Genomic DNA, 115,343 nt, shown 5'->3' with positions numbered 1-115,343 from the left:
TATATAGTTTTATATACAATATAATTTATTTTTCTATTTTAATTGACAAAAAAACCCTTAGGTATCTTATCTATTCCTAAAGGTTTTAGATTTATAATAAACTTTTCCATTTAACTTATTTATGATTTTATTACAATAAATGTATTTCAAATATAGGTTCCAAGTTGATTTTTTTCCATCTCAAAACTTTAATAACCAAAAGAGTGAGACATTCCTTAAATCACTTAGAACCCAACACTGTATCTTGCTTAAAAATATTTTAAGGTTATTAAATAAATTTGAACTTGTTTCTCTATACATATAAATTAAAGTGATTTTTTAGATTTTTCCTCCCACTTATTTATTTTTTTTAAGTATAAATTTCTTATAAAATTATTATCTAAATTTCCATCACTTACATGACTTATCAAAGAACTAGCCACTATAATAACATCTAAACATTCTTCAATAACATCTTCTCTACCTTTTTTCTTATATCCACATCCACAAACATTACAATAGCTTAAAATTGCCTCTGACACCTCTCCAACTTCTTCTGAAAGTTTAAGTGCTCTTTCTACTAAAGTTTTCTTATCTAGTTTCGTAAGTTCTTCTATCTTTTCAAAGTTCAAGTTTATTGTTTTTTCCATAATAACCTCCCATTAAAGTAATAATTGTGATTTAATTTTAACATAAAATCAAATCACAATTATTTATATTTACGATAGACCGCACACTACTTATACATAAAAAAGCTAATGCAAGACTAACTTTCTTCAATTAGTTTTGCACTAGCTCCTTTTTAAACTATATAATCTTATCTTGTATTTCTTAATTTATTTTTTTTTATTATTTTTTAATTCAGATTTACTTTTAAATATTAAATTATTTTTTTGTTTTTTTAGTTCTTTTCCTTTTGTATTATTATATTCTAATTCTTTTTGAAGCTTTTTATAACTTTCAAATCTACTTTCATCTAAAGTTCCATTTTCTATAGCCTCTCTAATTGCACATTTAGGTTCATTCTTATGAGTACAATTTGAAAATTTGCACATTGCAGTTAGTTCTTCTATATCGCTAAAAGATCTATTTAAATCTGCTGACACTACTCCAAGTTCTCTCATCCCAGGAGTATCTATTATTATTCCTCCATTTGGTATTATTAACATTTGTCTATATGTTGTAGTGTGTTTTCCTCTATCATTTTCATCAACTTCGTTAGTTTTTAATTCATCAATTCCTATAATTTTATTTATAAGTGTGGATTTACCTACCCCTGATGAACCTATAAAAGCTATTGTTTTACCATTTTCAACATAAGATTTTATAGTTTTATACCCTTCTTCATTAATGCTATTTGTAACTAATATATCACATTGATTAACTACTGATTTAACTTGCATAATTTTATTAACTAAGTCATCACACAAATCAGACTTAGTTAATACAATAACAGGCTCTGCACCACTATTCCATGCAGTAACTACATATCTTTCTAATTTTCTAAGGTTAAAATCATTGTTTAATGCCATACAAATAAATATTTTATCTATGTTGGCCGCTACTATTTGTGCATCGTATGATGTTCCAGCTATTTTTCTTTCAAAATAACTTTTTCTTTTTAATACATGATGTATTATTCCATTTCCACAGCTATCATTTTTCCTATCTACTAGAACCCAATCTCCTACTACTGGATAATCAGCATTGTCAAAGGATGAATAGGAAAATTTTCCGGAAACTTTCGCCTTAATTTCACCGTCATCAGTAATAACTTTATATAAATTCTTATGCTGAACAGAAACTCTTCCAATATATAAATTTTTATCATATGTTTTAGCTTCACTTATATATTTTTCATTTAATCCTATATCTTTTAAACTTACAATATTCATTTTTTATCCTCCATAATATAGGAGGTATAATCTTATTAATCAGACATATCCTCCCCTTTAATTAAAACTTTTAAATTTAAGTTGTTCATTCTTTTCATCATAAACATCACGTCCTTTCAACAAGATTTAATTTTTTATTTATAAAGTATATTTTTAAATAGCAATTCATTTTGTATAAAAATATTTTAAAGTTATTAAATAAAATTAAATTTTAGTTTGCTTCTCTATATTAATAATATTCTTTTATAAATACTTTGTATATATTATTCATATATTCAATAAATTAACTTTTTGAAAACAATAAATTCTATTAAAAAGTACACACTTTATACTATTAAGCTATAGGTTTTTAAGACAATTTCAAGATTAACATTATATTAACAATTGACAACTTATTTTAGGTAAAATTTAATAGTAATTTATTCTGAGTTATAATAAGTATTATTTTTTATTTACTTTTAAATATACCTTTCACCTTTAACACTATAAACTGGTTTAGTTTCATATGCCCTATATATAACTTTGCCATCAAACTCTAGCATATCTCTTGCTCTATCTTTTAAATTTTCATTTTCTATGATTTGTAAAACATTTTCTTTTTTAAACCAACCTACTTCTATGCTTTCATCACTTGTATGTAAATCTCCTCCTACATACCTACCAATAAAATCTAATATAACCTTTGTAGGAGTGTAACTTACACCATCCCATCCCATATAACTTTGAACATTTGAATATACACCAACTAAACTTTCAATATTTGTAATAGCACCTGACTCTTCTTCTATTTCTCTTTTTAGAGCCTCTATCAAATCCTCGCCATTTTCAACTTGTCCACCTGGGAATTCCCATCCGCCCCTTGGATTTTTTACTAAAAGTATTTTTTCATCATCATTAGTTATTAGTCCAGCAACAGCAACAATATGTGTTGGAAAGTTCATTTCATAATCCTCCATATTTTATTCATTTTACATTATTATACACATATTTATCCACTTTTTTTGTAGAAATTTGTACTCTCTATTACAACTTTTATTATTCTTTATATAAAATTATTTTATTTTTTACATTTTACTTAATATCTTAATCATATTCTAAACAGCATAAAAAATAACTAGAAAAATATATTTTCTCTAGCTATTTTTATATCGTTTATCCCTCATACAAATTTTATTTATGATTTATTATATTTTGTTAATCTAACTTAAATTGTTCTACTACCTTTATTAACTTTAATGCTACTTCTGAATTTTTATTAGTTTCAACAGATATGCTATCATTTTGGTTATTTACCATTGAAATACTTTCAGCTATTTCAGTGGAAGAAGCTGAAACTTGTGCTACTGACGTTGATACTTCTTCCATACTTCTAGCTATTTCTTCCACAGAATATGAAACTTCTTCTGATGATTTAACAAAAATTTCTACCAATTCTCTTATAGTATCCCCATCTTTTGTATACTCAACACTAGTATTTATTAGTTCAGTATAATCTTTTAACACCTGTTTTTCTATAAATGTTAGGACATCTGTAGAAGATGTTGAAAGATCTTCTACTGCAACTAATACTTTGCTAACATTTTCTTGTATTTCAGCAACAGCATGAGATGACTCTTCTGCTAATTTACGAACTTCTTCTGCAACAACAGCAAATCCTTTTCCATGTTCCCCTGCACGAGCAGCTTCTATAGCAGCATTTAATGCTAAAAGGTTTGTTTGTTCAGATATACTCAAAATAGTATTTGACATATCTAAAATGTTTTGAACTACCTTGGAATTTTCTATAGCTTCTCCAAGCTTTTCTTTTGATAACTTGTATATTTTTTCTGCATTTTCTTTTGATTTAGAAGAATTTTTATTTATACTCTCTGCTTTTTTTTGTATATTTGCAACTATACTTAATCCTTCCTTTGCTTTACTAGTAGAATCATCTGAATTTGATTTAACAGTACTTGCCATAGCTGTTACTTCTTGCACCGCCGCTGATGATTGTTCCATTCCTGCAGATATTTCTTCAGTAGCTGCTGATACCTGTTGTACCTGAGCATAAACATCACTAAACATATCACCAGTAATTCTAACATTTTCTTCTATACTTTCACTTTCACTACGAACAGATATCATAGAATTTTTCAATTTATTAACTGCATTGTTAATAGCATTTATAGTTTGTCCTATTTCATCATCTGAGTAGGACTTAATTTTTATGCTTAAATCACCTTCTGCTAATTTTTCTGTAGCCTCTACCACTTCTTTCATTTGATCTTTAATACTTTTTAAAATCAAATATGTAAATATAACTCCCAAGATTACTCCTAATGCAGATAAACTCATAGTCAAATTTCTAAGTTTTTTCATACTAGCATTAGCTTCAGTTGCTGCTATCTTACTCATATCCTCTATTGAAGTAATAGCTTTTCCTACATCTTCCTTCCACTTATTACTTGGTTCCTCTAGTGAAATTATAATTTTTTCTAATTCAGCTGAACTTACATTTGTTCTCATTCCTTCTTCAACTGCTTTATTTATTGCTATTATGGCTGTTTCCCCATCTTTTTTAACTTCTTCCATAATAGTTTTTCCTTTTTCAGTCTCCATGATACTTATAAGTTCATTTTCTGATTCTATATACTTACTTATATTTTCATCTATGTTTTTCTTTTGTTCATTCATATAATCCATATTTTTACTAACACATAAATTTCTTATAGCTAATCCAATATTATTTATATCCCCTCTCATGTCTGTAGCAATATTTTGTTTTTTACTATTTACATCTACTATAAGATGTAATGATTTATCTACACCTTTTAGTTTTAAGATAACGGTACTAGATATTAGAGCCATTAAAATTATAACTACTCCAAATCCTAATATAAGTTTGTTAGATAATTTGACTTTTTTTAAATTCATAATTTTCCTCCTGTGTTTAAGAGATTACAAGTAAAATAAGAGTTTTTAATGCCCTCTTTATTACACATAATCAAAATCTTATAATACTTAATTAAAATGCATATTTATTAATTACTCTACATTTCAACCATTATTTTACTTATAATCTCTAAATTACTTCTTTACCTATGTATAATATTTTCGTTGTCAATTTATAAATCTTAATATACTTATGAATTTATAAGTATTTTATATAAGTATTTTATTGTAAAATAAAAATAGTTAAGAAATATAAATTATATTTCTTAACTATTTAAAGTTGCTAAATAACTTTATTCTCTATGTTATTCTAATTTAAATTGTTCAACAGTTTTAGACAATCTTGATGCTACTTCTAGATTTTTATCAGTTTCACTAGATATCATATCATTCTTGTTATTTACCATTGAAATACTTTCTGCTATTTCAGTAGAAGAAGCTGTAACCTGTGCCACAGATGAAGATACTTCCTCCATGCTTTTTGCTATTTCATCTACTGAATATGAAACATCCTCTGATGATTTTGCAAGTGTTTCTACTAAATTTTTTATAGTATCTCCATCTTTTTTATACTCAATGCTAGTATTTATTAACTCCGCATAGTCTTTTAATACTTCTTTTTCTATAAATGCTAAAACATCTTGTGAAGAATTTGAAAGTTCATCTACTGCAACTAGTACCTTATTAACATTTTCCTGTATATCTGCAACGGCATAAGATGATTCCTCTGCTAATTTACGTACTTCTTCTGCAACAACAGCAAATCCTTTTCCATGTTCACCTGCACGGGCAGCTTCTATAGCTGCATTTAATGCTAAAAGATTTGTTTGTTCTGATATTCCTAAAATAGCATTAGACATATCTAAAATATTTTGAACTACTTTTGCATTATCTATAGCTTTTCCAAGCTTTTCTTTTGATAGTTCATATATTTTTTCTGTATTTTCTTTTGATTTAGATGAATTTTTATTTATAACTTCTGCTTTCTTTTGTATATTTAACGCTAAATTTAATCCTTCTTTTGCTTTATTAGTAGAATCATCTGCATTTGATTTAACAGTATTAGCCATAGCTGTTACTTCTTGCACTGCTGCTGATGATTGTTCCATTCCTGCAGATATCTCTTCAGTTGCAGCTGAAACCTGTTGTACTTCAGCATACACTTCACTAAACAATTCATTGGTAACTTTAGCACTTTCAGTTATAGAATTACTTTCATTTTTTACTGATATCATTGTATTTTTTAATTTTTTAATAGCATTATTTAAAGCTTTAACAGTTTGTCCTACCTCATCTTTAGAATAAGAATTTATATTTGTCATCAAATCTCCATCTGCCATCTTTTCAGCAGCTTCTGCAACTTCTCTCATTTGCTGTTTTATAGTTAATAAGATTATATATCCAAAACCAATTCCTAATAATACAGCTATAGTAGTTAATATTATTGTTATATTTATAAGATTATCCATAGCTTCATCTGATTTTTTAGCAGCCTCATTATTAAAAGTAGTCATTAATTCAACCATTTTTTCAATATTTATTTTCCATTGATTTCCATTCTCTTCGATATTTGAAATTATTTTTTCAATTTCTACACCAGTTATATTTTTTCTCATACCTTCTTTAACTGAACTATTTATTAAAGATAGCTCTTTCTCTCGAGATTGTTTAATTTCTTCTACTACTTTTTTTCCCTCTTCAGTTGTAATTGTTTTTTCAAGTTCAGCTTCTAGCTTCATATATTTATTTATATTATCATCTATTGTCTTTTTTTGTTTTTGCATAAATTCGTCGCTATTGCTAATACATAAATTTCTTATAGCTATTGAAATATTATTTGAGCATGCTCTCATATTAGTAGCAGTTTCTTGCTTTTCAGTATTAGTCACCGTTATTTCTGTTAAAGATTTCTTTACATTATTTAACTTAACTATAGTTGTTAAAGAAATCATAGTCATTAAAATTAAAATTACTCCAAACCCTATAATAAGTTTGTTTGATAATTTAATCTTCTTCAAATTCATAAATTCTCCCCCTAATGTGTATAAAAATATATAAAAACAAGCAAATTATAAAAATTTTATGTTTACCCTATTATTTATATGTAAATTAAATATTTTATTATATAAAATCACCTCCTAATTTATATTTTTACTCGAAAGTTTAAATTATAAAACAGAACCAAAATAAAATTTCATTACATTTTATGAGTAAACTATTATTTATCATACTTATTTTAATTATCTATAAGGTTTAAAGTTGACTTTTAAAATTATTAAATAAATTTAAATGAAATCTTGTTTCCCTATATGTCTCTAAATTAATATTATAAAATTCTACATATGTTTAGTAAACATTTTCACACTCTTTTTTTAACTTCCACCAAACTAAAAACTCTTTTTCCCCTTCATCATTAATTTCTATAGTTTCTTTATACTTTTTAAAGCCATTCTTTTTTAAAACCTTATGTGATGAAACATTGTCTTTATCGGTGTCAGCAATAATGTTTTTAACTTTACAATTTTTAAAAATCCACTGTTTTAGTTTCATTACACTCTCTGTCATATATCCTTTATTTTGATAATAATCATTTATTCCATATCCTATTATTACTTCACCAAATTCATTTGGTTCTCCTTTTATCATAATTCCACCAATTATTTTATTTTCCTCTTTTAAGACAATTATCCAATTTGTTTCCCATAAATAATTATCAATATTTTTCAAAACATTGTCATATGTGATCTTATGAGCAGTTCTAAGTGGTTCTTCAATAATAGTATTTGTTATTGTAAGTCCTAAATTTTCTTCCATTTTATCAGTATCTTCTAAATACAATTTATAATTTTTAATGTCTAATGGTATTAATCTCAATCTTTCTGTATTTATTTCAAACATTCTTATCCCCCATTTTTTAATTAACCCTATTTTCTAACTATTATTTAATCAAATATTTAATGAAAACCTTCTTATTTCTCAAAACAATTAGAAATTATTTTTATTTTTCCATTATCCCCATCCAATTCTACAATTGCACCTATTGGTAATGTAACCATAGGGTGTGTATGACAACAATCAAATTCTGCAATAAATTGCACATTACATTCTCCCATAACTTCTAATAATATTTCATATGGTTTCTTATTACTTCCCATATCATCAAATAGTTCGTGCTTACCTAATATAATTCCTGCAATTTTATCAAATACTCTAATTAATATATATCTTTTTATCCTTATCTATAAGTAATAAATATTATAAAACACTATATACCTTATAAGTATATAGTGTTTTATGATTTTTAATATATTTCCATTTTTTCTACTGATTTATCATATTTTGATACCTTACTTTCAAAATACTTACATATTTCATTATCGCTTATCTCAATTTTCATTTCTTCTGTTTCTAAATAAACCTTTGATGCTATAAATTTCCGTTCTTCTCTGTTAGGTTTCCTCTTATGTTCTACTATAAAATTAATATATCTTTCCCTTAGCATAGTAGATACTTTTATCTGTTCTCTTTTCTTTAGCTGAATCCATTTTTTCTTTATCTTTAGTGAATTTTTCTCCATATTTTATCCTTCCATTTTGTTATTTCTTAATTATTTACTTTTAATTTTAAATGGTGTTATTTTTTTATGCAAGAAAATATCATACATTTATAATAATTTTAAACCTTTTCATTTACACTTTATTTTATTAGAATTCAACACTATACATTTAATAAAAATATTTTAAGGTTATTAAATAAATTTAAGCTTGTTTCCCTTTATTAATAATATTCCTGTCTTAAAAGCCCCATAATAATTTCATCATGATATCTTCCGTCTCTAAAAATTTCTTGTCTTAATACACCTTCCCTTTTAAATCCGCATTTTTCATATGCTCTTATAGCACGTTCATTAAATGAAAATACTTGCAACTTAATTTTTCGTATATTCATTTGTTCAAATATAAATCTTATTAATATATTTATAGCATCTGTTCCATAACCCTTATTCCAATATTCTTTATCTCCTATAAATATACCTATAATTACTACGCTATTTTTCCAATCTATTTTATTTATTCCACAGCCACCTATATATTGATTATCTTCTAATGTTTCTATTGCAAAGTTATAAGTATCTTTTGTTGCACCTAAACTTTCATACCATCTTTCTTCATCTTCAAAGGTAATTGGATATGGAATATTGGAATTTAATAATTTCTTTATTTCTGGATCATTCATATATTTCTGAGCTTTTCTAATGTCTTCTTTTTTATACTCTCGTAATTTAACCTTTTCCCCTGAATACATTATTAATCCCCCTAAAATCCATCTAATAAATAAACATTATAGTATTAATTTTTCCACGATGCTCATATCCAATATTTCTATAAATTTTATTTGCTGCTATATTCCCTACTTCAACATATAACATTGGTATAATTCCATTTTCTAATAACTTTGAACTTATATTTGCAACTAACGACGTACAATACCCTTTTTTTCTTTCTTCTGTTTTAGTATACACATTATTTATTCGGCAATGCCTTGGTGATTTATGTGCTATATTTGCCATTGATACAACTTTATCTTCTATTTCCCATAAATATAAATTTCCTGAATTTATTAATTTTTCTGCTTCACAAAGTTGAACTTCTTTTTCAATATCATCACCATTAATACTTTTTTTAAACCCATGGCAATATTCTGCAACTATATCCTTATGCTTCAATTCTGCTTTAATCATTTTCCCTTTTGAATTCTCTAAGGATACAACCCTATTACATTCATAAGCATTCATTTCCATATATTCTTTATAACTTACATTAAAATGATTAAAATACACATCAGCTATTTTCTTTACCACATCTGGATTACCGGATATTCCTGATATATCATTATCGTCTAAAATACTGCATAATTCTTTTATTATATTTTCAAATTCATTTGTATCAGTTTCTTCATTAACCCATACCCACATTTCATAACCAGGGTTATGCATAGCTATTGCATTACCATTTTCTGCTTTTAATGATAAAACTTCATTACCTTCTATAATTTTATGAAAAATATTAAATTGAACCTCATCACCTAAAAATGGTTTTTCATTTAAAATGTTATCCTCTTTGTTGAATGAAATAAACATATTGCCACCCCCTATAATTCGAATTCTCAAAATTAACATTAAGATTCTTTATTAATAAGTGTATTCTTCAAGTTTAGTATTTTTACCTTTTTAAAAATTAATAATTTTAAAACTTATTTTATATTATTTTAAATTATACCTAGCCATTATATATTCATCTTCATATTTACCGTTTTTTATAAGTGCATATTTCCTTTTTCCCTCAATTTCAAATCCTAAAGCTTTATAAAGATTTATTGCTTTCTCATTATCAGTAAAAACTCCTAATTCTAACCTAACCAGCATAAGCCAATTATCTGCTAAGTCAATTAAATTCTCCATTAAAGCTCTTCCAATACCTTTTCCCTGATATTCTCTTCTTATCATAATTCCAATACTAGCAGAATGTCTTACTCTATTAGACTTATTAACGAATAGACTTGCTACCCCTACTACTTTTAAAATATCATTTTCTTGAATTTCTCCAACTATCATATGATCATTATCACTAAGATTATTTATAATTCCTTCCGTTCTAGAAATTCGTTCACTGATAATCCCCATTGTATTTTCACGAACACCATCTTGACGTCTTATTTCATTTATAAATATTGCATCTTCTATTTTTACTGGTCTTATCATAAAATTCATATTATCACATCCTATGTTTTTTATTGAAATTAAGATTTAAATTAAAATATATAAAATAAATTTAAAATTTGCATATCTTTATTCCATTATTTGAAAAGAAAAACTCTACGAAATCACATTAAAGTGACTCCGTAGAGTTTTACCTACGTGTAGGATATTCTCCCTGTACCGCTCGTTTGGACTTAGATACACTCACTACTTGGAAATATTATACACAATTCTAAATTAATTGTCAATATTTTATGAATATTTTAAATTATATATATTTTATCATGGTAATAACCTTGTTCTATCCCTTGGTATAAGCGATGCTTCTCTAACATTATCAAGTCCTAGTAATTTACTTGTTATTCTTTCAAGACCTATAGCAAGACCACCATGTGGAGGCATTCCATATTTAAATACAGATGTATAGTTTTCATAGTTTTCTTTATTTAATCCTTTATATTCTATATTTTTAATTAACATTTCATAATTGTGAATTCTTTGTCCTCCAGTGGTAATTTCAATTCCTCTAAATAATAAATCAAAACTTCTAGTTTCTTCTTCATTATAAGGCATTGTATACATTGGTCTTTTTTTTCTTGGATAATGAGTTAAAAATATAAAATCACAACCTAATTTTTCTTTAGCATATTTACAAATTAGCTTTTCTGCTTCTGGGTCCAAATCTCCATCTAAATCTTTTTTGTTATATTCTGTTTTTAATATTTCTAAAGCTTTACTAAACTTAATTCTTGGTATATTATTTTCAATTACAGGCAAAATTCCATTTAATTTCTTTAAATACACTTTGCCATCATTATCAATTTTATTTAATATAAACATTAATAAATTTTCTTCCATATCCATTATTTCTTCTTCACTTTCAATAAATCCCATTTCAAAATCCATGCTAACATACTCATTTAAATGCCTATTAGTGTTATGTTGTTCTGCTCTATAAACATGGCCTACCTCAAAGACTCTTTCAAAACCTGCCCCTATCATCATCTGCTTATAAAATTGAGGACTTTGTGCTAGATATGCTTTATTTTCAAAATATTTTACTTCAAACATATCCGTTCCTCCTTCAGCTCCTTCAGAAACAATTTTAGGTGTAAAAATCTCTGTAAATCCTTCTTTAGTTAAAAACTCTCTAAAGCCTTGAACTATAATATTTTGTATTTTAAATATAGAATTTATTTTCTCATGTCGTAAACTCAATACTCTATTATTTAACATAGTATCTAAGTTTACTTCTAATTCATCTTTATTAATTTCAATAGGCATTTCACCTATAAAGTCATTTATTATTTCTAACTTTTCTACTAATATTTCAAAATTATTAAGCTTATTATTACTATTGTTAACTATACCAATTATTGACATTGCTGATTCTAATTTTACCAAACTAATATCAATCTCCTTATTGTTTAAAACACATTGTACCATTCCTGTTCTATCTCTTAATATAATAAACGTAATTGATTTTAACTTTCTTATTCTGTGGATCCAACCTTTTATCATAACTTTTTCATTCATATTATTTTTTAATTCATTTATCATAATTCTTTTCATAAATTTTCCTCCTTAAATAAAATTAACCCCTTAAGTTTAAAACTTAAGGGGCAAAAATTTCGCGGTACCACCCTTTTTTAACTATATTGGTTTAAATTCATTAGACTAACTTCAATAAATTGAGCTCAAATTCATTAAAATATACTAGAATAACCTCCAATAAATATAAAAAGCTTTCACTCCATAATAGGAGTGAAAGCTTTATTCACGGTGCCATCCTAATCTAACAAAATTAAAATTAACTTAGTTATCTCTACTCCCTTTAACGTAGGAACCCGTCTTATTCTACTATAATTTTCAAATAAGAACCTCCAGGATGTCATTCAATATTACTTTTCTTATAGAGCTTACACCGCCCTCTACTCGCTTTAAATACTAAACTAATATCTACTCTTCCCTTCAAAGATTTCTGAATATTTATTTTTATTTATATTACTCTTTTATTTTTATTTTGTCAATATATATTATTAAATTTATTTTTCACCTTTAGCATATAAAACATACATGATATTTTCTATGCCATTTTCTTTTTTAAGTACTTTAAGGTTTTCAAAAACTTTTAATTTAAATTCTTCTATCTTATCTAACGGTATAGCATCTAATATGGTCACATATCCATGGGTATAAAGTTTATCCCACCATTCTTGCTCATCTTTGTATATAAAAATTTTTTCTTCTTTCTCGATTTTTATATTTTTAAAATTAGATTCTTTTAAGATTTTATATAATCCTTCTTCTGTGTCAAATTCAACAGTTTCTTCATATCCACAATCCTCTTCGTATTCTGGTAAATATTCTTCCACTAATTCATCTAACCATATAAAGTTCTCATCTTTTTTTCTTAAAAATGTAGTAAATGAGAATTTACCACCACTTTTTAAAACTCTCATAATTTCTTTAAATGCAATTTCGTAATTTGGAAAAAAGAAAACTCCAAAACCACATAATACATGATTAAAATACTCACTTTCAAAATCTAAATTTTCAGCATCCATAACTATTAATTGTGCATTTTCTATGCCTTTATGCTTTATTTCTAAATTTGTTTCATCAACCATACCTTTAGATATATCTATCCCTATAACCTCTCCACTTTCCCCAACTTTCTTTGCTGATAAAAAAAGGGATGCTCCTTTTCCTGAAGCAACATCTAGTACTTTTTCTCCATAATTTATATCTGCGAATTTAACCAATTCTTCTCCAAAGTATTTAAAAAACCTCGGTCCATTATCATCAAAAACCGATGATACTCTGTCAAATAAGTCAGTTATATCTTTTTTAATCTCTCTATCTTTATCCCCCATAAATACCCCTCTATATCAATATAGTTCATTATAACTTAAACATTTAAATTTTATTTTCTAAACATTTTTAACATTATACAATATATTCATAATAGATAATAGTGTTAAAAGTAATTTTGTCAAAGAAAAAGTATGTTAATCTTAACAAAAATCAATATATAAAAATATTAAAGAAAATTCAAAGCCTACTAAAAACTTAAACTTAGTAGGCTTATTTTCACATAATATATAATTTAATAACTTTAAAATATGTTTTTAATATCTTTATTTAATTAATTCCCAGAACATTGGTCCCTCACAAGGATTCCAACCTGGTTGAGCATAATGAAATCTCTTACATTTATATGCCTGAGAATTATACATAACAATATCACCTTTTTCATATGGACTCTTATTTTCTTGAGTTAATTCCTCTTGAGCATTCCACTGTGGAATTTTTCCTACTGTTTTCCAAAACATTGGTGAATCAGAAGGTTTCCAACCTGATTGAGGATAGTGAAATCTTTTGCATTTATAAACCTTTGAACCTTGTACAACAATACTTTCTTTTTCATATGGATTCTTTTGATTTTGATTAAGTCCTTCTTGACAATTCCAAATACTTACCTCACTATTTTCATTTATTACACCATATTGTGATGTATTTTTTTCCACAGCAGAAACTGTAGAAATCATTCCACCAAAAATTATAGATGTTCCTAATACTATTGATGTTAAAACTTTTAATTGCTTTTTTTGCATATCTAACACTCCTAATTTTTTTAAACTTAATTAGGTCGGTTGCACTACTAACTCCATATAATCCAAGTGCCCACATATAAATCATATTTCATCATTCCCAAAAATATTATATAATACTTTATTTTACTTGTAAACAAACTATTTCACTTTTTTCAATATTATTACATATAAAAATAATTTTTTAACTTGTATTCCTTAATTTTAATTTTCACATATTATATACAAAACAAATTAAAAACACTTTGTATATTTTTCTATAAAAGTGAAATTATAATTTAAAGGATGTGATTAATTTGAAAAATAAAAAATCTTTAGTTTCACTTATATGTATATTTAGTATTTTACTTGTTGGTTGTAATATAAATAATAATCCTTCAAACAATATAAATAACAATACCCCTATATCTTCATCTAATACAAATAATTCTACTAGCAATAAACATTCGTATTTAGATGATTATAAACAATATTTTTATACTAAAAATACTCCTATAGCTTATACTGGTTCTGCTGAAACAGGACATAAAATAACTTTTAATAACATTGAATCCGTTAACGACTATGCACTATACACTTATGATGGGCTTATGAATGATGGTTATGGTCAAGATATTAGAGGAAAAAGAACTTTTACGGCAAAATACAAAGTTACCAATGATATGGTTATAGAATCTATTAATAATAATGATTATATTTCTAAAAATAAAGATACATTACATTCTTTTATTAAAGACTTTATAGTTTTAAAAGGTGAAATTAAAAAAGATAATTCATGGACACAAAAAACAATTATAGACGGAGTTGAATATGAAGCTATAACCACAATAACAGAAAAAAATGATACTTCTTTCACAACTGAAACTGTTATAAAAGATCTTAGCTTTGAAAATGGAAAGTATTATACAGAAACTAGAACTTATGAATTAAGTAAAGGATTAATATATTTTAGTTATCTAAATAATCCTTATTTAGAAATAAGCTATTCTTTAATCTAGCATAAATAGGACCATATAGTCAGTTATATAAATGTAACTTCTATATGGTCCTATCTTATTATCTCTTATTTCATTATTTTACATATATTATTTGTAAATTCTACTGGATCACTTATTGATAATCCTTCTATAAGTAAAGCTTGATTATATAATAAATCAGTATATAGTTTAAACTTTTCTTCATCTTTTTCATGTGCATCTTTTAGCGCATCAAACACTTCATGGTTTATATTTATTTCTAATACTTTATCTGCCTTTAAACTTGGATTATTTGGCATAGCACTTAATACCTTTTCCATTTCTATTGAAAGTTCCCCTTCATTAGATAAGCATACAGGATGTTTTTTTAATTTTTTAGATGCCTTAACTTCTTTAACCTTATCTTTTAATAATTCTTTCATACTTTCAAATAATTTATTATCTTCATCACTTGTTTTTACTTCATTTTCTTCAGTATCTATTCCTAAATCACTACTTGATACTGATTTAAATTCCTTTTCTTTATAATTTGCAAGCATTTTTATTGCAAATTCATCTACATCATCTATAAAGTATAATATTTCATATCCTTTATCTAATAATACTTCTGTTTGAGGAAGCTTTTCTATTCTTTCATATGATTCTCCAGATGCATAATAAATATATTTTTGTTCTTCTTTCATTCTAGAAACATATTCATCTAAAGTAACAAGTTTCTTTTCTTTAGATGAATAGAACATTAATAAATCTTGTAACACATCTTTATTTGCTCCAAAATCACTATATACACCATATTTTAATTGTGATCCAAAAGCTTTATAGAACTCTTCATACTTTTCTCTTTCATTTTTTAATAGACCTTCTAATTCATTTTTTATCTTAGTTTTTATGTTCTTAGCTATAAGTTTTAATTGTCTATCATGTTGTAAAATTTCTCTTGATATATTAAGTGAAAAATCTTCTGAATCTACTATTCCTTTAACAAAACTAAAATAATCTGGAAGTAAATCTGCACATTTCTCCATTATCATTACGCCGCTTGAATATAATTCTAAACCTTTTTCATAATCCTTAGTGTAAAAATCAAATGGTGCTTTTTCTGGTATATATAAAATTGAATTGTAACTTACCATACCATCAACACTTATATGAATATGTTTTAGTGGCTTATCAAATCCAAAATGTTTTTCAACATAAAAGTTATCATAATCTTCATCCTTAAGTTCTCTTTTGTTTTTTCTCCAAATAGGAACCATACTATTTATAACTTCTTCTTCTTTATACTCTTCATATTCACTTTCACTACCCTCTTTAAGTTTGCTCTTAGTTACATCCATTTTTATTGGGTATCTTATAAAATCAGAGTATTTTTTAATTATTGATTTTAATCTATATTCATCTAAATATTCATCAAAATTTTCATCTTCTGTATTATCTTTAATAGTTAATAAAATTTCTGTACCAATTGAATCTTTTTCACAAGCCTCAATTGTATAACCGTCAGCCCCTTTAGATTGCCATTTATAAGCTTTATCACTTCCAAATGCTTTACTTATAACAGTAACTTCCTTTGCAACTAAGAATGCTGAATAGAATCCAACTCCAAACTGACCTATTATATCATGGCCATCTTCAACTTCATTTTCTTTCTTAAATTGTAATGAACCACTTTTAGCTATAACACCTAAGTTATTTTCTAGTTCATCTTTTGTCATACCTATACCAGTATCACAGATTTTTAAAGTCCTACTTTCTTTATCAGGAATTATATTTATATAATAATTATCTTTCTCAAAAGTTAATGAATCATCAGTTAATGCCTTATAATAAATTTTATCGATAGCATCACTTGAATTAGAAATTAATTCTCTTAAAAAAATTTCTCTATGAGTATAAATTGAATTTATCATAATGTCTAAAAGTCTTTTAGACTCTGCCTTAAATTGTTTTGTTTCCAAAATAAACATCTCCTTTCATTACTTAATTTTTAATATACCACTTTTATTAGCACTTATCAATAGTGAGTGCTAACATTTTATTATATTTTGCAAAATTCTAAATTTAAAATAGGTTCTATAATGTTTACTTATAGAACCTACCTTGTATCATTCTTTATTTTACGTCTTTAAAACTCCTGTATTTTATGCGACAGTATCTTTATCTATGCTTTCATTATTTTTAGCTAAAATAGGCATTATTAATCCTAATCCTATTAATACAAATGGTGTAACAATATTTAATACTAATTGAAATTTATCTTCAGAATACATTCCTCCAATACATGCAAAAGCAGTAAATGCAAAGCACCATGCACCAAATATAATACCTACCATTCTATTTTTCACAAATTTATATTGTGGATTGAATTTTTCTCCAGCTTTTTTAAGAGCTATATATGCTGCAAATACCCATAAATAACGAAGTGGCATACATACAGCATTTAATTTAACTAACCATTTAACTAATACATCTACATTTCCAATTCCAAAAATAGGAACTATAATTAATATGGATACAATAACAAAAATAAGCTTGTGTCCATTAGTATACGCCCCATTTTTATTTTGTTTAAACATTACTTCTGGAATAAATCTTCTATCTGCACCATCAAGAAGCATACGCAATGGTGCGTCTATTGATAATATTAAAACTGCAAATTGTCCAATCATGTTAGTAATTGCATATATAATTACAAATAAATTTCCTAAATGATAATACTGACCTAATTTTTGAAATGCATAATATGCACCATTAGTCATTAAGTCTTTAGGAACATTATTTGAATCAAACATCATTCCAAGTGAAATGGTACCTAAAATTGCACATACAGCAACCATAATAGCAAGTGAAATCATCCCTTTTGAAAATCCTGTTTCAGGATTCTTCATTTTATTTACATATGGTGAAATTTTTTCACATCCACCAACAGCAAAAACTAAAATAGAAAGACTAGTGAAAAATTTCGCATCAAAAGTTGGCATAAATGTTTTTAATGACCAATCTATAGAATATAATTTAGCATCTGTAATAGCTGGAGCAGCTGTCATTAAAAGAATAAATAAAATTGACATTATAAACATAGATGTTCCTGCAAATGCTGCTAACTTCTTTAGTATGTTTAATCCCTTTGATGCAATATACATACCAATTACAAATATTACTAAACAACTTAATTGTAAAATCTTTGGCTTCATACTACTTACTCTGTTATCTTGAAAAATTGCCCAACTTGTAGCAATTACAAAGCCTGATGGTTTTTGTGAAATATATGGCATATGGACTACCCAATATGTCCAACCTGCATAGTAAGCAAGTTTTGGACCTATAGTTTCATGGATCCAAGAACTAACACCACCACCACAATCTTTAAAAGCAGAACCTAACTCACCTACCATTAAAGCATAAGGGACGAAATAAATTCCAAAAATCAAAATCCAAGATATAATTGCTTTAAGTCCACCATATTCAGAAAATCCATTAATAACATTTCCAAATCCCCACACTGTTGAAAATGCCATAAATGCTAATGTATACCACATAATTTGTTTATCTTTATTTTCTGACATAACTTATCCCCCTTTTATTATTAATAAATTTAACTACATTGTAACATAGTTAATTGAATATTCACATAATTTTTATTCGTTTTTATTTTTCATTTTTCTGCAGCAATTTCATTATTGTGCTATTTTGTATCATTTATTACATTTTTATTTGACATATACATTAATAATTTTTATAGTTACATTCAATTTTATATTTTAAATATGATTAATCTATAATTTTTTTAAATTTTTTAAAAAATAATTATAAATATAATTTTAATACATAAAATATTTATATATAATTATTTTTAAAGCAATATTTTACTAATTAATTATATATTAAAGGAGGAGTTCTATTGGAACTTTATTGGCTGCCTATTAAAGTATCGAAAATATAAATATTTCTTAACTTTAATAATTAATGAAAGGACAATTATACTATGATAGAATTTGATTTTTTAAAAATAGAAACATTTATACCTGAGGAATATGTACATAAATTAAGAATGTCATTAAATAATATTAATGCCCTCACTGTAGGTGGAAATTATGATAATTGTATGGTTGTTTCAAAAGTCACTAGTTTTTGGCGTCCATTAAAAGGAGCCCATCCTTTTAATGGAACTATAGATAAACTATGTGAAATGGAAGAACTTAAAGTTGAATTTTGTTGCAATAATACTTTATTAGAAGATGTTATATCTACAATAAAAAATGTTCATCCTTATGAAGTTCCTGTTATAAATATAATTCCTGTAATAAATCCCTTCAAAATATAATAAGAACAATATATCAAATTATTAATTTAGATAATTTGCTATATTGTTCTTTTCATTCTTAATGTTTTTTTAATATATTTAAATTTTTTAATATTAAAATAATCATATAAAAACTTTAATTATTATCTTTAAATTTATTTTTTATTTTAAATCTTTATTATCTAAATAAATTCTATATAAATTCCAAAAATTTATTAAGATTATAGCACCATTTGTAACTATAACTGGATATGCCCTTATCACAAAACCATAAACAACAAACAGTATACAACCAATTGTATTAAATATTCTAAGTTTAATAATAGATGTCATAAGTAATGATATAGCAATAAATAATGATGCTGCATATCCAACCCATTCAATCATTGGAATTTCAAGCATAATATCACTCTCTCCTAAATTAGTTTATTTTAATTTAGGTTTTGATATTTTAACATAATTTATTCTTTTTTACTCTATTAATAAAATTATTTCTTTAAAAGTATCTCATTAAACATTAAAATGTATATTATATTTTTTATAAGTTATCTAAATTCCTTTAAAGATTTTTCCTCTAATACTTGTAATTCTTTAACTATATTTTTAAAATCATTACTTTCTCTAATCAGATCAAATTCTTCATGTTCAAAAATCTTGAAAATATTTTCGTATAAATTCATTGTTATAGTTCTTTCACTAGTTTTCATTTCATTAAAACACCAAAAGTTACTAAATTTTTTCATATTATTTATATCATTGTATTTTATATCTTCAACCATTTCATAAAGCATTTTTACAGCTTTTTTATCCTCTTTAAAATTTAAATATACCTCTGCAAGATTTAAATATTCTATATGTAATCCTAATATAGAACTTTCTTTAGGCAAAATCATTCTTTTTAGATCTATAGACAAATTGTAATATCTTTCCATTATTTTTAATCTATCTTTACTTTTACTCTCATTATAATATGAATTAGCTAACCCCATACATATCATAGTTATATTATTTATATCCTTGAATAAATTACTTTGAAGCAATTCCCTAGCTTTCTTAAATTCCTTTTTCCTAATGTATATACTTGATAATACAATGTCAGTATCTAATTGACTTTTTTTTATTTTTTCTAATGCCTCTATAGCCTTATCCTCTTCTCCAACTATAGAATAAGCAGCTCCTAATTGAAATAAAGATTGTTCAATTAAATCTATATCATTACAATTTTTAGCTATATCCTCAAATAATTTAATAGCATACCATATCATGCTCATAGATTTTTCTTCATCATTGCTTTTCCACGAATACACATTAAATAATGCACCTATTTTTAGTTTTAAATCATAACTTATAGGATATTTTAAAACATATTCCTTACTTTTTTCTATAGCACTTTTTATATTACCTTTACTAAATAACACTTCACATTCTTTAAATATATTCATTACTTCTTTATTGGAAAGTTTAATTTTAAAATTAAATAGTTCATCCATAGAAATATTAAAAAATGTTGCAATAACAGGTAATATTGTTATATCTGGGTATGAAATACCACTTTCCCATTTTGATACTGCTGCTGTAGATACTCCTATAAATGTTCCTAATTGGTCTTGAGTAATTCCTTTTTCTTTTCTTAGATTATAAATAACTTCCCCTATTGATAATTTATTCATTAATCATCACTCCATATATAAAATTTGTAAGACCTTACGACTTTAGTATAATTCATACCTATAAGTTAACCAATGGAGTGCCAGTTAAATTTTATATTTAAAATTTAACTTATAGTAAAAAACATTATATGTTATCTTCTTTTTTTAATTGTTTAGAATACATATCATAATAAACTCCTTTTTTATCAATAAGTTCATTATGATTTCCTTTTTCTTTTATTTGTCCATCATCTACTACCATTATAGTATCTGCATCTCTAATAGTACTAAGCCTATGTGCAATTATAAAACTAGTTCTTCCTTTCATAAGTTTTAACATTGCCTCTTGTATATTTAGCTCCGTACGGGTATCAACACTGCTTGTAGCCTCATCTAAAATTAATATATCTGGGTCAGACAAAATCGCTCTTGCTATAGATAACAGTTGCCTTTGCCCCTGGCTTAAGTTACTTCCACCATCTAAAAGAACTGTTTCATAACCTTTCTGCATACGTCTAATAAATACATCTGCATTTGCCATGATTGCAGCTTTCTCTACTTCTTCATCTGTTGCCTCTAGCCTTCCATATCTTATATTTTCCATTATCGTACCAGAAAAAAGATATGTATCTTGTAATACTATACCAAAGCATTTTCTTAAATTATCTCTTTTATAATCTCTTATATCAACACCATCTATTAGAATTTTCCCCTTTGATACATCATAAAATCTTGCTAATAAATTTACAATTGTAGTTTTTCCAGCTCCTGTTGGCCCTACTAATGCAATATTGCTTCCTGCCTTAACATGAAAACTTACATCTTTAAGTATTAGTACATCTTCTCTATATCCAAAAGAAACATTTTCAAAAATTACATTTCCTTTTAAATTGCTAATTTCTCTTGCATTTAACCTATCTTTATCCTCTTCATTTTCATCCAAAACTTCAAATACCCTTTCTGCCCCAGCTACAGCAGATTGTAATGTATTAAAAATATTTGCCAAATCATTTAATGGTCTTGTAAATTGTCGAGAATAACTTAAAAAACTTGCAATTATCCCCACTGTAATCATATTTCTAACTGCAAGAATACCACCAACACCAGCAACTACAGCAAACCCTATATTATTAATTACGTTCATAAGTGGCATAATAAATCCTGACAAGATTTGAGCTTTTATACCTACATTACAAAGTTTATTGTTTATACTATAAAACTCTTCAACAACCTTTTCTTCATAGTTAAAGGCCTTAACTACAAAAATTCCTGATATAGATTCTTCAATCATTCCATTAAGCTTACCAAGTTCTACTTGTTGCTCTTTAAATAAAAATTTTGTTCTTTTAGCAATAGTTTTCGTAAGTAAAAAAACTAGTGGTATAGTTATAATACTAGCTAATGTAAGCCATTTACTTAAAGTTAACATCATTATTAAAGAACCTACTATAGAAATTACTCCTGACATTAATTGAATTGTAGATTGTGAAATAGTGGTACTTACATTGTCAATATCATTAGAAAGCCTACTCATAATGTCTCCATTACTATTAGTGTCAAAAAATGATATCGGTAACTTTTGAAGCTTTTTAAAAAGATCATTCCTTAAGTTTTTTACAATTTTTTGAGATATACCTGCTATAAAATATCCTTGTAAGAAATTCAATATTCCATCAACAATATATGAACAAATTAATACAATTACTATTATTTCCAACATTTTTAAATTTACTAAACCATTTCCAAAGGACATAATATCTATTGAACGACCGATTAGATAAGGTACTGCTAATGATATTAATGAAGTAATTATTATAAAAATAAATACTAATACTAATAGTTTTTCTTCTTCTTTAAAATATCTCCACAATCTTGAAATAGTTTTTTTAAAATCTCTTGGCTTTATAACTGGACCTATATGTCTTTTTCTTCCACCAAAACCACCTGGTCTAATTGAAGGGCTTTTTTGTATTTGAATTGATGTATCTTTATATTTATCACTTTTCATACTATACCAGCTCCTTACCAACTTGAGATAAAAATATCTCTTTATAAACCTTGCAGCTTCTCATAAGTTCTACATGCTGCCCAATACCAACCACACTTCCATTATCAATTACTATTATCTTATCAGCATCCATAACTGAGGTAATACGCTGAGCAATTACTATGGATGTAAGATTTGTAGAATAATTTTTTATAGCTTCACGTATTTTTCCTTCAGTAACTACATCTACTGCACTTGTACAGTCATCTAATATAAGAATTTCTGGTCTTTTAATCAATGCTCTAGCAATAGAAATACGTTGTTTTTGTCCACCAGATAAATTTATTCCTCCTTGTCCAAGAATTGTATCATAGCCTTCTGGTAAATTCTTAATAAACTCATGAGCCTCTGACACTGCAGCAGCTTTTTCAACTTCATCATAGCTAGCATTTTCCTTTCCCCATCTTATATTATCTATTATTGATCCTGAAAAAAGAATTATATTTTGAGGTACTATAGCTACTTTTTCTCTAAGCATTTTTAAATCTATATCTTTAATATCAATATTATTTATTCTTATATTTCCTGAATTAACATTATAAAAACCTTCAATCAAATTAACAATAGTACTCTTTCCCGAGCCTGTAGATCCTATAATCCCAATAGTTTCTCCTGACACACAAGAAAAACTTATATTTTTAAGAACAGGCTCCTTTAAATCATTAGAATAAGAAAAACTTACATTTTCGAAATCTATTTTTCCCTTTAATAAATTATTATAAGTTTGTTGTTTTTTTACATTCATATCACTTTCTTCTTGAAATATTTCTCCTATACGCCCTGCTGAAGCTTTTGCTTTAACTAACATAGTAAATACAAAAGATATCATCATTAATGAAAACAATATTTGTGTCATATAGTTTATAAATGCAATTATTTGTCCCACTTCCATATTGCCTTTATTTACTCTAATTCCACCTATCCAAATAATTGCTACTATTCCTAAATTAACAGTAAGTGTAATACCCGGTGAAAATATTGACATTATACCCATTGCCTTAGTTGATATGTTTGCCAATTTCTCATTAGATTTACTAAAACGTTCTGTTTCATAGTTAAATCTATTAAAAGCTTTAACAACCCTAACCCCTGCTAAATATTCTCTTATTACAGAATTTACTTTATCTAAAGATTTTTGAATCCTTACATAAAATGGATAACCTATTTTCATATTCATATATATAATTATTGATACAATAGGTATAACTACTATAAATGTTAAGGACATACTAGGATTAAGGTTTATAGCCATAATAATACTACCTATACATAAAAGAGGTGCTTTTACAAAAACTCGCATAAGCCCATTAACAAAATTCTGAACTTGAGTAACATCATTACTAAGCCTTGTAACCAAAGATGCTCCATCATACTTATCTAAAGTTACAAAAGAAAGACTTTGAACTTTTTTAAAAAGATCATATCTAAGCTCTGCACCAAACTTTTGAGATACAGTACTTGATATAATATTACGACTTACTGCTGATAATGCCCCTAATCCAGTAATTCCAAGCATTAGTATAGTCATTTTAAAAATAAAATCCATTTGCTTATTTTTAACTCCTATATCGATTATTTTAGACATTATAGTTGGTTGCATAAGATCACAGGCAGCTTCCAATGTTAAACAAATTATTGCAATACAAAAAAGTTTCCAGTATTTTTTTATATACTTATTTAAAAAGTTCATTACTATACACCTCATCCTATAAAACTTCTTTAATATAAAATATTTTATTATAAATTTTTTTTAAAATTCTTCTTTCTTATATATTTAATCATAAAAAATATACTATGCAAAAACATAATATATTTTTAAATTATATAATTTTTTTAAAATAACCTATACTTTTAACTGATTATACTTATAGAAAAAATTCATTTGTCTCACATTATAATTCGTGTTACCATAATCTTAATTATAATTGTACTACTTTTAGTCATAAAATTACATTTTTCTACTAACTATAAATATTAATTTTCAATGAAGGGGCGTTTATTTTATGGATATAATTTTAGCTATGCTTTTCACATTTTTTATACTAATTCTTTCTGTTTATAAAGGAATCTTTGTTGGATTTCCATTATTATTAGGATTTTTAATTTTTGCTTTCATTTCATTTAAAAAAGGATTTATGATAAAAGATATTTTTAAAATGTCAATTGCTGGAGGAAAAAAAGCCATTGTCGTTTTAAATGTATTTGTATTAATAGGTTGTATAACTGGTATATGGATGGCTTCTGGAACAGTTCCTGCAATAATATATTTTGCTATAAAATATATGAATTTAAATTTTTTCATATTATATGCTTTTCTAATAAGTTGTATTGTGTCTTTTCTTTTAGGTACATGCTTCGGTACAGTAAGTACTGTAGGAGTAGCATTAATGTTAATGGCTAAAAACGGAAATGCAAATATAAATATTGTTGCTGGTGCAATTATTGCTGGTGCTTATTTTGGCGATAGATGTTCACCTATGTCTTCTAGTGCAAATTTAGTATCAAATTTAACTGAAACTAATCTTTTTATAAACGTAAAAAATATGTTCAAGACATCATTAATTCCATTTATTTTATGTGTAATTTTCTATACAATCCTTTCAATAAAGCATCCACTAAATCTTACACAAAGTAATATGGATGTAGAAATAGTAAATACTTTTACAATAAATTGGATTATTTTATTGCCAGCAATACTAATTTTAATTTTTTCTTTATTTAAAGTAAACGTTAAAATATCTATGCTTGTTAGTATTCTATCCGCCTGTATTATTGCCATAATATTTCAACATTACACACTAGTACAAGTTTTTAAATTTATAGTTTTAGGATTTAACTTAGATTCTCATAGCTCATTACAAAACATATTCAAAGGTGGAGGAATCATATCCATGTGTAAAGCAGCATTTGTTGTTTTTATTTCTTGTGCTTTAGCAGGTATATTTAACGAAACCAATATGTTATCAAATATTCAGGTAATATTAACTAAAGCTCAAACACGCTATAGCTTATTTATATATACTACTATTACCAGTATTTTCACTGCAGCCTTTGGATGTAATCAATCTATTGCTATTGTTTTGACACATCAACTTATGGATAAAAGCTATGAGGACAAAAATATTGATAAATATAAATTAGCTATAGATCTAGAAAATACCGCAGTTTTATTATCTGCACTTATACCTTGGAATATAGCAGCATTTGTTCCAACTACTACGATGGATGTTAGTGGTGTAGGATTTATGCCCTTTGCTTTTTATATCTATCTTGTTCCATTAATTAATATCATATTTCTTAAAATTTCAGATAGAAAAAACTTAAATTACTCTATAAATAACTGAAACTTTTTAAAATTTATATAATTTAATATATTATATAAACAAGAATATACCATTATAAATGATAAAAGCTAGTAATAGTACTATTACTAGCTTTTAAATATAAGTTATTTTAAATTTTAAAATTTATTCTTTAACCCAATAACCACTACAGTCATTTGAACGTTCAATAAATCCATACTCAACTAAGGCTCTTCTTAAAGAAGCATAATCCTCATATATCCTTTTTAATATTCTATTTATTTCCTTTTCAGAATAAATCTTTCCTTTAGAAAAATTCTTAACTACTTCTTTTAATATTATTATTTTTTTCTTTTCCTTTGATGGATATGTTTTTATGGCACCTGTTTCATCCATATACGTTTTAATTATAGTATTTCTTTCCTTATCAGTTACATTATATCTATCATCTATAATAGTTGCTGTTTTATGGGCGTCACATAAAATATCTTTATCTACTTTATTTATTTTCTTCTTAGTATCCTTTGAAATTAAATCCATAATAGCCAAAAACAATCGTGCTTGCTTTTCTTTTTCTCTTAACTTATAACGATGATTTCTAATTGTTGATTGCGCAACACCAAGTTTTGATGCCATATCTTTATCACATAAACCTTCAGCCATCAACATTAATAATTCTCTTTGAACATCAGATATGCCAGTAAAACTACTATTCATTCCTAATAAATATTCTATAACAGAACTATGCTTGTCTTTTATATGCATTTCCATTGTTTTTTTAGCATCATATAAACAAGATTCTATTTCATAGATTCTTCCCTTTGTAAATATTTCTTCACAAATTATACATTTATAACTATCATCATTTTCTACATACCCTTTTTTCACTTCTTCAATAGTTGCATCCCAAAATAATTCTTTGTTACTTTTATCCATATTATTCCCTCCAATATTATCTACTACTTATATAATATAGTTTTATTTAAGTTTTGTCTACATATATATAAACATTTTTGTTATTTGTTTATTTTTATTAATTTCTTCATAACAAAAAAACTAATAGCATATACACGCTATTAGTTTTCCCTTAACTTTGTTAATATAATAGATATTCTATTTTTATTATACATACTTACTACATATTCACCGCATGATATTTCTTAACCCCATTTTTAAACACATAGAAAAATATTATCATTAGCATAATTGGAACTAAAATCATTATAAAAACATCTATATTATTATATTTATTTAACGCTATTCTACATGGTATTGCACTCATAATAAATACTGGAATAATAAATGTTAAAATATATCTGACTCTATTAGAAAATATACTATCTGGTTTTTCAGCTAATGATAAAAACTGAACTATTATTGATGATAACGCGAAAGAATGAATGCCATATAGCTGCAAAGAAAAAATGATTGCAAATATTAAAACCATAGATATGGTTGATAATATTATTGATACAATATAGAATAATGAAATTCTTACATTACAATTTTTTAAACATATTAAATTAACTATAAATAATGGAATAGTAGAAAGTAATGCAGGAATATTTATATTACGATATAAATAATATTTCAAATTAGTTACTGGTGATAATAATGCATATACAAATAACCCTGACCAAATCTCATCACAAAATATATCTAATCCTTGAGTGAAGAATACAGCAAATAAATTATTTACAACATAGTAGCAACTTAAATATAAAAGCATTTCCTTTGAAGAGTAAGTACCATAAGAATTTAAGCTTGTTGACATCAGAAGATACCCTAAAAACATTGAAAAATACATTGAAAAATCTGCAAGTACCCAACTTATTAGATTGATAGGATATTTTCTACTCCGCTGAACAGCATATATAAATGATTGTTTTAATAATCTTTTATGTTCCATAACTGACATACTTTTTTACACCTCTCTTCCATACTACAGCTGTCAAAATTGATAATATTAAAATCCATATTAATGGAACGAAATAATACAAACAATCTATACGGAAAAATTTGTTAGTAAAAAATTTACTTGGCACATAGCTCATATAAGAAAATGGCATAAGCATTAACAGTTTTTCATATCTATAATTTAATATATCAATAGGAAAAAACGCTCCAGAAAAAATTAATATAAAGAAGCCTTTTACTGCACTAATTCCCCATATTTCATTAAGATAAAAACAAAGAGCACCAATAAAAAAAGATAATAAACAATTAAGTATTAGAGCTGTAGCTAAAAAATATACTAGCTTTAATGATAATACTAATCGTACATGAAAAAAAATTATAAAAATAATAAGTGGGACTATTATCAATAATAATCTAATTAATTTTTCAGATAATTTATTAATAATTAACTGTGTTGAATAATGAATAGGTAGAAGTAGTCTATATCCTAATTTAAATGTCTTAATATCTTCAGCTATTTTACTTTCTAAATTGAATTGAGTAAAATCCAAAATAATATTTGATAATGTTATATAAATAATCAATTCATGAAAGGAGTATGTTAGTTCATTTGTTGATGCAATTGACCTCCAAAACAAATAATTGATTATTAATGGAACTATAAGTGAACTTATTATTTCTATAAAGAAATCAACTCTATAATATGAAAATCGTTTAAATTGAAATTTTATATTAGATATAATTTTCAACCTTTTCATTCTTTAATACCTCTTTTATATAAATTATCAATCATATCTTCAAGAGTTGCATTACTGAAATTAACACATTCAATTTTATCAAAATTATTTTCAATAAACTTTAAAACATGTAAACTATCTTCTTCTCTATATTTTATGAAATATGACTTATTAGAATCTTTATTGGATATATTTAAACTATTAATATTTATACATTCATGTATATTTTCACAACTAAAAGAAACTATTTTTTCTAATTTAGTACACTTACTAAGTTCATTTAAATTTCCATTAAATATTGTTTTACCTTTATCTATAACATATATTCTTTCGCACAAAGCTTCAATGTCTTGTATATTATGACTGGTCAATATAATGCATGCATTGTTCTGTTTTACATATTGCTTTAAAAAATTACGTATTATTTTACATGACTGATAATCTAAACCTAGTGTTGGTTCATCTAAAAATATAGTATGAGGTGTATGGAGAAAAGAGAGAATAATTTCACATTTCATTCGCTGTCCTAATGATAACATTCTGCATTGTTTATTTATATCTAATTCATTTAGTAAAAGATTTTCCGCCATTTTTCTTGTATTTTTCAGACCTTCACTTTCATCAATATTATAGTAAGCACTATATAAACGTACTGAATCTATTAACGAAGCATCTGGATCTAACTTTGTATTTTGGCCTAAGATTAATGCAACATCATTTCTATATTTTTTACTTTTTAAAAAAGGATTGCAACCATTTATATATATTGTTCCTTTGTCAGGTTTCATAATACCAGACAACATTTTTATAATAGTTGTTTTTCCTGCACCATTTAACCCTATAATACCTATAATTTCACAATCATTAGCAATAACATTAAAATTTTCAACTGCAACTTTTTCAGTATATTGTGGATTAATTAAATTACCTATAACCCCTTTACCAAAATGCTGCTTTATTTTGAATGTTTTACTAATTTTAGTTGCACTAATCATTTCGACCTCCTACTTAATTACTTATATATAATTTTATTTTAAAATCTTATACACATTTACTTTTCTCTATAAATATTAGAAATTACAGTATCATAAAATCCTACTGCTTTATATATATTAACTGCTTCATTAATAATATTTGTGCTTAAGTAAACACATTTAACCCCATCATCAATTGAACTATTTATTACATAGTTTACTAAAGCCTGTCCTATTCCTCTTTTTCTATATTTTTCATTTACCACTACATATTCAAGTCTTGAAAAACTTATATCTTCTAAATAAGCCCAACAAACAAATCCAATAACCTTATTTCTTTCATTTAGAACACAGGCTAGTTTATATTCATTGTTTAAAAGTTCCTCCATTTTTTTCTTATTACCATTCCACCTAAAAGCTTTATCTAGTAATTTAAAACTTTCATCTATAATTTTTTTATTACTTTTATCAATTAAATTTATTTTCCATTGAGATTCTTCTTTTTTAACTCCATCAATATCATAACGCATTTCTCTTGAGGTTCTTCTATACTTCCATCCCAATTCTGAGTAGCATTGATCTAATACAACATTTTTATGGGATACTACTGCTTCTAGAGTATTAAATACCTCCATTTTATTATCTAATACCAGATTTATTATTATATTAAGACCTTCTTTAAAGTGAAATTCTTCATTCACAATAGGACCAATAATATATCCATCTCCTTCATTAGGAGTATATAAGTAACCACTTATCCCAATAGGTTTATCTTCATAAAATATAATATATATACTTTTTTCCAATGTATTTTCATACATTTCAACTTCTGCTAACAATTCTTTCATATTATCACACTTAGGGTAACCCAGTTCATATTCTCTATTGACTCTTGAATGCTCTAGCATCTTCTCTACAAAATATTGATCATCCTTTGAAAAAGGTTTTAAACTAAACATTTTCTTTCTCATAACAAATTTCTCCTTATCCCTTGTTATTTATTTTTTAATCTTATAAATATATCTATTATATTTAAACATATTTCAATATATATTCTTAAAACTCCTCCTAAACTATTTAATAATTTATTTAATTATAAATCAAACTTAGATTCTTTTAAGTTTTGTCTAATACCATATTCTAGCTTGTCAAGCTCATCTTTTTTAAATTTATTATATGCATAAGCTTGCCCTAGATTATAAATATTTTTCAACTTAAAACTTTCAAGATTTTCTTTACTATTTTTCATTAAAAACAGAGTTTCTTTTTCTTTATACCATTCTATAATTTCTTCCTCAGTAGGCTCTTTATAAGTATTATAATGAATAATAGCTTCCTTTGGTAGCCTATCAGAAAGCTTTCCATTATTATTAGGATATCCTAAACATATCATTCCTGCTGGAAAAGTATATTCTGGATTATTAATAACATTTTTTACATTTATAGAGGTTATATCTCCATAATAATATGCACCAAGTCCTAAACTTTCAGCAGCTATAACAATATTCTGTAATGCAATTAATGCATCCCAAATAGCAATATAAAAACCTTGCAAACTATTCACCCAACAATTATCTACTACTTTATCTACTTTAAACCATTTGCTAGTTCTAAATTGATCTGCTAATGCAATAATTACCAAAGGAGTATTATAAACACCTAACTGATTAAGTTTATTCTTATCATTAATAACAACAAAAGAATAAGATTGTAAATTTCCACCTGTAGCCGCCCTTATACCAGCATCAATAATTTCTTCAATGATGTTATCTTCAACTTTCTTATCTAAAAAGCTTCTGATAGATTTATGGTTTTTTAAGTTTTCAATTACAGCATTACTCATTTTACCACCCCTTTAACAATATTAACTAAATATACTCCAAATACTTCATAATTAACAGACTGTTATTTATTTCCTTTTTATGGTATAATTATTATATAGAATAAATATCAATTATAGCTTTTTTAAATATAACAGGCAGTCTATTAAAGACTACCTGTTTTTACATTTCTATAATCTAATTTAGCATTATTATATCTATTTTCCTTATCACTTTTTGTTTAACTTAACATTATTCTAATATAAAAATTTATATATAATGAGAATTTAATTCTATATTTCACGAAACATATAAATTTAAGGAGGATTTGAAATGTTTAAAGATAAAAGCGATAACAAAAGATTTGAAGTCATTTATAAAGAAGATAATGTCTCTGGTTGTAAAATACTTGTAGACAAAGAAACAGGAGTTCATTATTTATTTAGTTGGACTGGATACGTAGGTGGAATAACTCCACTCTTAGATCAAAACGGTAAACCAATTGTTTCTCCAATTAACAAATAACCCCTCCCTAAAAGGTGACAGTTATTAAATATTATTAAATACTAAAAGACATCTCATATTTTAGTATATTACTGTAATTTTCTTTAAATTTAATAACTGTCACTAATAAAATAGGGTATTTAAAATAGTTAACAGTAACCAACTATATATAATACCTAATTAAAAGTTTCAATATCATATTTTTTGAAATAGCTTGTACAATTTTTAATAAAAAATATTAGTCTTGAATTTTTAACCTATTTTTACTGTGAAGGTCTTAAGTCTAATTTTTTTGTATATACTTTAACTTTTAATTTTCAATCTAACTTATGAAATTTTCAAAAATCATTTTATAATGGCTATTATTTATTACTAGTTTTATAGCTCTATTTCCTAATTGAGATATTCTACTAACACTTAAGCTCCCAAGATTTATAGCTATATCCTTGCATTTTTCTCCACAAAATGCTGTTGCAAGTAATGTTACCATAGCTCTAGCGTTTTGATTGTAGCTTCTATTTTTTATAAAGATTTCATTAGACTGTATATTTTCTTTTTTAGCTACAAAATCTACTACATCTTCTATTTTGTAATCTAATTTTAATATTCCCCGTTCATTAATATATTTTTCTTTTTTACTCTTAATTTTCAAATTTACTTTTTTCAAATTATCTACATGTTCTTCCATAGTATATTCAAATAATTGGGCATATTCCTTTCTTGCTTTCTTTTTATTTTTATCTAGAAATTTTAATATCCTTTCTTCATCCAAAACCCCGAAAAGGTCTTCTTCTCCTAAATAAGTTGACATACTTGAAAATAAATATTCTTGTGGACATTCTCTAAAGCCTGGTAAATCTTTTGCATTTCTATGAATATATAAAGATACTGCCAATAAATACCTATCATTGTCTATTATTTCACTTTTGAACCTACCTTTACATAAACGTGAATCTAATTCATATTTTTTATTATAGAACTTAACATATCTTAAATTTAAACTTTTCATTATTACAGAAATATCTTGATCTTGACAATCTATAAGTAAATGAGCATGATTGTCCATTAAACAATATGCGTATAACTTAAATGGATATTTCGTTTGGCTTTCTTTTAACTTAATCATAAAAGTTGCTTTATCTACATCTGATTTAAAAAGCAATCTGTCTTTAACACTTTTTATAATTATATGATATATTGCATATTTTTCTTTTTTTCTTGGCTGAGTTGGCACTTTAATACACTCCTTAATTTTTATGCTTTTATCTTGATACTTGACACATTGAACTTTTATATTCACTTTTTTTATTTATAACACCTAACTCTTATAAATGTATAAAGTAAATCTGTAAATCCTATTTTTCTTATTATGGTGACAGTTATTAAATTTCCAAAACAACTTTTATAAACATATATTATCATTTAAATATTGAATGACTTTTACTTAATTTAATATGGTCTTTGAGAAATTTATGAAATACGCCTCGAAGAAGGGGTTTTATTTTAACCCCTTCAGCTGTTTACTTTTTCAATTCTTTGAGTATATCATTATAATCATTCAAAGCTTGATCAAGTTTTTGGCTTGCTGCAATGACTTCTGGATGTAGTAGGTCAGATTTCTCATTAATTAAATCTTGAAGTTCTTGTCTCATAACCAAAATAATATTTTGCATATCTTCAATTTTTCCCAAAACAATCCCCCCTTCATTATAATCATATAATAAAGGGGGAATTATTTTGAAATTTAATAACTGTCACTTATATACGTCTCAAATCGATAGAATAAGTATCATAGTCCTCTTTAAATATATATCCTAATTTTTTAGCCAATGCTACTGAGGGTAAATTTGCTGCATCCCAACTAGGATATTTATTTCTACTTAAACAATCTAAAATCAATGACGCACAAACTCTTGTAGCAAATCCTCTTCTTACATAATCAGGATGAGTATCAACTTCAATTTCTATACCATCATCATAAACACTGTAAGAAGATGCAACTGACACTATTTTATCATGATGTAAAATACAATACCCTATTCCCTTTTTTATATAGTCCTCTATAGAACTATACTGACTTGTTATATCTAGAGAAAGATCTTGTAATGATTTAGAATATGCTAAATATGAATCTATTTTTTTTAGTTCATATCCATCAGGAAGCTTTTTTAAAAACTTTTTAAGCCTTTCTTCTTCTAAATACCTACTACTTTTCTCAAAAGAATATCTTTTTACTTTCTCTACTCGTCCCTTATGAACCTCTTCTATGCGCTTTTTCCATTCGTTACTCTTTACAATTACTAAGCTATATTTGGGCAAGTTATATAACATTTCTTCTGCCACATCAGAACTTGCATCCCCTGCAAAGAATACAAAAACTCCAACTATAATTTGTCCTACTTTAGGATTTTTTATATCATCAACCCATGCTTTTCCCATATGTCCTTGTAAACATGATAAAATCATAGTATCATCCATGCCATCAAACATATGAAACAAATCTTTTTTTAAATCACTATCCGCTTCATAAAACATCTTAAATCTCCTTTATAAGTTCAATATATCAAAAATATATATTTCCATATACTAAAATCTTAATTACCTTCTATTAATTTCTTTATTTTAGTAATTATAACATCTAGTCTAGTTTCATTTATGCAGTGATTGCTAGAAATTTCTCCTTAAAATATCTACTTTTTTCACCCAACTCACCTTGTTAGATACCTCTATTTATTTAATTTGCACCAACTAATTTCTGTGTTATATTCTAAAGTTACTTTGTCATTTTCACTATATTTATTAAATAATTCCTTTAATTCAACCATTATGCTTTCAAATTTCGGATTCTCTTCACTAGGCATATATGAATATGAACAAATTAATCCCTTTAACCCTTCAAAATCTACTTCTTGTCTATTTATTAAGTTGTTCTTGTGTATAATTTCATCCTTAAAAAATTCAACTTTAGAATCTTTTATAGATTCTTTAATATATTTCTCCCCATATTTTTCTGTAAAATTTAAAAATTCACTCATAAATTCATCGGATTTTTTTGGTATATTATATAAAATTACAATTGAGCCATTCGGCTTTAATATTCTTTCAAATTCTTTTCTTGTCTCCATAGTTTCAAACCAATGAAATGCTTGTCCTACAGTAATGACATCTACTGATTTTTCCTTTAGATTTGTATCCTCAGCACCACCATTAATAGAGTGAAAATCATTGTATTCTCCAAGGAATTTTTCAGCTACTAATCTCATATTCTCATTAGGTTCGACGGCATAAACTTTATTTTTATTATTTAAGAAAATCTTACTTAAAAGTCCCGTGCCTGATCCTATATCTGCAATTATACTCCCCTTACTTAGTCCGATAGTTTCTTCTAAATACTGTATTATTTCTCTAGGATATGTTGGTCTATATTTTCCATAATTATCTGCACGATTATTAAATCTACTTTTAGGTTTAAGTTCTTCTAAATTCATATGAATTCACCTTCCAATTCTTAAATATGTTTTAATAGTACAGTATTATCTAATAAAATTCGTTTAAATCTATATTTTTATTAAAGTATAATTATTAATAAACTGTTAAACATCATTATTATTTTGCTAAGTTTAAACTAATTATATTTATATTTTAAATTCTTATTTTATTTGACATTTTAATTTATAATTTATTACTACATTATAAAATATAAATATCATACTTTCTTATATAGTGATTTCACCTAATTTTTTAATGGTAGTAAAAATTCTACAGTTGCACCACCATTAGCGTTGTTATATGCATGAATTTTACCGTTGTGTTTTTCAACAATAAGTTTGCATATATAAAGTCCTAATCCAGAACTACTTTTATAGGCTATATCTTCATTGCCTTTATAAAATTTATTAAAAATAATATCTGTTTCATTCGTAAAACCTTTACCAGTATCTGAAACCCTAAATAAGAGTGAATTATCTTTTAAAAAACTTTCAAGCAATATTTCATCATTTTCTTTTGTATGTTTTAAAGCATTTGATATAATATTTGAAAGAGTTTCTTCTATTCTGAATGCATCAAAAAAGCAACTGTCTGTACCTTTGAATGAATGGGAAATTACAAAATTTACTTTTTTTTCATCACAAAGATAAGAAATATTTTCTTTAATACATGAAATAAACTCTTCTACGTTCACATTTTGCATATTCAAAGATAAGTTTGGTCTTTCTAAATCCCATACCTCATTCAGCTGATTTATTAGTACTCTTACTATATCAGCATTGTTTAGTAAAATTTTAATATATGACTCTTTTTCTTTATCTGATATATTAGTATAATTACCTGAAAGTAATTCCAAATGCCCATGTATAATAGTTATTGGAGTTTTTATATCGTGAGTAAGAGCTAAAATCATATCCTTTCTTTGTTGTGTCATTAACCATTGTGTTTTTAGCGAATCCTCTAAAGCCAATCTCATTTCCTCAAAAGCTAATAAAACATCACCTATTTCATTTTCATAAGACAAATCTGTTGTAAAATCTAGGCATCCATTTTTAATTTCATCACTCATTATAATTAATTTTCTAAAGCTTTTATTAAAACCAGATGAAAATAATAATGAGAAACTAACTGTGACTATAATATTAATTAAAAATATTGTAATAATAGAAAATAAACTAAAAAAAAGTTCACAACCTATTTTTTGAATAAAGTTGTCAATAACAGTAGTTTCTACAATAGGATTACTTAAATATTTTTGGACAAAACCACCTTTTAATTCGTTATTAAAAATTAATGGAGTAAAAACAATCATATAAGTTTTTTTATCAATCTTATTATACTCTTTTACAGAATATCTGTTAGATTTTATAGAAACCTCTTCAGGTAGCTCACTAGAATTTGAAGAATATAAAACATCCTTATTTTTTAACAGTACCCAATAATTAAAATTTTTTTCCTTTGTCTGTTTATCTATTTCCATTTTAAAATTCTCATCAAAAATCTTATCTATATTTCTTGTTGCATACATTTCATTTGAACATGCCAATTTTTTATTATAACTTATAAATAACACTGAACAAATGACAATACTAGAAATAATAATTGATATTATAGTAGTAAAAATAAAGAACAATATAAATTGGGTTTTTATCTTTAGCTTTTTATTTATGTATTTGAAGACTCCCATTTGTATCCTATCCCCCATACAGTCTTTATATAATTTTTAGATATATTATTTAATTTAAATTTACCTCTTATTCTTTTTATATGTTCAGTTACAGTGTTAAGATCACTTTCACTGTCATACCCCCATATAATTTCAAATATTTGCTCTTTAGAAAATACTTGTCCAGGATGGGTGCATAAAAGTTCAACAATTTCATATTCTTTTTTAGCAAAATCTATTATATTTTCATTTTGTTTAATAGATTTTGATATTAAGTTAACTGATATATTATCAAAATCTAATTTAGTTCTTTCTTTTTTTATTAAATTTTTGCAGGTTCTTTTAAAATGAACATTTATTCTTAAAATAAGTTCTTTTAAAGAAAAAGGTTTTACTATATAATCATCACCACCAACTAAAAAACCTTTAACTCGTTCTTCTTCAAGTCCTCTAGCAGTTAAAAAAATAATGGGACAATTAACATTTTTTCTGATTTGTTTGCAAATATCAAACCCATTTAAATCTGGAAGCATTACATCAAGTAAAATTATATCTAAATCTTCCCTTATTTTTTCTAAAGCTTCATATCCTCTTATAGCAAAATCAACTTCAAAACCTTCAAATTCTAACGCAGGTTTTATAAAAGAAATAATTTCTTTGTTATCATCTATAATGAGTATCTTTTTATTCATTAACAATAATCACCTCTTATTCTCTATCTATTAACATTTAACATTAAACATAATAAACTTTAGTATATAAAATTTCTAAGTATAACTTATCTAAATTAGACTAGTGTTATTCCAAATATATACATAATGGTATATCTTTACTATGTTTATTGCAAGTACAAACTCTTAACTTATTTAGTTGTATTTAATTAAATAATAGATTTGAAATATATTTTGCAAATTTGATTTATTATTTCATTTCACATGTCAAAGTTTATAAAAAGTTTATTTTCATCTGTTTATATAATAATAGATTCTTCCTATATTTAGTTAAAACAAACTAAATATAGGCGTGAAAATATATTAACATATGGAGTTGAAATAAATGGATAATAAAAAAATTGAAATTAAAAATGTAAGTAAAACTTTTAAAAAAAGAAGAGTAATTAAAAATGCTTCATTTGAAATTTTAAGTTCAGATATTTGTGGCTTTATAGGGCCTAATGGTGCTGGTAAAACCACAATAATGAAAATGATAACAGGATTAATTAGTCCCGATAAAGGAAAAATATTTGTAAATGGTGTGGATGTAAATAAGGATAGAGAAAAAGCTTTATTTGGAATAGGTGCTGTTTTAGAAATTCCAGTATTTTTTGATTATATGTCAGGACGAAAAAACCTTCAAAATTTATCTAGACTTAATTATGGTATGACCAGAAAAGAGCAGCTTGAAAAAGTAGAAGAGGTATTAGAAATTGTAGGGCTTAAAACTAAAGATGATGATAGAGGCGATGATAAGGTAAAAACGTACTCTTTGGGGATGAAGCAAAGACTAGGACTTGCTCAAACATTACTTAATAATCCATCAATAGTAATACTAGATGAGCCAACTAATGGACTTGATCCTTTAGGTATGAAAGAGCTAAGAAATTTAATATTAAAACTTAGGAATGAAAAAGGAATTACTTTTTTAATATCAAGTCACCATTTAGATGAGCTGCAAAAAATATGTAATAAATATATACTCATAAAAGATGGGGATATAAAGTGGAGTGGTAAATCAAATGCACTATTAGATTCTATAGGAGATACTAGAACATTAGAAGATGTTTTTATGGAATCAATGCAATAAATCTGTAAAAAAACTATGAGGTGAATTTGATGTTTAAGAATATTTTTATTTATGAATTTGGAAAATTTTGGTGGAAAAAGATTAATATACTCTGCTTTATTAGTATACCAATAGTCGTATTGATATCATTAAAATTTGCATTAGAAACTAATGCTAATGCAAATTTTACAGAAGTAATATTTAGTTCTAATATGAATTTTCATATATCAAGTCTTCAGGAAATGTTATTAACTGCCTTTAATCTAATTATAATAATTTTTTTCATATTGAGTTTTAATGAAGAATATAGAAAAGGAAATTTAAGGTTAGCTTTTTCAAGAGCAATTTCTATAAAAAAGCTGTATATAGCTAAAATTTTAGTATTAGCTTTAAATATATTTTTAATGCTTATAGTTCACTTTTTTATCGCTATTATTATAGCTAATATTTTTTTGCCTAAAGTTAGTGAGACGGCATTATTCTTAAAAGAAGGATTATATAGTTTTAGTAGTGTAGCTTTATATACTATTAAATATTATTTTTTAGCATATTTAACATTGATAGCATTTGGAAGTATTGTTCAATTTTTTTCTATAAAGTGCAAAACAATAACAACTGCATTAGGAGCCAGTATAGGTGTATTATTTATAAATATTATTTATATGGCAGTTATAATTAGTTTTTGCAATGAGACAAATATAGATAGCTATATGTCTATATCAACAATTTATACTCAATTTAATGGGGCTGCAAGTTTTGCTGCTGGAATTACAAATATTTTTCTAATTAGTATGATAATAATTATTTTATTTTTTCAAATTTTATCGTATTTAACATTCATAAGCGAAGATTATTTAGAATAGAAAGGAAGAAAAGTTATATGAGAGGATTAATTTTAGCTGAGTATGAAAGAATTTTTCAAAGAAAAAGTACTAAAATATTGTTTGGGATTTCAATCCTATTTCAAATTTTTAATTTTATGTTACTTCAAGTTCATTGGAAAAACAGTACAGTAATTTTAAAAAGAGGCGTAGAACTTCCCCTTGATAATCTTAATTATGCAGTCATGCAATTACTAGATTTTAATGTTGTTCTAATATTCATTATATTGCCATTATATTTTTCAGAATGTTTAAGTTTAGAACTTGATACAGGAGCTTATAAAATGATATTATTGAGGCCAATAAAAAAGTGGAAACTGTTAGTATCTAAGTGGATAGCTATAGCAAGTACTTATGCATTAACTTTATTATGTGTTTATTTAACAAAAACTTTAATTGGATATATGTTTATGCCAAAGGTTAAATCCACAAAATATTTTATTTTAACCTCCTCTGTAGGAATAGGAGGTTCTATACTATACAACTTAAAATATTATTTAATAATATTTTTAATACATTTATCATTGCTTGGTATAACTTCATTAATAAGTACTATAGTAAAAAAGCCTATTTTAACATTTTTAGGAAGTATCACTTTTATACTTACCTCAATATATTTATTTAAGCCAATGTTTGATATATTTTTTAAAACAACTGAAATTGGATACTATATTTTGGCAGGCTCATATAATTTTAATAATATATATATTGTTTTAATCATTACTTTGTGTTGTTTAGGAACATCTCTTTTTATTTGGAATAAAAGAATAGGTAAAATGGTATAATTCACAATTAAATTTAAAACACCAAGTAATAATGTAAAAAGTAACGTTTTACCATTATTTACTCGGTGTTTACATCGTTTTTTGTTTTTAATAATCTTCAATATACTATTATAAATAAACAGTATTTCAAACTTAATACTCCAACTTCTTTTTATCACTTATATAAGCTGCATATTAATTAATTCGCTTCCCTTTAAAAAGCCTAGCTTATAGTATAAATCTTCTGCATTATTCCCTATATCAACATACAATCTAATAGCTGAATATTCTTCATTTAACACAGTAAGTGCTTTCTTTATCATATTGGTACCAATTCCTCTACCTGAGTAGCCTGGTTTTACAGCAATTTGAGAAATTAATGGCCACTCTTTCCAAATAGATATATAACAAAGCCCTACTAACTCTTTAGTATGTTTATCATATACAAGTGTTGATGCTTTATTTAAAATACCTTTTCCTAAATTATCATCAAAATACTCTTTAACCCATGAAGTATACTCCTCTAAACTATAATTAAAATTTAATCCTTCATTATTTTCAAATGCCTCATATAAAACTTTTCCCATTTCCAATTCATTTTCTTTATTAGGTGAACAAACATAAAAATCATTTTCCCAAGTAATATCAAAGAGTTCCGTTGGTCGTATCATCCAACGTCCGCTCTCTACTCTTACAAATCCTATACTTTTATAAAATTCAATTTGATGTAGATTAACTACAGAAGCTTCAATAGGTTTAGATATATCTGACCACTCAACTAAAACCTTTTTAAGCTTTTTTAGTATGATGCCTTCATCTAAACATGGTGGAATTAAAAATAACCCTTCTATATAATTAGGTTCAATAATAACCCCACCAATTTTTTTACCATCCTTTATTATCCAAAAACAGTTATCATCTCTATCAATAATTGAACAAACATTATCATAACTTTTTTCAAATGAATTATTTATATAATAAATTCCATAATATTTAGAAAATACTTGATTTTCTGCTCTTGCAAGGGTATATCCTTCTTCTAAATCATATTTAAATATTTCTTTTAAATATGTCATGTACACTCACCGCCTTATATATCATATTAATTTTTCTTCTATATCAAGTATCCATTCCCTTATACATTTTATAATGTATTTTATACTTTCTTCTTCAAAGGGATTTTTTAGATTTCCTAATTTAATAATTTCTAAAAATGATTTACTTCCCCCAGCTTCACATACTTTCATGTAGTCATTCCAAGCTTTTTTACTATTTAATTTAGATTTATGCCAAAAATCAAATGCTACTATTTGTGCCAATCCATAATCAATATAATAAAAGGGTCCCCAGAAAATATGTGATTGTCGTAGCCAATATCCACCCTTATCTAAAAAGCTATTTTCTTCATAGTCTCTATAAGGCATGTACTTCTTTTCAAGTTCTCTCCAGAAACTATTTCGCTCTTCATATGTAGCCTCTGGTTTTTCATATACAAAATGTTGAAATTCATCAACAGCTGCAATATATGCTACCAAAAATAATGCATTGCACATATGTTCAAATTTATATTTTTCTGCATCTTCTTCAAAAAAGTCCTTTACCCATGGCTCAGTCAAAAATTCCATGCTCATGGAATGAATTTCTGCTACATCTTCAGATGGAATTATATATTCCGGTATATCATAATCTCTACATAAATATAATTGAAATGCATGCCCCAACTCATGAATAATTGAATTAAAATCCTCTGTAACTCCGTTATACACTAGAAATACGAAGGGAGATTTATATCTAAAAATATACTCACAAAATGCAAAACATTCCTTATTTTCTCGGTTTTCAATGTCAATAAGATTATTTTTAACTACATAGTTAAAAAACTTTCTCGTTTCATCTGATATTTCTTCATACACCTTTTGTAATTTTTTTATAATATCTTTTTCTTTTATATTTAATCGAGCATTTCCATTTTTAAATTGTATAATCTCATCATAATATTTTAATTTATCTACACCAATTCTTTTCCCCTGATGCTTTGCAAGTTCTTTATTTAATGGAACAACATACTTCAATATTTGTTTTCTAAAGTTAGACACCATATTTTTATCATAACCCACTCTTTTCATACGTGCATATCCCATTTCAATAAAATTTTCATATCCCATTTTTAAAGCCATTTTATTTCTTACTTTTACAAGTTTATCAAACAGATTTTGTATCTCATTTTCATTTTCTATATATATTTCTGTTTGAGCTTCATATCCACTTTTTCTTATCTCTCTTAAATCAGAGTTTATATACTCATTAAACTCACATATTCCAATAAATTTTCCATCAAATTTTTTTCTACTTTTTAATTTGTTAAATAGCTCAAAATAATCAACCATAATCTTATTTTCTTCTTGTAATTCTTCTATTATTTCATCAGAAACACATCTCATTTTCATTTTTGCCAAATCAAAAAGTTGATTCCCATATCTACACTTGAGCATTTTTTTAAATTTCGAACTATCTAAAGCCTTATAATATTCGCAAATTAATCCATCCATAATAGGTTCAGCATCTGCATAATACTCCATTTCTTTACTATAAAACTCATTATCTACGCCTAAACATTTTCTTAATTCACAAATAACTTTCATAGATATAAATTCATTTCTAATTTCATTAATTTCATTTATTACAAAACATTGATTTTCATAACAATCACTATTTCTAAAATCCTCTATTAACTTAAGAACTTTTCTTTTAGCTTCTTCTATATCCACCCTTTTATATTTAAAATCTTCAAATCTCATAACATTCTCCTAAATTTAATTCTTTTATAATTTATAAAAATCATATTATCCATGATTTAATATTTGCATATATAGGGTTTCAAATATGATTTTTAGTTGTAACTTAGAAATTCTTATGAGGTTTTTTAACATTTTTAGGATTGAAACCCAAGGACGGGTTTCGCGACTGCCTATACAGGACGTCACTGAAATATGTTTAGAAGTATCTAATTTTAAATATCAAATTTAAACCCTATAAGACACTTTTATATTAAAACAAAAAATAATAGTGTTTCCTTTCTTATTCCATATTAATCTTTTTTCTCATACTTAAAATCCTATATTCATTTTTCTCTATTTCTCCTACTGATGTATTAAAGACTTTAAACCCTGATCTTTCGTAAACCTTTATTGCTCTTTTATTAAATTCAGCAACGCCACATCTAACGTATTCCCCATTGTAATCATATTCTTTTAATGCAAACTTTACACATGCATCAACAAACTTTTTTCCTAATCCTATTCCACAAAGTTCTGGTTTTAATCCCCAACCAACCCACATTTCATATTTTTCTTCAGGAGTGTTTTTTACAATTTCATGTTTAACATACCCCTCATCTTCTTCATCTTCACTATTTTCTCTAAAAAATTCTATTGTTAACTCACCTATAATATCATTTTTTTCATTTAAAACTGCAAACCTTCCTAATCCCCACGTTTCTTTATCTAATAAAAATTCTTTTTCGTTAACATAACTATATATATTATATTTACCTTCATAATTCCAATTATTAATTATTTCCTTTGCATACTCTAAGTTCATTGGAACAAATTCAAAATTCATATCATTATTCTCCAATCAAATTTTCTACTAGCTTCATATTAATCAATTCGCTTCCCTTTAAAAAGCCTAGTTTATAGTATAAATCTTCTGCCTTATTCCCTATATCTACATACAATCTAATAGCTAAATATTCTTCATTTAACATAGTAAGTGCTTTCTTTATCATATTGGTACCAATTCCTCTACCTGAGTAACCTGGTTTCACAGCAATTTGATAAATTAATGGCCACTCTTTCTAAATAAATATATAACAAATCCCTACTAAATTTTTAGTATGTTTATCATATACAAGTTTTATTGAACAAACATTATCATAACTTTTTTCAAATGAATTATTTATTTAATAAATTTTATAATATTTAGAAAACACTTGATTTTCTGCTCTTTCAATGGTATATCATTCTTCTAAATCATATTTAAATATTTCTTTTGAATATGTCATGTACACTCACCGCCTTATATATCATATTAACTTTTCTTCTATATCAAGTATCCATTTCCTTATACACTTTATAACATATTTTATACTTTCTTCTTCAAAGGGATTTTTTAGATTTCCTAATTTAATAATTTCTGAAAATGATTTACTTCCCCCAGCTTCACATACTTTCATGTAGTCATTCCAAGCTTCTTTGTTATTTAATTTAGATTTGCACCAAAAATTAAACGCAACTATTTGTGCCAATCCATAATCAATATAGTAAAATGGATCTACAAAAATATGAGCTTGTCTTAGCCAGTATCCACCTTTATTTAAAAAATCATTTTTCCCATAATCTCTATATGGAATATACTTCATCTCGAGCTTTCTCCAAATTTTATTACGTTCTTCATATGTAGCCTCTGGTTTTTCATATACAAAATGTTGAAACTCATCTACTATAGAAATATAAGTTAATAAATATAATTGAGTAACCATGTGGTAAAACTTATATTTTTCTATATCTTTATCAAAAAATTCATCTATCCATGGTTCTATTAAAAATTCCATGCTCATAGAACATATTTCTGCAACATCTTCAGGTGCACCATAATACTCTGGCATTTTCTCATTTCTACATAAATATTTTTGGAATCCATGTCCAACTTCATGGATAAATGTATTAAAATCTTCTATAGTTCCTTGGCATACAGAAAATATAAAAGGTGCCTTATATTTAGGTATATACTCACAAAAACCACCTGACTCTTTTCCTTCTCTTTTTTCAATATCCCAAAGGTTTCTTTCCACCAAATATTTAAAAAACTTACTTGTTTCTGGCGATAATTCCTCATACATTTTTGATGTCTTCTTTATAATTGAATTAATATCACCTATGAGCTTTGCATTACCACTTAAGAAATGTACTGGTTCATCATAATATTTTATTTTCTCTATTCCAAGCCTTTTAGCCTGTCTTTCTATAAGTTCTTTATTTAATGGTACAATATACTCTAATATCTGCTTTCTGAACTTAGCTACCATTTCCTTATCATAACCAATTCTATTCATACGAGCATATCCCATATCAACAAAATTTTCATATCCCATCTTTAAAGCCATTTTATGTCTTACTTTTACGAACCTATCAAATAATTCTTGCATTTCTTTTTCATGCTCTATATATATTTCTGTTTGTGCTTCATAAGCTCTCTATCCCATCTTCCAAGAATTTTTCCTTGAAATTTTTTATTAAAAGACTGCACCATTTCAACATATTCTAGTATTAATTTTTTCTCCTGTTGTAATTCTTCTATTATTTCATCAGAAACACATCTCATTTTCATTTTTGCCAAATCAAAAAGTTGATTCCCATATCTACACTTGAGCATTTTTTTAAATTTCGAACTATCTAAAGCCTTATAATATTCGCAAATTAATCCATCCATAATAGGTTCAGCATCTGCATAGTACTCCATTTCTTTACTATAAAACTCTTTATTTATGCCTAAATATTTTCTTAATTCACAAATAACTTTCATAGATATAAATTCATTTCTAATTTCATTAATTTCATCTATTACAAAACATTGATTTTCATAAGAATCACTATTGCTAAAATCCTCTATTAACTTAAAAATTTTTCTTTTAGCTTCTTCTATATCCACCCTTTTATATTCAAAATCTTCAAATCTCATAACATCCTCCTAAATTTAATTCTTTTATAATTTATAAATTCTACTATTTACAATTAAATATATATAACATTCCTATATTACAATTAAGAAAAACACAGCTATAAAATTTTAATAGCTATATTTTTCTTTATACACTCTCCTTGCCTATAAGTGCTATAAGACCATTTGCCAATGTTTCACCCCAACTTAAATAGTCATGACCTGAGTAAAAATTTTCATATTTCACATCATAACCTTTTTTTACTAATACATCTTTTATATTATTTATAACTTCCATCATTATGGGCTCAGTGTCATAAGGTCTATCTTCTAATACTCCAGCATTTAGATAAAACTTTAATGGTAACTTATCTATCAGCTTATACTCTTTAGTCAAATACTCTTCTTTATACCAATAAGAGCCTGACTGTGAAAGAACTTTTCTAAAAATATTAAAATTATTTTACTTTTTCTTCTAACTCACTTATTTTATAACTACTAAATTCTTTATCGCTCATAACTTTTCACCTTTTTAATAATTATATTTTTTAAGTCAATATATTATTTAATAATTCTTTCACTTGGAAGCTCTTCAACTATATCTGAAAAATGCATGTGATTAAATTTCCATTTACCTTTCTTTTTTACTAATACACCGAAAAATCTCATAGGACAAATTGAGTTTTCATTATAAGATTCTAGACAGTTTAATGACATATTTATTGAAAATAACATATTTTGTAATAACTCTTTTTGCTTTTTATTCTCTCGTATAAAATATTCAAAGTTAGATTTTGGCCAAGTACAAACGGTTTTTTCTAAAAACTTAAATTTTATAAATGCCTTTGAAATAACAACAGCCATATCCCCTAAAACTGAAATATATGCATTTTCTTTGTTTACATTAAAATCCCCCCAATATTTCCAGTCACATTCTAATAATTCCTTACTTTCTTCAAACCCATGAAAATTTTCTCCATTATCGGTTCCAAATATATACACATTCTCATCATGATGAAATAATTTTTCACCATAATAGTCAACAAGTGATGCATCCCTTTTGTCATAACTCTCTTGTAAAATTTCTAATACTTTCTCAATTTCATTTACTTCTTTATCTTCTTTATTTTTTATTGGAAGTATTTTAAACTCATCCTCAATGCTTGCATCATCAATTATTAAATCTTCTCTTGCTCCTCCAAATGAAATTTTCATGTGTTTTATCTTCCATTTAGAATTATCTTTAACTGTAATAAATGTTGTTCTAAAAGGAAATACATATTCTTCACCTAAACTTATATCATATAAACTTCTTGATATTTGATCTGAAAATTGAACTAAATCAGCTTTTGATATTTCTCTTGCATTTAATATATTTGATAACCTATCAATCATAATATTTGAAGCTTTTTCTTCACTGATGTTATTTAAACTTTTTCCACTAATTGCTATGCAAGCTACATTTTCTTCTGCATTTATCACAGAGTTTTCTATATCTAAATCAATATTCTTTAAATAACTATTTTTATCACTCCAATAAATTCTAATTGCACTTTCTATCTGAGATAATCCAAAATACCAACTTTTTTCTCCTACTCCTAAAAGACTTGTATTATCGTCATCAATAAAAAATTCTTTAATGAACTCTTCAATATTATTCAAATCATTTTTTATATATTTTTCTTGAAACACTTTTAAAAATTTTTTTATTTCATTTATTACTTTAACATTTTTAGTCATAATAATAGCCCCCATTTTTATTACTCTCTATATATTAATTTTATTAACTTTAACTGAAATTATATATATCCAAAACTATTCTGTATCAAATTTGATATAAAAAAAGCCCCATCATCAATACCTTTAATAGTTTTGATGATAGGACTTTTTTTTATTTTAAATTAACCACTTTGTAGTAAATTTTCTCTTCTTTCTTTACTTATGATTCTTCGTATACTTTGTTCTGATAGAAAGTATTCCTTAGCTAACTGTGCAACCTTAATTCCCTTATTATATTTTCTTAAAATCTGAGAATTTCTTTCCTTTAGCATTTTTTTAGCTCCACTTTTTTCTCCCCAAGACTTTTCATTTTCAGTTTTTCTTGGTATATATAAATACTCTCCATCTATATAATTTTGAATTACTTCTATAATATCCTCTGGTAAAACCTCATACGCTTTAACATATTTCATACTCATTGCCCCCCTTAATACTATTAATTAAGGCAAAGACCTATGAAAAAGTAAGCTTACATATCTTATCGGAGCTTGTTTGTTACAGCTACTAACAATTATCTAGCTCCAAGCAAAGCATAGCTGACTTAGTCATTCTGGTCTTTGCTTGAAGCATTTTACTTACGGTATGATATTGCAATCTATAATCTCTCATTTTTACACCACCTTATACATTCATCTATAAAATTACAAGTCAATATTTTATTATATTCTTATAATGTTTTACATATAATTGATTCTTTAAATTCGCAATTCAATATGTCCATAAAAACCTCATCAAATTCATTTTACCTACTAATTTCTTTTAAAAATCCATTTTTATTTCTCCTCTAATGCAAGCATATTTATTTCTTATATTTTAGATTTACACTTGCTTCTATAACCACATGCTATATATAACTTTGTAAAAACATTTAAAAATTGCACCCTAGTGGTATAAATTTAATTATAATATAAAATAACATTATAGATATTAATGTTATTACTTTAGATTGTTAACAAATGGTAAATTACCACCAATTTTTAGCTATTTTTAATGCTACTTAAGAATATTATAATTATCTATCAAACACTACTGACATGTTATTCTTTAAATGGTCAATTTCTTTATTTCCTATTATAGGTATATATATTCTAAGTGAGTTTTTTCATTCCAATTACTTCATAAATTGCACTATACTTAATTTTGGTATACAATTGAGGTTTTATTTTTTCTATTAATAACTATAAACTTTTTAAAATCATAGGTATAACCTATGGCATTAAATATACAAAAAAAGCCCTTGATCTTCAAAGGCTTAAATATAATTATTTCTTATTTATTCCTCAACAATTTTATAATAAGTCCTTGTTGTTAGAGCAAATATTATAAAATAAATAATTGTAAAAACTAAAATTGTTATTAATGTAGTTATTCTAAATAATGCTACATTTGTTAACATGAAAACTGCTAGCAACTTCGTGATTATAGGAAATGCAAAAACAATATGAATTACTGAAAAAGTAATTGGTATGAAAAATATCATTAAAACTTGGCTTCTTATAGTTCTTTTTATTTCAACCTTACTCATACCAACTTTTTGCATTATTTCAAAACGTTCTTTATCATCATATCCTTCAGATATCTGTTTATAATAAATAATTAATACTGTTGCCATTAAAAATAATATGCCAAGAAAAATTCCTAAAAAGAACAATCCTCCATATAAAGATAAAAAATCTTTTTTATTGCTTTCTATACTCTCGGCAGTAACAGCCATATTATTTTCATCAAATTTTTTATTTAATTTATTTGAAATTGTAATCATATAATTTGATTTTCCATTAACATCAAATCCAACTATGTATCCTTTACGCTTTTTATTAAGCTCACAAATATTGTTGATATCTTTTGAAATCACTGTATACGACTCTACTATATCCGTAAAACTTCCCGATATACTTTCTAATTTATCTATCTCTTCTTTTACTTTATAAGTTTTATCATTAATAGTAATACTATCTTTTTCATATTTCTTCTTTCCTTCTGAAAAAATAATAACTTCATCATCACCAAGATTTACATTTTTATTTTCTAATCTGTTGTAATCTGAAAGTGGAACAGCATTTATAAAACAAACATCTGAATCAAGTAAATCATCTTTTATGACTAAAAATTTGTCTTCTTCTTTTACACATGGAATAGTATATTCTAAATAATTCACCCTATTTTTTGCTACTATATTATTTTCTTTTATTTCTCTATCTACAATTCTATCTATTTTTTCACATTGGCTTTTTTCAATTTCTGATGTATTTATTAAAATTTCTCTTGGATATCTATTTCTTAAAACATCTTCCACTCCAACATATAAAGAAACCGTTGTTGAAAGCATAACAAGTACTGCTGTGCTTAAAATACAAATGTTAGCAAGACCTACTGCATTTTGCTTCATCCTATATATCATTCCAGAAACAGATACAAAATTGCTTGTTTTATAATAAAACTTTTTATTTTTTCTTAAAAGCTTTAATAAAGCAATACTTCCTGCTGTAAAAATTGCATAGGTTCCTATAATAACTAAAATAACAGAAGTAAAAAACAATTGTAAAGCTGAGAGTGGTGATTTAACATATAAAGCTATTCCATATCCAGCCCCAAGTGCTACAACACCTATAATTGTCATAATCCATTTCGTTTTAGGTTCTTTTTCTCCATGCTGCCCACCTTTTAAAAGTTCAGTTGGATTAGATCTTTTAATTTCAAATAAATTTGCCATTAGTGTCATAAAAAAGATTCCTATAAAAAGAATTAATGTTCTTACTATAGATATTTTTGAAATATAAAATCCGAAAGCTATTGGGAAATTAAGCACCTTTAAAAATAACAAGAACATAAACTTATCAAGAATAATTCCGCCAGTTAGTCCAAATATGAAACTAATACTTGCAATAAAAATATTTTCTAAAAATAGAACCTTCGCAATGTGTTTCTTACTAAGCCCTAGCACATTGTATAACCCAATTTCCTTTTTCCTTCTTTTTATTAAGAAACTATTGGTATAAAAAAGAAATATAGTTGAAAAAATACCAATTACAACTGTTCCAAAAGAAAGCATACTTTTCAAGCTATCTGATCCTGGAACTTGGTCTAATCCTGGGTTCTTTGAAATAGAGCTCATAATATAAAACATCATAATACTACATATACACGTAATAATGTATGGGATATAAGTTTTGCTGTTTTTTCTAATATTACTTATTGCTAATTTAAGATAAAACATTCTACTCATTTACATCTCCTCCATTGGTAATTATTGTTAATGTGTTGGAGATTTTTTCAAACATTTCCTCATTAGACATTATTCCTCTATATATCTGATGGAACACTTCTCCATCTTTAATAAATAATACTCTACTAGCATGACTTGCAGCTTTAGTACTATGAGTAACCATTAAAATTGTCTGACCTCCTTCATTTATTTCTGAAAACATTTTCAACAAATGATCTGTAGCCTTTGAATCAAGTGCACCTGTTGGTTCATCTGCTAAAATAAGTTGTGGGTTAGTAATAATAGCTCGTGCAACAGCTACCCTTTGCTTTTGTCCGCCAGAAACTTCATAAGGGTATTTCGATAATATTTCCTTGATACCTAACTTATTTGCAATACCCTCTAATCTACTTTCCATTTCATTGTATGATTTTCCCGATAGAACAAGTGGTAAAAATATATTGTCCTTTAAAGAAAATGTATCAAGTAAATTAAAATCTTGAAATACAAATCCTAAGTTATCTCTACGGAATGTAGCAACTTCACTTTCTTTTATAGATACAATATTTTTTCCATTTAATAAAATCTCACCACTAGTTGGTTTATCTAAAGATGCTAATATGTTAAGTAAAGTAGTCTTTCCTGAACCTGATTCACCCATAATAGCTACATATTCACCTTTTTCTACCGAGAATGTTACATTTTTTAATGCTTGTACTTTATTCCCACCAAATCTTGTCATATATATTTTTTTTAAATTGTTTGCTTCTAACAACTTCATAAGAAACTCCTCCTAAATAACATTTAAACCTATTATTTTCAAACCTAAACTTAAGAACTTAAATTTAACCATCTATTCTTTATTTGATTATGCATAAAACATTTTTAGAATTTAATCTACTTAAATTCAATATCTTCTATGTTTTTATTATAGAAAAAAAGAAAATGCAATGCCATAACTTCGCCTTGCATTTTCCTATTTAACCTTACACTTTTGTAAGTACAGCATTATTCAAACATAGTTTTAGCTGAAAAAAGGTCAATTTTAACTGTTGTTCCTACCCCTATTTCAGAAGTAATTATTATTTTGTGTGACAACTTATTCAATATTTTTTTGCAAAGATATAATCCAATGCCCGTCGCCTTTTTGTCCATACGTCCATTATACCCGGTATAACCATTTTCAAATATTCGTGGTAAATCTTCTTTAGCAATGCCTATTCCTGTATCCTCAATAACTAAAACTTTTTCCTTAGACTTACACATGTATATAGATATTTTACCTTCATTTGTATACTTTAAAGCATTAGATAATATTTGTTCAATTACAAAGACTAACCACTTTTCATCAGTTAGAACAGTACAATTTACTTCATTAAATTCAAGAGATATATTCTTTCTAATAAATGTATTAGCATATTTTCTAACTGCTTGTTTTATAATTTGAGATAAATCACAATTTTTTAAGACTAAATCTGATGATGAATTTTCAATTCTCAAATAACATAAAACCATTTCAACATATTGTTCAATTTTAAAAAGCTCTGCTAATAATTCTTTGTTTTCTTCACTTTGTTCCATCTGTAGCAATAATCTCATTGCAGAAATAGGTGTCTTAATTTGATGTGCCCAAAGGGTATAATAATCCATCATTTCTGTACGCTTCATGTCTGCTTTTGAATTCATCTCTATCTTGTTATTATAAAGTTCTACTAAAATATTTTGATAATTCTTTTCAATCAAGTTTCTTGCTAAAGGCATTTTCTCTAAACTAATAGTAATTTGTTTTTTTAAATCATATAATTGGTTATGTTTCCTATAATACTTAATAAAATCGCATACTATAAATATAACAGCAACAGTACATGATAATAAAAATGAATATACTATTGCTTCAAGTTCTAAAGAATACAAAGAAAATACTGCAATGAAAATCATAATAAAAATACTATATATAAATATGATTTTTATATGGTCTTTAATATACGAAATTAATATACATAAAAACGTTTTTTTTTCCATAACTAATTCACCATATATCCTATACCTTTTTTAGTTTTAATAAAATCAATAAGTCCAATATCACTTAACTTTTTTCTTAATCTCGTAACATTAACAGTTAAAGTATTATCATCAATAAAGCTATCACTTTCCCATAATCTTTTCATAATATCTTCACGAGAAATCACTTTTTCTGCATTTTCCATTAAAATTTGAATTATTTTAAATTCATTTTTAGTAAGTTCAATTTTAGAATCTTTATACTCTATAGTTGTATCACTAATATTTAAAACTGCTCCATTATGCTCAATTACATTCATTTGTCCACTAAAAGAATATGTTCTTCTTAACAACGCTTGCACCTTTGCAATAATAACATTTAAATCAAATGGCTTGGCAATAAAATCATCGCCTCCCATATTTATAGCCATAACAATATTCATATTGTCAGACATAGATGAAATAAAAATAATAGGAACCTTTGATATTTTACGAATTTCAGTACACCAATGATATCCATTAAAAAATGGTAGCGATATATCTAATAGAACTAAATGTGGATTAAACTCAATAAACTGCTTATTAATATCCTTAAAGTCTACAACAAACTCTGCATCATAATTCCATTGACTTAAACAGCTTTTAAGTGACTTTGCAATTACTAAATCATCTTCAACAATTAAAACTTTATACATAAATTACTCCTCTCAATACTTTCAAGTCTATTTTCCCTTTAATATAATAACACTTAAATTTATTTTATTTTTAACTATTCCTTATATAGATTTCTAATTTGAAGTTTTAACCTACCTGAATATTCTACTTTTATAAGACATTACTTTTCCTATTTTACAAATCAATTCTTCAATTTTAAAATTATACAATAGTTCAATATTTATAGATAATCTTCTTGTAAGAAGGTCTTCTTTTGCAATATTAAATTATTATCACTTATTCAACAGTAATATCGAATACTTTCCGTAAATCAATACCTACTTTTATACAAATATAATTATAATATAAAACAACGTTATAAATATTAATTTTTATTGATAATTTGTAAATATAAAAACTTCACCAATACTAAAAAAAGTATTGGTGAAGCCTTCATTATTTTTTCATTTCTTTTTGTATTTGCTTTAAAGCTTTTTTAGATCCACGTTTTATATCTTTTTCTAACTTTCTTTCTTTGAAAGATACAAATATTTGATTTAAATCATATCCCTCTGGATATAATTCTTCTGCCTTTATTTCTAATTTAATCCTCTTATAATTTATTTCTTTTAAATTATTATTTATAAAAATAATTAGATTGTTAAATTCATCTTTTTCCTTATATACTATACCATATTCATTGTCATCTATTATAAAAACTTTATCTCCTACTTTGTAATCACAATTATATTCTCTTTTAACTTCTTTTTCATTTTTAATTACTTTACTACTTTTTAGAAAATCATAATTGTAGTTTTTATTTTTTATATATTCTTTAGTTCTTTCTATTACAGGCTTATCTATTCCCATTTTTTCGGCTATATATAAAGCATTACTATTTCCTGATTTGCCTATTTGCAATTTATATAGCGGTTCTAAAGTATCGCATTTAAATTCCATAGCTGCATTTTCAAAATCAGGATGATTAAAAGAGAAATTTTTAATTTCACCATAATGAGTTGATGCTACCGTTATACATCCTTTATGATAAAACTCCTCTAGTATAGATATGGCTAATGCTGCACCTTCATTTGGTTCTGTTCCACTTCCTATTTCATCAAATAATAATAGTGTTGATTTATCACTTAATTTTAAAATTGTAGCTAAATTTTTTACATGAGATGAAAAAGTACTTAAAGCATTTTCTATACTCTGATTATCTCCTATATCAACAAATACCTTATTAAAAACAGCCATTTCCGTTCCATCTTTAGCTGCTATATGAAACCCAGATTGAACTGCTAAAGTTAACAATCCAATAGTTTTTAAAACAACAGTTTTCCCTCCTGCATTAGGTCCTGTTATAATTAACGTTCTAAAATCTTTACCAATGTTACAATCTAAAGGTACACTATCTTTTAATAATGGATATTTTCCCTTTACTATATTAATATATCCATTTTTATTCATTAAAGGCTTTATACCATTTATGCTTTTACTATATTTAGCCTTTGCAAAAATCATATCATACTCTGATATAACATCTATATTCATCTTTAATTCTTTTATTTTTTCAAATATCATATTTGTTAATAATGCTAATATTTTATACTCTTCTACAGCCTCTTCTGATTTTAAAATAGCAAGTTCACTTGTATACTTTTGAATTGATGCTAATTCAACAAACACTGTAGTACCCTTTGGTGATGTTTCTATTATACTTCCTTCTATGCTATTTTTATAAGCAGCCTTTATAGGAATTGTAAACTTTCCCTTTCTCTCACTTATAAAGAATTCCTGTATATAATTTTTATTGCTACTTGATTTTAAAAATTTTTCAAGCTTCTCTCTTATTTTACTTTCACAACTTTCAATATGACGTCTTATCTTTTTTAATTCTCTTGAAGCATTTGAGTCTACTCTATTACTTTTAATTGATAAATTTATTTCTTCTTCTATATAACTTAAATCAGATATATTATCACCATAGGCACTTAATGTAGGTGCATATCCTTCCTTGTCTTTTATAAATATTTTTACCTTTCTACACCCTCTTAAAAAGTCAGATATAGTTGTTAAATCCGAAGGCTCTAAAGCAGCACCTTTTTCTATTTTTTCTATATAATTTGTAATATTAAATATTCCTTCTAATGGTATATGATATCCTGCATCTAAAAGATTTCTCCCCTGTGATGTTTCATCTAACATTCTATTTACTTGCTTTAAGCTATTACTAGGCTCTAGTTTATCTAATAAAATTTTTCCTAAACCACTAACACAATATTCTTTAACTATTTCTTTTAACTCGTAATAATTTAATTTTTCTAATGTTTCTTTATTCATCTTGTTAATACTCCTCCTATTAAACAATCAATAAATAATTTATTGATTGAAATAAATAATATCAACAAGTCTTCTATATTTTTTACTCATCTTGCATGATAGATTTCATTTTTCCAATAAAAAAAGCCATGGATACACCACAGCTTTAAATTAACACTTTTAAAGATATTTAAAAATAATTTTTAAACACCTTCACAATGAGTAAATTTGCAGACTTGTATCTTAATAATTTTAATTAATTTCACAACAAATAAAGGTAAAATACCCAATTTTTAGAAATTAATATTCAATTAATTATTTAAGATACTAAACACTCACAAACTTCCCTCACTTTACTTTTGAAATCTATCTATTTTAAATTTATATTTATATAATATCATTTATTTTTTTTAACGTCAATCATGTTAGTTTTATATTTTTTATAATTAATAACCATACTCCACATCCATCCCATAATCAAAGCAGCAAATATGTCATTATTAAAATTTCATTTTTAATGTTCATTTTACTTATTATTTTTTTCGAAAAGTCATAAATTTTATAAAATTTTGAAAATATAATTATAAATATAATTGTATAAGCTATATAAACCTTATCACTATTCATTTTTTAAATTCCCCTTATTTAGTTTTATCTTTAAATATATTATCTATTATTTGTAATGTAAAATAAATATATTATTATGTTTTACAATATATTATTTATTAATAAAGTGTAAACTTTGCATGTTGTATATATTTTTAAATCTAATTCTATATTTAATAAAATACTTCTGAACTATAGTATTTAAGCACAGTTTACTTTTTTTATATATAATATAATCTTAAATTTTCAAAATTATATTTTATTTTCATTAAGAATTGGTCGTAACTTTTTATTACTTATTTGCATAAAGTACTAATAGATTATCTCAAAACATTTAGTTATAAGGATGTGTAAATGAAATGAATCCTATTTATTTGGATAATAACGCAACTACACATATTTTCCCTGAGGTAATGAATGAAATGCTTCCCATATTAAATGATAATTATGGAAACCCATCTAGCTCTCACGAATTAGGGAAATATTCAAAACTTGAATTAGAAAAGGCTAGAACAAAAGTAGCGCAATTACTAGGATGTAAATCTCAAAATATTATTTTTACCTCTGGAGGAACAGAAGGCAATAATCTTGCACTTAAGGGATTTGCTGAGACTTTAAAAGAAAAGCATCACTTTATAACTTCTATGGTTGAGCATTCTTCTGTATTAGAAAATTTTAATTATTTGGAGAAAAATGGACATACAGTAACTTACCTTCCAGTAGATCATAATGGTCTATTATATCCAAATCAGGTAGAAGAAGTTATAAAATCTCATCCAAATACAGCATTAATCTCAATCATGTTTGCAAATAATGAAACTGGAGTACTTTTCCCAATAAAAGAAATCGGCAAAATTGCAAAAAAATACAATATACTTTTTCATTGTGATGCTGTTCAAGGAGTAGGTAAAATACCTATTGATGTAAATGATTTAAATATAGACCTTCTTACTATATCAGGTCATAAAATACATGGTCCTAAAGGTTGTGGTGCCCTATATATACGTGATATGAATAAAGTTGCTCCATTAATACACGGTGGTGGACAAGAAAATGGTAAACGTAGTGGAACAGAATCATTACCTACTATAGTTGGTTTTGGTAAAGCCTGTGAAATTATTTCCAATACAATGGATAAGTTTATCCCTAATATCACAAAATGTAGAGACCTATTAGAACAAGGTATTATTAAAATTATGCCTACTGCATTAATAAATGGATATGAATCAACCCGTTTATGCAACACTACAAATATTCAATTTTCAGGAATACGTGGTAAAGATCTTCTTGATAAACTTTCTCAAAATAAAATATATGTTTCTCATGGTTCAGCTTGTTCAAATAACCATTTAGGAAATTCTCATGTTTTAAAAGCTATGGGATTGACTGATTCTCAAATATGCTCCAGTTTGCGTTTTAGTTTGTCAAGAGAAACAACAGAATGCGAAATTAATGAAGTATTGAAAAAAATGTTACAAATATTACCAAATAACATTGAAAAAAATATGGAATTTATTGGACAAGCTAACTTTTTGTCTCCTAGCAATGAAGATAGTACTTTAAAATCCTATGGAATTATTGAAAAAGATCTAAGAAAGTTATGGACATTAACTATGGGAGACCCTAATATCTCCATCGCTATATTAGATGGTTCTGTTGATCTATCCCATAATTGTTTTAAAAAGTCTAATATAAAAAGCATAAATTTTTTGAATAACAAAAGCACAGTGAAAGGAACAGCTACATCACATGGTACTCATGTTACCAGTATAATTTTTGGACAACATTCATGTGGTGTTCCAGGTATAGCTCCAAATTGCACGGGTATTATAATACCAATCTACTCAGATAATATTGGAAATAATTCTATAAAATGTACTCAAGAAGATTTAGCTGCTGCAATTTTAAAGGCAGTTGAACTTGGTGCTAATATTATAAATATTAGTAGTGGACAACTTGTGCATAGTGAAAATGCCAACTATCATTTAATAGACGCAATTAAAATATGTGATGAAAAAGGGGTTCTTATTGTTGCTGCTGCTGGAAATGATGGTTGTAGATGTCTTCATATACCAGCCTCAATTCCATCAGTACTTGCTGTAGGGTCTATGGATTCTAATGGAGTACCTAAAGATTATAGTAATTGGGGTGATGCGTATCAATTTCAAGGAATTCTTGCCCCTGGAGAAAATATTTTAGGCGCTGCTCCTGATAATAAAGCCACTACAAACAACGGAACAAGTTTTGCAGCACCTATTGTAACAGGAATTATAGCTCTTTTTTTGAGCTATCAAATACAAAATGGTATAAAACCTAATGCTTTAGCAATAAGAGATTCTATTTTAAACAACGCTTTACCTTGTCATTTAAATAAAAATTCAGAAACTAATCGTTGTTTAGCTGGAATATTAAACATTTCTGGTACTTTGCAAGAAATATCAAAACAGATAAATTTAAAGAATAAAAATAATACTTTTTTAATATCTAAATTTGATAAAAGTAAATTTAAAATGAAAGGAAGTTCAAATATTATGGATTATGAAAATAATAATATAAAAAATGTTTCAGTTTCAGAAGAAACTAACAATACAAATTTAAATAACTCTAATAAATCTAGTAAAAGTTTACAAGGAGACAGTATTGAATTATCTGGTTGTGGATGTCCTTTTGGGGATTCTGCTCCTTCACTTGTTTATGCATTAGGAAGTATAAACTATGATTTTAGTAGCGAGGCTAGACGTGACTCATTTATTCAAATGATGAGTAGTAGTTATAATCCTACACCAAATCCTTATGATCCTAAACAATTATTAGAATATCTTAATGAAAATCCAGCACATGCTTCTTCAATTATATGGACTTTAAATCAAGAATCTACTCCAATTTATGCAATTCAACCTATAGGTCCTTTTGGTTATGAATCATATAAAATTTTAAGAAGTTTTCTTAAAGATACAGCTAATGGCATTAGTGATATTGTTTCGATCCCAGGAATTATTTCAGGAAGTATAACATTAATGAATGGATATACAGTTCCTGTTATTATACCTGAATTAAGAGGAATGTATAATTGGTCTGTTACAAAATTAGTTGAATCAATAATGGAAACTCCTACAAATCAATTAGATTTAAAAGCTAAGCAAGAATTTGATAGAATAAAAGATGCCATGTCAAATTTCCTTAAACGTGTATATTATGAACTAAGAAATTTAGGACGAACCTCTCAAGAACGTGCATTAAATTACACTGGAACAAATTTAGCACAAATTCAAGAAGTCCTTGAAGATGCAATATTAAAAGGACTAGCACTTGATACTATAGAAGCAGAGCCTAGTAAAATCTGCAGACCAAATTCTGATTGTTGGGATATAAAATTAACACTTTTCCATCCAGAAGATAGACTTGAAAAAGCAAGACATGTTTATTTCTTTACATTAGATGTTAGTGATGTAGTTCCTGTTTCAATAGGTACTGTACGTTCATGGGAAGCATACTAAATCTCTAATATCTAATGAAATTGTAAAGGGGGGTATTCTTGTGAAATTACCACTTCAAGCAAAACCAGTTGTAAGAAATTTAACACAAGTTTCATTAAAAGATAAAGGAATAAAACCAAACCAAATATCAACTTATGAAGATTGCTTAATTAATTGTAATAATTTACAAAGTGCTATAGCAAGAGAGATTTGTAAGTCTTTATGTAGATAAGTTCACCTTTTAAAATTTTTTTGAAAGGAGGTGAATTAATATGAAATTACCACTTCAAGCAAAACCAGTTTCTAGAAATTCATTCTATACTACTCCTATGGATAATAGTGTATCTCCAAATGGTTTCTTATGTGATATGACTTGTACCCTTTTACCTGGAGATGCTCAAAGAATATGCAAAGAAGCTTGTGCCGCTGGTAAAACACTTTGTCCTACAATTTGTAGTGCATTACCAATGCCTTTTAATATGATGTGTAGTCAAGCTTGTAACCTAATATAATAAAATAAGCTAAATTTTAGACCTATTATAAAATAATTTTAGTTTCTGCTAATATTAATTATTAGCAGAAACTTTTTATAATTTTTATTACATTATCCTAACTATATAATTTCTTTAAGTTACATACTTAAATCTTAATTATCTAAAAAGTAATAATACTATTAATTTTTTAGTGTACTTTCCGACCAATTTTTTTGCAAATTATCACCATTTCATTATATATACTTTTTATTGCATATCCAACAATTAATGAAAAAGGAGCAAATATTAAAAGCATATTTTTAATACATATAAATTCAGCTCTATATAAATCATACCATTCACTTGGAACTGGAATACAATACAGCAATATAAAAAGTCCTATTAAATTTAACATTAATATACGACCAATCCATAAAAATATATCCGACCATAATTTTATACGTTTCATTATTCTTCTACTATTTATTTGCTCTTTGAACAATATTTAAGCTGCACAAATAATATTTTCTCTAACTATAATTTTTATAGTTACCTTTGGCTTTTCTCCATCCATATTTTCAGGTAAATCATAATATCCTTCTAATAGATATTCTCCACTTTTATTACAATTATAATCACCTTTAATCCACGTTACAGTGGCTTCTTTTTTATAGCCATTATTTAAATTTAATATAATTTTACTTTGCAAGTTTATATTATTAAAATCTGTTTTTAATTCTATTTCCATAGGATTTACTTCTTCTATTGACTCTACACCTAAAATAACTATTTTATGATGTTTTGAAGTTGGAAACCAATTGTTATTATTTACTGCTTCTGGATTTAAAGTAAAAACTTTAACTTTGTTATCAATTGAGCATCCTTTATTATCTTTAAATGCTTCTTCATGAACTTTTTTAACCTCTTTAAATATAGTAATTGATGTTAATCTATTATTGTAAAATGAAAACCTATCCAATGCTATACCTTCTATATCTTCAGAAAAGTTAGCTGAAACTAATTTATTATTTGCAAAAGCATTATTCCCTATTTTTTTCAAAGTTGATGGGAAATCTATATATTTTAGATTGTTTTTTTCAAACGCATATGCATCTATTTCTTTTACTCCATTTGAAATTATTACTTTACTTAAATTATTATTCTGAAATGCATTAGTTCCAATTACTAAATTATCTAACCCTTCTGGAATTACCAAACTTTCTAACTCCTTATCTTTAAATGAATCAGATTTAATATAATTTATGATTTTTCCTTCTTGGTTTTTATTAGGTAAAACTAAATTTTTATTAGTTTTTAATTTTTGAAATCCATTTTCACTAAATCCACATATAGATGCATCTTCAAAATTAAAATCCTCTACATCCCAACTACTATCATTATTACTATTCATATTTTCTTTAACTATAACTAAAGTTTTAACCTCTAACAAAAACTTTGGATTATTATTAACTACCCCATTAGGTAATACAAATGTTCCAACAACACTATATTCTCCTGGTATATTTCCATCATATTCATCTATTTTCCAATCTAAATCCACATAATGTATATTTTTATTAGAATCTACTATAAAAGTTTTCTTTGGTAAGCCATTAACCGCCTTATCTTTACTTGTTTTAAAGTCCACTACTAATGGAGCAACATCTCCTATAGATTTAATTGTTATATCTTCAACTACTTCTTTCTTCCCACATTTAACCAAAAAAATATTTTTATTTTTATCCAGCTTATCTATTTTTTTAATCGATTCTTTTAATTCGTATTGGTTATCTTCATATTTAACTGGAATCTCAATATCTTTATCTCCTATATGAAAATATTTATTGTTTTCATTTTTCCACATTTCTACTTCTTTTAAAACTTTATCATTACATATATATCTAATAACTACCTTCGCTGGATCGATTACATGATATTTTGAATCTTCCAGAAAATTTTTATTTTTATAATCTACAGTATATAAATGTACTAGTCCATCATATCCTAAATTCTTATTAAATGAATTTTCTTTAATACTTTTAATACTGTTAGGTAAATATACATCTTTTAAATGATTAAGTGAAAATGCATAATTTTCTATAAATTCTACTCCATCTTCAATAGTTAATGAATTAATAAAACAATCATGCCATGTATTCTGAAACGCACATTTCCCTATTTTTTTCACATTTCCTGGAATAACTACATTATCTATTTTATTTCTTGCAAAAGCTTTTTGTCCTAGTTCTGTAACAGTTTTAGGAATATCTATTGATGAAAAATTATTATTGTTAAATCCAGATAAATATGTTAATGTACTAGGCAAATTTATTTTACTTATTTTATTATCACTAAAAGCCATATCACTTATTTTAACAACACCTTCTGGTATAGTCACCTCTTCTAATTCATTAAATGCAAAAGCTACTGGTATAGTTTTTAAACTGCTAGGTAAGTTTAATTTAGATATATAATTTAATGCAAATGCCCCATTACCAACATTTATAACATTTTCTGGTATAGTTAGCTCCTTTATCATATTGTTATTAAAAGCTAACATTCCTATTGTAGTTACAGCTTTAGGTATTTTAATACTTGTTAAACAATTATTACGAAAAGCCTCATTTCCTATAGTTGTTATAGTATCTGGTATAATTATACTATTTATTCCATTATTTTTACTTTGTTTTGCATTTGCTTGATTATTTAAACTTCCTTGTTGCTTAATATCGGTAAAAAATGCCTTATCTCCTATAGTTGTAACTTTCTCTCCCTTTTCATTTTTATTTGGAAGAATTATATCTTTATCTGTCTTTAGTTTTTCTTTACCTAATTCTGAAAATCCAGTTATAATATTACCTTCAAATGTAAAATATTTTGCTTCCCATACTTCTTTATTTTTATCATCTTTTGGAACTTCAGCTCCAGGTTTGTTTGAAGTTTTACTAGATGACTTATTAGGAATTTTAATCTTTACATCTTCTAAATAATAATCATAGAATTCTCCATTTAAATTTTTAAATTTTATTATATATTCTTTTCCTTTTACTAATCCTGAAACTCCTAATTCTATTGTTTTTCTATCTTTACTTAATGTTGCTAAATTAACTTTTCCACCTTCAATATAAAAACTTTTTTTATCTATTGATTTGATTTCACAACCTAATTTAATTATTATTTTTTCATTGGTTACTAATTTTACACTTTCTATTTCTAATTTTTTATTAACTTTTTTAGTATTTAAATTGTTAACTATCTCTTCTAATATATTTCTTTTTATTCCATGTCCTACTTGTACTATATTTTTTATAATCTTTTCTTTCAAGCAATTTTTTTGTGAATCGTCTAACACATCTCCAACTAATTGTACTGGACTCTTTTCCATTCCTGATAAAGGAGCTATAGTAAGTGCATCTATTAACTCATTAAAATTATTTGATCCATCCTTTGCAATGTATAAAGTTTCCAACTCTTTTTCGTTATAAAATTCTCTTATAACTTCTGAATTTGTTTTTATTCTATTGCATCCAGATACTCTTTTTCCATTTAAATCAGTTCTTAATTTTTCTGATATAACACTTTCTCCACCAATTATATATATTGATTTTGAATTTTTAACTATATCCTTTGCTGCAACAAATTCTTTACCATCACTTAAAACTATTGCCATTTCATCTCGTGATGCAGGTGCTGCTATAGATAATCCATCAGCAAGACCATTATATCCATTAACAATTGCTACCTTCTCTACATTTCCCATAGATTTAATAATTTTTTCACAGGTTTCATATCTATTTTCTCCACCTAATCTGTCAATATTAACATTCATCTTTGAAAGTTGTTTTTCTACATTCTTACTAATAACACATTCCCCACCAATAATAATTATATTCTTAATATCTAGCTTCTTAATTTGATTCATTGTAACTTCATTCAATGCATTTTTTTCTGTTAATAAAATTGGTGCATTTTTCATTTTTGCTAAAGGTGCTACTGCTATAGCATCTGATATTGCTGTAGAATTAATTAAAATCACCGTATCTGTATTATTAAATTTATTACTTATTTCTATAGCAGTTTCAAATCTTGTTTTTCCTGCAAGGTGTTCACTGATAATTTTATTATTCTCAGCTGCAAAAGCTCCTATAAACCTACTTGCGATACTACCTCCTATTAATAAAGCCACTAGTAGTTTGAATGTCTTCTTCATTTTTTCCTCCTTACATAATATAGGTTATAACAATTAATTTCATTTTTTTAAAACTAATAACATATCATTAGTCACCTAGTTTATTTAAATATTTACATATTTTTATTTTATTGTATATTTTAACATTATTATACTATAGAAATATAATATTTTGTCAAAATATCATTTTTTATGTATATAATTATAAAATCCCTCTGAATTCTCAGAGGGACTTTCGTATATTATTAAAATAATTATAATTTCTATTTTAACCAATTCTATAGGGTTCCAAGCATAGGCGTAAAGTTAAGCCTGAAAATTCCAAAATCATAGTGTTAAAAAGCAATAATGAAAAAATTTAAAACGATAGTCTGTGAAAATTTCAAAGAAACTCTAAATCAATTTTCAATGAATAGCTTATTAAATTTTTTATTATTACATAGTGTAGTAATAAATTAAAAAAATGTTTTATTGGAATAAAGTGGCTTAGCTTTACGCACATGGGGTTCCAAGTTGACTTTTAAAATTGCTCATTCCAAAACTTGGATACCTGAAATAGATATTATCATTTATCTATTTCACAGGTGATTTTTTATGGTGATTACATACTTTCTTTTATATATTTTTTTCTACTTAGCAAATAGAATATTATTTGAATACTTGCTCCTAAGCCTAAGATTAATAACGCTTTTTTCATAAGAAGTGTTGTGATTGTCATATTTGAGCACATAACATACAAGTAATACATACCTAGTCCTCCTCCAACAAAAATTGGTATGAAAAATGTTATAGCTAATTCTTTGCTTATTAGAGTTTTTATTTCTTTTTTAGTTACACCTATCCTTATCAATGTTGCTATTCTTTCTTCTTCATTATTTATGTCTGACAATACTTTATAATATAAGACAACACCATTTGCTATTACAAACAATAGTCCTATAAAAGACATTGTAAAAAATACTATGCCATAATTTTCTATTTGCAACTTTATAAGCTCTTCTTTATACATTGGTCTATAATATTCTTTTCTTCCTTCCTCATCATATGAATGTTTACCCCAAAGATTTCCTTCTTTCCAAAATGATTCATTTAAGTTATTTTTAATTCTTAAATAATTTACTAAAGAGTAAAAACCTTTATCTCCATTTTTAACATTTATTAAATGAATATTTTCTACTGCTTTTACTGATAACTTATTTTTTAAAAGTTCATAGTCTCTATCATCTAAAACAAAAGCACTTCCTAATTGATGATTTACAAAAGGAACTCCTTTTCTACTTTCAATATTTTCTTTTTCTAAATTAAGAATATAGCTATTTCCTATAACTTTTTCTACACTTCCTACATTTATTACATAATTATTATTTATATTTTCTTTTTCCAATTTTCTTGCCTCTTCAACTTGGCTTTCACTAAGCGTGGCTAAAATAGCTTTTGGATGATTAAATTCTATTTTTTCTTTCACTACATTTATATATTGTGCACTGCTAGGCTTTATATCAATGGTTTCATTCATATGCTTATTATAATTGCTTTCACTTACAACCGTTCTGGCTCCCCAAAATATAAACCCCTCATTCTCCGCTCTAAACATAGGTACATTTAGACACTCTAATATCTTATAATCTTTTATTGTTCCCTTTTCATCTTCTATTATTTTTTCTACTTCTTCTTTTTTTATTTTATTGTAACCTTCATCTTCAACAAACATAATATCAAATGGATTGTTCATATTTATATATTCTCTACTTGATACATATAAAGAATAACTAAACCCAACAAAGAACATTGCCCCTGCCATTAATAAAGAGATCATATACAGAACATTTTTATACCCTAAAAATCTATGGGACAAATTTGAAAGAATAAGAATATTTTTATTATAAGCTCTAGGAAACTTATTAAATATCTCTTTAATCAAAACAATGCCTGTTCCTATTATCATATAGGGACATATTATTGTAAAAGTTATAAATAATCCAAGCATATAAGATTTATTTTTAAAGATTTCATTTAAAAGAGTTTTAGGTAAACAATATAATGATATTATAAATAGTACTAAAGCTATTAACCCTATCACTGTATATTTTTTACCTATTTCACTTTTCTTTGAAGACTTTAAAATTTCCATTATAGACATTTTTCTTATATAAATTACATTAAATAAAAGATTACATAAAAATATTACTAGGAATATCCCTAAACTTAATAAAAAACTCTTATAATTCAATTTGTATGGAATTGATGCTCCATTCAATATTTTATTTAACCCCATATAAAATAATCTTCCAAATATAACACCGCCTAAAATTCCTGTTATTGATGAAGACACCATTATCCCTAAATTTTCTATAAGTATTTGCTTCGTTAAATCCTTAGTAGTCATACCTAAAGTTAAATACATTCCAAATTCTTTACCTCTATTTTTTAAGAAAGCTATATTAGTGTAAGTTATAAAGACTATTGAAAATATTACAATTCCTATTAACGCAATTTTAATAGTCTCGTATAATGAAGTTTTTCCTATGCTTTGCAAAATGATTGGATTAAACATTAAACTTCCATACATAAATAACATAGCTACAATTAATGCATTAATAAGATAAAAGGAAATATATTTGTTGAAATTATGAATAAAATTTTTACGTATTATAGAAGAAAAAGTCATTATTTATCCCCCCCTATAACACTTTGCACTTCTAATATTTTATCGAAAAAATCTTTTCTATCTCCATTTGATGCTATCTCTATTTCGATTTTACCATCTTTAATAAATATTATTCTTTTACAAAAAGATGCAGCAAAAGGGTCATGAGTTACCATTAAAATGGTACTATTAATATCCTTATTCATGCTACTTATGGTTTCCATTACATTATTAGCTGATTTTGAATCTAGGTTTCCTGTTGGCTCATCTGCAAATATTATAGCCGGTTCATTAATTAAGGCCCTTGCAGCTGCTACTCTTTGTTTTTGGCCACCAGATATATGATATGGATACTTCTTTTTTAAATCTTCTATATTGAAAAATGTCATAAGACTATGAACTTTTTTTCTATTTTCGCAGGCTCCAATTTATCTAATATAAGTGGTAGTGCTATATTTTCTTCCAAATTTAAACTATCTAAAAGATTAAAATCTTGAAATATATATCCAATATTTTTTCTTCTAAACAAAGCTAACTCATCTTTTTTCATTTTACTTATATTTTTGTCCTTTATAATTATTTCTCCTGAAGTTTTATTGTCTACCCCCGAAAGTATATTAAGTAATGTTGTCTTTCCACTACCACTAGGTCCCATTATTCCAACAAATTCTCCATCGTTAATAGTTAAACTTATTCCATCTAATGCTTTTACTTCTTTTACACCTTTGTATGAACTATAAATCTTTGTTAAGTTATTTATCATTAAAATTTCCATTTCTAAACTCCTCACCTATTTTTAAAATTACTTTTACTTTTTCATCTAAAACTTCAAACTAAAAATTTAATTCTTATATGCATAATACTAGTATAAAGGGGAATCCATTTGTCTTAAATGGATTCCCCTTACACAATGTTACATTTCTGCAATGTTTAATTCTAAATAACTTTTTCATCTTTAAACTTAATACTAACTTTAGTACCTTTACCAACATCGGATTGTATATCAACTAAAATTCCAAGTTTCTTAGATATCAATTTTACCATATATAGTCCAATTCCTGTTGAACTTCTTTCTTGTCTTCCATTGTTACCAGTAAAAAATGGATTAAATATCCTTGGTAAATCTTCTTTATTTATACCTACTCCATAATCTTTAACTATTAATTCTACTTCTCTAGCATCTTCTTTTGCATATATCTCTATCCTACTGCTATTTTTAATTTTAGAATACTTTATAGCATTAGCTATTATTTGCTCTAACATATATAAAAACCATTTTTTATCAGTATAAATATAAATATTTTCACTAATATTTACCTTTGGAAACACTCCTTTATATATAAAGTCTCTTTTTTTTAAATTAATTGCATTACTAACTAGTTCTTTAAGATTATAGGGGTTTGTAACATAATCTCGTGAAAAATCTTCTAATCTCAATAAATTTAAACACTCTTCTAAATTTTTTTTAATTGAAGAGTTCTCTTCCTTTATATCCTTAATATATTTTATTTCTTTATTTTCTAATTCACTTTTCTCACAAGCTAAATCAATTACTGTTATTGATGTTTTCATATTATGAATCCATTGAGAAAACAAATAATCTTTACCTTTTATTTTTTCCTTTAACTCATAGATTTCATTAAGATACTCATTATGAATTTCATCAATTACATTTAAAATTTCCTCTTCTTTATAATCAACATTGTTCTTTTTGTAATTAGGACTTTTAATGCTATCTGCAAGTTTTTGTTTAAATCCACAATACTTAATAATCTCAATAATGAAATAAACTATTATCACTGTTCCACTTAATATTAATGGATATAATATCTCACTATTTTCAAATAATAAAAAGTAGAATACTATTATGAATGTAGTATTTACTATTAGAGCTATTAAATCTCGTCTTTTTAATTTTAAAACCCTAATTATCAACTCCATTAAAGACATATCCTACCCCTCTTTTAGTTACTATAGAATTATTTATACCTAAATCACTTAATTTCTTCTTAACCCTTGTCATATTAACGGTTAAAGTACTATCTTCTATAAAATTACTATCATCCCATAAAGCTTCTAAAAGCTCTTCTCTACTAACTACTTTTTCTATATTTTTTATAAGTATATTTAATATTCTATACTCATTTTTTGTAAGCTCTATAATTTGATTTTTATATTTAAGCTTCATACTATTATTAATTAAGGTTAATTCTCCAACCTCAATTTCTTCCTCGTTATAATCCTTAACCCTTCTTAATAAAGCATTAATTTTAGCAAGTAATATACCTATACTAAAAGGTTTAGTTACATAATCATCCGCTCCAAGTTCCATACCTCTTATCTGTTCGCCTTCATCACTTCTAGCAGAAAGTATTATTACTGGAATTTTATATAACTTTCTAATAAGCTTTAAAAAATAGAAGCCATCAAATTTAGGTAAATTAATATCTAAGATTATCAAGTCTGGATTAATTTTAGTAATATATCCCATGACATCGTCAAAATTTTCAACTGTATCAACATTATAATCGTATACTCTTAAATATTCACTTATATATTTTTTTAATTTTAAATCATCTTCAATTAATAAAATTCTCATTACAATCTCCCATAAAATACTTAATTATTAAATTCTATCACATTTACTCTCTAATATAAATATTATCATATCTATATAAACTATTTTGTAAGCCTCTCTAAAATAATATAATTAATCAAAGTTTTTTTAAGTTTATTAAATACAAAATCCCTCTGAATTCTCAGAGGGATTTTCGTATATTATTAAAATAATTACAATTTCTATTTAAACCAATTCTATAGGGAAACAAGCTCAAATTTAAATTTATTCAATAACTTTAAAATATTTTTATACAAAATATAGTGTTGAATTCCAAGTGCTTCAGAGCATGTCTCACTATTTGGGGTATCCAAGTTTTGGAATGGATAATTTTAAAAGTCAACTTGGAACCCTATATAGGGTTCCTAATTAAATCTTAAACTTATTCATTTATCAAATGAGAAAACTCAAATTAATATTTTTTCAATAACTAACAGATTATTTTAGTTAAGAGTTAATAGTGAATAGTTGTGGTTATCACTACTCACTTTGCTCCTAGTAATTCTCAATGTATTTTTAACTTTAAGAAACTGATGCACAGTTTCATCAATAATTTTTAATTCTTAATTCTTAACTAACTATATTTGTACTTATTTTTCTCAACCGATAACAAAAATTTGATGTATAAATTTAAGTTATAGATTGCATCCCTATATTTCTATAGTAATTTTTATAAAAGTGATTTATCTGGTGTTACTAATATCTTAACGTGCTTCTTCTTATCTGGACCTATTAATGTACCAAATCCTTCTTTAACAATATCATCTAAGTGAATTTTCTTTGTTATATATCCATCTGCCTTTATCCTTCCATCATTCATTTGAGCCATAGTTGCTTCAAATTCGTGTCTATAAGCTAATGTACCAACAATTTTTTTCTCTGTGAAAACTAAAACGTTTGGATTGAAATTTAATCCATCTTCCCATATGCTTGTAACTACCATAGTCCCTTCAAATTTTAAGCTATTAACACCTGTATCAAAACCTATTTTTGCTCCTGTAGTTTCAAATGCAGCATCTACTCCTACTCCATTTGTAAGTTTTTTAACTTCTGATGCTATATCAACTTCATTTGGATCTAAAACAAAATCTGCACCAGCTCTTTTAGCATATTCTTGTCTTATTGATTTTCTTTGTAAAACTATAACAAGTTTAGCACCAGCTGCTTTTAAGCATTCAATTGTAGCTAGTCCAATAGGTCCTGATCCTAAAACTAATGCTGTATCACCTATTTTAAAATTAGCTACCCTTATAGAATGTAGTGCAACGGCCATCGGTTCAACAAGTGCTGCTTGTTCATAACTCATGCCTTCTGGTATCTTGTGTATAAATTCTTGTGGAAATACAGTATAATCAGCAAATCCACCACCACTTCCACAAAGTCCATGGAATCCTAAAGATGAACATAAATTATATTTCCCTTCTAAACAAGCTGGACATTTTCCACATGCTACTATTGGTTCAACAATTACCCTATCTCCAATTTTTAAATTGGAAACACCTTCTCCGATCTCAACTACTTCTCCAGAAATTTCATGTCCTAATACAACAGGTGCAGTAGTACCACTTAAAGGATGTGGCTGACCTACTGGTATAAAAATCGGTCCTCCTAAATACTCATGTAAATCAGAACCACATATACCACACCACTTAACTTTTATTTTCACACTTCCCTTTACAACTTTAGGTTCTTCTATTTCCTCAACTCTAACGTCATTTTTCTTATACCATAATGCTGCTTTCATAATATTCCTCCTAAATTTTATTAGTTAAACTATTCACAATTAAATAAAGCAATAATTATGCCAACTATTTTAATTCTTTATTTTGTTAATTTTTAAATTAGTCTTTCTTACATATTTTCTACAATACACCATATATTTGATTATAAGTGTAAAATAAAAAATGTATCAAAATGAAACAAGAATAATTGTTTCATTTTGATACATCTATCTTTTTTTCTCATTTTGATACACTTTAAATTTTATAAGCAATATTATATTTCTTTACTTTTCTATAAAGTGTAGATCGTCCTATCTGTAATAAATTTGCCGCTTGAACCATATTCCCATTACTTTGTATTATAGCTTTTTCTATAGCTTCTTTTTCTAATGTTTTAATAGCAACTACATTTTCAAATGTTTTCTCCTCTTTTTTACATGTATTTTCTACTTCATAAGAAACTAATATATTTTTTTCACTTAAATAAAAATCACGTTCTACAACATTTCTTAATTCTCTAACATTACCTTCCCAATAGTTATCTTTTAACTTTTCCACATAATCTTTATTAATTTTTTTAACTTCTATTCCTTTTTTTATAGATAAGTTTTTTGTAAAATAATTAACTAACAATCCTATGTCTTCCTTTCGTTGCCTTAACGGTATTGTTTTAATATTCATAACACTTAATCTATAATAAAGATCATTTCTAAAATTTTTTCTATTTACTTCTTTTTTTAATATTCTATTTGTTGCACCTATTACCCTTACATCTAATTGCTTTTCAAAAGTTCCTCCCACCCTAATTATTTTTCCATTATCTAAAACCCTTAAAAGTTTACTCTGCATATCTAGCGGTAATTCACCTATTTCATCTAAAAATATTGTTCCTCCATCTGCCAATTCAAATTTTCCTGCATGCCCTTCTTTAGCTGCTCCAGTAAATGCCCCTTTTTCATAACCAAAAAGTTCACTTTCTACTAATTCTCTTGGTATAGATGCACAATTTACAGCTACAAACGGTTTATTTCTTCTATCACTATAGTTATGTATAGATTGCGCTAAAAGTTCTTTTCCTGTTCCACTTTCCCCTTCTATTAATACATTGCAATCACTTTTAGCAGATTTTTTCGCTAATACTATCATATTTTTCATATTCTTATTTTCTGTTATTATATCATCAAAGGTATAGCTAGCTTTAAATCCTGCTAGTTTACTAACTAATTTATGTATATGTTTTGTTTCTTTAAAAGTTATTACCATACCAATATTTTTATTATTTACATTCATTGGAACTGCGTTAACAATACATTTTATTTTGTCATTTTTTATTTTAAAATCACTCTCAATATTATAAATTTCTTTTTTATCACCTTTTAATAATGCTTTAAAATCAATATTAGTAATTAAATTTTTAATTTCTAAATTCATAACATCATCTAAAGTTAAGTTTAATACCTCTAAAGCTCTACCATTTATCCTCTTAATGTTACTATCTGAATCAATGACTATCATTCCATCTGATATGGAATTAAAGGTTATATTCAAAAGGTTATATGACCTACTTAAAGCAAATTGTTTTTGTATTGATTCTGCTGCAGATGTCACTATTCCTAAAGTATGTGAATGTGCATCATAATAATTTCCAGACATATTTATACATCCTATTATCTCTTTATCTTCATCGTATATAGGTGATGCAGAGCATGTCCAAGAATGTTGACTTATACCAAAGTGCTCTGCTCCTATTGTTTGTATTGGTTTTTTTAAATAAAGAGCAGTTCCTATTGCATTAGTACCAACTTCTTCTTCACTCCATAATTCACCTTTTAAAAAATTTAATTCATTTACCCTATCCATTATATCTTCATCACCAATAACCTCAAGTATATAACCATCTTTATCTGCTAAAATCATAGCAAAACTTGACCCTTCAACTATTTTATATACACTTTCCATAACTGGCTTAGCTATTTTTATTAATTCCCTATTTTTATCTATAAGCTCTTTAATATTACTATGCTTATTTTTACCTTTTCCACCCATAGGATTAACATTATATTTTTTACATCTAATCCATGATTCTAATATTTCATTTCTTACTTGTTCATTTATAATATCATCATATATAAAATTTTCCCAAGCGTTTTTTATGAATGTTATGTATTTTTCCACTAAAATCTCCCCTCTTTTTCTTTAAAAGATATTATGTTCTTAATGTAGCTTTTACTCTATTTTTCTTTAATATTAAATCTATTGCATCAACTATATTATTTACTACAATATCAGCTTGAAACACAGCTTTAGTAAAACATCCTTCTTTTCCAATTATAGCTATAGATATTATACTGTTTTTAAACATTTCTATGTCATTTTTCCCATTGCCAATGGCTACAGTACTATCCCTAACAAGCTCCTGAACTATTTTCTTTTTATCTTCACATGCATCATCTTTATTAAAAATTTTTACTTTAACAGGAAGTTCCATGCATTGCTTTTCTACAGTACCATAAGTATCTGCTGTAACAACAAATATATTAACGTCTTCACATGATAATTCTTTGATTTTTTCTTTTACTTCTTCAATTAATACACCATCTTCTGCAATGGTACCATTAAAATCAAAGACAACATTTTTTATTCCAATACTTTTATAACCTGGTATATCAACTATTATCATTTGTCCAATACTCCTCTCGCTTAATATATAATCTTATAAAACTCTCTTCCCTATATGCTTTTAGTTTTTACTATACACATTCATTATACTATCATATAATGAAATAAGCTTTATTTTTAACCTATATCAAAAGTAAAAAGCTTAATTTTACAACTTTATATACTTTTAGCATATTTTCACTGTTTAAAATTTATTATATATAATTAAGTGCTATTAAAAAACATATAATATTTATACTTTTTAGGATAAAATATATATTGAATGAATTTTAAATAAAACTCAACTTAAAATCATATGGAGGTTACATCATGTTTTTTCTATTAGGCTTAACATTATTTACATTTATAATTTTTTTAACATCTTATCTGCTTGATTCAAGAAAGTTAATTAATGGATTATTATTTAATATATTTTTATTTTCAGCTATAATAACATCTATATATGCTGCATTTTCAACACAAAATCGTTTTTTAATTATTATAGCTCTTATTTTTATTTTTTTCTTATTGTTGATTCCTATATTTGGTATTCACGCATTAATAGTAGGCTTATTCATAAATACTAAAATTCTTATAAATCGTGAGGGAAAACGTTTTTCTAATTTATTAACTTTATTCATAGCTATTGGATTAATATTATTCCTTATTGGCTCATTTATCTTATCAACCAATTTATTTTCTCAAGAAATAAATATTTTCTTAAGTAGTTTTGTTGTAATTTCATTATATTATTTCTTTGATGTTTTTAATTTTTTGATGATATCATTTTTATATCAATTTAACCATCCAAAATTAAATCAAGATTTTATTATCGTTTTAGGTAGTGGATTAATTGGAGATAAGGTTCCACCTCTATTGGCAAGTCGCATTAATAAAGCAATTGAATTTTATAATAAGCAAAGTATTGTTACAACTCCTCCGAAAATTATTTTTTCTGGCGGACAAGGAAATGATGAAAAAATTTCAGAATCCTTAGCTATGCAAAAATATGCAGTTGAAAAAGGTATTCCATTTGAAGATACAATTTTAGAAGATAAATCAACTACCACCTTTGAAAATATGACATATTCAAAAAATATAATGGATAATTTAAGTAATAATAAATACAATAGCATATTTACAACAAATAATTTTCATTTATTTCGTGCTGCTCTATATGCAAAAATGGCCGGCTTAAAAAGCCAAGGAATTGGTTCAAAAACAGCACTTTATTTCTTGCCAAATGCATTAATTAGAGAATATATAGCTATTGTAGTAATGCATAAAAAACGTCATATAATTATTATTTCTTTAATATTAATCTTTAATTTAATGTTAGCTTTGATACAACACTATTTTATTACTCCATATTTGTAATAAAACATAGTAATTTATATAAAAAATCCTCCTTTGTATTTTAAGTATTGGTATAAAAACCAACTACTTATAACCGAAAGGAGGATTTTTTATAATATAATTTAAATATATAAAGTTTTTATAAAAATTTCTTTTCTTTTAACCATTCTAATGAACTAATTATTTCATCATATTTGCCAACTTCTAAGGTCCATGTTGCTTCTTTAGACGTTTCATTAATTTTATTTAAAACATCTAAGATAGAAATGTCTCCATTTAAAATTCCATTATGATTATCTTTTATTCCGTAATTATTATGTAAATGTACATGCCCAATCCTTTTGCCAAGCCCTTTTATCCAATCTTCTAATGGTATTTTAGAACAATAGTTTGCATGACCTATATCAAGACATGCTGAAAATGCAGGATGATTTACTCCATCTATAAGATTTGCAATATGCTCATAATCGCTATCATATTCATTTTCTATATGTATTTTTATTGAATCATCTTTATTAGATAAAAATTCTTTCCAAAATATTTTAGAATTATATTCCCAAGAGCTCTTAAAATATACCATTTCATTAAAACACGTATGAAAAATTATACGTTCTGCACCTATTTCTTTTGCCATACAATAGGAACTTTCAAACCTTTTCATAGTAGCATCTTTTATTAAACTATCAAAGCTTGCAGGGCATAAATCTAAGAAAGGTCCATGTACTGAAAGTGATGGATTTTTTATTATTTTATTTAATCTTTCCTTATAGTTTTTCAAACTTTCTTCTTTACAGTCTAATGATTGACCAATGCCAAACTCTATTATTTCTATACCAATAGGATAATTTTTTAAAACTTTCTCCATATCTTTATCCTCTAAAAGATGTGATAAATATATTTTTTTCATAATGATACTCCTTTGTAAAACTTTATATGCTTTATAATATAAGTTTTTAACGAAATTTTCAATTTATACTTTTCTAAAAGCTTAAATTTAACACTAATTTTAAAATTGAAATATTTTCAATAAAAATTAGAGGCGTTATTTCTATATTACACCTCTAAAATTAATTTTATTCTATTCTACGAAGTTAAGTCTTTCTACTATACTTTCTCTACTCACCAATTTATATCCGATAATTGGAATTATCATTATTAATATGGCTATAATTGTTATAGCTACTAAAATTGATATTATACATATAGAAATGTTTAATCCTCCATAAATCGGTAACATCATTGGCGCTACATATGACACAGTAATTCCTAATGGTATTATGAGTAATGATGATAATATTATATAATATAGTCCTTCAAATAATATCATCTTTTTAAGCTGCTTTTTTGTCATACCGATAGATTCAAGCATAGCAAATTCTACTCTTCTTAAAAAAATACCTGTTAGAACTGTATTCATTACATTTATAATTCCTATTAACCCTAAAATACCTGAAATAATAGCTCCAATTGATAAAAATATTACTTTAATACTTTTTAATCCTTCTATAAAAAAGTTTTTGGAACTTAATTTTAAAGAACTATTTCCAGATTCAATAATAAGTTTTGATATAATTTTGTCTGCATTTTTTAAATCAGTTCCATCTTTTAATTCAACATTAAGACAATCTACATAATTTTTATAATCAGAGAATATTTCTTTAAATGCATTTTCTTCTATATTTAAAAATTCTAAATTATTTGATGCAAATTCACCATCTTTCTTTGACACAACAGCCATAACTTTAAAATCTTTTTTAACTTCTTTTAGCTTCCCATTTTCATCTACTACTTCAAAAGTTAAAGGTAAAGCATCTCCAGCTTTTACAGAGTTATCTTTTTCTGATGTAGGATAATATATAATATTGTTTCCTTTTTTAAATTCATTTTTATCTATAGTTCCATCAATAATCTTTAAGTTTTCTACTTCTTTATCTATCATATCAGCCTTTAAAGCTCTAACACTTGCATATATTGTATTTTTATCTATTGGATCAATACTAAATCCTATATATTTTTTGCTAGGATCACCATAACTTTGTAGTTCTTTTTTAAATTTTTCATCAATTTTAATTTTACTCCAAAAACTAATTATTGTTCCATCCTGTTCCGGTGTAATTCCACTATAATAAGGCGTTACATTTTCTACCATATCCAACTCTTTAATTTTCTCTATGAATTCTTCTGTTATAGGTTCATATCCTTTGCCTGACTGAATACCATTATATACAAGATTTTCAATTGAAATATCTGATGCCATTTGAGCATCTGCATGCTTTTTAGAGTCTAACCCCATAGTTGCATTTACAGTGAATATAACAGTTAAGGCACTTAATGAAATTGAAAGTATAGATAGTATAACTCTTTTCTTATTTTTTATAATATTACTCCATGCCATCTTGTAAATTTTAGCTCCATAGGCACCTTTTTTAACCTTTTTCTTTGATTCATTATCAGAAATTACATATCTAACTGCTTCAATCGGTGAAACTTTTCCTGCCACTCTTGCTGGCTTATTACAACTTATTAAAGCAGTTATTAATGAAAAAATTGTTGATACTAAAAACATACTTAAGCTATGGGAAACCACAGTTATATTGCCAAATATAGTAAATTCAAGTGCCATAGGAATAATAATTATTGACACAATATATCCTAAAATAAGTCCTATTGGTATACCTATAATAGAAAGTTTAATTGCTTGTTTTAGTATTATTTTTTTTAGTTGTTTTGATGTAGTTCCAATTGTTTTTAAAAGACCATAAAATCTAATATCTTTAGCTACAGATATATGAAAAATATTATATATTATTAAATATCCAGTAATCATAACTATTAATAATCCAACACTTATAGCTATGACTTGTTCCATGTTGTCTGATTGAAACATTCCATTTTCTTCTTTATCATATTTAGGGTTTGCTTTATAACTTAACGCTCCTATTTTTTGTCCTATCTTTTGTATTTCATCTTTAGCTGTCTTAAATGAAGATTCATCATTTAAATTTTTAAGAGTAATAAAGGCTACTTTAGTATTTTTTTTATCTATTATTTCACTATTATACTTTTCTATAAATTCATTACTCACAAAAATTTTTGTTTGATTTGAACCCCTTGGTACTAAAGACTCATAATAACCACTTAAAACACACTCTATAGTCTTAACTTCACCGTTAATTTCAACATCTAAATTTATTTTCCCCCCAACTTTTTTCTCTATCTCTAAAACTTCTAATATCCAAGTTGGAACAAAAACTTCCTCTGGTTTTTTAGGGTAAGAACCTTCTATAGGAACTACAGCCATCATATCAAATGCAATTTTATTTTTCACCGATTCTAAAGCTATATTTTCATTTAATAATTCTTTATTTTTAACCCCTTCAACACTAGCTAATTGAATAATTCCTACCTTATCAACATTATCTACTGAATTTAACTTTTTTTCACTTTCTTTGTTTATGTTAAGATATCCATCACAATTAACATTATAATTAGAAACTATATCATAAATCTTGTTAGTTTTATAAAATGTCATACCTCCTGATATAGTAATTGTTATTAATATGGTAGTTAATATTATTGCAAGTATTGCGCATACATTTCTCATTTTATTAGCTTTCAAGCTTTTTTTACTCAATTTATTAACAGAATTTCTATTATTATTTTGCAACATAATTTCTACCCCCTATTCACAACAATTTTTCCATCTTCAATTCTAATTATTCTATCTGCCATCTGTGCTATTTGTTCATTGTGAGTAATCATGATTATAGTTTGATTAAACTTATTGCTTGTAAACTTCAAAAGTCCTAGTACTTCTTGTTCTGTTTTAGAATCTAAATTTCCTGTTGGTTCATCTGCTAGTATAATAGAGGGTTTAGTTACTAATGATCTAGCAATAGCTACCCTTTGTTGTTGACCACCTGAAAGATTGTTAGGGAGCCTGTTAATTTTATCTGTTAATCCTAAAGTTTCTATTATTTCATCAACATATTTACAATCAACTTTTTCTCCATCAAGTTCTATTGGTAATACTATATTTTCATATACATTTAAAATTGGAACAAGGTTATAATTTTGAAATATAAACCCTATATTTCTACGTCTAAAAATTGTAAGTTCATCATCATTCATTGAAAATATTTCTTTATTATCAATAACAACTTTACCTTTACTGGCCCTATCTAATCCCCCTATTAAATGCAATAATGTACTCTTTCCAGAGCCTGATGTTCCTACTATGGCAACAAACTCCCCCTTATCTATCTCTAAACTAACACCATCTAAGGCCTTAACTAAATTTTCATCTTTACCATAATGTTTTTTTAAATTTTCTACTTTTAATATACCCATATCTTTTATCTCCTCTCAAATACCTGTTAGCATTATAATATCACTACTATATTGCTACAGACCTCACAGAATTGAGATATTTTAAAGTCTAAAAGTAACAGTTTAGTGATATTTATATTTATACACCTTTTAATTTTCAATTTTAAGATTGTTACTTTTTTAAGTTAATAAATTTGTGATTTGTTTTGAATGTCTATACAAAAAAAAGCAGCATAATAAAAATGTTGCTACTTTTAATTCTTTAAAAATATTGAGAAAGTACTGCCCTTACCTTTTTTAGAATTTACTTTAATATATCCACCTTGTTTTGTGATTATTTCATTCGCTAAATATAATCCGATTCCTACACCTTCAAATTCATTTACTTCCTTACCTCTATAAAATCTTTTAAATATATTATTTATGTCTTTATTTTCTATACCAATACCTGTATCTGTAATATCTATTTTAGTAAATAGTTGCCATTCATCTACTATAATCTGAATTTCCCCTCCATTTTCAGTATATTTAACTGCATTTTCAATAATATTAAATATTGCTTCGCTGGTCCATTTTTTATCATGACATAACTTCAACTTTTGCGGACAGCTAACTGTAAGTTTTATATTTTTATTTTCTGCCTTTAAATAAATCCCTTTTAAAGAAATTGCTATAGTATCCATTAAAAAAGTATTTTTATTATTAAGCGTAATTATATTACTTTCAAGTCTAGACATTTTAATTAAGGCTTGTACTAACCATTGGAGCTTTGAAACTTGATTTCTCATATTACTTAAAAATAGTTTTTCATTATTTTCATCTAATTCTCTTTCAATTAATGTATCATTGTACATACATATATTAGCTATTGGAGTTTTTATTTGATGTGAAATATCTGAAATTAAAGATTTGATACTATCTTTTTCCATGAAATATTTTTTTCTATCAGTTTCTATTATATCAACAAGTTGTTTTAATTTATTTTCAAGTTTTGAAAGTAAAGTTTCCTTATCTGTATCAAATACAATATTTTCTTCATTACATATAATTTTATCAATAATGTCACTCATTCTATTAGAAAAGTTTAAAACCTTATTCCTTAATAAATATACAAATCCAGTGATAAGTATGAAAATAATAAATATAAATATACTATTCATAATAAAAATATAATTTAATAATTCATTTAAATCTATATTTACATCTACAACATTTTTTAATTTATATTTAGTACATAAAAGAAAAATACTACTTATAATTAAAATAATCATAATAAATACTTTGTATAAATTATCTAATAAGAGTAATTTTACACTTTTCAATTCACTTCACCACCCCAACAATATCCTACACCATAAATAGTTTTAATATATTTGGGCTTTGATGGATTATCTTCTATTTTTCTTCTAAGTCTATTAATATTTACTGTTAATGCATGTTCTTCTATATACCTATCATCTTCCCATATGGATTCTAATAATGTTTGTCTTGTTAAAATCTCACCTTTTGATGTTACTAATTTTTTTAAAATTTTATATTCTGTTGGTGGCAAATCTATTATTTCTCCATTTTTATATATAGTCATATTATCAAAGTCAAATTCAAATTCACCACTTTTTAATATATCTAAAATAATACTTTTACTTTTACCATATCTTCTTAAAACTGCTAAAACTCTTTCCCTTAATATATTTAAACTAAAGGGTTTTGTAATATAATCATCACCACCAATTTTTAGTCCTGTTATAACATCTAATTCCATATCACAAGCAGTAAGAAATATAATAGGATTAGAATACGTTTTTCTTATCTCTTTACAAAATTCAAATCCACTTCCATCTGGTAAGTTAACATCTAATATAATAATATCAATATCTTCTTTATATAAAATAATCTTAGTTTCTTCTAATGTAAAAGCTGGAAATACTTCAAATCCATCCATTTTAAAATTAAAACTAATTCCATTGTTTAAAATCACATCATCCTCTACTATCAATATTTTATACAATTTTCATACCCCCACCATATCTTTCTTTAATATTGTATTTCATAACTGTATATTTAAATGAATTGAATAGATTTTAATTTACTTAATGTATAATAAACTATTTTTATTCAACACCTTTAATCTCCGACTTTAATTTGCTGAAATATTCATCCATAAATTTTAGTCTTTCTTTACCTATTTCTATTACTTTCTTTGTGTACAATTTATTAGGAATTTTTTTAAATTTTACTTCATATTCAATAAAAGGTGTATGTTTAGAAACATCTTTTAATCTTCCATTTTCAACAGTATTAATTTCTAAATAATCATCTATTGATTCATCTACTATTAATCTTTGACCAAATTGCCCTGCTAACATAAAAGTACGAGCTATTCCACTTGCTCCAATAACATCAAGTTTATCTGCATCAAAAAGTATTTTAGCTTCTATTGTTTTTGGCTCATTTCCTGTTCTAAACCTATGTGTAACAATACAATGCTTTATTTTTTCTATTTTTTCTTTCTCATAATTTAAATCTATTAATATATGTTCTGCAATTTCACTACCTAAAATAGCATGATCGATTTCCCCAGTTTTATCATTACTCTCTTCTACTCTTGCAATATCATGTAATAATGCTGATGGAATTAAAACCTCTAAATCAACATTGTTCTCATATTCTGCAAGTAACCTACACATATTATAAACTCTAAATACATGATCCAAATTATGTGCTGAACAAGTTAATTTATTTTGAACAATTTCTATAATTTTTTTATATTTCGTATCTTCATTCATATATAATGCCCTCATATATAATATTTACATTCAATAGTGGAATTTTGTATCCATTAAGTTTTATAATATTTCAAACAAATTATTCTCATTTATAAATTTAATTTTACAATTAACTATGAAATATTTAATTTCTATATATTTTAATTATAAAATGAAACCAAAAATAAAAAAATACTTCTTTATAATTCTAGTGTATGTTTTTCAACATTATTTCTTCTAATGGCTCATAAACCAACTTTTCATTAACCCTTTTACTTTCCATAATTGCTATAGAACGTATAGGAATTTCTATGGATTCAAATTTGTTTGCTTTTATTTTATTATCAAGAATTATTTGTCTTCCAATTGTAATATGAGGGGTATATTTTCTATCATCAACTTTAAATTTATTATCCACTAATAATTTTTTTAACTCCCTTTGTAATTCTATAAGTTCTTCATTTTTTTTAATTCCAAGCCAAATTATTTCTTTATTTCCTTTTTTAAATGAACCAATATCAGATGTAACAAGGTTTCTTGGACTTTTTTGTAATCTATGTAATATACTAATTAATACTTTCAAACTTTTTTCATCAACTTCTCCTATAAATTCAAGTGTTATGTGAAGATTATCTTTATCTGTGAATTTTCCTTTAATTGAATTACTAGCTACTAAATTTTTATACTCTAATAATTTATCTTTTGTTTCTTCATAAAATGTAATTGCAAAAAATACTCTCATTGTTTTCACTACTTTCTCTTATTTATGTACTTTAGTATAATCTTAGTTTAAAATTATTTCTTTATACATTTTTATAAACTAAAAGCCGTCTTAATTTTACTTTTAAGACAGCTTTTAATTCATTATTTATATTTTATCTACCCTACTAATTCCCATGGTGTTTCCCATGAATTACTTACTTTTGCATCTGGTGCAAAGTTTTTTGACCACCATTTAGCTTTATATACTTTTCCGTTATAAGTTACTTTATCTCCTGCCATATATTCCTTATCAGAATTATATAATGGTGCATCTTCTGATGTTTCTCCATCTTCTCCTGGTTTTTCATCTGGTTTTTCTCCTGGAGTCTCTACATCTGTGCCATCTTTAATTAATTTCCATGGTGTTTCCCATGAATTACTTACTTTTGCATCTGGCAAGTCTCCCTTTGTCCACCATTTTGCTTCATAAATCTTTCCTTTATAACTTACTTGTTCTCCTGCTACATATGCTCTATCTGTTTTATATGCAGAAACTCCATCTACTTCACCACCATCGCCTGGATCTTCTGTATCTGGTTTTTCTATTACTTCTGTTCCATCATTTGAATCATATTTTGAAAGTATTTTACCAAACTCAAACTTTTCTTGTAATATAGAACTATCATTTATAGAAACATAATTAGTCTTTCCTTGAGAATTTTGGAAATCCCTATTTACAGACCACATACCTATAAGTCTCATTCCTACAGTTTTACCAAAATTCAAAACTTCCTTTGCTTCATTTTGATCAACTATATTTCCACTATAATCTAAACCATTCATAGGAGTAACTCCTATCATTTTCCAAATATCTGCATCACTTTTCTTTATATTAGCTTGAGTGTATATATTTTTTAATTGTTTATGAACGCTTTTAGCTGAATCTATAACTAAATCTCCCATAGTTCCGTCTGGTACTTTGCTACCAAAACACATAGTCATTACATTTACACCGCTTAAGTCTACGCCATGTTTAACTGCACTTTTTACTACGTCTACTCCATTAGTCATTCCTGAAGGCAACACTGGTAGTGTATACCATACTTCAAGAGGATAATTTTCAGCTTTAAGCTCTTTTTGAAGTAATGCAAGGGCTTCTGAACGCCTTTCTATAGAATCAAAATCTGCTGTCCATGCCCCTTCAATATCAAAATCTACATGTGTTAATCCATAATCCTTAATAATTTTTTTATAAGTATCCTTCAATTTATTAATATCTTTAATTGATGATGCTAATGGTACATTAGCTTCTCCACCAAAGGAAACCATTACATCTCCGCCCATTTGTCTTAAACCTTGAATTTCTTTTAACAAACTACCACCTTGATAATCTGTAGGACCTTCCTCCATATCATAATATGTTCCCCAAGATGGTTGTCCATTTTTATCAACTACAAAACCTAATATAAAGTGTTTTGTTCCTGTTGCCTTTGCATAATCAGTAAGCGAAAATACAGGATACGAACAAGCATCTACATATGGAGCAAATACAGTAGAACCCCATGATTCTTGACCAATTCCAATATTAGTAGATATTTTTGTTTGTATATTTTTAGTGCTTATCTCCTTAGCTTGAACTGTAGTACCTTCCATTAAAATTGGACTAGCAGCCCCTAATATTACTACTGCTGATAACATAATTGCAGCAAGTTTTTGTGATTTCATAATATACCTCCTAAAAATAAATTAACATTTCTTAATTTTCCTAATATTTTTGATGTTTTGTTCTACAATAATGAATTCGTTATCATTTATAAAAACTTTAATATTTTTTATAGTTGTTTTAAAATTTAAATTGAAATATAAGTATTTATTTGGTTTATCTATAAAAAAATATATAATATTACATATATTTTTATACATACTAAAAAACTGTATTAAACTAGAATTTAAATCCTATTTTAATACAGTTTTTATCCAATTTATTATTTACTTAAAATCATATTCTTTTTAACTTTTCCGTACCCAACAAAGCTTAGCACTATCATTGGCATAACAAAGAATATATACATTATAAATACAACACCACCAACACAATAAAGTATTGCACCTGTCAATGCAAACCCAGATTTATTTAAAAATGCACCTAGTGTATTAAATATTGTAGCTAAAACTATACATATCATATGTGGTGTAACTAATGCTGTTGCAATTGCACCACCTACAGCTTCAGCTCCTGACCCAGCCCCAAATATTGTTCCACCAAAATAACTTACTAAATAAATTGAATATATAATACCTAATACTGCTGATATAACTAATGCTTTACTTCTTTTCATTACTTATTTAACCTCCATTATTAGCTTTATTTTGAATTAAATATAACTTTCTCTAATGCACTTATTTGAATTAAATCCCCATTTTTAATTTCAAGTGTTATACTAGGAACTCCAAACTCTCCTGAATTAGATAATATTTCATTAGTTATTGGAAGACCCTTTCTATAAACTATAAAATTCCCTTGTCCCTTAGCTGATGATGCAACATATCTACCTTCTTTAATATCAAGACCAACTTCCCATATTCCTGTAGTTAACTCCTTTAATAACTCAGTATTTGCTGGAGTAAATTTAACATTTTTAATTCCACCTATATCTATTTTTTCGCCATCCTTAATATCAACAGTCACTTTTGTAACCCCCAAATTTTCATCCCCTAAAATTTCATTAACTACTGGAATATTATCCTTATCATAAATAACAAAATTTCCACTTGAATCACTAGTACATACATATCTTCCTTTAGGTATGTCTTGTCCTACTATAAAACTTCCCGTTGCTAATACCGTTTCTACTGCAGTTGAGTTATCTCTTGTTTTAGTTTTATCTTTTACTACTTTTTCATCTGATTTCTTTTTATCACTTTCAACAATATTTTTCTCTTTAACAGTTTTACTATTTTTATTAAGTGGATTTGCTAATATTAAAATAAAAATAATTGCTACAATCCAAAACCACCATCTTTTATAAATTTTCTTTTTAACTTTTCCTTTGTTCATATTACATCACCCCAAAAAATAAATCTGTCACATAACTTATTGCGACAGATTTATTATAAAACTTATATTATTTTATTTGGTATGCTGTAAGCATACAAAGAGAGTAAAAAAATATTTTTTAATTTAAAAGTGCCCCTGTTATCATTATAGTTATAAATGTATATAATACATAACCTAAAATTCTTATATAAATTTTCAAATTATTTATTATAGGTATGTGTTTTCTTATATTTAAAAAATTTGTATATAAAATTGTTAATACTATAAACATTAGAAACATTATCACATCTTTAGAAATATTTTTTGAAGTAGGAAATATAATTACTACTATAAGCATTAAAAATATATACCAAATACATGCTATAATTCTTTTCCAGGTTTGGCCACTTCTAAACCCAGGAATAGCCTTATAAAAATTTTTCAAAGTCATATTATCCGGTTTATATTTATAATTTTCTATCTCCTTATTAAAAAAGTTTCTAAATACATCAACCTTTTCCTTTAAGTCTAAAGGTCCTATTTCTGATAATCCCATATTGGACAAATTTACTCTACATATAGAATCTTCTTTATATGAGTTTAGCTTTAATTTTAATTCTTCTTGTAATTCTCTAACGGATTGATACCTATCATTTGGTAAAAATTTTGTACACTTTTCTATTACTTCTTTTAAAATTCCATCATTTTTTTTATTTTTAGGATAATCCTTTGTTGTCATAAAATTCATTAATATTCCTATAGAATATATATCACTCCTACAATCTGTTTGTGAAAATCCAAATTGTTCTGGTGGCGCATACTCATGTGTACCCATAATAACTGTATCATGATTTTCCTCTGTTTTATAAGTCCTGGCCACATCATAATCTATTAATTTCAAAACATCATCATTACTTATAATAATATTAGATGGCTTTATATCTCTGTGAATTATAGGTTTTTTTAAACTATGAAGTTTTTCTAGTATATTACAAAGACAACTTATATATTCAATAGTTTTAATTTCACTTAAAGGCTCACTAATATTTTCTAAAGTTTTTTCTAATGTAGAACCATTTATAAACTCTTCTATTAATATTAATTTACCACTATATTCTAAAACCTCATAGATATATGGTGTATATATACTCCTAATATTTTGTATTTCTTTATAAACTTCTATATCATAATTATTAAGAATTTTTTTTACATAAATAACATTTGTCTCAATATGTTGTACTAAAAAAATCTTACTTTTTTTATTTTCACTAAGCTTAGTTAATATTTTATAATTTGATAATCTATATTCTACATATTCTTTAAGTAAATCTTCCATTAAAACTCCCCTTTAATCGTTGCTTTTCTCCAATGAAAATTATATCATACTGGTATGCTTATGATAATCACACCAATAAATTTTAAGGAGGATTGTACTTGTGAAAGATAAAAAAACTTCTGAACTTTTAGATATATTAAATTCAATAGATGATACAACCAAATTAAATACATACATAAATGAAACTAAAACTGCTTTTAACAACTTAGATTTTTGCACTTATTTTCAAAATATTCTACATGAAAAAAAACTAAAAAAAAGTAAAATCATAGATGACTCTAATCTTGATAGAACTTATGCTTATCAAATTTTAAGCGGAAAGAAAAAACCTAGTCGTGATAAAATTTTACAACTTTGTATTGCTGCTAAATTAAATCTTGAAGAAATACAAAGAATTTTAACCCTTGGAAACGTAGGACAATTATATGTAAAAGATTCAAGAGATTCAGCTATAATTTTTGCAATAAAAAAGAATCTAAATGTAACTACTACTAATCATTTATTAAGCGATTTAAATTTTGATTTATTAGGCGATTGTTAAAATAAAAAACTTCCAACACATTAACCTAGATTACAATGTTGGAAGTTTTTTATTTTAACATATTATTCATACATAAATTAATATTGACTTGCGTAAAGTTACCCAATTTTTATCACAAGTATTAAATTAATTTATTGTATACATTCATATCTGTTTGTTTCGTCATGAACTTTTTTATCTTTGGAACAATTCTAGTAAAATGCTCTGATTTCAAATGCTCATCCAAAGCCTTTCTACTTTCCCACTCTTCAATCATCGTAATAATTGTAGGATCATTTTCATCTTGATACAATTCATACTTTATACATCCTTCTTCTTTCCTTGTTAATCCTACTAGTTCTTTATAAAGCTGAATAACTTCAGTAAGTTTATTCTCTTTAGCAACATTTCTAGCAACTACCTTTATCATTTAAATCCCTACCTTTTAATTTTTATAATTGAATTATCAATTATCTAACAAAGTTTGTAAGTATTTTATTTTCCCTTTCCGGTTCTTTAATTGTTTTTTTGCCATTTTCAACTGTTTTCATAAGCCAAGCCATATTTTTTCCAAGAACTCTCATTATTTGTTTTCCTTCTTCATCTTTTGAAACTTCACCTGGCATTGCTCCATGTATTACATTCCAGTAATTTGTACTTGGCATAAGCATTTCCGCATAATTAATATAATTATTTAATTGATTAAAAGTAGCGACTCCTCCTGATCTTCTAACAGCAACTACAGATGCCCCTACCTTGTGTCTTAAAGCCCCATTATTTGCAACATAGAATGCTCTATCCAAAAATGATTTCATAGTTCCAGCTATACCTGAGTAATGTACCGGTGAACCTAATATTATTCCGTCTGCCTCTTTCATCTTCTGTATGAATTCATTTACTTCATCATTATCAATTATACATTTCCCATTTTTATTTTTTGCACAAGCATTACAAGCAAGACATCCTCTTATTATTTTATTACCTACATGAACAATTTCAACTTCTATTCCTTCATTTTCAAGCTCTTCTGCAACCATCCTTATAGCATTATATGTGTTTCCTTCCTTCTTAGGACTTCCGTTAAATGCAACAACCTTCATAAAATTACCTCCTGTAAAATTAAGTTCTTCTATTTTTTACTTATAATTTATTTTAATATCTAATATTTTTTTATAATGCATATAGTTTATTCATGTCATTGTATATTAAATTGATTAATAAAATACTAACTTAGTTAGCATTCACTAAACAATTTATTTACCATCTATCATGATGTATTCTTGTTTCATCAAATCTATTTACTGCTTCTTTATTTTCATTTGGATATCCAATTGGAATTATTGATAATGGAGTTACATTAGCTGGTAAATTTAAAATTTTTCTTAAACCATTTACTCTATCTTCCATAGGATAAACCCCTAACCATACGGATCCCAATCCTTTATCTTCAGCGGCTAATAATATATTTTCTGTGGCAGCACAGCAATCCTGCACCCAATATCCTTTAAATACTTCCTTTGATTCATCACCACAAACTACAATTGCCACATCTGCATTTAATAACATTTTCGAATAAGGATGAATGTCAGTAATTTTTCTCATAATTTCCTTATCTCTTAAGACTATAAATTCCCAAGGTTGCTCATTTCCAGCAGAAGGTGCTTGCATCGCTGCCCTTAACAATTCTTCAATAATCTCATCTTCTATCTTTATGTCTTTATACTTTCTTATACTTTTTCTTTTTAATATTGCATCCATATATATTCCTCCTAATTGTTTTTGGTTAAAAGTTATGCTATCATTATAAAAAATCAGTTTATATATAACAAGTACGCACTATTTTGTACCATAGTACCTAAAAAGGTACTATAGAAAGGATGATTTATATGACTTCTAGTTGTAACACTATAGAATTCAAAAATAGAAATTATACATGTACCTTTGAAATTACAGTAGATTTAATCGGTGGAAAATGGAAACCAATTATAATTTGGCATTTAGGTACTAAAGGAATTTTACGATTTAATGAATTAAAAAAATTGCTTCCTAACACCACTCAAAAAATGCTAACTCAGCAACTAAGAGAACTAGAATCTGATAATTTAATTAACCGAAAAGTTTATCCTCAAGTTCCTCCAAAAGTAGAATATTCCCTAACAAATTTAGGTGAAAGTTTAATGCCTATTCTTAAAATGATGTGTACTTGGGGCGATGAATACTATAAATCAAATACTTAATATTTCCATGTTCTATTTCTTTATAGTATGCATAAAATCCTTTTTATACGTATTTAATAACTATTTCTTTATAACTAAAGCACTCTAGAAAATAATATTTCTAAAGTGCTTTAATTATTATATATTTATTTATTTTTATTAATATAACTTTCTATTTTATACTGTGGGTATTGTTGTTTTTTATATCTAATAGCATTATTAGGACAACTATGTATACATCTAGTGCACATCATACACTTATTTTTAAATTTAACAACTTTATTTTTAATAATTATATTATTTTGTGGACATTGTTTAGCACATAATCCACATCCATTACACATATCACTTGTTGAAAAACTTTTGCCCATAAACTTAGCCATAATAGAAAATACTTCTGCTAAAATATCCTTTGAAACTATGCTCTTATTATCATTTATCTTTTCTATATTGTTATTTTCTATATTTTTAACTAAAACGTCTATTTGACTTTCCACATTTGTAAACATAACCTCAATTTCTTCTTCTGTATTCCTTTTATATTTACCAAAATAAAAATTTTTAGGCATAACATATGTTTCTTTTCCTATAACTTCATATCCCTTTTTTTCTAATTTTGATGCTAATGAATCTACACCATTAGCATTTATTAAACCAGCCGATGTTGAATAAACTATAGCTTTTGTCTTATTTATAGTATTAGGCACATTTCTTAATAACCACTTTATTAATTTTTCTGGAACATTTCCAGCATAAATAGGTCCTCCAATAACAATTAAATCTATGTCATCATTAAAACTTATTTTTTCTTCTATACTATTAGCTTTAACATTAAATCCTATATCATCTAATTTTGATTTTAACCTATCTGCTATGTATTTTGTATTACCACTACCTGAAAAGTACATTATCGAAATTTTCATATCTTATCCTCCTGAAAATTTATATATTAATATAAGTGCAATGCATTATTTTTTATATAAATTATTTTTCATTTGTTTTAAAGCTTTTAACGTAATTAAAAGCTCCTCTTCTCTTATATTTTTTATCATATCCTTAAAAATATCTTCTAAAACTTTGCTAATTTCAATAAATTCATTAAAAAAAGTGTCTTTTAATATTATATTCTTCTTTCTTTTATCGTCATTATCTTGAATAATATCTATAAATCCATTTTCACTAAGTTTCATTAAATTTCTGCTTATATTCCCCTTATTAATTCCCATATTTTCAGCAAGCAATTCTTGACTTATCGGTATATTATCTTTTAATTTCATTAAATTCATTATGGTAAGCATTTGCCCTTGACCTAATTTATTTTCTTTAACACCTTCATCCATTCGTGTTTTAGTTTCTTTTGAAATAAAATAAATTAAATCGCCTATTTCTCTATAATCGTTCATATCATTTTCTCCTTTGTAGATTTATTATAAAGCATTTTAGTTGTGCACGCAACTAAAAATTATTGTAAAATTTCTATTTTATGAATTGTACACTATCCCTTCATTATATTTAACTTAACTACATAAATATTTTTTAATATTTATATAATAACAAGCTCACAAGAAAAACTTATGAGCTTAAAAATTTAAATTAAATTAATATTATTTTTAAATTAATTATCTATATAATTGTTTAAATATTTTAACTTATAAAGATTTATTCTCATAAATCTTTTTTAATCTTTCAATTTCTCTTTTATGTCTATCAACCAGTTCTCCTGTAAAGACATTATATTCATTCTGTATAATTGATATCTCCTGTTGCAAAACTTCTATAGCCTTATCATATTTTTTTAGTGTTTCATATATTTTAGCCATAAATTCAAGTGGATCCACAATACGAGGTTTTTCTTGTAATTCCATAGATTTTGCATAGTCTTTAAGTGCTTTATCATACTCTCCTAATCTCATCATACGATCTCCTCGTGAAACATAAGCTCTCCAATCTCCTTGGAATTCACTCACTCCCTTATTCCACAATCTTAAAGCATTTTCTATATTCCCCTGTTGTAACTCAATATCACCTTCATACATAAAATCTAAACAGGTATGATTTAATTGCTTTACATGCTCTAATACTTTTTTAGCTTTCTTATAATAACCATCTCTAATTAATTGATCTAAATAATACAAATATCCACTCCAATATTTAGGGTGATTTTGTGTAAACTCCTCATAGTACTTAATTAAATCATCATGTCTATTATAATATTCATCTCCAAATACACCTTTTTCTGCATGAATAAGTGCAGTATGATAGTTCTTTTCATATGGTTTATATTTTAAAGCCTTTTTTATATAATTCGATGCCTTTTTACTATCACTTTCAGCTCTATGATTATAAAGCTCCCCTAAAAGATAGTATGCTTTAGCATTTTTAGGTTCGCTATTAATAATTCCTTCAAGGAAATTAACAGCATAATTAAAAACCTCTTCACTTATTATTCTTTCATTATATAACATGTTCTCTATTCTTTTCATTTGGGCGTCATATGGTATAACAAAAAGCTCATCTATAGTAATCCCAAAATAAACTGAAATCATAGGAAGCAATTGAATATCTGGTGCTGTAATATTATTTTCCCATTTAGAAACAGCTTGATATGAAATTCCTAAATGATTTGCTAATTCTTCCTGAGTAACACCTTTTTCTATACGTAAATTTTTTATCTGTTTTCCAATTTCAATAACCATAAAATTCTCCTCCACCTATACCTATAATTAGTTAATTCATGAATTAATTTAATTATAGATTCTTGCAATCTTATATACAATAACTTGTATTTTTACATAACTAACCTATAAGTTGATAAAAATTTTTCTTGTAGTTTACCCTTTATAATTATTTTTAAACAGATACAATACAATGAATAAGGTTTATATTTTTTCAGTTAATTTGAAATAACTTATAATCTACTACTCTAATTTATCTATTTATAAATTAAACACCTACACTAACTGTTTCTGGCAGAGTACTTCCTCCATCTATAACAACCTGTGTTCCTGTAATATAGGATGACTCATCTGACCCTAAGAATGCAGCAAGTTCTCCAACCTCTTCTGGTTTTGCCAATCTTTTTAACGGTACAGCATTTTCTATTCCTTTAGTCACTTCTTCTGGATTTTCCCCATTTGATTGCATTGCAATACTCTTTGCCATTGGTGTTTCTACATAACCTGGACAAATAGCATTAACTGTTATGTTATGTTTAGCCACCTCTATTGCTAAAGACTTAGTAAAACCAACTAATGCCGCTTTTGTAGTAGCATAAGCAGTTTCACCTGCATCTGCTACCATATCCCCTGTAACTGATGACATTATAATTATTTTTCCATATTTTTCTTTAATCATTAAAGGTAAAATCGCTTTTGTGACATTCCATACTCCCTTTATATTTACATCAATATGAAAATCTCTATCATCATCTGTCATTTCTAAAAAGTTTCCTAATTTACAAACTCCTGCATTATTTACTAATATATCTATCTTACCAAACTTACTAACAGCATTTTTTACTGCTTTTTCTACTTCTCCTTTATTAGCTACATCTGCTTTAACTGCTAAAGCTTCAAATCCTTTTTTATTTAATTCATCTGCTAAGCTATCAACATATGAGGATCTCGCCAATAGTACAACTTTTGCTCCATACTTTGCATAAGTTTTAGCAATTCCTTCTCCAATTCCCTTAGATGCTCCTGTTATAAGTGCAACTTTACCTTCTAATTTTCCCATAACTCTCCTCCTAATAAACCTATGATTTTTACATAAATTATAATATATATATACATTATATTCCATAAAATAACGAAACACTTTTCTATTTAAATTAAATCTATATTAGTATTTATTTGTACTCTTTGTTATACTTATAATGAAATAAATTCCAATTTCAGTTTAAATAATAAAATTCATGCTCTTTTTTATGGTTTAATTTTTAACTTATATATGGAAATATATTAAATATATCTGTCATTATACTGTAACCTTTTGAATTTATAATATAGTAAGTTATGAAAATCCAATTAATGGGTATATTTAAAAACATAAAACTTTTTAATGTTTAATATAAATAATAAGTTTTTTAGGAGGATTTAAAATGGATTTAAAAAATAATGAAAATGATAACAAACCTTTAGAAGAGGATATGCAACTATCTAATGACGCATCTTTAGATGAGTTTACAGAATCTGATGATACTATTGAAACTATAGCTACTAATAATGAAAACTCTGAAGAATTACAAGGTGAAGAACTTCAACTTAATAATAACGCTTTTACCGATTCAATTACTTTTAAAGATGCATTACAAAGTCAACTTATAGATGTACTTATAACTGCTAGTATATCTATATTAGGAACCATTGTTATAGACTTTATTCTAAGAATTTTTAAATTTTATATAAGCGACAAATTTTTATTTATAGTTATATTGTTTATTCCTGCACTTATATTATATAATGTATTAATGACAACAATGAAAAACAAAATGACACTTGGTCAAAAGCTATCAAACATACGTTTAACAAAAAATAAAAATTAGGAGCGATTTACTTGAGAAAAAGAAAAGAGTATGAATTTTTAATAGAAACAACTGAGTTTCCTGGAAAAGGCATAGCTTTTTATGAAGGCGAAAAAGTTGCTATAAAAAACACATTACCAGGACAAAAGGTAAAGGCTAGAGTTACTAAAAAAAGTAGTCAAAATGGCGTTCAAGCAAAACTTATAGAGGTGTTAGAGGATGTAGATTATAAAATAAAGCCACATTGTGATATTTCTAATCAATGTGGTGGTTGTAGTCATGCATCCTTAGATTATGAAACTCAATTAAAGTTTAAAACAGAACAAGTTAAAAAACTTTTAGATGAGGGTAATATTAAAGATTATGACTTCTTAGATATAGAAGAAAGTCCTGTTGTTTTTGAATACAGAAATAAAATGGAATTTACCTTTGGAGATATGGAAAAAGGTGGAGAGCTAACTTTAGGAATGCATGTTAAAAACAGAAACTTTAGTATAATAACTGTTGATAACTGCAAAATAGTTGATAATGATTTTAGAATTATATTAACAACTACATTAAATCATTTCAAAAACACAGAGCTTCCATATTATAAAGTTTTAAAACATGAAGGTTTTTTAAGAAACTTAGTAGTTAGAAAAGCTATAAATACTGGTGAAATACTTGTTAATTTAGTAACTACGACTCAAAATGATTATGATTTAACAAAATTTGTTGAAGAATTAAAATCTCTTAATCTTAATGGAAAAATAGTAAGCATTATACATACATTAAATGACTCACTATCTGATGTGGTTCAAGCTGATGAAATAAAAGTTTTATACGGTAAAGATTACATAGTTGAAGACTTATTAGGATTAAAATTTAAAATTAATCCCTTTGCATTCTTCCAGACAAATACAAAGGGTGCTGAAAAACTTTATTCCATGGTTAGAGATTTTATGGGTGACTCTGAAAATAAAATAGTTTTTGACTTATATTGTGGTACTGGTACCATCGGTCAAATAGTAGCCCCAAAAGCAAAAAAAGTCCTAGGAATAGAATTAATTGAAGAAGCAGTAGATGCTGCTAAAGAAAATGCTAAATTAAACAATTTAGATAACTGTGAATTTATAGCAGGTGATGTAGCTAAGGTAATAAAAGATGTAAAAATTAAACCAGATATAATCATTCTAGATCCACCAAGAGCTGGAGTTCACCCTATTGCATTAGATTATGTAATAAAATTTGATGCTAAAGAAATAATTTATGTATCATGTAATCCAAAATCATTGGTAACTGACTTACAAGTTCTTACTAATGCTGGATATAAAATAGATAAGATAAAATTAAAAGACATGTTCCCACACACACCACACGTAGAAACTGTATGTAGACTATATAAGTAATTATAAATTACATTAGCACTAAACAAAAATAGCATCCAACAATTTGTTAAAATGTTGGATGCTATTTTTATAAAATTATCGTTATTTTTGTGCCTTCTTTTAATTTACTTTCAATTTGTACATCCCCGCCATGATTTTTAATTATTTCCTTGGAAATAGCCATTCCAAGACCTGAACCTTTGTGAAGTTCACCTGTATTTGTTCCTCTATAATATCTATCAAATATATGCTTTAAGTCTTCTTCACTTATACCTTTTCCATTATCACTTATCGTTATATATATTCTTTCTCTTTTTTCTAATTCAACTCTAATTTTTACATCTTCATCATTATGAACTATTGCATTAAAAATTAAATTTGTTAAGCAACGTTTTAATAAAAGAATATCTACTTCTTTTTCTGCAACTTCTGTTTTAGGAATAAATTCAATATCTCTATTACTATATTTGTTATCATTTAATATAGTTATTATAACTTCTTTCGTTAAACTTACTAAATTGGCCCTACCCTTTTTTAAAAATAATGCATTATTCTTTAGACGAGTACTTAAATTTAAATCATTAACTAACTCTGTTATATATAAAGATTTTTGATATATAATTTCACCATATTCTTGTATTTCTTCTTCTGTAAAATCGTAATCACCATTTATAAGTTCTGAATAACCTCTTATAGAAGCTAGTGGAGTTTTTATGTCATGAGATATATTTGCTATCCATTCCTCTCGCATTTTTTCATTTTTCTTTCTTTCAACCTCATTTTCTTTAAGAATAGAAGATAAGGCATTTAGGTTTCTAAATACATTTGAATAAATACCTTTTTCTTTAAATGTTAAATTATAATTTCCCATAGATAAAGTTTTTACTCCATCTATAATTCTTCCAACTGGCTTTGTAAGTCTTCTACTAAATAATAATCCACCTATTATAGCAATTAAGCTATCCATAATTAATACCCCTGTTAATATATCTTTCATAAGATTTCCCATAGTATTTTCACTATACATTACAACTGTCTTACTCAATTTACCTATTGGAAAGTTAATTATGTAACTTAATTTTCTATCACCTATATCAACACTTGATACTAATATATTTTCTACCCCTTCTGAACCACCTGTATATTTATAAGCATTAACAATATCTACAGGAGTATATTCATTTTGTACCTCTTTAGGCTTTTTATAATTTGTAATTTCTTTTCCATTTTCATCTAATACTTGAACCCAAAGATTATTTTCATCTAAACTTTTTTTACCTTCATCTCTTATAATTATTTCATCATTAGATAATTCTATATTATCCCCAAAAACCCTTGTGAAATTTTCTGGATCTAATTTGACTTCTTTATATGTCATCGGTTCTACTAGCACAAACCCTTGTGATGAATTTTTAATTATAGATACCATTCCTAATGTTACATTTATAAAAAATATAAACACATTTATAAGTACTATTGTTATAACAAATCTTGCAGTAAGTTTTATATTCATAAATTACTCATCCTTTACAACAAGTTTATATCCAAGACCTTTAGCAGTTACTAAATACTGAGGCTTAGATGGGTTTTCTTCTATTTTTTCTCTAAGTCTTCTCATATGAACCATTATGGTGTTATCAAATCCTATGTAATCTTCACCCCATACTCTATCACATATGTTTTCTTTACTTATTATTTGATTTTTATTATTAGCCAAATAAGCTAATAGTTTAAATTCTTTTGCTTTTAATTCTACTATTTCTCCATTTTTTCTTAATTCAAATTTTTCCTCATCTAATACAAATGGACCAAATTTTATTACATTTTCTTCTTTATTAATATTTTCAACATAAACACTTCTTCTTAAATGAGCCTTAACTCTATATGCTACCTCTTTAGGACTAAAAGGCTTTGTTATATAATCATCTGCACCTATAGCAAAACCTAATATTCTATCTAATTCTTCATTTTTAGCAGATAAAAATAATATAGGTACCATAGCCTTTTCTCTCATTTTTTTACATACTTCATATCCTTCCATATCCGGAAGCATTATATCTAATATAACTAAGTCAGGAAGCTCTCTTTTAAAAACTTCTAATGCTTTACTTCCTGTTTCTGCAGTAAAAACATGATTCAATCCTTCTTTTTTTAAAACTGTTGATAAAAGTTTTAATATTTCAACTTCATCATCTACTAAAAGTATTTTTTTATTATTAATTGATATATCCTCCACACTACCTCATCCTTTCTTAATTAAAACCATATATTTATATCTTTTATTATATACATATAATAACTAAATATAAATATTTTTAAATTAATATAATTCCTATATAAAAATCAATTGAACTTTTACAATTTAGTTTAAAAAAACTGTTTCAATATATTAAATCTTTATATTGAAACAGTTTTATAAAATAATTATATATTATATTGGTTTAAATTATGATGTTAAGAAATCTAGTATATTCCATCCTGCTTTTGTTTTAGCTCTATATAATTCTGTATATCCACATCTAGCACAACTTATTGTAATAAATTTTTTATTTTGAACATCAAATATTTTAGCTAAATTTCCTCCAGTAGCTTGAAATTCATCATTTTCATATTCATTACATCCACATTTAGGACAAATATATTGTTTTTTCATATCTAATCTCCTTTATATATTTTATCTTTTTTCACTAACAAAGTTTTTATAAGTTATTTTAGGAACTATTATTAACACTAATATAAATATTAGTAAATCTATTCCTGCTATGAACATAGGTGTTTTATACCTTACAAAAGTCGATGAATACATGGCCCATAGCGGAGTAAGTCCTGCATATTTTTGAATTTGTGCTGGTAAAAAGTTTGCTGCTATATATGGTATTCCCATGAATAATCCACTTACCATAAAGGGCATTATTGCATTGTTACTTATAGATGATAATAACAGTGTTATCTGAGTAAAGAATATACATCCCATCACCATTGTTATTCCTAATATTATAATCATTTGAAGAACTGTTATTGTTGAACCACTATTTCCAAAATACCATAATTCTTTTAATTGTAAATTTAACCCTTCAGCACCTGAGTAATATATAGCAGAAAATACAATAATCAAATATAGTGACAATAATACTATTGATGTAGCTATACTCCCTGCTATACTTTTTGCCATAACAACTTTTTTCTTTCCATTTTTACTTGAATTTATCAAATCAGTCATATATGAGTTATACTCAACATTATACATAGATGAAGTTATTATAAGTATAAGCATCCCCATTATTGGTGCTATTCCATAAGTTTTATCAAATACGGAAGCATAATTTTCTAATATATAATTGGGATATGAGCTATCAAATCTTACAAGTACTGAACATAATAACGCTCCTAATATCCAAACTAAAAATACTCTTTTTTTAAGTAGTACTTTTCTTAATTCACTTTTTACTAAATTATACATTTCAATTCTCCTTTAAACTACTAAACTTCTTTTGCATCTTCAATATCAAAATAGAACATATAAACATCTTCAAATTTTGGCTCTATTTTATGCACTTCTTTATAAACTGGTTCTTTATCTGCTATTACTCTTATTTCAGTTTTATCTATTCCTCTTTGTATATTTACTACTTTATATTTATTTTGAATATCTCTAATTATATCTTCATTGTCTGTGTTTATTACATATACTTTATCTTTCATATTTTCTAGAATTTCTTTATGACTGCCCTTTACAAGTAATGTTCCATCTTTAATTATTATTGTTTCTCTTGCTATAGACTCTATATCAGATATTATATGAGTTGATAAAATTATTATTTTATCTCTAGATATTTCACTTAATAAATTTCTAAATCGTGTTCTCTCTTGAGGATCAAGACCTGCTGTAGGTTCATCTAGAACTAATATTTTAGGATTATTTAACAAGGCTTGTCCTATACCAACTCTTCTTTTCATACCACCAGAAAATTTCTTTAATGATTTATTTCTAACATCATATAATCCAACTAAATGTAATATTTCATCTATTTTTTCTTTAAGCCCATCTTTTGAAATCCCCTTTAACGCTGCCATATAATTTAAGAATTGTTTTGCTGTAAAATTACCATAACCTTCAAAATGCTGTGGTAAATACCCTAAAACATCTCTATATTTTTCATCTAATGATTTTATATTTTCACCGTTATATAAAATCTCTCCACTATCACTTGTAAGTAATGTTGTTATTTGCTTCATAAGTGTTGTTTTTCCTGCTCCATTCGGTCCTAAAAGACCATAAACACCACTTTCTAATGTAACTGTTAAATCATTAGTTACTCTTTTTTTCCCAAAGCTTTTATTTAAATTTTTTATTTCTAATTTATTCATAGTATAAATACCTCCTAAAATTCTATTATTTACTTTCTATTCTTTTAAAAATATTAAACATATATATAATGCTTGCTATAGTTATCATTACTAATATAGCTAATATGGCTTTAATTAAACTTATATCATATCCAAATACACTTATATCACCTAAGTACATTCCTATTAAATTATTCCCCTGAAATATTAAGTCTGGATAATTACCAAAATTTAATATACTAATTATGTCTGCTCCCCCTATTTGAGTTAAAAACTTACTTATAGGTTTTATTAAAAATACTAATATTTTGCCTAAAATTATGTATACACCAAATATAGATATTGATGCCATAGAACTTTCTGTTTTAAATGATATTATAGCTCCTATAATTGATAAACTTAAAAGTAAAACTAATACAAAAACCATTTTTAAAGCTACATATTGCATTATGGTAAAAGAACCCTCTAGCATCATAAAGTTATCAACAATTCTAAAAGCTTGTAAATTTCCGTTAATAGGCCTACCATACTTTAAGAATGTCTCAATGAATGTTATAGCTAAAAATCCTACGTATGCTACTATTGGAACTACAATTGCTAACATCCCTTTAGAACTAAGTGCTTTATATTTATTTTTAGATGTTAGTATTAATGTATCCATTGATGAAACCACTTCATCACTATATATATTGCAAATTAACATTGCAATTATAGATAATAATCCTATTAATGCTAATGGATGAGCTACTTTATGGTTATATACCTTCCAAAAATCTACATCCTTATAGTTCATGACCTTTACTTTATCTAATTTTTCCTCAGCCATATTTTTCATTTTTTTGCTACTACTATCATTTGCAGATTGATTTGCTAACTGTTCAAGTTCATTAATTTTTATTTCAAAATTTTCTGATGCTAAAACACCGCCCTCTCTCATATCTACAAAACCATAATTTTCTTGTTCTAAATAAGATTTCTCACTTTCCAGTTGCGGATTTAAAAACACCATGACAAGTGATAAAACTATAAATATTGCTAATGCAATTATTCCATTCTTATTTTTTATCAATTTATTTAATTCTAATCTAAACAATATTATCTCCTCCTGACAAATATAATTTTAAATATTTAACCTTACACTTAAGTAACCATAAACTTAAATAAACCTTAAATAAAAAAAACAACTAGTAAACCTAGTTGTTTAAATTTAAATTCTATTTTATTAAATATGCATTATATAGTTTTTAATAATAGTTTTTGTTAACCTAGAAACTATCCCACCTATACAAACTAGTATAAGTGCAATAACAAAAACTATAGGTTCTTTTAACATTTCTTACACTTCCAAATCCTTTTTAAATCCTTATTTTTAATTGTATGTTTAAAAATCTTTCTTTCTATAAAAAAATACTGTTATATACATGATAGTCATAAAAATAACTATGGCTAATATTATAAAGATTAATAGTTGAATATTATTTAGTAATTGACCACCATTAAACACTTTTAAGTATTGACTAAATTTACTTTCAAACATAGTATTAATTATCACCATAAAAATGATAAAATAAGCTACCATACCAGCCTTATTTCCTAATGTATAATATATTAAATAGTAAATACTTATTGATAATAATAATATTATTAACGTTAATATTGCATCTTTTATAAATATATCCATAGGTAATTTTATAATAAATTTATCTAATAATTCATTAATAACAAATCCTAATATTCCTCCTAGAATAATTATTATTGCTGACCCTAAAAACTTTGATATTATATATTCATCCCTAGACATACCTACACTTAAAAATAATATATGATTTTTTTGCCTTACTTCATATTGTATAGTGGCAATATTAGCTATTGCCACCATACTAATTAAATAATTATAATAATTCCCCTTATTAGTTAATAACATCAAAATTATAGGCAATAAAAGAAACATTATATTTAAATAGCCTTTATAATTAAAAATTTGTAATTTAACCTCTTTGCCTATTGATTTAATCATCATATTTTAACCTACCAAATCATTATATTCTACTTTCTTTTTAGTATCATTATTAGTTCTAATGTTGCATCTTGTATTAATACACTATCTTTAAATTCTTTTTTTACCCACTCTACATCAGAAGTTAGTGCTTCAAATCCATAAGAACTTTTTCTTATTCCTTCAAAATACTTTTCATTTTCTTTAGTTAAAAGGCTTATATCTCCCTTTACTATTTTATAAGTATCTAATACTTCTTCTTTACTTTTAGAGAATACAATTTTTCCATTGTTTATATAAGTTATATAATCTGCTATTTTTTCAAGATCTGAAGTTATATGAGTAGATAACAATACACCTACATTTTCATCTTGTATTAATTCCCTTAATATATTTAAAACTTCTGCTCTAACAACTGGATCCAATCCTGCTGTTGGCTCGTCCATTATTATAAATTTTGCATTATGGCTAAGGGCAATTGAAAGGGAATATTTCATTTTCATTCCCTTTGAAAGTTCTTTAAATTTTTGACCTTTATTAAGTCCAAATTTATTTGCATACTTATAAAATGTATCAAAACTCCATTCTTTATAAAATGGTGCAACAAGCTTTGCGTTATCCTCTAATGATAAATGTTCATAAAAATATCCTTCATCATAGACAAAACCTATTTGCTCTTTTATTTCTTTCTCAAACTTTAAGTTATCTTTTTCGAAAACTTTTATTTCTCCACTATCTTTTTTTACTAAATTCATTATAAGTTTTATAGTGGTAGTTTTTCCCGCACCATTTTGTCCTATAAAACCCATAATATATCCTTTAGGAAGAGTAAATGATATATCTTCCAATTTAAAATTTTTATATGCCTTTGTTAAATTCTTTACTTCTAATATATTTTCCATATAAGCTCTCTCCTTCTAACTATATCTGTAAATAAGTTTTGCAAACTATTTACTTTTCTTCATATAAAACTTCTAGTATTTCTTTCATTTCATCTAATGAAAGCTGTATCTTTTCACTTTCCTCTATTGCTTTTGTAAAATACTCTTCTATATTTCTTATAATAAGTTCCTTTACAAGCTCCTTATCTTGGGCCGAAACGAAAGACCCCTTTCCAGGTACTGTATAAATATAACCATCTCTTTCAAGTTCTTCATAAGCTCTTTTAGTTGTTATTACACTTATTCTCAAATCCTTAGCTAAAGCTCTTATTGAAGGCAATGGTTCGTTTGCAGATAATTTATTCATAAGTATATCATCTTTTATCTGTTTTTCTATTTGAGAGTATATTGGCTCTCCTGAGGAATTGTTTATTATTATATTCATCTTCCTCCTCCTAACTGTTTATGATAAATCTTTATTACAATATCCCTTTATTGATAAAGTTGTTATTATCCCATAAATCACTAACCCTATTAAAAATATTAATGGTATTATTAAAAATCCATTTTCTATGCTTTTCATAAAGAAACCTACAACTTTTTTTGAAGCCGCTGGAAATATTTTTTCTGCTAAAAAAAGCACTAACATTGGTAAATATATTATTCCTAATAGTGTAAATCCACTATATTTTACTGCCACATCATAACTAGCTTTATAAAAAATATAGTTTGGAACACATATGATCACTACATAATATAAAAATGAGAATGATTGAGAAAACAACAACATCTTTAAATCTTCACCACTTATTTTTCCCAAAATAAAAATTATAGACAATAGAAATATTGATGTTATAAAATACACTAATAAGTAAAAAGTATATTTGCTTACTACTACATCTTTTCTATCAACAGGAAAACTATTTATTAACATATCATAATATTTACGTGTCTCTTCTGTTGCTGTAAATTTATTTAATATTATTGGTATAAATAAAGTTGCAAATATATATATTGGGAAATAAACTGGTGCTTTAGCACCAATTAGCGTTAAAACTACCATAACGCATCCTACAAGTAAATTCATTATAATTAATGGATTTTTGCTAGTTATTATATCTTTTTTAAGTAATGCATTCATATATTATACCTCCTATAGATCTCTTTTTTCATATATTACAACAGATAAAGTAGCTAATATCCCAGTTATAGCTAACACTGCTATAACAAGTATTATATTAAATTGAATGCTTGTATTAGAAAGTAATTTTACTATATTACCCTCTAATTTAAACTTGAAAATATTATTTATAAACATAAATCCCATCATAAAAACTATAAGTGTTACATAATAACTTATCTTAGCTGCTTTAATTCCTAATGAAAAATATGAAAAATAATACATTGATAAAATTACTAATGAATAAAACAATATAGATTTTAATGAATGTATATTTACTCCTACAAATTTTGTAGGAATTGCTATTAATAAAACTTCATTTAATATTATTGATACTATACATCCTATCATTGCCACTACTATTGACGATATAAATTTACCTAAAACATAATCTTTTCTTGTACAAGGATAACTAAGTGTAGACTTATAAACACCATCTCTATTTTCAAGTTCTGTATTACTAAGTCCTCCTATTACAAAAACCATAATAAGATAATTTATAAAATCTTGTCCTTGCGTCATAGCTATTACTGCCATACTTATCAGTAACACTATAAATTGTGAACCTTTTAATGATAAAAGCTGTATTTTCAGCTCTCTTTTTATTACATTTAACATCTTAATCCGCACCCCATTACATCTTTAAATTCATTATTATATATTTCCAACTGCTTCTCTGCTTTTAAATACCATAATATCCTCTAATGTTGGCTTTTCCAAAATCACACTATCTTTAAATATAGCCTTTATTTTTGATACATTATTAGTTAAAGCCTCAAATCCAAAACTTGTTATATTTATTGATATAAATGCTTTTCTATTTTCATCATTTAATAAACTTTTATCACCTTTTACAATTCGATATTCTTCCAATACATCAATTGTAGGTTTAGAAAATTCTATTTTTCCTTTATTAATATAAGTTATATAATCAGATATTCTTTCAAGGTCTGATGTTATATGTGTTGATATTAAAATAGCTATATCTTCATTTTGAATTACCTTTTGAAATATATCTAAAAGTTCTTCTCTAACAATTGGATCAAGACCTGCAGTTGGTTCATCCATTATTAAAAACTCAGCATTGTGACTAAGTGCTATAGCAATTGCAAATTTCATTTTCATACCCTTTGAAAGTTCTTTTACTTTTTGATCTTCATTTAATCCAAATATCTTTAAATATTTGCTAAAAGTTTCAAAACTCCACTGCTTATAAAAGTTAGAAATTATTTTAGCATTTTTCTTTATAGATAATTTTTCATAATAAAAACAATCATCATATACAAAACCAATTTTTTCTTTTATTTCTTTAGAATACTTAACATTATCTTTTCCAAATATCTTAATTTCTCCACTATCTCTTTTTAATAAATTCATTATTAATTTTATTGTTGTAGTTTTACCTGCTCCATTTTCACCTATAAATCCCATTATATATCCTTTTTCTAAATTAAAAGATACATCATCTAATTTAAAATTTTTATAGGTTTTTGTTATATTTTTTATCTCCAAAACATTTTTCATACTCCTCAACTCCTTTAATACTTATATATAATTTCTAATTTTTCTTTCATATTATCTAAGGATAAATCTATTTTTTTCCCTTCATTTATGCCCTTTAAAAGATATTTTTTAACATTATCCATTATAGTATATTTTATAAATTCTTTATCCTTATTTGAGATAAAAGTTCCCTTTCCTGGAACTGTATAAACAAATCCTTGCTTTTCTAATTCTTCATAAGCCCTTTTAGTCGTTATTACACTTATTTTTAATTCCTGTGACAGTGCTCTTATAGATGGTAATATATCATCTAATATAAGTTTATTTTCAAATATTGATTTTTTAATTTGTTCTTCTATTTGTGAATATATTGGCTTTCCAGAAGAATTATCAATTACAATATTCATAATACCCCTCTTCTTCAACATTATTTATATAGTGAGTATACCCACTATATACAGTTGTAGTAAAAAAAATTATTTTTCTATCTTTTCTCGTTTTTTAAAGAAAATTAAATGCTCCAAAATTATAGCTATACAAAACATTATAATTATAAACATAATCTTCATGAATCCTATTTCCTTTATAAATTTTATTTTCAACTCGTATATATCCTATATACACAGTATATACTCTATATACACACCTTGTCAATAAAATTTAAATTAATTTTTTATAATTATAATTATCTTCTATAAAAATATAAATAAAAACTAAAGCAATCAAAGCTTATTCTAAAAAAGTACGTTTAATATTATTAGGAACATAGTGAGTAACAATCACCACAACTATTTAACTGTTCACTATTAACTTTTAACTAAAAAAATCTGCTAATTATTGATAAAATATTAATTTAAATTTTCTCATTTGATAACTAAATAAGTTTAAAAGTTAACTTGGAACTCTATATATTTGAACAATTAGTTATAAAAATTAATCATTTCAAAATTATTTGACATATTTTTTAATTTATGATAAGCTTTTCAATGATAATTCAATAAAATTTTAAGTTAAATTCAATTTAACTTACTTTTAGAATAGGTTATAAAAGTAAAGTCACTTTTATATAAAAGGGGAAGTTGGGTGCAAATCCCACGCGGTCCCGCCACTGTAAAAGATTATTTTTTCTATATCAATAATCTTTAGCCAGAATACCTGCCTATTTTTTCACTACAATAGCCTACGAGAGATGGGGATAGTGTTTATATAAGTTTGTACTTATACCTATTTAGCCACTTAAGGTTAAATAGGTTTTTTTATTTATAAAAATTAAAGGAGTTTTATTTATGAGATCAAAAAATATGAAAAAAACAATTATGAAAACTTTATGTACTACACTTTGCATTGCTATGACAGTTTCATTTATGGGTTGTTCTAGTAATAATAAGTCTACTAATACAAATAGTGTATCTACTGAAAACAGTTCTACCAAGGAAAATAAAAATTCAAGCTATCCTGTAACTATAAAAAATTATAATGTGAATAACGAAGAAATTGAAATTACTTTTGATAAGGCACCAGAAAGAGTTTTAACAACTAACCAAACTACAACTGAATTGATGCTAGACTTAGGATTAGAAGATAAGCTAATTGGTACATGCTATTTGGACAACCCTATATCAGAAAAAGTTAAAGACAAATATGCAAAAATTCCAGTTGTATCTGAAAAATATCCTACTAAAGAGCAAGTTTTATCTTTAAATCCTGATTTTATATTTGGATGGAAAAGTGTCTTTGCCGATAAAACACTTGGTGATGTAAGCGAATGGATAGGCAGAGGTACTAATACATTTGCTCAGCGTAATACCGTTAAATCCGTTGGAAATTATACTGTTGAAAATTTATTTAAAGATATTGATGACTTAGGAACTATATTTAATATAAAGGATAAAACAGATAAATATATACAAGACAATAAAGATAGATTAACTAAAATAGAAGAAAAAACAAATTCTATTGACAAGAAAAAAACAACATTAATTTTAGAATCTGAAGAAAAAGGTGATTTTAGATTATATGGCAAAAATGATCTTGTAAGTGATATGGCTTTAAAAGCTGGATTAGAAAATTTAGGTGAAGAATCTGGAACTGTAAGTTTAGAAAATATAGTTAGTTTAAATCCTGACACTATTCTTCTTATACATGATGGCGATGGAAAAGATATTCACGATCCTGAAATTGCTAAAATTTTCACTTCTAATGAGGCCTTGAAAAATGTAACTGCCGTTAAAAATAATGCAATAGTTGTTACTGGGCTTGCTGAAACTTGGGCCGGTGGAATTCGTGTAGTAGATGCTATTGAACGCTACTCTAAAGAATTATATCCTGAATTATATAAATAGGTGATTTATGAAAAATAAAAACTTTTCAAATATACTAAGTAAATATAATTATTTAATAGTTATTGCTTTAATGTTGCTTTTATTAGTATCTATAGTTTTAGCAGTGTCTATAGGTTCTGTAAAACTTCCTGCCACTGATGTTTATAGTATAATTTTAAATAAACTTTTTGGTACAAGTTTAAAAGGAAAGTCAATTCCACAGGCATCTATTGATATAGTTTGGCAAATACGATTGCCACGAGTTTTTCTTGGTGTAATAACTGGGTTAGGATTATCTCTTGGTGGAACGGTTATGCAAGCTACAGTGCAAAATCCATTAGCTGATCCATATCTTTTAGGGATTTCCTCTGGAGCCACACTAGGTGCTACTTTTTCAATATTAATTGGTGCCTCTACATTATTTACTGGAGTTTTACAAAATACAGGTGTAACCTTTTGGGCTTTTATAGGAGCTTTACTCGCCTCAATAGTAGTATTTAAACTTTCTAATTTAGGTGGAAGAGCTACATCTGTAAAATTAGTTCTTTCTGGTATGGTAGTTAACTTAATATGTTCTGCTTTATCAAGTTTTATGATTTATCTTACAAACGATAACAGTGCCCTTCACTCACTTTCATATTGGAGTATGGGTTCTTTAACTGGTGCTAAATGGACAAACTTACTGATACCTACAATTATAGTTGTATTTTTTATTATAATCTTTATTATACAATCTAGGGTTATGGATGTAATGCTTTTAGGTGATGAAACTGCTATAACTTTAGGTATAGATTTAAATAAATATAGAAAGTTTTATTTAATTAGCGTTTCAATTTTATCAGGGGTTCTTGTTTCATGTTGTGGAATGATAGGTTTTGTAGGATTAGTTATTCCTCATATTACCCGTAGTTTAGTTGGTTCAGACCATAAGAAACTTTTACCAACTACTGTACTGCTAGGTGCTATATTCTTAGTTTGGGCAGATGTGCTATCCCGTATAATACTGAAAAATATGGAAATGCCTATTGGCATAATTACTTCACTTTTAGGTGCACCATTTTTTATTTATATTATGATAACACGTGCTTACGGATTTGGAGAAAGGTAGCTTATTATGAATTTAGATATTAAAGATTTAAATGTTGCTTTTGGTAATAAAACTATTGTAAATAATGTCTCTTTAACTGTAAAAAATGGTGAGTTTGTTGGATTAATAGGTCCAAATGGAAGTGGTAAATCTACCCTTTTAAAGTCTATATACAGAGTATATTCTCCTAAATCTGGAGTTATGCTTTTGAATGGAAAAAACCTCTTAAATATACCAATTAGAGACGTTGCTAAAAATTTAGGAGTTGTTAGTCAATTCAACAATCTTGCTTTTGATATGACTGTAGAACAAATGGTTTTACTAGGTAGAAGCCCTCATAAAGGTCTTCTTGAAATTGATAACGATAAGGATATTGACATAACTCATGAAATGCTTAAAAAAGTTGATATGTTTGATTATAGATATAGAAGTTTTTTAACTTTATCTGGTGGTGAAAAACAACGTGTTCTACTTGCAAGGGCACTAGCTCAACAAGTAAAATTACTTATTCTTGATGAGCCCACTAATCACCTTGATATAAAGTATCAACTTCAAATATTAAGGTTAACAAAATCTTTAGGTATTACTGTAATTGCTGCATTGCACGATTTAAATTTAGCTGCTTCTTATTGTGATAAATTATATGTTATGCATAATGGTAATATTGCTGCAACTGGAGCACCTAATGAAATATTAACAAAAGAGCTTATTAAAGATGTTTATGAAGTAGACTGTACTATTCACAAATATCCAAATAAAAATTCAATTTATATTACTTTCGAAGACTTTTAAAGGAGGTATTTTTATGTCAATAGCAATTATGTCTTGTAGAAAATTAGTTGGTAAATGCGCTGGAACTGGATGCCTTAATGCTTTTAATAACGATTTAGACGCTTTTACTATTTATAAAAATAAAAAGGAGACTTTGGCTAGTTTTTTCTATTGCAGTGGTTGTTCAAGCACATTAGGAAACGATGAAGATTGGCAACATAAAATAAATCAATTAAAGAATAAAAATGTTGATACTATTCATATTGCTCTTTGCATAGAGGTTGAATGTGATAACTACTCTAAACATGAAAAAATATTAAAAGCTAATGGCTTTAAAGTAATACATGGAACCCATAAGTAAATACATATATTATAAAGAAGTTAAAAAGTAGGTATCATATATATACCTACTTTTTAACTTCTTTATTTAATATCTTAAATATTTCTAAAACTTCTTATTTTATATTCCATATCTATTAATTTTAATTATTACATATGAAAACAAGCTCAAATTTAAATCTATTTATCAAATTTCTATTACAATTCTTTTAAAGCTTCACTTAATACTTTTCCAATAGAATCCTTTATAACTAAATTAGCTTTATTATCATATGGTGTAGCTTCTTTATTTATAAGAATTAAATTTTTTCCTTTAAAATATTCCAATAATCCTGCTGCTGGATACACAACTAGAGAAGTTCCACCTACAATAAATGTATCTGCTTGTGATACTGATAAAATTGACTTTCTTAAAATATCACTATCTAAACTTTCTTCATATAGAACTACATCTGGCTTAACAGCATCACCACAAACCTCACATACTGGTATGTTATTATTACTTTTTAACATATAATCCAAGTTGTAAAATTTATTACATCCCATACAGTAATTTCTATGAACCGAACCATGTAGTTCTAAAACATTTTTAGATCCAGCTAGTTGGTGTAACCCATCAATATTTTGAGTTATAATAGCATTTAACTTTCCTACTTCTTCTAGTTTAGCTAATGCTTTGTGTGCTAAATTAGGCTTGGCATCTTTAAAAATCATTTTATCTTTATAAAATCTAAAAAATTCCTCAGTATTACTTTTAAAAAAACTATGACTAAGCATTACTTCTGGTGGGTAATTATATTTATTTTTAGAGTTATATATTCCTTGATTAGATCTAAAATCTGGAATATTACTTTCCGTTGAAACTCCTGCTCCGTTGCATAAAACTTATAAAAAGTTATAAATATATAAATTTTACTTTATTTCCTTCTTCGTAGAACTCTATTTCAAAGTTATTTCTAACATTCTACTTTAGTTTGGTGTAGTTCTCTAAAGGCTTTAATTCGGATACAACGAATCCTACTAAGATTAGTAATTTCTCAAAATTCACCTATACTAACCCATAATTACCAAGATTAATTGAAGCATTCTTATCTCTATCAATTTCAAATCCACAATTATCACATACATAAATTCTATCTTTTAGTTTTAAATCAGATTTAATTTGACCACAACATGAACAAGTTTTACTACTAGGATAAAATCTATCAACTTGGATAAAATCTATACCATTAAATTCACATTTATATTTCATTTGTCTAATAAATTCATAAAAACATTGTTCTTGTATCGCTTTTGATAAATACTTATTTTTCATCATACCACTTATATTTAAATCCTCCATTACAATTCTGTATGGATATAGTTTAATTATTTTATTTGTAGTTTGATGTGTATGATTTAATCTAATATTTGATAACTTCCTGTGTAATGATTTAATTTGCTTTTCTAATTTAATAATATTATTAGTTTTAACAAATTTATTACCTTGTTTATTTGCTTCATATTTTCTTGATATTTGTCTTTGCAATCTTTTTAATCTCTTATTCAACCTTTTAACTCTTTTTGTTTTATTAATATTTTTAATAGGCTTATCAAGACAATTCAATATTGCTAAATTAGATATTCCCAAATCTATACCAATTGATAAATCTTTATTTAAAGTAGTTTGGTTTTCTTCTACTTCAACTCCAAAACTTAAGTACCAGTACTTACCATCAAAACTGCAATACGGATTACTATATTTACAATTTGGTATTTTATAATTAGTTTTGAATTTAACTTTTCCATTTTTTTCTATATTGCATATATTATTTTTAAAATGTAAACGGTCATATCTTACATAGAAACTTTGTCTTAATTTTCTCTTAGATTTAAATTTAGGATATTTACCTATCTTTTTAAAGAACGATTTAAACGCTTTATCTAAACTTCTCATACTTTCAACCATTGTGGTATTTGAAACTTCATTTAACCATTTAAAATCATCTTGTTTTTTTAATTGAGTAAATTCTTTTCTTACATCTGACATATTATATTTAATTCCTTGCTGATACAATTCATTACATTTATTCAATGCCCAATTGTAAGTAAATCTGCTACAGCCTATTGATTTTAACATTAATAACTCTTGCTCTTGTGTTGGTAATAATCTTATCCTTATTGATTTCTTCATAATTTAACCTCCTTTCGCATATCTTATCTTTATTTTACCAAGGAAGAATTAAAGAAACAATTATAGGATATTGCAAAAGAACAAAATAGGTCTTTTAATAATCTTATAATTACTATTCTTAAAGATTTTGTATCTAGCATTCAAAAATAGAGTGCTTTTTTATTCTTATATACTTATAACTTTCTATAAGTTCTATGACTATATTCAGTATGGTTCGTTACTCCATACCAGTTCTCTTATGAACTTCTTATGCTTTCACATAAGCGTAGACTATATCATCACCTAATCGGTGTTCCCCACTTCCACCCACTTGAGTGTACTTCCTTTACGGAATAGTCGTTGAGCCTTCCCCTATTCGGGGCTTGGTTGCTGATTACCCATTATTACAGTGTTTAGGATTTAACCATGCACTATCTAACTAATTTTTTCTACTTTCGTAACCTTCACGCTTGATTTTATTTCATATCTACGTTGTAGTTTAGTTAGCTTTAGGGACTTCCAGCAGTTCAAGGAATTTTGGATGATTCTAAATCATCACTCCATACTCTTTATGAATATGGGAGGCTGTCAACAATTTTTTATAACTTATTTATAACTGTTAGTTACCTCCTAAAAATACAATGTTAGTACTATTTTTTATAATATCTTTTAATAATTCTATTTTATCCATAAAACCCTCACTCAAATTTTTTTATATATCAAATTAGAATTTAATATATAAATATTATATATAACCAAATAAAATTATGCATCAATTTCTATTAATATTTTTAAATTTTATTTAATATAAATTACAACCAAAGGTCTTTTATGCATTCCAAATTTCTAAATTAATATATTCTATTTAATATGAATATAAAATTTTCACTTGAATTTAAATTTAAATTTCAATTTAAAATCTACATATACTTATTATTTATCTTATTACTTATCTTATTCACTAATCTAAAAAACTTTCTATGGGTTATAATCCATAAATTTTAAAAATCAAATAGTAGTTATTTAAAATTTTTTAAACATAAAAAAAAGAAGTAGATATTCTACTTCTATGTTTCCAAAATGGCTCCGCGAAAAGGATTCGAACCTTCAACCTATCGGTTAACAGCCGAGTGCTCCACCGTTGAGCTATCGCGGAATATTACCTGGCAACAACCTACCCTCCCACACAGTCTCCCGTGCAGTACTCTCGGCGTCTAGAGGCTTAACTTGCCTGTTCGGAATGGAAAGGAGTGTTACCCTCTAAACCATCATCACCAGATTTTAAATTAATATAAGCTGCGTACTGCGTCGTCAATTTCCTTCGTTTCTATGCTCATTTATATAAATAAACTCCGCTTCTCACTCAGTCATTTCCTAACATTACTTGCTTCTCTTAATTTATTACTTAAATATTAATATTTTTATATTAAATTGTTCAGAGCTTGTTCTCTGAAAATTGCACAGTGATTATATTAGGTCAAGCCCTCGACTTATTAGTATGAGTCAGCTGAACATGTTACCATGCTTACACCCCTCACCTATCAACCTGATGTTCTTTCAG

At 25.9% G+C, this 115,343-nt stretch carries 105 protein-coding genes, 1 tRNA gene, 2 rRNA genes, 2 pseudogenes, 2 riboswitches and 1 other annotated feature; of the genes and pseudogenes, 19 read left to right on the top strand and 91 right to left on the bottom strand.

Going from position 1 to position 115,343, the window contains the following annotated elements; genetic code table 11:
• Nucleotides 1-305: 305 nt before the first annotated feature.
• The 14 genes from KQI36_RS11600 to KQI36_RS11535 form a co-directional block, all read right to left on the bottom strand.
• Entirely contained in the window at nucleotides 306-629 is a 324-nt protein-coding gene (locus tag KQI36_RS11600) for a MazG-like family protein (RefSeq protein WP_216451014.1), read from the bottom strand.
• A 186-nt stretch (nucleotides 630-815) separates the two neighbouring features.
• Entirely contained in the window at nucleotides 816-1,874 is a 1,059-nt protein-coding gene (rsgA, locus tag KQI36_RS11595) for a ribosome small subunit-dependent GTPase A (protein ID WP_216451013.1), read from the bottom strand.
• 458 nt (nucleotides 1,875-2,332) lie between these two features.
• Nucleotides 2,333-2,815 (bottom strand): NUDIX hydrolase, encoded by a 483-nt coding sequence (locus tag KQI36_RS11590; protein ID WP_216451012.1) that lies wholly within the window; start codon nucleotides 2,813-2,815, stop codon nucleotides 2,333-2,335.
• A gap of 253 nt (nucleotides 2,816-3,068) precedes the next feature.
• Nucleotides 3,069-4,787: a methyl-accepting chemotaxis protein gene (locus KQI36_RS11585; RefSeq protein WP_216451011.1), complete on the bottom strand. Its 1,719-nt coding sequence runs from the start codon at nucleotides 4,785-4,787 to the stop codon at nucleotides 3,069-3,071.
• A 323-nt stretch (nucleotides 4,788-5,110) separates the two neighbouring features.
• A complete protein-coding gene (locus KQI36_RS11580) occupies nucleotides 5,111-6,829 on the bottom strand; it encodes a methyl-accepting chemotaxis protein (RefSeq protein ID WP_216451010.1) in 1,719 nt (572 codons plus the stop codon).
• Nucleotides 6,830-7,151: 322 nt separating this feature from the next.
• Nucleotides 7,152-7,703, bottom strand: a complete 552-nt coding sequence (locus KQI36_RS11575) for a GNAT family N-acetyltransferase (RefSeq protein ID WP_216451009.1) — start codon at nucleotides 7,701-7,703, stop codon at nucleotides 7,152-7,154.
• A 71-nt stretch (nucleotides 7,704-7,774) separates the two neighbouring features.
• A complete protein-coding gene (locus KQI36_RS11570; protein ID WP_342357389.1) occupies nucleotides 7,775-8,020 on the bottom strand; it encodes a S66 peptidase family protein in 246 nt (81 codons plus the stop codon).
• 86 nt (nucleotides 8,021-8,106) lie between these two features.
• Nucleotides 8,107-8,382: a hypothetical protein gene (locus KQI36_RS11565; protein ID WP_216451008.1), complete on the bottom strand. Its 276-nt coding sequence runs from the start codon at nucleotides 8,380-8,382 to the stop codon at nucleotides 8,107-8,109.
• A 200-nt stretch (nucleotides 8,383-8,582) separates the two neighbouring features.
• Nucleotides 8,583-9,110, bottom strand: coding sequence for a GNAT family N-acetyltransferase (locus KQI36_RS11560; protein WP_216451007.1), 528 nt, complete (start codon nucleotides 9,108-9,110; stop codon nucleotides 8,583-8,585).
• A gap of 22 nt (nucleotides 9,111-9,132) precedes the next feature.
• A complete protein-coding gene (locus KQI36_RS11555) occupies nucleotides 9,133-9,945 on the bottom strand; it encodes a GNAT family N-acetyltransferase (protein WP_216451006.1) in 813 nt (270 codons plus the stop codon).
• A gap of 123 nt (nucleotides 9,946-10,068) precedes the next feature.
• Nucleotides 10,069-10,575 (bottom strand): GNAT family N-acetyltransferase, encoded by a 507-nt coding sequence (locus KQI36_RS11550; RefSeq protein ID WP_216451005.1) that lies wholly within the window; start codon nucleotides 10,573-10,575, stop codon nucleotides 10,069-10,071.
• 270 nt (nucleotides 10,576-10,845) lie between these two features.
• Entirely contained in the window at nucleotides 10,846-12,135 is a 1,290-nt protein-coding gene (gene aspS / locus KQI36_RS11545; RefSeq protein WP_216451004.1) for an aspartate--tRNA(Asn) ligase, read from the bottom strand.
• Between the two features lie 185 nt (nucleotides 12,136-12,320).
• Nucleotides 12,321-12,547 (bottom strand) — a binding site (T-box leader).
• 61 nt (nucleotides 12,548-12,608) lie between these two features.
• On the bottom strand, nucleotides 12,609-13,439 hold the full coding sequence (locus KQI36_RS11540) for a class I SAM-dependent methyltransferase (protein ID WP_216451003.1): 831 nt from the start codon (nucleotides 13,437-13,439) through the stop codon (nucleotides 12,609-12,611).
• A 264-nt stretch (nucleotides 13,440-13,703) separates the two neighbouring features.
• Nucleotides 13,704-14,180: a carbohydrate-binding protein gene (locus KQI36_RS11535; RefSeq protein WP_216451002.1), complete on the bottom strand. Its 477-nt coding sequence runs from the start codon at nucleotides 14,178-14,180 to the stop codon at nucleotides 13,704-13,706.
• A gap of 24 nt (nucleotides 14,181-14,204) precedes the next feature.
• A riboswitch (cyclic di-GMP riboswitch) is annotated at nucleotides 14,205-14,288 on the bottom strand.
• 185 nt (nucleotides 14,289-14,473) lie between these two features.
• Between KQI36_RS11535 and KQI36_RS11530 the strand changes: the two genes are divergently transcribed.
• Nucleotides 14,474-15,175, top strand: a complete 702-nt coding sequence (locus tag KQI36_RS11530) for a hypothetical protein (RefSeq protein WP_216451001.1) — start codon at nucleotides 14,474-14,476, stop codon at nucleotides 15,173-15,175.
• A 65-nt stretch (nucleotides 15,176-15,240) separates the two neighbouring features.
• On the opposite strand, the gene htpG is transcribed toward KQI36_RS11530, so the two are convergent.
• Nucleotides 15,241-17,112 (bottom strand): molecular chaperone HtpG, encoded by a 1,872-nt coding sequence (gene htpG / locus KQI36_RS11525; protein ID WP_216451000.1) that lies wholly within the window; start codon nucleotides 17,110-17,112, stop codon nucleotides 15,241-15,243.
• Nucleotides 17,113-17,295: 183 nt separating this feature from the next.
• A complete protein-coding gene (locus tag KQI36_RS11520) occupies nucleotides 17,296-18,720 on the bottom strand; it encodes an APC family permease (RefSeq protein WP_216450999.1) in 1,425 nt (474 codons plus the stop codon).
• A gap of 422 nt (nucleotides 18,721-19,142) precedes the next feature.
• Between KQI36_RS11520 and cutA the strand changes: the two genes are divergently transcribed.
• Complete coding sequence (gene cutA / locus KQI36_RS11515) at nucleotides 19,143-19,478, top strand: divalent cation tolerance protein CutA (protein ID WP_216451102.1); 336 nt, start codon at nucleotides 19,143-19,145, stop codon at nucleotides 19,476-19,478.
• A 141-nt stretch (nucleotides 19,479-19,619) separates the two neighbouring features.
• Here the strand turns inward: cutA and KQI36_RS11510 are convergent, their stop codons facing one another.
• From KQI36_RS11510 to KQI36_RS11495, 4 genes are all read right to left on the bottom strand, one after another.
• On the bottom strand, nucleotides 19,620-19,859 hold the full coding sequence (locus KQI36_RS11510) for a YgjV family protein (protein ID WP_216450998.1): 240 nt from the start codon (nucleotides 19,857-19,859) through the stop codon (nucleotides 19,620-19,622).
• Nucleotides 19,860-20,002: 143 nt separating this feature from the next.
• On the bottom strand, nucleotides 20,003-21,127 hold the full coding sequence (locus KQI36_RS11505) for a helix-turn-helix domain-containing protein (protein ID WP_216450997.1): 1,125 nt from the start codon (nucleotides 21,125-21,127) through the stop codon (nucleotides 20,003-20,005).
• A 124-nt stretch (nucleotides 21,128-21,251) separates the two neighbouring features.
• Entirely contained in the window at nucleotides 21,252-23,114 is a 1,863-nt protein-coding gene (locus KQI36_RS11500) for an ABC transporter ATP-binding protein (protein ID WP_216450996.1), read from the bottom strand.
• Nucleotide 23,115: 1 nt separating this feature from the next.
• Complete coding sequence (locus tag KQI36_RS11495) at nucleotides 23,116-24,843, bottom strand: ABC transporter ATP-binding protein (protein ID WP_216450995.1); 1,728 nt, start codon at nucleotides 24,841-24,843, stop codon at nucleotides 23,116-23,118.
• 313 nt (nucleotides 24,844-25,156) lie between these two features.
• Between KQI36_RS11495 and KQI36_RS11490 the strand changes: the two genes are divergently transcribed.
• Entirely contained in the window at nucleotides 25,157-26,497 is a 1,341-nt protein-coding gene (locus KQI36_RS11490) for a Na+/H+ antiporter NhaC family protein (protein WP_216450994.1), read from the top strand.
• Between the two features lie 123 nt (nucleotides 26,498-26,620).
• On the opposite strand, the gene KQI36_RS11485 is transcribed toward KQI36_RS11490, so the two are convergent.
• From KQI36_RS11485 to KQI36_RS11460, 6 genes are all read right to left on the bottom strand, one after another.
• The gene (locus KQI36_RS11485) at nucleotides 26,621-27,391 is read right to left on the bottom strand and encodes a DUF2087 domain-containing protein (protein WP_216450993.1); all 771 of its coding nucleotides are present in this window, start codon (nucleotides 27,389-27,391) and stop codon (nucleotides 26,621-26,623) included.
• Nucleotides 27,392-27,590: 199 nt separating this feature from the next.
• Complete coding sequence (locus KQI36_RS11480; RefSeq protein ID WP_216450992.1) at nucleotides 27,591-28,373, bottom strand: ABC-2 family transporter protein; 783 nt, start codon at nucleotides 28,371-28,373, stop codon at nucleotides 27,591-27,593.
• Nucleotides 28,354-29,130 carry an ABC-2 family transporter protein gene (locus KQI36_RS11475; RefSeq protein WP_216450991.1) on the bottom strand — a complete coding sequence of 259 codons (777 nt, stop codon included), beginning with the start codon at nucleotides 29,128-29,130 and terminating at the stop codon, nucleotides 28,354-28,356. Before KQI36_RS11475 ends, KQI36_RS11480 begins: the two co-directional genes overlap by 20 nt.
• Nucleotides 29,127-30,104: an ATP-binding cassette domain-containing protein gene (locus KQI36_RS11470; RefSeq protein WP_216450990.1), complete on the bottom strand. Its 978-nt coding sequence runs from the start codon at nucleotides 30,102-30,104 to the stop codon at nucleotides 29,127-29,129. Before KQI36_RS11470 ends, KQI36_RS11475 begins: the two co-directional genes overlap by 4 nt.
• A gap of 56 nt (nucleotides 30,105-30,160) precedes the next feature.
• A complete protein-coding gene (locus KQI36_RS11465) occupies nucleotides 30,161-31,054 on the bottom strand; it encodes a GNAT family N-acetyltransferase (RefSeq protein ID WP_216450989.1) in 894 nt (297 codons plus the stop codon).
• 122 nt (nucleotides 31,055-31,176) lie between these two features.
• Nucleotides 31,177-31,926 carry a nitroreductase family protein gene (locus KQI36_RS11460; protein ID WP_216450988.1) on the bottom strand — a complete coding sequence of 250 codons (750 nt, stop codon included), beginning with the start codon at nucleotides 31,924-31,926 and terminating at the stop codon, nucleotides 31,177-31,179.
• 310 nt (nucleotides 31,927-32,236) lie between these two features.
• Here KQI36_RS11460 and KQI36_RS11455 point away from each other — a divergent pair, with 310 nt between their 5' ends.
• Nucleotides 32,237-32,428, top strand: a complete 192-nt coding sequence (locus KQI36_RS11455; RefSeq protein ID WP_216450987.1) for a DUF6440 family protein — start codon at nucleotides 32,237-32,239, stop codon at nucleotides 32,426-32,428.
• Nucleotides 32,429-32,729: 301 nt separating this feature from the next.
• Here the strand turns inward: KQI36_RS11455 and KQI36_RS11450 are convergent, their stop codons facing one another.
• From KQI36_RS11450 to KQI36_RS11425, 6 genes are all read right to left on the bottom strand, one after another.
• The gene (locus KQI36_RS11450; RefSeq protein WP_216450986.1) at nucleotides 32,730-33,641 is read right to left on the bottom strand and encodes a transposase; all 912 of its coding nucleotides are present in this window, start codon (nucleotides 33,639-33,641) and stop codon (nucleotides 32,730-32,732) included.
• Nucleotides 33,642-33,927: 286 nt separating this feature from the next.
• Nucleotides 33,928-34,098 (bottom strand): aspartyl-phosphate phosphatase Spo0E family protein, encoded by a 171-nt coding sequence (locus tag KQI36_RS11445; RefSeq protein WP_244991573.1) that lies wholly within the window; start codon nucleotides 34,096-34,098, stop codon nucleotides 33,928-33,930.
• Nucleotides 34,099-34,165: 67 nt separating this feature from the next.
• Complete coding sequence (locus KQI36_RS11440) at nucleotides 34,166-34,942, bottom strand: GNAT family N-acetyltransferase (protein WP_244991572.1); 777 nt, start codon at nucleotides 34,940-34,942, stop codon at nucleotides 34,166-34,168.
• 191 nt (nucleotides 34,943-35,133) lie between these two features.
• The gene (locus tag KQI36_RS11435; protein ID WP_216450985.1) at nucleotides 35,134-35,895 is read right to left on the bottom strand and encodes a class I SAM-dependent methyltransferase; all 762 of its coding nucleotides are present in this window, start codon (nucleotides 35,893-35,895) and stop codon (nucleotides 35,134-35,136) included.
• 245 nt (nucleotides 35,896-36,140) lie between these two features.
• The gene (locus KQI36_RS11430) at nucleotides 36,141-37,583 is read right to left on the bottom strand and encodes a HAMP domain-containing sensor histidine kinase (protein WP_244991571.1); all 1,443 of its coding nucleotides are present in this window, start codon (nucleotides 37,581-37,583) and stop codon (nucleotides 36,141-36,143) included.
• Nucleotides 37,562-38,254 carry a response regulator transcription factor gene (locus KQI36_RS11425; RefSeq protein ID WP_216450984.1) on the bottom strand — a complete coding sequence of 231 codons (693 nt, stop codon included), beginning with the start codon at nucleotides 38,252-38,254 and terminating at the stop codon, nucleotides 37,562-37,564. Before KQI36_RS11425 ends, KQI36_RS11430 begins: the two co-directional genes overlap by 22 nt.
• A 364-nt stretch (nucleotides 38,255-38,618) precedes the next feature.
• On the opposite strand from KQI36_RS11425, the gene KQI36_RS11420 reads away from it, so the two are divergent.
• Genes KQI36_RS11420 through KQI36_RS11410 form a run of 3 tightly spaced genes read left to right on the top strand, consistent with a single transcriptional unit; the run spans nucleotide 38,619 to nucleotide 41,010 of the window.
• Nucleotides 38,619-39,365, top strand: coding sequence for an ABC transporter ATP-binding protein (locus tag KQI36_RS11420; RefSeq protein WP_216450983.1), 747 nt, complete (start codon nucleotides 38,619-38,621; stop codon nucleotides 39,363-39,365).
• Between the two features lie 29 nt (nucleotides 39,366-39,394).
• A complete protein-coding gene (locus tag KQI36_RS11415; protein ID WP_216450982.1) occupies nucleotides 39,395-40,207 on the top strand; it encodes an ABC transporter permease in 813 nt (270 codons plus the stop codon).
• 17 nt (nucleotides 40,208-40,224) lie between these two features.
• Nucleotides 40,225-41,010 (top strand): hypothetical protein, encoded by a 786-nt coding sequence (locus tag KQI36_RS11410; protein WP_216450981.1) that lies wholly within the window; start codon nucleotides 40,225-40,227, stop codon nucleotides 41,008-41,010.
• 158 nt (nucleotides 41,011-41,168) lie between these two features.
• Here the strand turns inward: KQI36_RS11410 and KQI36_RS11405 are convergent, their stop codons facing one another.
• From KQI36_RS11405 to KQI36_RS11340, 14 genes are all read right to left on the bottom strand, one after another.
• Nucleotides 41,169-42,065, bottom strand: coding sequence for a GNAT family N-acetyltransferase (locus KQI36_RS11405; RefSeq protein WP_216450980.1), 897 nt, complete (start codon nucleotides 42,063-42,065; stop codon nucleotides 41,169-41,171).
• 21 nt (nucleotides 42,066-42,086) lie between these two features.
• Nucleotides 42,087-43,787 (bottom strand): M3 family oligoendopeptidase, encoded by a 1,701-nt coding sequence (locus KQI36_RS11400; protein WP_216450979.1) that lies wholly within the window; start codon nucleotides 43,785-43,787, stop codon nucleotides 42,087-42,089.
• A 280-nt stretch (nucleotides 43,788-44,067) separates the two neighbouring features.
• Nucleotides 44,068-44,610 carry a GNAT family N-acetyltransferase gene (locus tag KQI36_RS11395; protein WP_061994364.1) on the bottom strand — a complete coding sequence of 181 codons (543 nt, stop codon included), beginning with the start codon at nucleotides 44,608-44,610 and terminating at the stop codon, nucleotides 44,068-44,070.
• A gap of 4 nt (nucleotides 44,611-44,614) precedes the next feature.
• Nucleotides 44,615-44,821: a GNAT family N-acetyltransferase gene (locus KQI36_RS11390; protein ID WP_268869880.1), complete on the bottom strand. Its 207-nt coding sequence runs from the start codon at nucleotides 44,819-44,821 to the stop codon at nucleotides 44,615-44,617.
• Between the two features lie 252 nt (nucleotides 44,822-45,073).
• Nucleotides 45,074-46,195 carry a M3 family oligoendopeptidase gene (locus KQI36_RS11385; RefSeq protein WP_216451098.1) on the bottom strand — a complete coding sequence of 374 codons (1,122 nt, stop codon included), beginning with the start codon at nucleotides 46,193-46,195 and terminating at the stop codon, nucleotides 45,074-45,076.
• A gap of 14 nt (nucleotides 46,196-46,209) precedes the next feature.
• Nucleotides 46,210-46,728 carry a gluzincin family metallopeptidase gene (locus KQI36_RS11380; protein WP_216450978.1) on the bottom strand — a complete coding sequence of 173 codons (519 nt, stop codon included), beginning with the start codon at nucleotides 46,726-46,728 and terminating at the stop codon, nucleotides 46,210-46,212.
• 127 nt (nucleotides 46,729-46,855) lie between these two features.
• Complete coding sequence (locus KQI36_RS11375) at nucleotides 46,856-47,104, bottom strand: hypothetical protein (protein WP_216450977.1); 249 nt, start codon at nucleotides 47,102-47,104, stop codon at nucleotides 46,856-46,858.
• Nucleotides 47,105-47,268: 164 nt separating this feature from the next.
• Nucleotides 47,269-48,447 carry a nuclear transport factor 2 family protein gene (locus KQI36_RS11370; protein ID WP_216450976.1) on the bottom strand — a complete coding sequence of 393 codons (1,179 nt, stop codon included), beginning with the start codon at nucleotides 48,445-48,447 and terminating at the stop codon, nucleotides 47,269-47,271.
• 161 nt (nucleotides 48,448-48,608) lie between these two features.
• Nucleotides 48,609-48,899: a CD3324 family protein gene (locus KQI36_RS11365; protein ID WP_216450975.1), complete on the bottom strand. Its 291-nt coding sequence runs from the start codon at nucleotides 48,897-48,899 to the stop codon at nucleotides 48,609-48,611.
• A gap of 860 nt (nucleotides 48,900-49,759) precedes the next feature.
• Entirely contained in the window at nucleotides 49,760-51,712 is a 1,953-nt protein-coding gene (locus KQI36_RS11360; RefSeq protein ID WP_216450974.1) for an ABC transporter permease, read from the bottom strand.
• Nucleotides 51,705-52,472, bottom strand: a complete 768-nt coding sequence (locus KQI36_RS11355) for an ABC transporter ATP-binding protein (RefSeq protein ID WP_216450973.1) — start codon at nucleotides 52,470-52,472, stop codon at nucleotides 51,705-51,707. Before KQI36_RS11355 ends, KQI36_RS11360 begins: the two co-directional genes overlap by 8 nt.
• 227 nt (nucleotides 52,473-52,699) lie before the next feature.
• Nucleotides 52,700-53,713: a sensor histidine kinase gene (locus KQI36_RS11350; protein ID WP_216450972.1), complete on the bottom strand. Its 1,014-nt coding sequence runs from the start codon at nucleotides 53,711-53,713 to the stop codon at nucleotides 52,700-52,702.
• A gap of 2 nt (nucleotides 53,714-53,715) precedes the next feature.
• Complete coding sequence (locus tag KQI36_RS11345) at nucleotides 53,716-54,387, bottom strand: response regulator transcription factor (RefSeq protein WP_216450971.1); 672 nt, start codon at nucleotides 54,385-54,387, stop codon at nucleotides 53,716-53,718.
• Between the two features lie 415 nt (nucleotides 54,388-54,802).
• Nucleotides 54,803-56,689, bottom strand: a complete 1,887-nt coding sequence (locus tag KQI36_RS11340) for an endonuclease MutS2 (protein ID WP_216450970.1) — start codon at nucleotides 56,687-56,689, stop codon at nucleotides 54,803-54,805.
• A 944-nt stretch (nucleotides 56,690-57,633) separates the two neighbouring features.
• Between KQI36_RS11340 and KQI36_RS11335 the strand changes: the two genes are divergently transcribed.
• From KQI36_RS11335 to KQI36_RS11325, 3 genes are read left to right on the top strand one after another with little or no spacing between them, the layout of a single operon-like run.
• Nucleotides 57,634-60,771, top strand: coding sequence for a PatA/PatG family cyanobactin maturation protease (locus KQI36_RS11335; protein ID WP_216450969.1), 3,138 nt, complete (start codon nucleotides 57,634-57,636; stop codon nucleotides 60,769-60,771).
• 40 nt (nucleotides 60,772-60,811) lie between these two features.
• The gene (locus KQI36_RS11330) at nucleotides 60,812-60,982 is read left to right on the top strand and encodes a hypothetical protein (protein WP_216450968.1); all 171 of its coding nucleotides are present in this window, start codon (nucleotides 60,812-60,814) and stop codon (nucleotides 60,980-60,982) included.
• Between the two features lie 40 nt (nucleotides 60,983-61,022).
• The gene (locus KQI36_RS11325) at nucleotides 61,023-61,262 is read left to right on the top strand and encodes a hypothetical protein (RefSeq protein WP_010299410.1); all 240 of its coding nucleotides are present in this window, start codon (nucleotides 61,023-61,025) and stop codon (nucleotides 61,260-61,262) included.
• 169 nt (nucleotides 61,263-61,431) lie between these two features.
• On the opposite strand, the gene KQI36_RS11320 is transcribed toward KQI36_RS11325, so the two are convergent.
• From KQI36_RS11320 to KQI36_RS11280, 9 genes and pseudogenes are all read right to left on the bottom strand, one after another.
• The gene (locus tag KQI36_RS11320; RefSeq protein WP_216450967.1) at nucleotides 61,432-61,692 is read right to left on the bottom strand and encodes a hypothetical protein; all 261 of its coding nucleotides are present in this window, start codon (nucleotides 61,690-61,692) and stop codon (nucleotides 61,432-61,434) included.
• 36 nt (nucleotides 61,693-61,728) lie between these two features.
• Nucleotides 61,729-65,433, bottom strand: a complete 3,705-nt coding sequence (locus KQI36_RS11315; RefSeq protein WP_216450966.1) for a cell wall-binding repeat-containing protein — start codon at nucleotides 65,431-65,433, stop codon at nucleotides 61,729-61,731.
• 580 nt (nucleotides 65,434-66,013) lie between these two features.
• Nucleotides 66,014-68,080, bottom strand: a complete 2,067-nt coding sequence (locus tag KQI36_RS11310) for an ABC transporter permease (protein ID WP_216450965.1) — start codon at nucleotides 68,078-68,080, stop codon at nucleotides 66,014-66,016.
• A pseudogene (locus KQI36_RS11305) lies at nucleotides 68,080-68,834 on the bottom strand (ABC transporter ATP-binding protein). Before KQI36_RS11305 ends, KQI36_RS11310 begins: the two are co-directional and overlap by 1 nt.
• A 161-nt stretch (nucleotides 68,835-68,995) precedes the next feature.
• Nucleotides 68,996-70,009 (bottom strand): sensor histidine kinase, encoded by a 1,014-nt coding sequence (locus KQI36_RS11300; RefSeq protein ID WP_216450964.1) that lies wholly within the window; start codon nucleotides 70,007-70,009, stop codon nucleotides 68,996-68,998.
• On the bottom strand, nucleotides 69,984-70,658 hold the full coding sequence (locus tag KQI36_RS11295; protein WP_061994350.1) for a response regulator transcription factor: 675 nt from the start codon (nucleotides 70,656-70,658) through the stop codon (nucleotides 69,984-69,986). Before KQI36_RS11295 ends, KQI36_RS11300 begins: the two co-directional genes overlap by 26 nt.
• A 688-nt stretch (nucleotides 70,659-71,346) precedes the next feature.
• Nucleotides 71,347-72,420, bottom strand: a complete 1,074-nt coding sequence (locus tag KQI36_RS11290; RefSeq protein WP_216450963.1) for a 2,3-butanediol dehydrogenase — start codon at nucleotides 72,418-72,420, stop codon at nucleotides 71,347-71,349.
• Nucleotides 72,421-72,652: 232 nt separating this feature from the next.
• The gene (locus KQI36_RS11285) at nucleotides 72,653-74,572 is read right to left on the bottom strand and encodes a sigma-54-dependent Fis family transcriptional regulator (RefSeq protein WP_216450962.1); all 1,920 of its coding nucleotides are present in this window, start codon (nucleotides 74,570-74,572) and stop codon (nucleotides 72,653-72,655) included.
• Between the two features lie 31 nt (nucleotides 74,573-74,603).
• Complete coding sequence (locus tag KQI36_RS11280; protein ID WP_216450961.1) at nucleotides 74,604-75,077, bottom strand: HAD family hydrolase; 474 nt, start codon at nucleotides 75,075-75,077, stop codon at nucleotides 74,604-74,606.
• Nucleotides 75,078-75,385: 308 nt separating this feature from the next.
• Between KQI36_RS11280 and KQI36_RS11275 the strand changes: the two genes are divergently transcribed.
• Nucleotides 75,386-76,432: a YdcF family protein gene (locus tag KQI36_RS11275; protein ID WP_216450960.1), complete on the top strand. Its 1,047-nt coding sequence runs from the start codon at nucleotides 75,386-75,388 to the stop codon at nucleotides 76,430-76,432.
• 118 nt (nucleotides 76,433-76,550) lie between these two features.
• On the opposite strand, the gene KQI36_RS11270 is transcribed toward KQI36_RS11275, so the two are convergent.
• From KQI36_RS11270 to KQI36_RS11220, 11 genes are all read right to left on the bottom strand, one after another.
• Nucleotides 76,551-77,318, bottom strand: a complete 768-nt coding sequence (locus KQI36_RS11270) for a sugar phosphate isomerase/epimerase family protein (protein ID WP_216450959.1) — start codon at nucleotides 77,316-77,318, stop codon at nucleotides 76,551-76,553.
• Between the two features lie 171 nt (nucleotides 77,319-77,489).
• On the bottom strand, nucleotides 77,490-80,081 hold the full coding sequence (locus KQI36_RS11265; RefSeq protein ID WP_216450958.1) for an ABC transporter permease: 2,592 nt from the start codon (nucleotides 80,079-80,081) through the stop codon (nucleotides 77,490-77,492).
• Nucleotides 80,082-80,086: 5 nt separating this feature from the next.
• On the bottom strand, nucleotides 80,087-80,761 hold the full coding sequence (locus tag KQI36_RS11260; RefSeq protein ID WP_216450957.1) for an ABC transporter ATP-binding protein: 675 nt from the start codon (nucleotides 80,759-80,761) through the stop codon (nucleotides 80,087-80,089).
• Between the two features lie 233 nt (nucleotides 80,762-80,994).
• On the bottom strand, nucleotides 80,995-82,062 hold the full coding sequence (locus KQI36_RS11255; protein WP_216450956.1) for a sensor histidine kinase: 1,068 nt from the start codon (nucleotides 82,060-82,062) through the stop codon (nucleotides 80,995-80,997).
• A complete protein-coding gene (locus KQI36_RS11250) occupies nucleotides 82,059-82,748 on the bottom strand; it encodes a response regulator transcription factor (RefSeq protein WP_216450955.1) in 690 nt (229 codons plus the stop codon). Before KQI36_RS11250 ends, KQI36_RS11255 begins: the two co-directional genes overlap by 4 nt.
• A 103-nt stretch (nucleotides 82,749-82,851) precedes the next feature.
• Nucleotides 82,852-83,526 carry an HD domain-containing protein gene (locus tag KQI36_RS11245; RefSeq protein WP_216450954.1) on the bottom strand — a complete coding sequence of 225 codons (675 nt, stop codon included), beginning with the start codon at nucleotides 83,524-83,526 and terminating at the stop codon, nucleotides 82,852-82,854.
• Between the two features lie 187 nt (nucleotides 83,527-83,713).
• Nucleotides 83,714-84,247, bottom strand: coding sequence for an RNA 2',3'-cyclic phosphodiesterase (gene thpR, locus KQI36_RS11240; RefSeq protein ID WP_216451097.1), 534 nt, complete (start codon nucleotides 84,245-84,247; stop codon nucleotides 83,714-83,716).
• Between the two features lie 137 nt (nucleotides 84,248-84,384).
• Complete coding sequence (locus KQI36_RS11235; RefSeq protein ID WP_216450953.1) at nucleotides 84,385-85,932, bottom strand: chitinase; 1,548 nt, start codon at nucleotides 85,930-85,932, stop codon at nucleotides 84,385-84,387.
• Nucleotides 85,933-86,192: 260 nt separating this feature from the next.
• Nucleotides 86,193-86,546 (bottom strand): hypothetical protein, encoded by a 354-nt coding sequence (locus tag KQI36_RS11230; protein ID WP_216450952.1) that lies wholly within the window; start codon nucleotides 86,544-86,546, stop codon nucleotides 86,193-86,195.
• 26 nt (nucleotides 86,547-86,572) lie between these two features.
• Nucleotides 86,573-87,265 (bottom strand): hypothetical protein, encoded by a 693-nt coding sequence (locus KQI36_RS11225; protein WP_216450951.1) that lies wholly within the window; start codon nucleotides 87,263-87,265, stop codon nucleotides 86,573-86,575.
• A gap of 118 nt (nucleotides 87,266-87,383) precedes the next feature.
• The gene (locus KQI36_RS11220) at nucleotides 87,384-88,580 is read right to left on the bottom strand and encodes a serine/threonine protein kinase (RefSeq protein ID WP_216450950.1); all 1,197 of its coding nucleotides are present in this window, start codon (nucleotides 88,578-88,580) and stop codon (nucleotides 87,384-87,386) included.
• A gap of 100 nt (nucleotides 88,581-88,680) precedes the next feature.
• Here KQI36_RS11220 and KQI36_RS11215 point away from each other — a divergent pair, with 100 nt between their 5' ends.
• Nucleotides 88,681-89,121, top strand: coding sequence for an XRE family transcriptional regulator (locus KQI36_RS11215; RefSeq protein ID WP_216450949.1), 441 nt, complete (start codon nucleotides 88,681-88,683; stop codon nucleotides 89,119-89,121).
• 121 nt (nucleotides 89,122-89,242) lie between these two features.
• Here the strand turns inward: KQI36_RS11215 and KQI36_RS11210 are convergent, their stop codons facing one another.
• From KQI36_RS11210 to KQI36_RS11200, 3 genes are all read right to left on the bottom strand, one after another.
• Nucleotides 89,243-89,530 (bottom strand): putative quinol monooxygenase, encoded by a 288-nt coding sequence (locus KQI36_RS11210; RefSeq protein WP_061994335.1) that lies wholly within the window; start codon nucleotides 89,528-89,530, stop codon nucleotides 89,243-89,245.
• Between the two features lie 40 nt (nucleotides 89,531-89,570).
• Nucleotides 89,571-90,200: a flavodoxin family protein gene (locus tag KQI36_RS11205; RefSeq protein ID WP_216450948.1), complete on the bottom strand. Its 630-nt coding sequence runs from the start codon at nucleotides 90,198-90,200 to the stop codon at nucleotides 89,571-89,573.
• 157 nt (nucleotides 90,201-90,357) lie between these two features.
• Nucleotides 90,358-90,858: a nitroreductase family protein gene (locus tag KQI36_RS11200; RefSeq protein WP_216450947.1), complete on the bottom strand. Its 501-nt coding sequence runs from the start codon at nucleotides 90,856-90,858 to the stop codon at nucleotides 90,358-90,360.
• Nucleotides 90,859-90,986: 128 nt separating this feature from the next.
• Between KQI36_RS11200 and KQI36_RS11195 the strand changes: the two genes are divergently transcribed.
• Nucleotides 90,987-91,337 carry a winged helix-turn-helix transcriptional regulator gene (locus tag KQI36_RS11195; RefSeq protein WP_061994334.1) on the top strand — a complete coding sequence of 117 codons (351 nt, stop codon included), beginning with the start codon at nucleotides 90,987-90,989 and terminating at the stop codon, nucleotides 91,335-91,337.
• Nucleotides 91,338-91,462: 125 nt separating this feature from the next.
• Here the strand turns inward: KQI36_RS11195 and KQI36_RS11190 are convergent, their stop codons facing one another.
• The 4 genes from KQI36_RS11190 to ucpA form a co-directional block, all read right to left on the bottom strand.
• Nucleotides 91,463-92,239: an EFR1 family ferrodoxin gene (locus KQI36_RS11190; RefSeq protein WP_216450946.1), complete on the bottom strand. Its 777-nt coding sequence runs from the start codon at nucleotides 92,237-92,239 to the stop codon at nucleotides 91,463-91,465.
• A gap of 45 nt (nucleotides 92,240-92,284) precedes the next feature.
• A complete protein-coding gene (locus KQI36_RS11185; RefSeq protein ID WP_216450945.1) occupies nucleotides 92,285-92,719 on the bottom strand; it encodes a MarR family winged helix-turn-helix transcriptional regulator in 435 nt (144 codons plus the stop codon).
• Nucleotides 92,720-92,965: 246 nt separating this feature from the next.
• Nucleotides 92,966-94,012, bottom strand: coding sequence for a helix-turn-helix domain-containing protein (locus tag KQI36_RS11180; protein ID WP_216450944.1), 1,047 nt, complete (start codon nucleotides 94,010-94,012; stop codon nucleotides 92,966-92,968).
• A 247-nt stretch (nucleotides 94,013-94,259) separates the two neighbouring features.
• Nucleotides 94,260-95,051, bottom strand: a complete 792-nt coding sequence (ucpA, locus tag KQI36_RS11175) for an SDR family oxidoreductase UcpA (protein WP_216450943.1) — start codon at nucleotides 95,049-95,051, stop codon at nucleotides 94,260-94,262.
• A 364-nt stretch (nucleotides 95,052-95,415) separates the two neighbouring features.
• Here ucpA and KQI36_RS11170 point away from each other — a divergent pair, with 364 nt between their 5' ends.
• Both KQI36_RS11170 and rlmD read left to right on the top strand, forming a co-directional pair.
• Complete coding sequence (locus KQI36_RS11170) at nucleotides 95,416-95,859, top strand: RDD family protein (RefSeq protein WP_061994329.1); 444 nt, start codon at nucleotides 95,416-95,418, stop codon at nucleotides 95,857-95,859.
• 11 nt (nucleotides 95,860-95,870) lie between these two features.
• Nucleotides 95,871-97,226: a 23S rRNA (uracil(1939)-C(5))-methyltransferase RlmD gene (gene rlmD, locus KQI36_RS11165; protein WP_216450942.1), complete on the top strand. Its 1,356-nt coding sequence runs from the start codon at nucleotides 95,871-95,873 to the stop codon at nucleotides 97,224-97,226.
• A 67-nt stretch (nucleotides 97,227-97,293) separates the two neighbouring features.
• Here the strand turns inward: rlmD and KQI36_RS11160 are convergent, their stop codons facing one another.
• The 13 genes from KQI36_RS11160 to KQI36_RS11100 all read right to left on the bottom strand — a co-directional run bounded on the left by KQI36_RS11160 (nucleotide 97,294) and on the right by KQI36_RS11100 (nucleotide 107,519).
• Nucleotides 97,294-98,718: a HAMP domain-containing sensor histidine kinase gene (locus KQI36_RS11160; RefSeq protein ID WP_216450941.1), complete on the bottom strand. Its 1,425-nt coding sequence runs from the start codon at nucleotides 98,716-98,718 to the stop codon at nucleotides 97,294-97,296.
• A gap of 3 nt (nucleotides 98,719-98,721) precedes the next feature.
• A complete protein-coding gene (locus KQI36_RS11155) occupies nucleotides 98,722-99,441 on the bottom strand; it encodes a response regulator transcription factor (protein ID WP_010299500.1) in 720 nt (239 codons plus the stop codon).
• A 210-nt stretch (nucleotides 99,442-99,651) separates the two neighbouring features.
• Complete coding sequence (locus KQI36_RS11150; RefSeq protein WP_216450940.1) at nucleotides 99,652-99,858, bottom strand: zinc ribbon domain-containing protein; 207 nt, start codon at nucleotides 99,856-99,858, stop codon at nucleotides 99,652-99,654.
• A 21-nt stretch (nucleotides 99,859-99,879) separates the two neighbouring features.
• Nucleotides 99,880-100,665, bottom strand: a complete 786-nt coding sequence (locus KQI36_RS11145; RefSeq protein WP_216450939.1) for a hypothetical protein — start codon at nucleotides 100,663-100,665, stop codon at nucleotides 99,880-99,882.
• Nucleotides 100,666-100,685: 20 nt separating this feature from the next.
• Nucleotides 100,686-101,573 (bottom strand): ABC transporter ATP-binding protein, encoded by an 888-nt coding sequence (locus KQI36_RS11140; RefSeq protein ID WP_010299508.1) that lies wholly within the window; start codon nucleotides 101,571-101,573, stop codon nucleotides 100,686-100,688.
• Between the two features lie 25 nt (nucleotides 101,574-101,598).
• Complete coding sequence (locus KQI36_RS11135; RefSeq protein WP_216450938.1) at nucleotides 101,599-102,645, bottom strand: hypothetical protein; 1,047 nt, start codon at nucleotides 102,643-102,645, stop codon at nucleotides 101,599-101,601.
• Nucleotides 102,646-102,933: 288 nt separating this feature from the next.
• Nucleotides 102,934-103,572 carry an ABC-2 transporter permease gene (locus KQI36_RS11130; RefSeq protein WP_216450937.1) on the bottom strand — a complete coding sequence of 213 codons (639 nt, stop codon included), beginning with the start codon at nucleotides 103,570-103,572 and terminating at the stop codon, nucleotides 102,934-102,936.
• Between the two features lie 26 nt (nucleotides 103,573-103,598).
• On the bottom strand, nucleotides 103,599-104,450 hold the full coding sequence (locus KQI36_RS11125; RefSeq protein ID WP_216450936.1) for an ABC transporter ATP-binding protein: 852 nt from the start codon (nucleotides 104,448-104,450) through the stop codon (nucleotides 103,599-103,601).
• Between the two features lie 49 nt (nucleotides 104,451-104,499).
• The gene (locus tag KQI36_RS11120) at nucleotides 104,500-104,874 is read right to left on the bottom strand and encodes a GntR family transcriptional regulator (protein WP_216450935.1); all 375 of its coding nucleotides are present in this window, start codon (nucleotides 104,872-104,874) and stop codon (nucleotides 104,500-104,502) included.
• Nucleotides 104,875-104,892: 18 nt separating this feature from the next.
• Nucleotides 104,893-105,570: an ABC-2 transporter permease gene (locus KQI36_RS11115; protein WP_216450934.1), complete on the bottom strand. Its 678-nt coding sequence runs from the start codon at nucleotides 105,568-105,570 to the stop codon at nucleotides 104,893-104,895.
• Between the two features lie 12 nt (nucleotides 105,571-105,582).
• A complete protein-coding gene (locus KQI36_RS11110) occupies nucleotides 105,583-106,227 on the bottom strand; it encodes an ABC-2 transporter permease (RefSeq protein ID WP_216450933.1) in 645 nt (214 codons plus the stop codon).
• Nucleotides 106,228-106,263: 36 nt separating this feature from the next.
• Nucleotides 106,264-107,133 (bottom strand): ABC transporter ATP-binding protein, encoded by an 870-nt coding sequence (locus KQI36_RS11105; RefSeq protein WP_216450932.1) that lies wholly within the window; start codon nucleotides 107,131-107,133, stop codon nucleotides 106,264-106,266.
• Nucleotides 107,134-107,147: 14 nt separating this feature from the next.
• Nucleotides 107,148-107,519: a GntR family transcriptional regulator gene (locus tag KQI36_RS11100; RefSeq protein ID WP_216450931.1), complete on the bottom strand. Its 372-nt coding sequence runs from the start codon at nucleotides 107,517-107,519 to the stop codon at nucleotides 107,148-107,150.
• 615 nt (nucleotides 107,520-108,134) lie between these two features.
• Nucleotides 108,135-108,289: riboswitch (cobalamin riboswitch) on the top strand.
• Between the two features lie 109 nt (nucleotides 108,290-108,398).
• Here KQI36_RS11100 and KQI36_RS11095 point away from each other — a divergent pair.
• From KQI36_RS11095 to KQI36_RS11080, 4 genes are read left to right on the top strand one after another with little or no spacing between them, the layout of a single operon-like run.
• Nucleotides 108,399-109,454, top strand: coding sequence for an ABC transporter substrate-binding protein (locus tag KQI36_RS11095; RefSeq protein ID WP_216450930.1), 1,056 nt, complete (start codon nucleotides 108,399-108,401; stop codon nucleotides 109,452-109,454).
• Nucleotides 109,455-109,461: 7 nt separating this feature from the next.
• Nucleotides 109,462-110,541, top strand: coding sequence for a FecCD family ABC transporter permease (locus KQI36_RS11090; protein ID WP_216450929.1), 1,080 nt, complete (start codon nucleotides 109,462-109,464; stop codon nucleotides 110,539-110,541).
• A 6-nt stretch (nucleotides 110,542-110,547) separates the two neighbouring features.
• Complete coding sequence (locus KQI36_RS11085; protein ID WP_216450928.1) at nucleotides 110,548-111,312, top strand: ABC transporter ATP-binding protein; 765 nt, start codon at nucleotides 110,548-110,550, stop codon at nucleotides 111,310-111,312.
• A gap of 13 nt (nucleotides 111,313-111,325) precedes the next feature.
• Nucleotides 111,326-111,652 (top strand): CGGC domain-containing protein, encoded by a 327-nt coding sequence (locus KQI36_RS11080; RefSeq protein ID WP_216450927.1) that lies wholly within the window; start codon nucleotides 111,326-111,328, stop codon nucleotides 111,650-111,652.
• Nucleotides 111,653-111,828: 176 nt separating this feature from the next.
• Here the strand turns inward: KQI36_RS11080 and KQI36_RS11075 are convergent.
• From KQI36_RS11075 to KQI36_RS11055, 5 genes and pseudogenes are all read right to left on the bottom strand, one after another.
• Nucleotides 111,829-112,515: pseudogene (locus KQI36_RS11075) on the bottom strand (NAD-dependent protein deacylase); the annotation flags it as partial.
• A 163-nt stretch (nucleotides 112,516-112,678) separates the two neighbouring features.
• Nucleotides 112,679-113,803 (bottom strand): RNA-guided endonuclease InsQ/TnpB family protein, encoded by a 1,125-nt coding sequence (locus KQI36_RS11070; protein ID WP_216450926.1) that lies wholly within the window; start codon nucleotides 113,801-113,803, stop codon nucleotides 112,679-112,681.
• A 1,060-nt stretch (nucleotides 113,804-114,863) separates the two neighbouring features.
• A tRNA-Asn gene (locus KQI36_RS11065) sits at nucleotides 114,864-114,938 on the bottom strand.
• 5 nt (nucleotides 114,939-114,943) lie between these two features.
• A 5S ribosomal RNA gene (gene rrf, locus KQI36_RS11060) occupies nucleotides 114,944-115,061 on the bottom strand.
• A 194-nt stretch (nucleotides 115,062-115,255) separates the two neighbouring features.
• Nucleotides 115,256-115,343, bottom strand: a 23S ribosomal RNA gene (locus KQI36_RS11055); the annotation flags it as partial.

Origin of the sequence: Clostridium senegalense (genome assembly GCF_018916625.1) — a bacterium.
Lineage (GTDB): Bacteria > Bacillota > Clostridia > Clostridiales > Clostridiaceae > Clostridium_J > Clostridium_J senegalense.
This window is presented reverse-complemented; position numbering and strand designations above follow the sequence as displayed.

Coding starts and splice junctions, on each gene's coding strand:
- KQI36_RS11225 (WP_216450951.1), bottom strand. CDS start 87,265: ATGAACAAAGGAAAAGTTAAAAAGAAAATTTATAAAAGATGGTGGTTT.
- KQI36_RS11565 (WP_216451008.1), bottom strand. CDS start 8,382: ATGGAGAAAAATTCACTAAAGATAAAGAAAAAATGGATTCAGCTAAAG.
- KQI36_RS11410 (WP_216450981.1), top strand. CDS start 40,225: ATGAGAGGATTAATTTTAGCTGAGTATGAAAGAATTTTTCAAAGAAAA.
- KQI36_RS11245 (WP_216450954.1), bottom strand. CDS start 83,526: ATGAATGAAGATACGAAATATAAAAAAATTATAGAAATTGTTCAAAAT.
- KQI36_RS11270 (WP_216450959.1), bottom strand. CDS start 77,318: ATGAAAAAAATATATTTATCACATCTTTTAGAGGATAAAGATATGGAG.
- KQI36_RS11355 (WP_216450973.1), bottom strand. CDS start 52,472: ATGAAGTTGTTAGAAGCAAACAATTTAAAAAAAATATATATGACAAGA.
- KQI36_RS11535 (WP_216451002.1), bottom strand. CDS start 14,180: ATGCAAAAAAAGCAATTAAAAGTTTTAACATCAATAGTATTAGGAACA.
- KQI36_RS11310 (WP_216450965.1), bottom strand. CDS start 68,080: ATGACTTTTTCTTCTATAATACGTAAAAATTTTATTCATAATTTCAAC.
- KQI36_RS11100 (WP_216450931.1), bottom strand. CDS start 107,519: ATGAATATTGTAATTGATAATTCTTCTGGAAAGCCAATATATTCACAA.
- KQI36_RS11460 (WP_216450988.1), bottom strand. CDS start 31,926: ATGAGTAATGCTGTAATTGAAAACTTAAAAAACCATAAATCTATCAGA.
- KQI36_RS11230 (WP_216450952.1), bottom strand. CDS start 86,546: ATGAAAAGAAGTAAAGCATTAGTTATATCAGCAGTATTAGGTATTATA.
- KQI36_RS11395 (WP_061994364.1), bottom strand. CDS start 44,610: ATGAATTTTGAATTTGTTCCAATGAACTTAGAGTATGCAAAGGAAATA.
- KQI36_RS11210 (WP_061994335.1), bottom strand. CDS start 89,530: ATGATAAAGGTAGTTGCTAGAAATGTTGCTAAAGAGAATAAACTTACT.
- KQI36_RS11550 (WP_216451005.1), bottom strand. CDS start 10,575: ATGAATTTTATGATAAGACCAGTAAAAATAGAAGATGCAATATTTATA.
- KQI36_RS11575 (WP_216451009.1), bottom strand. CDS start 7,703: ATGTTTGAAATAAATACAGAAAGATTGAGATTAATACCATTAGACATT.
- KQI36_RS11495 (WP_216450995.1), bottom strand. CDS start 24,843: ATGAACTTTTTAAATAAGTATATAAAAAAATACTGGAAACTTTTTTGT.
- KQI36_RS11090 (WP_216450929.1), top strand. CDS start 109,462: ATGAAAAATAAAAACTTTTCAAATATACTAAGTAAATATAATTATTTA.
- KQI36_RS11125 (WP_216450936.1), bottom strand. CDS start 104,450: ATGGAAAATATATTAGAAGTAAAGAATTTAACAAAGGCATATAAAAAT.
- KQI36_RS11170 (WP_061994329.1), top strand. CDS start 95,416: ATGGATTTAAAAAATAATGAAAATGATAACAAACCTTTAGAAGAGGAT.
- KQI36_RS11455 (WP_216450987.1), top strand. CDS start 32,237: ATGTTTAAAGATAAAAGCGATAACAAAAGATTTGAAGTCATTTATAAA.
- KQI36_RS11400 (WP_216450979.1), bottom strand. CDS start 43,787: ATGAGATTTGAAGATTTTAAATATAAAAGGGTGGATATAGAAGAAGCT.
- KQI36_RS11290 (WP_216450963.1), bottom strand. CDS start 72,420: ATGAAAGCAGCATTATGGTATAAGAAAAATGACGTTAGAGTTGAGGAA.
- KQI36_RS11540 (WP_216451003.1), bottom strand. CDS start 13,439: ATGGGGGATAAAGATAGAGAGATTAAAAAAGATATAACTGACTTATTT.
- KQI36_RS11415 (WP_216450982.1), top strand. CDS start 39,395: ATGTTTAAGAATATTTTTATTTATGAATTTGGAAAATTTTGGTGGAAA.
- KQI36_RS11560 (WP_216451007.1), bottom strand. CDS start 9,110: ATGTATTCAGGGGAAAAGGTTAAATTACGAGAGTATAAAAAAGAAGAC.
- KQI36_RS11490 (WP_216450994.1), top strand. CDS start 25,157: ATGGATATAATTTTAGCTATGCTTTTCACATTTTTTATACTAATTCTT.
- ucpA (WP_216450943.1), bottom strand. CDS start 95,051: ATGGGAAAATTAGAAGGTAAAGTTGCACTTATAACAGGAGCATCTAAG.
- KQI36_RS11080 (WP_216450927.1), top strand. CDS start 111,326: ATGTCAATAGCAATTATGTCTTGTAGAAAATTAGTTGGTAAATGCGCT.
- KQI36_RS11475 (WP_216450991.1), bottom strand. CDS start 29,130: ATGAAAAGGTTGAAAATTATATCTAATATAAAATTTCAATTTAAACGA.
- KQI36_RS11180 (WP_216450944.1), bottom strand. CDS start 94,012: ATGGTTATTGAAATTGGAAAACAGATAAAAAATTTACGTATAGAAAAA.
- KQI36_RS11340 (WP_216450970.1), bottom strand. CDS start 56,689: ATGAATAAAGAAACATTAGAAAAATTAAATTATTACGAGTTAAAAGAA.
- KQI36_RS11220 (WP_216450950.1), bottom strand. CDS start 88,580: ATGGAAGATTTACTTAAAGAATATGTAGAATATAGATTATCAAATTAT.
- KQI36_RS11110 (WP_216450933.1), bottom strand. CDS start 106,227: ATGTTAAATGTAATAAAAAGAGAGCTGAAAATACAGCTTTTATCATTA.
- KQI36_RS11275 (WP_216450960.1), top strand. CDS start 75,386: ATGTTTTTTCTATTAGGCTTAACATTATTTACATTTATAATTTTTTTA.
- KQI36_RS11500 (WP_216450996.1), bottom strand. CDS start 23,114: ATGAAAAGTGATAAATATAAAGATACATCAATTCAAATACAAAAAAGC.
- rsgA (WP_216451013.1), bottom strand. CDS start 1,874: ATGAATATTGTAAGTTTAAAAGATATAGGATTAAATGAAAAATATATA.
- KQI36_RS11435 (WP_216450985.1), bottom strand. CDS start 35,895: ATGAATTTAGAAGAACTTAAACCTAAAAGTAGATTTAATAATCGTGCA.
- KQI36_RS11085 (WP_216450928.1), top strand. CDS start 110,548: ATGAATTTAGATATTAAAGATTTAAATGTTGCTTTTGGTAATAAAACT.
- KQI36_RS11235 (WP_216450953.1), bottom strand. CDS start 85,932: ATGAAATCACAAAAACTTGCTGCAATTATGTTATCAGCAGTAGTAATA.
- KQI36_RS11115 (WP_216450934.1), bottom strand. CDS start 105,570: ATGAATGCATTACTTAAAAAAGATATAATAACTAGCAAAAATCCATTA.
- KQI36_RS11350 (WP_216450972.1), bottom strand. CDS start 53,713: ATGGAAAAAAAAACGTTTTTATGTATATTAATTTCGTATATTAAAGAC.
- KQI36_RS11405 (WP_216450980.1), bottom strand. CDS start 42,065: ATGACATATTTAAAAGAAATATTTAAATATGATTTAGAAGAAGGATAT.
- KQI36_RS11120 (WP_216450935.1), bottom strand. CDS start 104,874: ATGAATATAATAATAAACAATTCCTCAGGAGAGCCAATATACTCTCAA.
- aspS (WP_216451004.1), bottom strand. CDS start 12,135: ATGAAAAGAATTATGATAAATGAATTAAAAAATAATATGAATGAAAAA.
- KQI36_RS11420 (WP_216450983.1), top strand. CDS start 38,619: ATGGATAATAAAAAAATTGAAATTAAAAATGTAAGTAAAACTTTTAAA.
- KQI36_RS11590 (WP_216451012.1), bottom strand. CDS start 2,815: ATGAACTTTCCAACACATATTGTTGCTGTTGCTGGACTAATAACTAAT.
- KQI36_RS11315 (WP_216450966.1), bottom strand. CDS start 65,433: ATGAAGAAGACATTCAAACTACTAGTGGCTTTATTAATAGGAGGTAGT.
- KQI36_RS11430 (WP_244991571.1), bottom strand. CDS start 37,583: ATGGGAGTCTTCAAATACATAAATAAAAAGCTAAAGATAAAAACCCAA.
- KQI36_RS11580 (WP_216451010.1), bottom strand. CDS start 6,829: ATGAATTTGAAGAAGATTAAATTATCAAACAAACTTATTATAGGGTTT.
- KQI36_RS11295 (WP_061994350.1), bottom strand. CDS start 70,658: ATGAGAATTTTATTAATTGAAGATGATTTAAAATTAAAAAAATATATA.
- KQI36_RS11130 (WP_216450937.1), bottom strand. CDS start 103,572: ATGATGATTAAATCAATAGGCAAAGAGGTTAAATTACAAATTTTTAAT.
- KQI36_RS11385 (WP_216451098.1), bottom strand. CDS start 46,195: ATGCAAGAATTATTTGATAGGTTCGTAAAAGTAAGACATAAAATGGCT.
- KQI36_RS11320 (WP_216450967.1), bottom strand. CDS start 61,692: ATGAAACGTATAAAATTATGGTCGGATATATTTTTATGGATTGGTCGT.
- KQI36_RS11150 (WP_216450940.1), bottom strand. CDS start 99,858: ATGAAAAAACAATATATTTGTCCTAAATGTGGATGTAATGAATATGAA.
- KQI36_RS11555 (WP_216451006.1), bottom strand. CDS start 9,945: ATGTTTATTTCATTCAACAAAGAGGATAACATTTTAAATGAAAAACCA.
- thpR (WP_216451097.1), bottom strand. CDS start 84,247: ATGAGAGTATTTTTTGCAATTACATTTTATGAAGAAACAAAAGATAAA.
- KQI36_RS11195 (WP_061994334.1), top strand. CDS start 90,987: ATGACTTCTAGTTGTAACACTATAGAATTCAAAAATAGAAATTATACA.
- KQI36_RS11345 (WP_216450971.1), bottom strand. CDS start 54,387: ATGTATAAAGTTTTAATTGTTGAAGATGATTTAGTAATTGCAAAGTCA.
- KQI36_RS11440 (WP_244991572.1), bottom strand. CDS start 34,942: ATGTTTTATGAAGCGGATAGTGATTTAAAAAAAGATTTGTTTCATATG.
- KQI36_RS11205 (WP_216450948.1), bottom strand. CDS start 90,200: ATGAAGGTTGTTGCATTTAACGGAAGTCCTAAGAAGGAAGGAAACACA.
- KQI36_RS11140 (WP_010299508.1), bottom strand. CDS start 101,573: ATGAATAAATTAGAAATAAAAAATTTAAATAAAAGCTTTGGGAAAAAA.
- KQI36_RS11465 (WP_216450989.1), bottom strand. CDS start 31,054: ATGAGAAAGAAAATGTTTAGTTTAAAACCTTTTTCAAAGGATGATCAA.
- KQI36_RS11280 (WP_216450961.1), bottom strand. CDS start 75,077: ATGATAATAGTTGATATACCAGGTTATAAAAGTATTGGAATAAAAAAT.
- KQI36_RS11360 (WP_216450974.1), bottom strand. CDS start 51,712: ATGAGTAGAATGTTTTATCTTAAATTAGCAATAAGTAATATTAGAAAA.
- KQI36_RS11380 (WP_216450978.1), bottom strand. CDS start 46,728: ATGAGATTTGAAGATTTTGAATATAAAAGGGTGGATATAGAAGAAGCT.
- KQI36_RS11325 (WP_010299410.1), top strand. CDS start 61,023: ATGAAATTACCACTTCAAGCAAAACCAGTTTCTAGAAATTCATTCTAT.
- KQI36_RS11095 (WP_216450930.1), top strand. CDS start 108,399: ATGAGATCAAAAAATATGAAAAAAACAATTATGAAAACTTTATGTACT.
- KQI36_RS11365 (WP_216450975.1), bottom strand. CDS start 48,899: ATGAAATATGTTAAAGCGTATGAGGTTTTACCAGAGGATATTATAGAA.
- KQI36_RS11335 (WP_216450969.1), top strand. CDS start 57,634: ATGAATCCTATTTATTTGGATAATAACGCAACTACACATATTTTCCCT.
- KQI36_RS11145 (WP_216450939.1), bottom strand. CDS start 100,665: ATGTATAATTTAGTAAAAAGTGAATTAAGAAAAGTACTACTTAAAAAA.
- KQI36_RS11260 (WP_216450957.1), bottom strand. CDS start 80,761: ATGGGTATATTAAAAGTAGAAAATTTAAAAAAACATTATGGTAAAGAT.
- KQI36_RS11185 (WP_216450945.1), bottom strand. CDS start 92,719: ATGAACGATTATAGAGAAATAGGCGATTTAATTTATTTTATTTCAAAA.
- KQI36_RS11600 (WP_216451014.1), bottom strand. CDS start 629: ATGGAAAAAACAATAAACTTGAACTTTGAAAAGATAGAAGAACTTACG.
- KQI36_RS11425 (WP_216450984.1), bottom strand. CDS start 38,254: ATGAATAAAAAGATACTCATTATAGATGATAACAAAGAAATTATTTCT.
- KQI36_RS11485 (WP_216450993.1), bottom strand. CDS start 27,391: ATGGATAAAAGTAACAAAGAATTATTTTGGGATGCAACTATTGAAGAA.
- KQI36_RS11510 (WP_216450998.1), bottom strand. CDS start 19,859: ATGCTTGAAATTCCAATGATTGAATGGGTTGGATATGCAGCATCATTA.
- KQI36_RS11160 (WP_216450941.1), bottom strand. CDS start 98,718: ATGAATATAAAACTTACTGCAAGATTTGTTATAACAATAGTACTTATA.
- KQI36_RS11105 (WP_216450932.1), bottom strand. CDS start 107,133: ATGAAAAATGTTTTGGAGATAAAAAATATAACAAAAACCTATAAAAAT.
- KQI36_RS11265 (WP_216450958.1), bottom strand. CDS start 80,081: ATGTTGCAAAATAATAATAGAAATTCTGTTAATAAATTGAGTAAAAAA.
- KQI36_RS11070 (WP_216450926.1), bottom strand. CDS start 113,803: ATGAAGAAATCAATAAGGATAAGATTATTACCAACACAAGAGCAAGAG.
- KQI36_RS11190 (WP_216450946.1), bottom strand. CDS start 92,239: ATGAAAATTTCGATAATGTACTTTTCAGGTAGTGGTAATACAAAATAC.
- KQI36_RS11200 (WP_216450947.1), bottom strand. CDS start 90,858: ATGGATGCAATATTAAAAAGAAAAAGTATAAGAAAGTATAAAGACATA.
- KQI36_RS11300 (WP_216450964.1), bottom strand. CDS start 70,009: ATGTCTTTAATGGAGTTGATAATTAGGGTTTTAAAATTAAAAAGACGA.
- KQI36_RS11480 (WP_216450992.1), bottom strand. CDS start 28,373: ATGTCAGTTATGGAACATAAAAGATTATTAAAACAATCATTTATATAT.
- KQI36_RS11585 (WP_216451011.1), bottom strand. CDS start 4,787: ATGAATTTAAAAAAAGTCAAATTATCTAACAAACTTATATTAGGATTT.
- KQI36_RS11505 (WP_216450997.1), bottom strand. CDS start 21,127: ATGAATAAATTATCAATAGGGGAAGTTATTTATAATCTAAGAAAAGAA.
- KQI36_RS11520 (WP_216450999.1), bottom strand. CDS start 18,720: ATGTCAGAAAATAAAGATAAACAAATTATGTGGTATACATTAGCATTT.
- KQI36_RS11370 (WP_216450976.1), bottom strand. CDS start 48,447: ATGACTAAAAATGTTAAAGTAATAAATGAAATAAAAAAATTTTTAAAA.
- KQI36_RS11470 (WP_216450990.1), bottom strand. CDS start 30,104: ATGATTAGTGCAACTAAAATTAGTAAAACATTCAAAATAAAGCAGCAT.